Origin of the sequence: Streptomyces sp. BK340 (assembly GCF_007827595.1) — a bacterium.
Lineage (GTDB): Bacteria > Actinomycetota > Actinomycetes > Streptomycetales > Streptomycetaceae > Streptomyces.
Window position 1 is genome coordinate 400,859 of sequence record NZ_VISR01000004.1, and the last position, 115,343, is coordinate 516,201.

Consider the following 115,343-nt stretch of genomic DNA (forward strand, 5'->3'; position numbering starts at 1 on the left):
CGCAGACCGCGTCCACGCGGTGAACCCGTGCTGACCAGGGGAGTGATGGTCACGGTCGGGCTGTCCGGGCTGGTGATCACCATCAGTCTGCTCGCCCTGATCAAGCTCGGCGAGTCGCACTACGGCAGCACCGCCGTCGGCCAGTCCATCGCCTTCACGTCCTTCGCGCTCTGCCTGATCGTGGCCGCGCTCGAATGCCGCAGCGAGACGGCGACCGTCCTGACCACCGCCAGCTTCGACAGCAAGCAGATGAACTGGGCGATGCTCGTGGAGTTCGCCCTCGCGGTGCTGGTCACGCAGATGGACGGGCTCCGCCGGCTGCTGGGCACGACACAGATCAACGTGCGGCAGTTCGGCTGGGCGCTGGTGCCGGCGCTGGTGCTGCTCGGGCTGTGGGAGCTCGGCAAGCTCGTCGCCAGGCGGGCCGCAAGGACGTGAGAGGCCGTAGATGGCGACCCGGCACGTCACCGCACGAACAGTGTCCCGGCTGCGGGCCGTTCCCGGAGTCCGCGCCGTGTCGTCCTACCGGCGCGAGTGGCTGGCCAGGGACCTGGTCGCCGGAGTCGTCCTGACGACACTGCTGGTGCCGCAGGGCATGGCGTACGCCGAACTCGCGGGCCTGCCGCCGATCACCGGCCTGTACACGTCGATCCTGTGCCTGCTCGGCTACGCGGTCTGCGGACCGTCCCGGATCCTGGTGCTGGGCCCGGACTCCTCGCTCGGCCCGATGATCGCCGCCACCGTGCTCCCGCTGGCCGGGGCGGGCGGGAACCCCGCACGGGCCGTCGCCCTGGCCTCGATGCTCGCCCTGATGGTCGCGCTCGTGATGATCCTGGCCTCGGTGGCCGGGCTCGGCTTCGTCGCCGACCTGATCTCCAAGCCCACGATGATCGGCTACATGAACGGGCTGGCCCTGACCATCCTGATCGGACAGCTGCCCAAGCTGCTCGGCTTCAAGGTCGAGGCCGACACCCTGATCGGGGAGTGCGTCGGCCTGGTGGAGAAGCTGGCCGCCGGTGCGGTCGTGCCGGCCGCGGCCGCGGTGGGCATCGGCGGGGTCGTGCTGCTGCTGGTGCTGCAGCGCCGGCTGCCGAAGGTGCCCGCGGTGCTGGTGATGGTGGTGCTGGCGATCGGCGCCGCCGCCGTGTTCGAGCTGGGCGAGCACGGGGTCGGCCTGGTCGGGGTGCTGCCGAAGGGCTTCCCGCCGTTCACCGTGCCCGACGTCCGGCTCGACGACCTCGGGCCGCTGTCCGCGGGCGCCCTGGGCATCGCCGTGGTCTCCCTGGCCGACACCATCTCCAACGCGTCGGCCTTCGCGGCCCGCACCGGACAGGAGGTCCGGGGCAACCAGGAGATGGCCGGGATCGGGGCCGCCAACCTGGCCGCGGGCTTCTTCCAGGGCTTCCCGGTGAGCACGAGCGGCTCGCGCACGGCGGTGGCGGAACGGGCGGGCGCGCGGACCCAGTTGACCGGGGTCGTCGGCGCGGCCCTGATCGTCCTCATGCTCCTGCTGGTCCCGGGGCTGTTCCGGAACCTGCCCCAGCCCGCCCTGGCCGCCGTGGTCATCGTCGCGTCCCTCTCCCTGGCCGACCTGCCGGGGACCGTACGGCTGTGGCGGCAGCGCCGCGTCGAGTTCCTGCTGTCGCTCGCGGCCTTCTTCGGTGTCGCGTTCCTCGGGGTGCTGCCCGGGATCGCGATCGCGGTCGCCCTGTCCGTCCTCAACGTCTTCCGGCGTGCCTGGTGGCCCTACGACGCCGTGCTGGGCCGGGTGCCCGGACTGGAGGGCTTCCACGACATCCGCTCCCACCCCGGCGCGCAGCGGCTGCCCGGCCTGGTGATCTACCGGTTCGACGCGCCGCTCTTCTTCGCCAACGCCAGGACCTTCCGCGACCAGGTCCGCCGGCTCGCCCGCGGGGACCCGCCGCCGAGCTGGATCGTGGTCGCGGCCGAGCCGATGACCGACGTGGACACCACCGCCGCCGACGTCCTGGAGGACCTGGACGAGGCTCTCAACGCCGAGCACATCCATCTGGTGTTCGCCGAGCTCAAGGACCCGGTGCGGCGGAAGATCGAACGCTACGGGCTCACCCGCACCATCGACCCGGACCACTTCTTCCCCACGGTCGAGGCCGCCGTCGCCGCCTACCGTCTGCGCACCGGCGCCCAGTGGACCACCGGCGCCGGGTGATCTCACCTGCCCAGCGCCAGCCGCGCCACCCGTGGCCAGTCGGCGGCCGGGCGGGCGACCGGTGAACCGGGACGGCGGCGCGGCACGCGGACGCGCAGGGCCCCGGCGTCGATCCGGCACACGACGGGTACGGGCAGCACGACGTGCTCCCCGTCGATACCGGCCGGGACGGTGGGCGTGTCCGCCTCGACGACGACCTCCCGCGCGGTCAGCCGGGTCAGCCCCGGCGAGCGCGGACCGCGCAGCAGCCGGGCCGCCTGCACGGTGCTGCCCACACGCACGCACAGCACGCCGAGCCGTCCGGAGTTCAGGCAGACCCTGCGCCCCGGGCGGTCGACGTCCACGGCACGCCGGTAGGGGTTGTTGCTGACGAGCAGTGCCTGCAGGCCCGAGGCCCGCGACCGGCCGGCCCGCATCCGCAGCCGGGGGGCCCTGTCACCGGTGAGGAGATCGGGCAGCTCCCGCAGGGCCGTGCGGACCTTCTGGTCCCGGTAGGCGGGATTGGCCACCACGACCGCGTACGTGCCGAAGGAGACGTTGTTGACGAACACCCGGTCGGCGGCGAACCCGAGGTCGACGCGGAACTCGTCGGCGTCGGTCAGTGCCGCCAGGGCGGCCGCGGGATCTTCCCGGTCCAGGCCGAGGTCCAGGGCGAAGTGGTTGCGGGTGCCGGCCGGGATCACGACGAAGGGCAGTCCGTGCCGGGCCGCGACCTCGGCGACCAGGGCCTGTGTGCCGTCCCCGCCGGCCACCCCCAGCAGGTCGGCGCCGTCCGCCACCGCCCGCCGGGCCAGCTCCGCCACGTCCTGGTGGTGCGCCGGGTCCAGCAGGAACACCTCGGCGCCCGCCGCCCGTGCCCGCTCCGCCAGGTGGCAGCGGGCCACCTTGCCGCCGCCGGAGTTCGGGTTCATCAGGACCCACGGGTGGCGCGGCGGCTCGACGGGGCCCCGGTCACGGTGGCGCGGGGAAGCGCCCGCGGGCGTCAGTGCCATCCGCGCGGCCACCACAGCCAGCACCCACAGGCCCAGCGACAGGCAGGCCGCCCACAGCAGGTCGTGCGTGGCGTACAGCGCGAGGACCGTCAGGGGCGCGGCCACCGACAGCAGCGTCCCCACGGCCCGGACGACTCCGGTGTGCGCGAGGGCCCACCACACCCCGGCCGCGGTGAGCACCAGCCCCGCGACCCCGACCAGCACCCACAGCACGCTCTTCAGTCCGGCGACGACCAGCGGCACCGCCACGCTGCCCAGCAGGGCGAGCAGCGCCGCACGGGCCCAGCGGGCGGGAGCCGGGCCGGAAACCGATCTCACGGTGCTCGTGGCACACCTCGGGAGGATTCGCAGGAGCCGTCATCCCGTCCACCTTGGACACAACGGCCGCCGGCCGGCTTCACCCGACGCGGGTGAACACAACCACCGAGGCGACCGGCCGCGGGGTCACGCCGGGCGCCCGGCGGAGGCATTTTGCACGTCGCATGTGCGCGACGGCACATGCCGGATAAAGTCGTCCGGTTACGACCGGTTGTGGGGGTGACCGGAGTTCGGTCGGCCATGCCGACGTCCTGGGGAGGGCATACAGCGGATGAGTCGTCGCTCTGCTGGTTTGGTGGGGGTCTGGGCCGAAGTGCAGCGGCAGCAGCAGCGCCAGAGAGAGGCCGAGGCCCGGCAGCGCAGGGAGCAGGAGCGCCAGGCGCGGGCCCGTCAGCGGCAGCTCGCCCAGAACCACCGTGAGTACCGACAGGCCGAGGCGGGGCGCCGCACGGCCGAGCTGGACGCCCAGGTGGCCTCCTTGCAGGGGCTGTTGGCCGCCGGGTGCCGCGCCCCTGCCTTCCGGGCGGCGGGGCTGCTGCGCTCCGAGGAGGTCCAGCCGTTCGATCCGGGCCCCCTCGGCTGGCCGGGGCGCATGCCGGATCCGGCGCAGTACCAGCCGCAGGGAGGCTGGACCGCGAACCGGCGCGCGCAGGCCGAGGCCGAGGCCCGGGCCAGGTTCGAGCACGACTGGCATGCCGCCCAGGCCGCCGAGGCACAGCGGCAGCGGCAACTCGCCGCCTGCCGGCACGAGTACGAGCAGCGGACCGGCGCCCAGCTGTCGGAGGTCCGCCGGCACAACGCCCAAGTCGCCGAGCTGACCGAGGGCGTCAGGCGCGGCGACCCCGAGGCGGTGGTCGAGTACTTCTCGGCCGTCCTGTACTCGTCCACCACCTGGCCCGAGGGGTTTCCGCGGCAGGTCTGCGCCGCGTACGACGCGCCGGCCCGGCAGCTGGTGCTGGACTGGGAGCTGCCCGGCTACGGCGTCGTTCCCGAGACGAAGTCGGTGCGGTACATGCCCACGCTGGACCAGGAGAAGGAGACCCCGCGTCCCGTGGGGCAGCGCCGCGCGCTGTACCGGGAGGTGCTGGCGCAGTCCGTGCTGCTCGTGGCCCACCAGCTTTTCGCGGCGGACGAGTCCGGGGCCTTGGAGTCGGTGGTGCTGAACGGGGTCGTGGACGACCACGACCCGGCCACGGGACGCCAGGCGCTCATCTGTCTGGCCACGGTCATGGCTCCGAGGGGCACGTTCACCGGTCTCCACCTGGCGCAGGTGGATCCGGTCAGCTGCCTGACCGAGGCGCTGCGGGGACAGCTCTCGGCCCGGCCGGACCAACTCGCCGCGGTACGGCCGAGCCGTCGGCCCCAGGACGTCCGGGACCGTCCGGTCACTCGCGGGGGCGAGGAGGAACCGGATCTGTACGACATGGACCCGATCGCCTTCGAGTCCCTGGTCGCCGACCTGTTCCGGGCCATGGGCATGGAGGCGGTGACGACCGAGCGCTCGAACGACGGCGGGGTGGACGTCGACGCGGTGGATCCGGCGCCGATCCGCGGGGGCAAGATCGTCGTGCAGGTGAAGCGCTACCGCAACACGGTGCCGCCCACGGCGGTGCGCGACCTGTACGGGACGGTGCAGGACGTCGGCGCGAACAAGGGTGTGCTGGTCACGACGTCGGGCTTCGGGCCCGGCTCGCGCACCTTCGCCCAGGGCAAGCCTCTCGAGCTGATCTCCGGCACCGAACTCGTCGACCTGCTGCACCGGCACGGGCTCCGCGGCCGCCTGGGGGAGCGGGGCCGGCCTGCTTCGAGGCCCGGGCCGGCGGCCCGCGAGGACTACAACGTGCTGGGGATGTCCTGGTCCGGTGACGTGGTGCTGGACGTCTGCGCGCTGGTCTGCGCGGGCACCAGAGTGCTGAGCGACGACCACTTCGTCTTCTTCAACAACCGGGCCACACCCGACGGTTCGGTACGCGCGGTGCCGCCCACGGCGCCGGACCGGGCTGCCCTGAGGGTGGCGTTCGACGCGCTGCCGGATCGCGCGGACCGTCTGGTGCTGGTGGCCGCGGTCGACCCGGAGGCCGACCCGCACGCGGATCTGTCCGGGTTCACCGGCGCCGGTATCCGGTTGCTGGACTCCTCGATGACGGAGCTGGGACGGCTCGAAGTCTCGGACGGCCGGCCCCAGGAAACCGCCCTGGTGCTCGGCTCCTTCCGGCGCCGCACCGGCGGCGACTGGGACTTCGTCGTCGGCGGCCGCGGATATCCGGGCGGTCTGGCGCAGCTCGTGCGCGATCACGGTATCGACGTCGAGTAAGCCGGGCGGACCGACCAGTTCGAGCAGGACGCGAGCGGCCCGGCCGTAACGGGAAAGGCCCGCCGGAGAACTCCGGCGGGCCTTTCGCTGACGTCGGCTCAGTGGGCCGGGGCGTACTTCGGGTTGGGGCCGTACTGGTTCGGCTCCGCCTTGCCCTCGGAGGCGAGGAAGACGATCAGGATGATCGTGCCCACCAGCGGGATCAGGGAGATGAAGATCCACCAGCCGGAGCGGCCCGTGTCGTGCAGGCGGCGGATCGTGACACCGAGGCCGGGGAGCAGGACGGCGAGGGTGTAGATGAGGCTGATGACGTTCGAGCCGATGGCGCGGTCGACGACCGTCAGCACGATGCTGATGATCAGGTTGAACAGGAAGAACATCCAGTATTCCTGCCGCCGCGCACGGCCGCTGAACACCGCGTACTTCTTGAGTACGTCCACATACCAGTGCATTCTCGTCCCCCCCTGGGATTCGCTTGATTGCTCCCCCATCGAATCAGTCAGGGTGACCGGAAACCATAGTTTTGGCGTGCGCGGGTCAATGTGTTACCCGGCCGCTGCCGTTCGGTGATCAGACCCCGACGTCGGCGGCGAGACGGGCGTCCAGCCAGTCGAAGACGCGCTGTTCGAACAGAGCGCGGCCCAGCGGCTCGCAGTGCCGGTGCGCCCCTTCCGCCTCGGTGAAGCGGACCAGGTGTTTCGGGCCGGTCAGGGCCTCGTACAACTCCCTCGAAGCACCGGGCCAGAAGTGCTCGCCGTCCGGGTCGGTGATCAGCAGCGGGGTGGTGATCCGGTCGACGACCGGCATGACGTCGTACCGGGAGACCTCGGCGAGGAGGTCGTACGGGGAGTCGATGCCGTACGGCTTGGCCCGCCGGCGCCAGGTCGCTGCGAGTGCCCGGTCCTGGGCGAGGGCGCTCTCGACGACGCGGTCGAAGGCGGCACGGTCACCGGACTCCCACAGACCGCGCAGACCGGGGCCGAGGTTGTGCCACCAGCTGTCCACCACGCGGGTCACCCCCGGGTCGGCGACCGCGGCCGCGATCCGGCGCTCGAAGGCGAGCGCGCGCGGGACCCAGTAGCCGGCCTGGCTGACGCCGGCCAGCACGATCCGGCGGGGGTCCACATCGGGCCGGGAGAGGAGGAAGTCCACCACCGGGGTGATGACGTTCTCCCAGTCCGGCCGGAAGGTCACGCCCCGTTCGAAGAGCATCGACTGCTGGCCCGGGCCGTCGAAGAGCAGTACGCGGTACCCGCGGGCCACCGCCGGTGCGCCGAGCAACGTCCAGGCGGCGCTGAGCGGGCCGTCGCTGCCGTTGTTGACGATCAGTGCGGGGAGGGGGCCGCAGGCGCCGGGCGGGCTGACGAGGTAGCCGGGCAGGGACGTGTTCTCGTACGGGACGGTGACCGGCTCGGCGGGCGGGTCCCAGGACGTCAGGAAGCGGTGCAGGCAGGCGCGGTGCTCCGGGAACACCTCGGCCAGCCGTCGGTCGGGATCGGCGACCGCGTCGACGCCCACGAGGGCGGTGCCGAAGTAACCGGCGGCGCGCAGCAGGGCGTCCCGGGCGCTCACCGTCCGTCCCGCGGCCGCGCTGCGACCGGCCTGCTCCCGCACTCCGCGGGCCAGTTCGACCCAGGCGGTGAACCAGGCCTCGCCGTCACCGTCCGCCACGGCGGAAGCGGTCGCCAGCACCTCCCCCACGTCGGCACCCTGCCGCCAGGCCGCGCCCAGGGCGAGCAGGATCTCGTAGTCGAACTGGTCGTTCTCGCTGAAGCGGTAGGTCATGGCGGCTCCCGGCACCGTTCAGGCGCCGACGAGGGACCTCGACCCCGCCGCGGCGCCCAGGCGCAGCCTGGCCAGGGCGGAGTCCCTGTTCGCGACGACCCGTTCGCGATGGGTGTCGGGTACCTTGCCGCCGTCGAGCAGCCTCTCGCAGCACTCCAGGCTCTCGCGGTACTCACCCATCCAGTACGACGCGACCGCGAGCTCGTTCAACGCCCGCCACTCGTACCAGTGGTGCTCCACGAACAGGGTGTCCGACGGTTGCGGGATCTCTGCCGCGCGCTTCGCGAACAGGTACGCGAGCGGCCAGCGCTCCCCGTGCACACGGCACAGGTAGGCCAGCTCGGCGAGCGGCTCGGCGCGGGTGGGACGGTACTCGTGCGCGTCCAGGAAACGGGCGATCACCTCGGGCATCCGGCGCTTGAGCAGTACCGCCGTACGGGCGGCGTACAGGCGGGCGCAGAAGGTCTCCTCGACGAAGCCGCTCATCACCGCCCGCCGGTCGTAGGCGGCCAGTGCCTTCCCGTGTTCGTCGGCGTCGCGCCAGCTCTGGGCGAGGTAGAAGGCGTACCGGGCGTTGTCCGGCTCCTTGGTGAGGGCTTCTTTGAGGATCGCGGCGTCGCGGAGGTACTTCTTGCGCCGGCTTCCCCGCAGGCGTCCGCCACCGCCCATGATGACCATGCGCGCGCCGGCGAAGGTCGCCCGGTCGAAGGACGTGTCGCACTCCAGGTACTCGTGCAGCACACCTACGTACCGCCACGGGAGGCGCGTCGACACCAGGGTCGGGCGCCAGTGGACGACGGAACCGTGACGGATCTCGAAGTCGTAGCAGTCATGGTCCAGTTCCGGCATCGAGAAACCGGGCGCGATCTCCAGCGCGTCGTCGGCGTCGATGAACAGCAGGTAGTCGGCGCGCTCCCGGGCCAGTTGGATCGCCTCGGTGCGGCTCAGGTCGAAGCCCTTCCAGGGGCTCTCGTACAGCGCGCCGGGCAGGTCGGCCAGGGTTTCGCGGATGACGTCCTGGGTACCGTCGGTCGAGCCGGTGTCGAGGATCACCCAGGTGTCGATGAGGGGGCGCACGGATTCGATGCAGCGCCGGATCACATGTGCCTCATCCTTGACGATCATGTTGAGGCAGACCGTTTTCATGGCTGTTCTTGTTTCTTTTCTGTGATTCAGGCGTCGACTCGGCGTGCGATCACTTCCATGCAGACGCGGTAGCGCTCGCTGATCGTGTAGTGGACGGGCTCGAAGCCCTGCTCGGTCAGGAGCGCGTAGAGACGGCGGCGGCTGAAATTGTGGAAGTGCTCGAGTTCGCCCCAGTAGGGATTGGCGTCGGCGGCGTCCAACAGCCGCCAGGCGGCGCAGTCGTAGTTGGGCATCGACGCGAAGAGCACGCCGTCCGGCCGCAGCAGGCGGTGCGCGGCGGCCAGGCCGGCGCGCGGATACGGCGTGTGCTCGAGTACGTCCGCCATGCTGATGACCGCGAACCGCCCGGGCTCGTCGAGGTCCGTGACATCCGTGCAACGCGCCTCGAAGCCAAGGCGTCGCAAACCCTCGACGCTCGAACGCCGGAGGTCGAGGCCCATCGGCTCGAAGCCCCATTCCTCGGCGGTGAACAGGAGCGAGCCGTTTCCGAATCCGACGTCGAGCCAGGTGCCGTCCGCCACGTGACGGGCGACGCGCTCCACGATGCGCGCCGACACGGCCCGGCTCTGTTCGAACCCCGCGCCCGGCTGCTGGTGCCCGTTGGTCGAGGAGAAGATCACCGACGCCGCCTCGGGCGTGAAGTAGCCGTCGGTGAAGACGTGTTCACAGTCGGCGCAGCGCATCCAGGTCATCGTGGGATCGATGACCGACCGGTACAGCGGATGGCGCGAGCAGTCGCCGGTCCGCAGCGTGGACAGGACACGGCCCAGGCAGAGCGGACAGGCGTCGTACGGCAGGCGCCCCTTGGGCGGGACGCGCGTGGCCGCGGCAACGGACGCGTCGGCCACGACTGCGGAGTCGGCGGTCATGCGAGCAAGCTACTCGCGGCCCTCGCCGATGCCGGGGTGGCGCGGCGAATCCGGTCCCACGGTCGGCCCAAGCGCGAGGGGTGTCGGCAGAGCCCGGACGGACCCTGCGGACACCCCTCGCACCGGGTGCCGGTCGGCCGGACTCAGGGGGTCCGGGTGGGGTACGGCAGGTCGGCTACGGCGTTCCGTCGTTGACCGCGCCGGGACTGGGCTGATGGATCACGAAGGTCCAGGGGTTGTTGCAGGTGAGGGTGGCCGGATGCTGGTTGTTGTTCTCCGTGCAGGTGGTCTCGAAGACCAGCCCCGTGGTGGTGATGACGTCGATGTTGATGCCTTTGTTCTCGCCCTGGGCGTGCGCGTTGATGGAGACGCCACAGGCGAAGCCGGTCGCGGCGGTGCTGGGGTAACCCGTGAGCCCGCTGAGGTCGGTCCACCGCAGGGTGTGGTCCGTTTCCTGGCCCCGGTTGTCCCGGATGCCCGCGTACGTCCTCGGTGCGCCGGTCGCACCGGTGGCGATCGCGGCGCGGAGCTCGAAGTCGGCCGAGTCCTGTTGTGCGTCGATGTCGGTGCACGGGCCGGGAGCACCGGTGGCGCCGGTGTCGCCCTTCGGGCCGGGCGGACCCGTGGGGCCGGTCGGACCGGTGGGGCCGGTCGGGCCCGTCGCGCCCCGGCACTCGTCCTTGCCGCCGTTGCCGCCCTTGGCCCAGGACGCCTTCAAGCCGGACTTCGGCTTGCCGGGCTTCTCCGGCTCGCCCTTGCATTCGTCGTGGTCGCCGCTGTAGCGGCCCATCCAGTAGTCACCGGCATTGCGGCTCATCCGGCTCTCGGCGGGCTGACGCCCCGCCAGAGCCGCGTGACCCGACACGTTCTTCGCCGCGGCGACGGCGGGGCTCACCACGCCGGCCGCCATGACCAGCGTGAGCGAGGCCACCATCCCGGCCTTCTTGAACCTGTCTCGCGCCAGGGGCCCGAGTAGTGAGGACGTCCTGTACTCAGGACTCATCAACGTGCTCCTTGCCTCGTCCGGTCCGGGAGGCTTCCCGAACCCGAATGCGAGGTTGACCCGTGCGGGCCCGGACCGGGCGTACGGCACGTCGGAACTCATGTGTTTATCCGTGGATCGGACTAACAGATGACTGCATCCGTAGGGGCTGCCCAGGCGTCTACCTCGGTATGGATCTCCAGAAGTCCCCGCCCGAGCCGCAGTACCCCGAGGGATGCCTCGCCGTCGCGATCCGCCTTCCCGTGCGCATCGTCGTGCTCGTGCTGGTGCTTCCCGTGCGCATGGTGTGGGACGCGCTGGTGGTCTGCGGCCGGTTCCTCACCGACACAGTGCTGCGTCCGGTGGGGCGCGCGCTGCTGTGGGTCGGCCGGGCGGTCTTCGTGTGGCCGTGGGTGGCGCTGTGGCGCTACGTCCTCGTGCCCGTCGGGACGGCGCTCGGATGGCTCGGGCACGTCCTCGTCGTCGTACCGCTGCGGTGGCTGTACACCTATGTGCTGACCCCGGTCGGGCGCGCCTTCGCCTGGGCCGCGCGGGGGATCGGGGCCGGCCTGGAGTGGCTGAACGCGCGTGTGCTCGCGCCGGTGGGCCGGGGTGTCCTCCGGCTGCTGAAGGGAGCGGGCTTCCTGCTCGGCGCGCTCGGGGCGGGTGTGTTCGCCGCCGTGGCCTGGCTGGTGCGGTACCTGCTCGTCGTCCCCGCGCAGTGGCTGTACGAGTGGGTCCTCGCCCCGGTCGGGCGGGCGCTGGCATGGGTCGCCGGCGCCGTGGTCACCGCGATCGGCGCGGTCCTGTACTGGACCACCCGCGTCCTGGTCGTCCTGCCCGCCCTCGCCCTGTGGCGCTGGGTCCTCGCACCCGTCGGCCGATTCCTCGCCGTCGTCGTGCGCGAGGTGGGGAAGGCGCTCGGGCACGCCTGGCGGATCGCGGGGCGGATCTCGCGCGTCGTCGGCAGGGCCCTCGCGACCCTCTTCCGGTGGATCTTCGTGGAGCCGCTGCGCTGGGTGTACCGCACGGTCCTGACCCCCGTCGGGCACGTCGTGCGGGACTTCGTCCTGCGGCCCGTCGCCGAGGCCGCGCGCGTGGTGGGGCGGACCGCGCGGCAGGCGCTGACCGCCGCCCGCGACACCGTGCGGCAGGCCCGCGCGGACCTGAGGCGGATGGTCCTCGGCGAGCCCCGGCAGCCGGTCCCGGTCGACCGGCGGGAACCCACGGGACCCGGGACACGTACTCTTGGTAGCAGTACGACCGCTCTCACGAAGGACTAGGACACTGGGCAAGCGACAGCCCGAAGGCCCGCCGCCCGCACCCGCGGTGCAGCGCATCCGACTGCGCTACACCAAGCGCGGCCGCCTCCGGTTCACCAGCCACCGTGACTTCCAGCGCGCCTTCGAGCGTGCGCTGCGCCGCGCCGAGGTGCCCATGGCGTACTCGGCGGGGTTCACGCCCCACCCGAAGGTGTCGTACGCCAATGCCGCACCCACCGGCACGGGCAGTGAGGCGGAGTACCTGGAGATCGCGCTGACCGCGTCGCGCGACCCCGAGACCCTGCGCGATCTGCTCGACGAGTCGCTGCCCACCGGGCTCGACATCGTCGACGCGGTCGAGGCACGGACCTCGGGCCTCGCCGACCGGCTGACGGCCTCCGTATGGGAGCTGCGGCTGGACGGAGTCGACCCGGTCGAAGCACAGCGCGCGGTCGAGGCCTTCACCGAGGCCGACACCGTCGAGGTGCAGCGCATGACCAAGAACGGCGTCCGCACCTTCGACGCCCGCCCCGCGGTCGTGCATCTGGAGACGCACAGTTCGACGCCTGATAGGCCCAGCGACCAGCCCTGTGCGATACTGCGGCTGGTTGTTCGGCACGTGACGCCTGCCGTACGACCCGACGACGTCCTGTCCGGTCTCCGCGCCGTGGCCGACCTGGCGCCGCCGGTCCCCGCAGCGGTGACCAGGCTGGCGCAGGGGCTGCTCGATGAAGAGACCGGCACGGTGACCGACCCGCTCGCGCCCGACCGCGAGGCAGCCGAGGCCCTGACGGCCCAACCGGTTGCCGCCGCGACGGCGCCGAAGCCGGAAGGTTCCGCGTAGGGACGGACGTCGTAGCGCCGCCCTCGTACTCGGGAGCCACCTGGGTCGGGCAGCGCACCGACCAGAAGACTTTCGCCAGGCCGTACCGACAAGGCGTACGGAACCGGCGAGACAGGACACAGAGTGCTCCCGTGCGGCGCCCGCGCCCCGGACGGCGGCCACTGCGCATCGCGCGGGCCGCGGACGTCAACGGCGGACGGTCCTTGGAGACCGACGCCGGACCAGGCGCGGCGCCCGGGAGCCTGACGGGAGAAACGCCCGCATGCTCGAGCCGACCGAGCCCCGCGAGGGCTCCGAACTGAACACACCGAGCGACACCCTGCCGCCGCGCAGGCGTCGCCGTGCCTCTTCTCGCCCGGCGGGTCCGCCCGTCGCGGCCGAGGCACCCACCGAGGTCACCGTGCCGGCCATACCGGCAGCGGAGGCCGAGGAGATCACCGAGGAGCAGGCCGCGACCGTCGAGGCGCCCCCCGCCGTCGAGGAGCCCGCGCCCGCCGCTCGTACCACCCGCCGCCGCGCCACACGGCGTGCGTCCGCACCCGCCGGGGCACCCGCGGCTGCCGAGACCGTGGAGACGGTTGTCACGGCTGACACGGCTGACACGGCTGTTGCGACCGTTGCCGCCGAGGCCGTTGAGCCGGCTGAAGCCGTCGAGGCCGTCGAAGAGGTCGCGCCCGCACCCCGTACCCGCCGCCGTGCCACCCGCCGCGCCTCCGCGCCGGCCGGGGCTCCGGCCGCGGCCGAGGCCGAGGAGAAGACCGAGGTGAAGGCCGAGGAGAAGGCGGCGGCCGAGACCGCGCCCGCCGCCGACGTGGAGACCGCGCCCGCCGTCGAGGCGGAGGCCGCGCCCGCCGCCCGTCCGCGCCGTCGTGCCACCCGCCGCGCATCCGCTCCCGCCGGTGCGCCGCAGGCCGCCGAGGCCCCCGAGTCCGCGCCCGCCGCTGAGGCGCCGGTCGCCGAGGCCGCCGTGGAGGTCCCCGCGGCCGAGACCGCGCCCGCGGTCGAGGCGGAGGCCGCGCCCGCCGCTCGTACGCGTCGTCGTGCCACCCGCCGGGCGTCCGCGCCCGCCGGCGCCGCGGCCGAGGCCGTCGAGACCGTCGTGCCGGCCGCTGCCGCCGCGCCCGGCGCCGAGGCCGTGGAAGAGCCCGCGGCTGCCGAGACCGTCGAGGCCGCTGAGGCCCCCGCGGCGGCCGACGTCGCCGAAGAGGCCGCGCCTCGCCGTACCCGCCGCCGCGCCACCCGCCAGGTCTCCGCGCCCGTCGGTGCTCCGGCGACCGCCGAGGCCCCTGTGGTCGCCGAGCAGGCCGCCGCCGAGGAGGCCGAGACCGCCGAGCCCGTCGCCGTCCAGGCCACCGCCGAGGGTGCGCCGCGCCGTCGCCGCCGGGTCGTGCGACAGGCCGCGAGCGGGTTCTCCGCGCCCGCGCACTCCGCGGCCGCCGAGGCCGAGGCCGAGGCCGATGCACCGCGTCGCCCGGCCCGCCCCGCCGTGGCCGTGTTCCAGGCGCCGGTGTTCGCCGAGCCGAAGTTCCAGACGCCCGAGCGGGCCGCCGCCGAGGCCGCTGCCGAGGCCGCCGGGACGGAGGAGACCGAGAAGACCGCGGAGCCCGCGGAGACCGCCGGGACCGGGACGTACGCGGAGGAGCGCGCCGAAGCCGGCTCGCGCCGCCGCCGTCGCCGCCGTGGCGCCGCCTTCGCCGAGGAGCCGCAGGCCGTCGAGGCCGCCACCGAGGACGAGGAGCCGGAGGAGGCCGAGGAGGCCGCCGCCGAGGACCTCGCCGAGGGCGACGAGACCGAAGAGGCCGAGGGCGCCGAGGAGGCCGGCTCGCGCCGCCGCCGTCGCCGGGGCGGCCGTCGCCGTCGCCGCGGTGACGCCGTCGAGGGCGAGGCCGGTGAGGGCGGGGACGCCGAGGCCGACGAACTGGCCGCCGAGCAGGCCGCCCAGGACGCCGAGGACACCGTCGAGCAGGAGGAGGAGGACGCCGAGGACGCGCGCGACGAGTCCGGCTCCTCCAGCAGCCGTCGCCGCCGTCGCCGTCGTCGTCGCGCCGGTGACACCTCCGTCGACACCGAGCCCGACGAGACCGACCCGGAGCGCACGGTCGTCAAGGTCCGCGAGCCCCGCAAGCCCGCCGAGCCGTCCGACGAGGTGCAGTCCATCAAGGGCTCGACCCGTCTGGAGGCGAAGAAGCAGCGCCGCCGCGAGGGCCGTGAGCAGGGCCGCCGACGCGTTCCGATCATCACCGAGGCCGAGTTCCTGGCCCGCCGCGAGGCCGTCGAGCGCGTGATGGTCGTGCGCCAGCACGGCGAGCGCACGCAGATCGGTGTCCTCGAGGACGGCGTGCTGGTCGAGCACTACGTCAACAAGGAGCAGGCCACCTCGTACGTCGGCAACGTCTACCTGGGCAAGGTCCAGAACGTGCTGCCGTCGATGGAGGCCGCCTTCATCGACATCGGCAAGGGCCGCAACGCCGTCCTGTACGCCGGTGAGGTCAACTTCGAGGCGCTGGGCATGGCCAACGGCCCGCGTCGCATCGAGTCCGCCCTGAAGTCCGGCCAGTCGGTCCTCGTCCAGGTGACGAAGGACCCGATCGGTCACAAGGGCGCCCGTCTGACCAGCCAGGTCTCCCTGCCGGGCCGTTACCTCGTGTACGTGCCCGAGGGCTCGATGACCGGCATCAGCCGCAAGCTGCCCGACACCGAGCGCGCGCGTCTGAAGACCATCCTCAAGAAGATCGTCCCCGAGGACGCGGGCGTCATCGTGCGCACCGCCGCCGAGGGCGCGAGCGAGGAGGAGCTGCGCCGGGACGTGGAGCGGCTGCAGGCGCAGTGGGAGGACATCCAGAAGAAGGCGAAGAGCGGCAACGCTCCGACGCTGCTGTACGGCGAGCCGGACATGACCGTCCGGGTCGTGCGCGACATCTTCAACGAGGACTTCTCCAAGGTCGTCGTCAGCGGTGACGAGGCCTGGCAGACGATCCACGGGTACGTCTCCCATGTGGCCCCGGACCTGGCCGAGCGGCTGTCGAAGTGGACCTCCGAGGTCGACGCCTTCGCCACCTACCGGATCGACGAGCAGCTCGCCAAGGCGCTGGACCGCAAGGTCTGGCTGCCCAGCGGCGGTTCGCTGGTGATCGACCGGACCGAGGCGATGGTCGTCGTCGACGTCAACACCGGCAAGTTCACCGGCCAGGGCGGCAACCTGGAGGAGACGGTCACCAGGAACAACCTGGAGGCGGCCGAGGAGATCGTGCGCCAGCTGCGGCTGCGCGACCTCGGCGGCATCATCGTCATCGACTTCATCGACATGGTCCTGGAGTCGAACCGGGACCTGGTGCTGCGCCGCCTGCTGGAGTGCCTGGGCCGCGACCGTACGAAGCACCAGGTCGCCGAGGTGACCTCGCTGGGCCTGGTCCAGATGACCCGCAAGCGGGTCGGCCAGGGCCTGCTGGAGTCCTTCTCCGAGACCTGCGTCCACTGCAACGGCCGTGGCGTCATCGTCCACATGGAGCAGCCGACCGCGGTCGGCGGCGGTGGCGGCGGCAAGCGCAAGAAGCGCGGGCGCGGCGGTGACGGGCAGCTGCCCGAGCACGAGGTCGCCGCGGTGGCCGTGGAGACGGGCGAGGCCGTCGAGCCCGCGGCGGAGACCGTCGTCGAGGTCGCCGCTGAGCTGGCCGAGCCGGTCGCCCTGCCCGCCCCCGACTTCGCGCCGGACGAGGAGCTGTACAGCAGCGTCGCCGAGGCGGAGGCGGCGGCCGGCCGTGGCCGTTCGCGTCGCCGCGTCAGCCGTCGGGCCTCGGCCCCGGCCGGTGCGCCGAAGGCCGAGCGCCGCAGGGCCGGGAAGGCCACCGAGGCCACCGAGGCCGCGGAGACCGCCGAGGTCGTCGTGCCCGCCGAGGAGGCCGTGCTGCCCGCACAGCCGGAGCCGGTGGTCGAGGCGCAGGCCGAGCCGGTCGCCGCGGCGGCCCCGGAGCCCGCTGCCGAGGAGGCCGCGCCCAAGGGCCGTACGCGTCGTCGGGCGACCCGGAAGGTGTCCGCGCCGGCCGGTTCCCCGGCGGGCGCGGAGGCGGCCGTGGTGACGGTCGCCGAGACCGCGCCCGAGGCGCCGGTGGAGCAGCCCGAGGCCGAGGCCCCGGCTCCGGTCGAGGAGGCGCCCGCCGAGAGCGCCGCCCCGGCCCGCCCGCGGCGCCGTGCCGTGCGCAAGGCCACCGCGCCGACCACGTCCGAGGAGACGGCCGTCGTGGTCGTCCCGGCCACCGCGCCGGAGGCGGCTGCCGCCGAGGCGCCCGCTGTCGAGGCGGCGGAGGAGGCGGTCGAGGAGGCCGTGCCGGCCAAGAAGACCGCCCGCAAGGCGGCCAAGAAGGCGACGGCGAAGAAGGCCGCAACCAAGAAGACCGTGGCCAAGAAGACGGCCGCCAAGAAGACGACGGCCAAGAAGGCGGCCAAGACCGCCAAGACGGCCGCCGCCAAGTCGACGGCGAAGAAGACCACCACGGTCTCCGCCGCCGCCGACGAGAGCTGAACCCGCTGAGCGGTGTGCGGCCGGTCCGTGTGACCGGCCGCATACCGCGGGGGCCCGGCCCGGTTTGACCCCTTCGGCCGTGGCCCCGTAACCTTGACCGTCGGCGTGTCCACTGAACGCGCCACATCCCCGTAAACCTCTTCCTCCCGGGCACACGGTTGGCCGGGAGAGGTCGTTCCTGCTGTTCCTGGGCGGCTGGCCTTCGGGGGTGCCGTTTCTTCGAGCGAAAGAGAGATCCGCGTGTACGCCATCGTGCGCAGCGGTGGTCGCCAGCACAAGGTTGCTGTCGGCGACATCGTTGAGGTTGACAAGATTTCCACTGCCAAGGTTGGCGACACGGTCGAGCTCTCGACCCTGCTCGTTGTCGACGGCGACGCTGTGACCAGCGACCCGTGGGTGCTGGCCGGCATCAAGGTCCAGGCCGAGGTCGTGGACCACCACAAGGGCCAGAAGATCGACATTCTGCGCTACAAGAACAAGACCGGCTACCGCCGTCGTCAGGGCCACCGCCAGCAGTACACGGCGATCAAGGTCACGTCGATCCCCGCGGCTGCGAAGTAAGGGACTGAGGAGACATGGCACACAAGAAGGGCGCATCGTCCACCCGGAACGGTCGCGACTCCAATGCCCAGCGGCTCGGCGTGAAGCGCTTCGGCGGTCAGGTCGTGAACGCTGGTGAGATCCTGGTCCGCCAGCGCGGCACCCACTTCCACCCGGGCGCCGGTGTCGGCCGCGGCGGCGACGACACGCTGTTCGCGCTGCAGGCCGGTGCGGTGGAGTTCGGCAGCCACCGTGGCCGCAAGGTCGTGAACATCGTTCCGGTCGCCTGACCGGACGTTCACTTCGCGAGGCGGACCTCACTTCCCGGTCGGGAAGGCGGGTCCGCCTTTCGCTTGTTTCCCATGGAAACGCAGCAAGCAGAGAAACACCTGTACTCACTGGAGGCACTGAACCATGACCACCTTCGTGGACCGCGTCGAACTGCATGTCGCCGCGGGTAACGGAGGCCACGGCTGTGCCTCCGTTCACCGTGAGAAGTTCAAGCCGCTCGGCGGCCCGGACGGCGGCAACGGCGGCCGTGGCGGTGACGTCATCCTGACCGTGGACCAGTCGATCACCACGCTCCTGGACTACCACCACTCCCCGCACCGCAAGGCCACCAACGGCAAGCCCGGCGAGGGCGGCAACCGCTCCGGCAAGGACGGCGAGGACCTGGTCCTGCCGGTGCCGGACGGCACCGTCGTCCTGGACAGCGCGGGCAACGTGCTCGCCGACCTGGTCGGCCACGGCACCTCGTACATCGCGGCGCAGGGCGGCCGTGGCGGCCTCGGCAACGCGGCGCTGGCGAGCGCCCGCCGCAAGGCGCCCGGCTTCGCGCTGCTGGGCGTGCCCGGGGACCTGCAGGACATCGTCCTGGAGCTGAAGACGGTCGCCGACGTGGCCCTGGTGGGCTACCCGAGCGCGGGCAAGTCCTCGCTGATCTCCGTGCTCAGCGCGGCCAAGCCGAAGATCGCGGACTACCCGTTCACCACCCTCGTCCCGAACCTGGGCGTGGTGACCGCCGGCTCGACCGTCTACACCATCGCCGACGTGCCCGGTCTGATCCCGGGTGCCAGCCAGGGCAGGGGCCTCGGCCTGGAGTTCCTGCGGCACGTGGAGCGGTGCAGTGTGCTCGTGCACGTACTGGACACCGCGACCCTGGAGTCCGACCGCGACCCGGTCTCCGACCTCGACATCATCGAGGAGGAGCTGCGGCAGTACGGCGGCCTCGGCGACCGTCCCCGCATCGTCGTCCTGAACAAGATCGACGTGCCGGACGGCAAGGACCTCGCCGAGATGGTCCGCCCCGACCTGGAGGCGCGTGGCTACCGCGTCTTCGAGGTGTCCGCGGTGGCGCACATCGGGCTGCGGGAGCTGTCGTTCGCCCTCGGTGACCTGGTCGGCAGGGCGCGCGCCGCGAAGCCGAAGGAGGAGGCGACGCGGATCGTCATCCGGCCCAAGGCCGTGGACGACGCGGGCTTCACGGTCGTCCGCGAGGAGATCGAGGGGGAGCCGCTGTTCCGGGTGCGCGGCGAGAAGCCGGAGCGCTGGGTCCGCCAGACCGACTTCAACAACGACGAGGCCGTCGGCTACCTCGCCGACCGGCTCAACCGCCTCGGCGTCGAGGAGCGGCTGATGAAGGCGGGTGCCCGGGCGGGCGACGGCGTCGCCATCGGCCCCGAGGAGAACGCGGTCGTCTTCGACTGGGAGCCGACGGTCATGGCGGGCGCGGAGATGCTCGGCCGGCGTGGCGAGGACCACCGCTTCGAGGAGCCGCGGCCCGCGGCGCAGCGCCGCCGTGACAAGCAGGCCGAGCGGGACGATACGCAGCGCGCGTACGACGAGTTCGACCCGTTCGAGTAGTCGCTCGCACCACCCGGGCCGAGAAGGTGAGCGCCGGGCATCGCTCCTGCGGTGTCCCGGTGCCGGGCACACCTGCGGCGAATGGCCGGATCGGCTCGGGATTCGCCCGCTAACTCCCGTTACCGTAGGCATCTCCTGACATGCAGTGAGACCCGTTGCGGCAAGGTCACGTTCCATCCGTGGTTCCTGTGTCGCGGCGGGTCTTCTGTTGTCTGCCTGTTTGTCATGCACGCGAATGCTCTCGTTCAGCGGGCGGGACGTCCGGCCGTGGGAGCTTCCGAAGGTCCGGGCCCAAGAGGCCTCCGTGGCAAGGGAGTCAGCGAATGACCGGAGCATTACCGCCCGACCGACGCCGCTTTCTGACCGCCGGTGCCGCCGTCCTCGGCGCCGCGGCCTCCGCCCAGCTCTGGCTGCCGGCCACTGCGGCCCGGGCAGCCGGAACCCCGCTGCCCGACGGGATGTTCACCCTCGGCGTGGCCTCCGGCGACCCGCTGCCCGACGGCATCGTGCTGTGGACCCGGCTCGCCCCCGATCCCCTCCACGGCGGCGGCATGCCCGACGCGGTCGTCCCCGTGGAGTGGGAGATCGCCGAGGACGAGCGGTTCGCGAAGACCGCCCGCAGAGGCACCACCGAGGCCCGGCCCGAGTACGGGCACAGCGTTCACGTGGATGTACGGGGACTGCGCCCGGACCGCCCGTACTGGTACCGCTTCCGCGTCGACGGCCAGGTCTCGCCCACCGGCCGCACCCGCACCGCCCCCCACCCGCACCGCAGGGGCGGCTCGCTGCGCGTCGCGCTCGCGTCCTGCCAGAACTGGCAGCACGGCTACTTCACCCCGTACGCCGACATGCTCGCCCAGGACCCCGACGTCGTGCTCTTCGTCGGCGACTACATCTACGAGTCCAAGCCCTCCGCCGCCTCCGTGCGCCGGCACGAGGGCAGCGACGAGCCGTACACCCTGGTCCAGTACCGCAACCGCTACGCCCAGTACCGCACCGACCCCGACCTCGCCGCGATGCACGCGAACGCGCCCTGGGTGGTCACCTTCGACGACCACGAGGTCGACAACGACTTCGCCGGCGAGATCCCGCAGGACCCCGACAAGCAGTCGCACGACGCGTTCGTGGCCCGGCTGACCGCGGCCTACCAGGCGTACTACGAGCACATGCCGGTCCGCGCCACCGCGATCCCGGACGGTCCGCACATCCAGATGTACCGCCGGCTGGAGTTCGGCCGCCTGGCCCGGCTCAACGTCCTCGACACCCGGCAGTTCCGCACCGACCAGGCAACGACCCAGGACGGCGCCGAGAGCCCGTCGATGACCATGCTCGGCGCCGAGCAGAAGCAGTGGCTGCTGGACGGGCTGTACGAGTCCCCGGCCCGCTGGAACCTGATCGCCTCGCAGATCATGATGGCCGAGACCGACCTGCTGCTCGGCGAGGGCAAGCTCTGGTACTACGACGCCTGGGACGGCTACCAGGTCGAACGCAACGCCCTGCTGGAGGAGTTCGCCGGCGTCCGCAACCCGGTCGTGCTCAGCGGCGACCGGCACCTGACGATGATCAGCAACCTGTTGGAGGACTTCGCCGACCCGGACTCCGACGTGGTCGGCGCGGAGTTCGTCGGCACCTCCATATCCAGCAACGGCGACCAGGACCAGGCCGCCTTCCACGCGCAGTGGGACCCGCTGATGGCGGACAACCCGCACTGGAAGGTGATCGACGCCCACCGCGGCTACCACCTCTTCGACATCCGCCGCGACGGCATCGACGCCCAGGTCCGGGTCGTCGACACGGTGGTCCGGCCGCAGGCCACGGCGAGCACGCTGGCGCGGCTGCGGGTGGAGTCGGACGAGCCGGGCGTGCGCCTGGTCTCACAGGTGAGAGCCGGGTAAGCGCACTTTCGAGACACTGCTCGGGTTGCCGGTAAATTTTCTTCATCCGGCCACGTACACCGTTAACCGCTCTCTTACCTTGACCGGAACCGAGATGCCGCGGAATCCCCGTGTGGAATTCCGCGGCAATGGGCTCCGCCGAGGAGCTGTATTTCCGGCTTGTTCGCGACGGTGCCGTCCCGCATATGAAGAACTCGTGCAGCCCCACGCCCCGGGACGTGAAGATCCCGACTCCCCGTCGGGAGGCCACGGCGGCCGGTGCGATCGGCGCGGAGGTGGCCGAAAGGATCCGTACGCCGGGCGTGCGTGTCGTCGGTGATCCGGCGCCGCTCCCGGCGGTGCCCGAACGGCCGTTGCCGGCCGTGCCGGAGCCGCGGTTCTTCCCTGAAGCGGCAGCCCGGGCTCCGTTCGGCGCGTTCGTCGCAGCCTCGCCGTCCCCCGGTGCGAACCCTGTCCGGACCGTGCCCCGGATGCCGTGGAAAGAGCTGGTCAGGGTGCTCGGTCAGCACTGTCCGAAGCGACTCGGGCGGCGCCGATCGGAACCTGTGGACTTACTCACAACAATTCCACGGGGGTTCAACGCAACCGTCCCCAATCACCAGGAGTACTAGGTGAATGACAGGTTGCGCGCACATATGCATGGGACGTCACTCACCTTGCACTGCGGTTACCCGAAGTGGGACCATTTCACGGTTCCCTGTCGCCGCAAGGTAGGTCAGCCTGTGTCCCAGCACATAGCCAAGCCCCGAACCACCGCAGTGATCCTGGCCGGTGGTACCGGTCAGCGGGTGGGTCTGTCGATCCCCAAGCAGCTGCTGAAGATCGCCGGCAAGGCAGTCATCGAGCACACCCTGACCACCTTCGAGAACACCGAGTCGATCGACGACGTCATCGTGCTGATGGCGCCGGGCTATGTGCCGGACATCGAGAAGATCGTCGCCAAGGCCGGGTTCCGGAAGATCAAGAAGATCATCGAGGGCGGCTCGACCCGCAACGAGACCACCGAGCGCGCCATCGAGGCCCTCGGTGAGGGTCTGGCCGAGGGCGAGGACCTCAACGTCCTCTTCCACGACGCCGTCCGCCCCCTGCTCTCGCAGCGCGTCATCGACGACTGCGTGACCGCGCTGGACCGCTTCCAGGCCGTCGACGTCGCCATCCCGTCCGCGGACACCATCATCGTCACGCGCACGCACGGCGAGGACGGCGAGTTCATCACCGAGATCCCGGACCGCTCCCGGCTGCGCCGCGGTCAGACGCCGCAGGCCTTCAAGCTGTCCACGATCAAGCGGGCCTACGAGGTCGCCGCCGGCGACCCCAACTTCCAGGCCACGGACGACTGTTCCGTCGTCCTCAAGTACCTGCCGGACGTGCCGATCCACGTTGTCGCGGGCGACGAGTACAACATGAAGGTGACGCAGCCGGTCGACGTCTTCATCGCCGACAAGCTGTTCCAGCTCGCCTCCACCGCCGCCCCCGAGCAGAACGGCGAGGAGGCCTACCGCGCGCTCCTCACCGGCAAGACCGTCGTGATCTTCGGCGGCTCCTACGGCATCGGCAAGGACATCGCCGAACTCGCCGAGTCCTACGGCGCGAACGTCTACGCGCTGGGCCGCTCCACCACCGGCACCCACGTGGAGAACCCGGAGGAGGTCGACGACGCGCTGTCCAAGGCGTACGCGGAGACCGGCCGGATCGACTACGTCGTCAACACCGCGGGCGTGCTGCGCATCGGCAAGCTCGCCGAGACCGACAACGCCACCATCGAGGAGGCGCTGAAGGTCAACTACCTGGCCCCGGTGCAGATCGCCCGCTCGTCGTACAAGTACCTGGCCGAGACCAAGGGCCAGCTGCTGCTCTACACCTCCAGCAGCTACACCCGCGGCCGCGCCGAGTACAGCCTCTACTCCTCGACCAAGGCCGCCATGGTGAACCTCACTCAGGCGCTGTCCGACGAGTGGGCCGGCGACGGCATCCGCGTGAACTGCATCAACCCGGAGCGCACCGCCACCCCGATGCGCACCAAGGCTTTCGGCCAGGAGCCGGCCGGTTCGCTGCTCTCCTCCGAGGCCGTGGCCGGCACCTCCCTGGACGTGCTGCTCTCGGAGCTGACCGGTCATGTGATCGACGTCCGCCAGCAGGACCCGACGGCGGGCGCCGCCAAGGCCTCCGGGTTCGAGCAGGCGCTGGCCTCCGTTCTGGACCGTCAGGACGGCATGTAATAATTGCGGCTAAATAGCTTATAGGAATTCAGGCCTCTGTGTTCGCCCATTCGACGGGCGTTCGCAGAGGCCTGACTCCGTACGCCTCGCAAAAGCACCGCCACTTCCGGCAATACCGAACAAAACCGGCACTCCCCCTCCCAGAGCAGGTTTCTCTGTGATATCCACCGCTATTCGCGTCGCCCGGGTGGGCAGCGTGGCCGAGCTGGCCGCGGCGGCCCTCGTGATGCTGGGGTTCCCGGCGCTCATGCTGGCCGCGCTCGTCCCGAGCGTCTACGCCTTCGCGGCCGTTGCCGCCGTGACGTACCTGGCGGACCACTATCTGCACCGCAAGGGCAGCTACCTGATCAACCGCCTCAGCAAGGTCCGGGCCGGTCTTTCGATCCGGTTCCTGATCCGGCAGCTGCTGCTGATCCTGTTGCTGGCCCGGCTCTCGCACGCGGACGACCTGATCTTCTACGGTGCGGTTGCCTGCTTCATCGCCTTCTACGGCCTCCAGGCCCCGCACGGCGCGCTGGTCACCCTCATCCGCAGCCGTCGCCGGATGCCGGTCGCCACCCGCAACGTGGACCTGAAGTCCCGCATCCGCATCCCGGACGCCCCGCCGCGACGCCTGCTGCACCGCTCCGCGGAGAAAATGCTCCACCTCGACCTCTTCGCCGTCGTCGGCATCGTGGTCTCGGCGATCGTGGACTCGGCCGTCGCCGGTTTCGTGGGCATCGGCCTCACCGTGGGCCTCGGCTGCCTGTACGTCCTGGTGCTGGTGCCGTACGTGCGCGGCCGGAGGACCCCGCCGAAGGCCGACGTCGTCCTCGCCGCCGTCGACGAGTGGCTGGCCGGCTACAAGCCGGAGACGGTCCTGTACTTCTCCGGCTCCAAGGACTCCGCGTACCAGGTCAACATGTGGCTGGAGACGATGGAGCGGCTGGAGAGCCGGCCGCTGATCATCCTGCGCGAGCGCGCCATCCTGAACAACCTGGCGCCCACCACGGTCCCCGTCATCTGCGTGCCCGGAGGGGTGCACCTGATGAACCTGGACCTGTCGACCGTGCGCGTCGCCCTGTACGCGGCCAACGTCGGCAAGAACATCCACCTGTTGCGCGTGCCGACCATGAAGCACGTCTTCATCGGCCACGGCGACAGCGACAAGCTGGCCAGCGTCAACCCGTACAGCAAGGTGTACGACGAGGTCTGGACCGCCGGCCGGGCCGGCCGCGACCGCTACGCCATCGCCGACGTCGGTGTCCGCGACGACGACATCGTCGAGGTCGGCCGCCCGCAGCTGGCGCCCATCCAGAGCAGTAGGGGCGTGCCCGACGGGCACTGCCCGACCGTTCTCTACGCCCCCACCTGGGAGGGCTGGGACGGAAACCCCGGCAACACCTCGATCGTGCTCGCCGGCGAGAACATCGTGAAGAAGCTGATCACGGCCGACCCGCCGGTCCGTGTCCTGTACAAGCCGCACCCGTTCACCGGCACCGTCAGCAAGGACGCCGGCGCCGCGCACCAGCGGATCACCGCCCTGGTCGAGAAGGCCGCCGCCGAGCGGGCCGCCGATCCGCGCTTCACCGCCGACAGGGCCGCCCAGGAGAAGGCGAAGTCGGACCTGGGCCGCATCGAGGCCCGGATCGCCGAGCTGACCGGCAAGGGCGGCGACAAGGGCGACGAGGCCGAGGCCACCCGCGACGGGATCGTCGACGTCCAGAGGCACGAGGAGATCGCCCGGCTGCGCACCGAGTGGAACGACGTCTACTGGCGCTCCTTCCCCTCTTACGAGCACCGGGTCATCACGGGTGCCGAGCCGCGCCTGTACGACTGCTTCAACGTCTCGGACGCGATGGTCTCCGACATCTCCTCCGTGGTCTCGGACTTCATCGCGAGCGGCAAGCCGTACGCGGTGACCGACTCCGCCGAGCTGGGCGTGGAGGAGTTCAAGCGGCAGAACACGGCCGTGCGCGCGGCGACGATCCTGTCCAACGGCGCGGCCGAGCTGGGCGGCCTGCTGGACGCCGTACGCGACCCCTCCAGCGACCCGCTGGCCGAGGACCGGGGCGAGCTGAAGCGGTACCTGCTGGGCCCGGACGAGCCGAAGTCCATCGACCGGTTCAACACCGCGGTCGCCGACCTGGCCCTCAAGGCCGAGACCCGCAACGTCGGCCAGGAGTCCCGGGCGGCCGCCGGGAACGCCGACGCCGCCGAGCTGACCAACGCGGTACCGGGTCAGCGCGTGGCGTCCGCCGGTGAGACGGACGGTGTGAGCGCGGGCTGACCCGTTCCCCTGCCATGCGGCCTCCGAGGAGCAGTCCTCGGGGGCCGTTGCCGTGTCCGCCGTCTTACGCGGCTCTTGACCGCAGCTGAACCGCTCTTACTCCGGATGCGTACTGTCTCGTACCGCCCGCCGTGCTCCGTTTCTGTCCGGTTCCTGTGAGGCGGCATCGGTGTGATGTGCACCACTGATTACCCGCTGTGAGGCAACCGCTTCCCACGGGTGCCCGTCTATCAGGTTGCGAATGAGGCGATACGGGGGGAATGTTCCGTTGACCAGCGGGAAAGCGAGGGGGAAACGTGACCGTCGTGACGCAGCCTGATGTCACCGTGATCATCGGGGCGTACGAGGCGATGCCGTACCTGGTCGAGTGCCTGGCATCCGTCGAGGCTCAGACCATCGACCCGGCACGTATGGAGGTCATCGCGGTCGACGACGGCTCGACGGACGGTACCGGGGAGTACCTGGAGGAGTTCGCGGACCGCGCCCCCATGCCGGTCACCGTCATCCGCCAGGACAACTCCGGCGGCCCCAGCGGACCGCGCAACGTCGGCCTCGGCAAGGCGGCCGGACGCTACGTCTTCTTCCTGGACGCCGACGACCGGCTCGGGCCCGAGGCCCTGGAGCGCATGGTCGCCATGGCCGACAAGAACGGCACCGACGTGGTGCTCGGCAAGGTCGAGGGCATCAACCGCATCCCGCCGAAGTCCATGTGGGGCAAGACCCTCGACCGGACCGACGTCTTCTCGTCGAACATCAAGTTCACGCTCAGCGCGCAGAAGCTGTTCCGCCGGGCACTGCTGGAGAAGCACGGCATGCGCTTCGACGAGTCCCTGTGGACCGGCGAGGACGCGCTGTTCACGATGGAGGCTTATCTGCGGGCCGACGGTGTCTCGGTGGTCGCCGACTACCCCTGCTACTACCTGGTCGGCCGCGAGGACGGCAAGCACGTCACGAAGACCGGCAGCTACACGCTCCGCTTCGACTCCGCCCGCGCCCTGATGAAGCTGATCGCCGACATGGTCCCGGCGGGCGACAAGCGCGACACCCTGATGATCCGGCCGTTCCTGATCACCCTGCTGCCCCAGTTCGGGCCGAAGTTCCTGACGGACGACGAAGAGGTCCGCCGGCACAAGTTCGAGCTGGCCAAGCCGCTGATGGAGGCCTACTGGACGCCGGGGGTGGCCCGCCGGCTCAAGGTGCACGAGCGGCTGCGGCTGCACCTCGTGGCCATGCAGCGGCCCGAACTGCTGCTGGACGTCGTGAAGTTCGTCAAGGCGAAGAAGCAGGCCGCCGCGATCCTGGAGAAGCGCGGCACCCGCGTCTACCTCGTCTACCCGCACTTCCGGTCCAAGGAGGCCGGCATCCCCGACCAGGTCTACCTCGCCGAACCCCGCGAGGCCCGGGCCTTCGAGGGCTACCGGGAGGCCGCCGCCAACTCCTTCCTGCGCCGGGCGCTCAGGAAGATCCGGCGGATGCTCCCGAGCGGAGGATTCGGCGCGGCGGCGGCCTGAGGACCGCCGCCGGCCGGGGGAGTCACTGCTTGCCGGACTGCAGCGCCCGGCGCAACGGCCGGCCCACCACGCGGCGGGCGCGCCGGTAGACGGACGCGGTGGGCGCGGGCACGCCGTCCTTGACCTTCCTCGCCCGCGCCAGCTCCCGGCGCAACTGGGTGTTGTCCTCGGTCAGTTCGCTGACCCGGGTGTGCAGCCAGCCGAACCGGCTGCTGAGCGAGGCGAGGTCCGTGTCGTTCCACGGGCGCACACCCGGCGGGAACGACAGCGAGTCCATCTTCTTCTCGAAGGCCGCGCCGCCGTCGCCGTGCGTGAAGGTGTTCTGCAGCCCGTTCCTGTCCAGGAAGCCGACGAACCGCTCGAAGCGCTCCCGGTGGTTGCCGACCAGCCCGCCGAGGTCGGCCTGCTCGTACAGCCGCGCCGGGTCGGCCGCCTCCGGGTCCTTGACGACCTTGTCCAGCCGCTGGTGCGGGATCTCGAAGTACCGGCACAGCTCCAGCGTGCGCGAGTCGCCGCACAGCACGGTCGCGGGCGTTCCCGCGAGCAGCGCCGCGATGTTGCCGTGGATGCGTGAGCCGAAGGAGAAGTCGAAGGGGCGCAGCTCGTCGATCCAGGTGACCGGGTCGACGTACACCCGCACCTTGTCCTCCCGGTACATCGGGTGGTCCGGGTGCGTCGGGATCGCGGTCACCGCGGCGTTGGGGTCGCTGAGGTCCCGCCAGTGCAGCTGCCGCGCGTCGCTGAGGTTCTGGCCGATGAAGCGCAGGTTCGGGTACCGGTCGTGGGCCCGGGTGATGATCCGGCCGAGGCCCTGCTTCTTCACCGCGCTGTGCGAGCCGTTGACCGCGATCCGCGACTCGGCGGTCAGTCCGGGCACCCGCTTGCGCACGTCGAGTTCGCTGCCGTACAGGAACAGCGACGGGCAGCCGATGACCTCCACGTCCCGGAAGCCCATGTCCCGCAGGTACTGCTCGGTGAACTCGCCCCGCACCCCGATCGAGGCGCTGCGCTCCAGCACCGCCGCACAGAACTCGCGCACCGTCGGCTCGATGCTCTTCAGCCGTGCCGGGTCGTAGCTCACCCCGGTCTGCGCGCCGACGCCGAGCACCACGACGGGGATCCTCAGCCGGGTGATGAGCCGGGTCAGGCGCTTCAGCGCGGTCTCGAAGGACGGCCGGAAGGCGTTGGCGAGCGGCACGACGAAGGCGTCGTACTCCGCGTTGATGCGCGCGGCAGCGGCCACCTCGGTCCGTCCGCCGTTCGAGACGACCTCGGTCCCCGGGACCTCGAGGATCTTGTGCGCCGCGTCCTGGAAGATCAGGTTGCCCGCGTTGGTGGCGATGACGTCCTGGTGGAGAGCCTCCTCCACGGTGAAGACGTCGTAGGGGCTCTTGCCGGAGCGAAGGAGTATGCGCCTCGGTTGGCGAACGTTAGGTGACACGAAGGTCAAATTATGTTTGTCAGGGATTTAATTTCTATAGACAACCAGTACAACCTTTTTACCGTACGCAAACAGTGATCGAACGATCACGCCCCGCCTGTCCGGGGGCTGGACCGGTGCGCGGCGCACGGCCCCCTTCGCGTAGATTGCCGCACAGCAGCCGGAACCGGGCGAGGGGACAGCAGGCAAGGTGGCAAGGGCAAGGCAGGCCGTGGGTGAGGCCCGCAGGATCGTCGTCAAGGTGGGCTCCTCGTCGCTGACCACCGCCGCGGGCGGCCTGGACGCCGACCGCGTCGACGCGCTGGTCGACGTCCTCGCCAAGATCCGCAGCGGGGGAGAGAAGGAGATCGTGCTGGTCTCCTCGGGTGCCATCGCCGCAGGCCTCGCTCCACTGGGGCTGCGCCGCCGCCCCAAGGACCTGGCCCGCCAGCAGGCCGCCGCCAGCGTCGGCCAGGGCCTGCTCGTCGCCCGCTACACCGCCTCCTTCGCCCGCTACGGCGTGCGCGTCGGACAGGTCCTGCTCACCAGCGACGACATGAGCCGCCGCGCCCACCACCGCAACGCCTCCCGCACCCTGGACAAGTTGCTGGCCATGGGCGCCTTCCCCATCGTCAACGAGAACGACACCGTCGCCACCGACGAGATCCGCTTCGGCGACAACGACCGCCTCGCCGCCCTCGTCGCCCACCTCGTCCACGCCGACCTGCTGGTCCTCCTCTCCGACATCGACGGCGTCTACGACGGCGACCCCAGCAGGCCGGGCACCTCGCGGATAGCGGAGGTTCGGGGGCCCGCCGACCTCGCGGGCATCGAGATCGGCAGCGCTGGCAAGGCCGGCGTCGGCACCGGCGGCATGGTCACCAAGGTCGAGGCCGCCCGGATCGCCGCCGCCGCGGGCATCCCGGTGGTGCTCACCAGCGCCGTCCACGCGGCGGAGGCGCTCGCCGGCGGCGACACCGGGACCTACTTCCACCCCGCCGGCAGGCGCTCCGCGGACCGGCTGCTGTGGCTCCAGCACGCCTCCACCCCGCAGGGTTCCCTCACCCTGGACGACGGCGCCGTCCGCGCGGTCGTGGAGCGGCGCAAGTCGCTGCTGCCCGCCGGAATCGCCGCCGTGGAGGGCGAGTTCAGCGCAGGCGATCCCGTCGAGCTGCGCGACGGCACCGGCCGTGCGGTGGCCCGCGGGCTCGTCAACTTCGACGCCAAGGAGATCCCCCAGCTGATCGGGCGTTCGACCCGGGAGCTGGCGCGCGAGCTGGGCCCGGCGTACGAACGCGAGGTCGTACACAGGGACGACCTGGTGCTCCTGCACCCGTAAAAACGGGGCGTAACGTCGGCCCCCGGTGGGGGACGTTCCGTAAAACCGCCCCGCGGAGCCGTAGGGCCTGCTCAACTTTCTCTCAGGAACACGTTCCCGAGCGCTGCGTGAAGGAGGCCGTCGTGAGACGAGTGCGCCCTGGGGCGGCGGCGTCCCGTGGTGCTCTGACGAGCGTCGCGGCCGGGGGCACCTACGAGGAGCCCAGGGATCTGCCCCGCCTGTGGCACGTCACCCTCAGCGTCTCCGGGCAGGAAGTCCCCCTGGGGGATCTGCGGCGCGCCCTCGAGCAGCTGGCCCATGACCACCCCTTCCTGCTGACCAGCAGATACGCGAACGACCACGCGGAGATCCGCTACTGGGAAGAGGCCCGCGACCTGCACGACGCGGCCGCCGTGGCCCTGCGTCTGTGGGGCGAGCACCGCCAGACCGCCGGACTCCCCGCCTGGGAGATCGTCGGCCTGGAGGTCATCGACCGGGAGACCTACCATCAGCGCATCTCCGAGGGGTACGGCCCGCCCCCCGCGGCCCCGGTGGGGGTTCATCCCTTCTGACGCCGTACAGGTGTTTCCACCCCCTTGATCCCGTCTCGGGGTGTGGAACGAGCGATGGACGGCCCCGTTCGGCGCACTACCCTTCCCTCATGACCACGCTCTCGCCGTACGACTCCATGTCCCCGGTCACCCAGGCCGCCTACCGGGCCAAGGCCGCCGCCGCCGACCTCGCGCCGCTCCCGCGCGCCGCGAAGGACGACGCGCTGCTCGCCATCGCCGACGCCCTGGAGGTCCGGACCGGCGAGATCGTCGAGGCCAACGCCAAGGACGTGGCCAAGGCCCGGGAGAACGGCACCAGCGAGGCCATCGTCGACCGGCTCACCCTCACCCCCGAGCGGGTCCGCGCCATCGCCGCCGACGTCCGCGACGTCGCGAAGCTGCCCGACCCGGTCGGCGAGGTCGTCCGCGGCTCCACCCTCCCCAACGGCATCGACCTGCGCCAGGTCCGCGTCCCGCTCGGCGTGGTCGGCATCATCTACGAGGCCCGCCCGAACGTCACCGTCGACGCCGCCGCCCTCTGTCTGAAGTCCGGCAACGCCGTCCTGCTGCGCGGCTCGGCCTCCGCCTACGAGTCCAACAGCGCTCTGGTCCGGGTGATCCGGGACGCCGTCGGCGGCTCCGGGCTGCCCGCCGACGCCGTCCAGCTGGTGCCCGGTGAGAGCCGCGACTCCGTGCGCGAGCTGATGCGCGCCCGGGGTCTGGTCGACGTGCTCATCCCGCGCGGCGGTGCCTCCCTGATCCAGACCGTGGTCAACGAGTCCACCGTCCCCGTCATCGAGACCGGCACCGGCAACTGCCACGTCTACGTCGACGCCCGGGCCGACATCGACATGGCGATCGAGATCCTGATCAACTCCAAGGCCCAGCGGGTCAGCGTCTGCAACGCCGCCGAGACCCTCCTGGTCCACCAGGACATCGCCCCCGAGTTCCTGCCGCGCGCCCTCGACGCCCTCGCCGAGGCCGGCGTGACCGTCCACGCCGACGAGCGCGTCATGGCCTACGCCAAGGACTCCAAGGCCACCGTGGTCGAGGCCACCCCCGAGGACTGGGAGACCGAGTACCTCTCGTACGACATCGCCGCCGCCGTCGTCGACTCGCTGGACAAGGCCGTCGAACACATCCGGCTGTGGACCTCCGGCCACACCGAGGCGATCGTCACCACCTCCCAGCAGGCCGCCCGCCGCTTCACCCAGCTGGTCGACTCCACCACCGTCGCCGTGAACACCTCCACCCGCTTCACCGACGGCGGCCAGTTCGGCTTCGGCGCCGAGATCGGCATCTCCACCCAGAAGCTGCACGCCCGCGGCCCGATGGGCCTGCCGGAGCTGACCAGCACGAAGTACATCGTCACCGGCGACGGTCACGTGCGCCGCTGACGACCCTGGCGAAAAGGCGTCTCAGCAGGCGGATGAATTTCCATACCGTCTGCCCAAATTGACCCCCCAGGTCTACTCTGGATCCGTGCCGGAGGACGTGGGGGGCACGCCGTTCCCTGACGGCTGGGAGCCCGACGACGACCACGACCACGGGGTGTCGGACGAAGAGTTCGCCTCCGTGGTCTTCGACGAGGCCTTCGTACAGGCGGCCGTGGTGCACGAGCCGACCGCCGTCGAACGCCTCCTGGCCGCCGCACAGGCAAGAGCCGAGGCCTCCGAGGCCGAAGCCCGCCGCGCCCACGCCAGAGGCGAGCGCTACAACGACGGCTATGGCCCCGAGGGGGCCGATTTCGGTCATGATCGGGACGACGACGAACTGGACGACACCTACGTCCTCGGCGACGGCCGCGGCATCTTCGGGATCCACGGCAGGCAGGTCCGCTGGCATCGTCCCGTCGCCTGGGTGCTCGCCCTCGTGATGGGGATCGGCATGGTCGCGCTGGCCTTCGCCGCCGTCTACCGGGGCGCTTCCTCGAACACCCGCGACCGGGTGCCGTCCCCCGCCGCCACCGGCCTGGAGCAGGGCGCGGCCTCGCCCCCCTCGGCCTCCGCCGACTCCAGTCCGCCAGCCGTCTCGGCCTTCCCGCGGACCCCCTGAACGCCCGTACCGGCACCTGTTGAGAACCTGTCAGAAGTTGTCGCGTAGCGGGGCGTTTACCCGAGGCCCACGAGACCTACTCTGAAAGTATGGGCGGGCCTGGAGACCCACCTGAGGGGACACCCGAGGGCGGCCCCGGAGGTGGAGAGGACGAGTACCGATCCGTCGTCTTCGACGAGTCGTTCGTCCGTGCTGCCCGCCTCCAGGAGTACTCCGCGCAGGAGCGCATGGGCGACCACGCGCCCGCCGTGCGCCGCCGCCGGCTCCTGCACCGGGGACTGACCCGGCAGCTCCTGGTCCTCGCCCTGCTGCTCGCCGTCGCCTTCGGCACCGCGATCTACATGGGCGTCCGTCACCCGTACAGCTCCCCGCAGGCCCGGCGGTCCGCCGAGGCCGTGCGGATGACCGTCATCCCGCTCGCGCCCCAGGGCAAGGTGCCCGGCGCCGCCGACGCCGAGCTGCTCTACGCACACAGCCCCGCCGCCCAGTTCGAGGTCGGCGCCGCCGGGATCCCGCTGCCGGCCACCCGCAGCACCCCGCACTTCTCCGACAGCCAGGTCACGGCCGCGCTGAGCATCGCCAGGACCTATCTGGTCCGCTCCTCCCTCGACCCCGACGTGCTCACCGGCCGCCAGTTCCGCCCGGCCCGGTCCCTCCTCGACTCCGAGCAGCTCGACCAGTTCGACCAGAGCTTCGACCACCCCGCCGCGGACGGCCGCCACGCACCCACCGGCTGGCTGGTCCGCCTCGACCCCTCCCGCGCGCAACTGGCCGACGACCGGATCCGCGTCCAGGGCACCCTGCAGGCCGGCGAGGCCGACGCGGCCACGCTGGAGGTCAGCGCCGACACGATCGTCGTCTACGCCCTGCGCCGGACCGGCGCGGCCGACGACGAGCCCGTGTCGCTGTTCACGGTCCGCCGTGAGATGACCTTCCACTTCGACAGCGACGACCTGCGCGTCGGCCAGCTCCAGCTGGTCACCTCCTACGCCCAGGCCGGCCCCATGTCCTGCGCGGAGGACGCGACCTCCTACCTCCACCCCCTGCTGGCCGGGGAGTCCGCCAGGGCGGGCGGGCCGGCGGGGACCGACCCGTATGCGACGGACAGTGCCACCGCGCTGTGCGGGACGCTGGCCACCGGGGTTCGGCCGACGGGGTGAGGGTGTGCCGCCAGGTGCGGGTGCGGGTGCGGGTGCCGTGCGTGGGGTTTGCGCGCGCCCACGCGGCGGGGCCGTATGTCGATACAGCCCCGCGCCGTTGGGGAGTTGCGGTTACTCCTCGTCCGTCGTCGAAGTGTCCTCGGGCGATGCGTCCTTAGACGGCGCGTCCTTCGGCGGAGCCGGGCTCCTGAAGCCGTCGAAGCCCCGGCGGACCCGGCCGCCCAGGTCGCCGGCGCCGCCCGCGAGGTCGGTGACGAGCTTCATCAGCGGGTCCTTGGAGGTCTTCACGTCGTCCGCGTAGCTCGCGGCGGACTCACGGAAGGAGTCGCTGACCGAGGTGTCCTTGTCGTCGGAGCGCCGCGGGTAGTGGCCGTCCATGATCCGCTGGTAGTCCCGGGACTCGGTCCACTTCTTCAGCTCGGCCGCCCGGATGGTGGCGAAGGGGTGCGAGCGGGGGAGCACGTTGAGGATCTTCAGCACGGAGTCGCGCAGATCGCCGCCGGCCTCGTACTCCTCCGCCTGCTCCAGGAACGCGTCCACGTTCATCTCGTGCAGGTGGTTGCCGCCCGCGATCTTCATCAGGCCGCGCATGGAGGCCTTCGGGTCCTGCCCCACCAGCAGCCCGGCCCGGTCGGCGGACAGCTCCGACTTGCGGAACCACTCCCGCAGCGCCGCCACCAGCGCCATGATCGCGAAGTTGCCCAGCGGTATCCAGGCGACCTTCAGCGCCAGGGTGGTGAGGAACAGCAGGATCGTGCGGTACACCGCGTGCCCGGACAGGGCGTGGCCCACCTCGTGCCCGACGACCGCCCGCATCTCCTCCTCGTCGAGCAGCTCGACCAGTCCCGTGGTGACCACGATGATCGGCTCGTCGAGCCCGATGCACATCGCGTTCGGCTGCGGGTCCTGGTTGACGTACATCGGCGGGACCTTCTCCAGGTCCAGGATGTAGCAGGCGTCCAGCAGCATGTCGTGCAGATGCTTGAACTGCCGCTCGGAGACGCGCACCGAGTCGGAAAGGAACAGCAGCCGCAGGCTCCGCTCCGGAAGGAGCCCGCTGAGTGCCTTGAACACCGTGTCGAAACCGCTCAGCTTGCGCAGCGCCACCAGGGCCGACCGGTCGGCCGGGTGCTCGTACGCGCGCGAGGAGATTCCGGGGAAGCGCCTGCGCTGCCTGCTCGGCACGCGCTCGTGCCCCGTCTGCTCGCGGCCGTCGTCGGACATGTCTTCCCCCATGTGCGTATGAGTGCCTCACTGTGCCCCCGAGGCGGGAGCCAGCCTAGGCGGAGATACCGTGGACGGGCAGTACAGCCGAAGGAGTCCACGTCATGGAGCACCACCCCGCAGCCGCCTGGCTGACCGAGGCCGCCAGCAGTGCCGTCCAGCAGCATGGTTCGGGAAATCTGCTCCGGGTCGTCCTGATCGTGATGTTCGTCGGCTGCGCACTGACCGCGTGGCTTCTGCTGCGCGGCTACAAGCGGAAGGACGACTGACCGCCCGCGAAAGTTCCCCCGCCGGCGGCCGAACCGCGCCCGCGCCCGCACCAACGGCGGAGTCGGGGTGATCGCCGCCGGGCCGCCCGCTTACGATGAGCCGACGTCTTTATCCCGCCCACACGCGATAGGTCCTGCCGAAGATGAGCTTCCACAGCGCCACTGCCCAGTTGGTCACCCTCGCCGCCGAGGGCGGGGAGCACGGCGGCAACCACGACAGCCTGAACCCCGCCGTCACCGGCGGCAGCGCCCTCGTCATCCTGCTCCTGCTCCTGTGGATCACCACCCGCTTCAACCGGGACCGCTGACCCCGGACCCCGTCCCCCGCCGGGGCCCTCAGGTGGGGCCGGTAGGGTCTGCACGCATGGGAGAGCAGGACATGCCTACCGGCCCGGCGCACGAGACAGCCGCACCCGCGGCCGCCGACGCCGCCCAGCACGCCGAAACGGCGGCAGGCACGGTGAAGACCCCGGCGTACGGCCCGGGCAGCGGCCCCGCCCACTCGGGCAAGCGCCGCCTCGGCGTCATGGGCGGGACGTTCGATCCGATCCACCACGGACACCTGGTGGCCGCCAGCGAGGTCGCGGCGCAGTTCCAGCTGGACGAGGTGGTGTTCGTGCCCACCGGCCAGCCGTGGCAGAAGTCCCACCGCAAGGTCTCCCCGGCCGAGGACCGCTACCTGATGACGGTCATCGCGACCGCCGAGAACCCGCAGTTCTCCGTCAGCCGCATCGACCTCGACCGCGGCGGCCCCACCTACACCGTGGACACCCTGCGCGACCTGCGGGCCCTCAACCCCGACACGGACCTCTTCTTCATCACCGGCGCCGACGCCCTCGCCCAGCTGCTGACCTGGCGCGACTCGGAGGAGCTGTTCTCCCTGGCGCACTTCATCGGCGTCACCCGGCCCGGCCACCACCTGACCGACCCCGGCCTGCCGGAGGGCGGTGTCACACTCGTCGAGGTACCCGCGCTCGCGATCTCCTCGACGGACTGCCGTGCGCGAGTCGCCAAGGGCGAGCCCATCTGGTACATGGTGCCGGACGGAGTCGTGCGCTACATCGACAAGCGCGAGCTGTACCGCGGCGAGTGAGCCGAGAGGGGCACCGGTGAACGACCGATACGACGCGGGGTACGGAGACGGCCCGTACGAACTCGTCGGCTACGACGAGTACGGCCGTCCGGTGTACCAGCAGGTCCCGGCCCAGCCGACCCCGCAGCAGCCCTACGACCCGTACGCCCAGCAGGGCTACGGCTACGACCCCTACGCCACCGGGCAGCAGCCGGCCCAGCCCTACGACACCGGCAACCAGCGCCCTGCCCCGTCCTACGACGCGTACGACACCGGCCACCAGCCGTCCGCCTCCTCCTACGACACCTATGGCGGCAGGGGCGCGGCGAACCCGTACGACCCGTACGGCCGGACCACGACCAGCGGGCAGCACCCGCGGGTCACCGAGCAGACCGCCTACATCCCGCAGCAGGCCGGCCCGGCCGAGGAGCCGGAGCCCCAGGCCGCCCCCGAACGCGACTACCGCACCGAGCAGTTCGCCTTCGTCGAGGAGCCGACCGACGACTCCGAAGACGTCATCGACTGGCTGAAGTTCACCGAGAACCGCACCGAGCGCCGCGAGGAGGCCCGCCGCCGTGCCCGCAGCCGGATCGTCGCCCTGCTCGTCGTCCTCGCCCTCGTCGCCGTGGGCGGTGTCGGCTACCTCTGGTACGCCGGAAAGCTGCCCGGCCTGTCCTCCTCCGGCTCCAAGTCGGGCACGGCGACGCCGGCGGCCGCCCAGAAGCGTGACGTGATCGTCGTCCACCTGCACAACACCGGCAAGGGCGGCACCTCCACGGCGCTCCTGGTCGACAACACCACCACCGAGCAGGGCACGACCGTGCTGCTGCCCAACTCCCTCGCGCTCAGCGGCGACGACGGCAGCACCACGACCCTCGCCAAGTCGGTGGACGACGACGGCGCCTCCGGTACCCGCGACCAGCTCGACACGGTCCTCGGCACCGACATCCAGGGCACCTGGCGCCTGGACACCCCGTATCTGCAGAACCTCGTCGACCTGGTCGGCAGCATCGACATCGACACCGACACCGACGTACCCGACCCGGACGCCAAGAAGAAGGGCACCTCGCCGCTGGTCCACAAGGGCAAGGCCCAGACCCTCAGCGGCAAGATGGCCGTCGCCTACGCCACCTACCGCGCCTCCGGCGAGGCCCAGAACGCTCAGCTGGAGCGGTTCGGGCAGGTCATGCAGGGCGTGCTGCGCAAGATCTCCTCGGATGCGCAGGGCGCCACGGTCACCGTGCAGACCCTCGCGCAGATCCTCGACCCGCCGCTGACCGACAAGGACCTCGGCGCCTTCCTGGCCAAGCTCGCCGACCTCGCCAAGGGCGGCGACTACAAGACGGCCCTGCTGCCCGTGCAGTCCGACGGCACGCTGAGCGCGCGGACCAGCGGCAGTGTGGTGAAGGACATCCTCGGCGGCACCGCCAAGAGCCCCGACGCGGGCTCCGCGGTCCGGGTCTCCGTCCAGAACGCCACCGGTGTGAAGGACGACACCGAGAAGGCCCGCGTGGTCCTCCTCAACGGCGGCTTCACCTTCCTGGAGGGCGGCACCGCGTCCGCCGCCCGGACCACCTCGAAGGTGCTCTACGCCGACGCCGCCGACAAGGCGAGCGCCGCCGAGGTCGCCAAGACCCTGGGCCTGCCCGCCGGCTCCGTGGCCAAGGGCACCGTCTCCTCCGGCGCCGACGTCTCGGTCGTCCTGGGCAGCGACTACCGGCCCGCCTCCTCCTGACAGCGGCAGGGGCACCCCATGTGATCCGTTAATCACGTGGGGTGCGCCCGGTGGTCCGTGAGACCCTTGACGTCAAGTGTCCCCTTGACGGAAAGCCATGTAGTGACCGCCACTGATCGTTCCCTTGAGCTCATCAACACCGCTGCCCAGGCGGCGGCCGACAAGCTCGCCCACGACGTCATCGCCTACGACGTAAGCGACGTGCTGTCGATCACGGATGCCTTCCTGCTGGCCTCCGCGCCGAACGACCGCCAGGTCAGGGCGATCGTCGACGAGATCGAGGAGCGCCTGCAGAAGGAACTCGGCGCCAAGCCGGTACGCCGCGAGGGCGACCGCGAGTCCCGCTGGATCCTGCTCGACTACGTCGACATCGTCGTCCACGTCCAGCACAGCGAGGAGCGTGTCTTCTACGCCCTGGAGCGGCTGTGGAAGGACTGCCCCGAGCTCGAGCTGCCCGCCGACGCCAAGGCGACCCGCGGCAAGGCCGAGGAGCACGCCAAGCTGCTGTCCGCCGAGGCCGCCGAGGAACCGGGCGGGGACTGGTGATGAGCGCCACCGGCGAGGTGAGCGACCGCAGGGACCGGGGCCGCCGCATCATCCTGTGGCGGCACGGCCAGACCTCGTGGAACGTGGAGCGCCGCTTCCAGGGCACCACCGACGTCGAGCTGACCGAGACCGGTCTCGGCCAGGCCCGCCGGGCCGCCCGGCTGCTCGCCTCCCTGGGCCCCGACGCGATCGTCTCCTCGGACCTGCAGCGGGCCGCGAAGACGGCCGCCGAGCTGGCCGCCCTCACCGACCTCGACATCGTCCGGGAGGAGGGCCTGCGGGAGACCTACGCGGGCGTCTGGCAGGGCCTGACGCACGAGGAGATCATCGCCCGGTACGGCGAGCAGTACGCCGCCTGGAAGCGCGGTGAGGCGGTCCGCCGCGGCGGTGGCGAACTGGAGACCGAGGTCGCCGACCGCGCAGCCCCCGTCGTGCTGCGGCACGCCGAGAAGCTGCCCGAGGACGGCACCCTCGTGGTGGTCAGCCACGGCGGCACGATCCGCACCACCATCGGCCGGCTCCTCGGCCTGGAGGCCCAGCACTGGGAGAGCCTCGGCGGCCTCTCCAACTGCTGCTGGTCCGTGCTCGGCGAAGGCGCCCGCGGCTGGCGCCTGCTGGAGCACAACGCGGGCACCCTCCCGGAGCCCGTCCTCGGCGACGACGACTGACCCCCGACCCCGGATTTCACTTTCCGGCAGGTCACAGGCTAGAGTTCTTCTTGTTCGCCCCGCTGAGCGGGAAGAACACCAGGGGCTATAGCTCAGTTGGTAGAGCGCCTGCATGGCATGCAGGAGGTCAGGAGTTCAATTCTCCTTAGCTCCACTGATCGACACTCGCTCGAGTTGTCAAAGATCGGTGAAGAGGATCCCGTCCCCTCAGGGGGCGGGATTTTCTGTGTTCATCCTTGAGTCGGTCGGGGCCCTGCGGGCGTATAGCCATGCGGAGACGTTCTCGGTGGGCCCGTGGCGCGGGCCGGAACGGCCCGAGCCGGGGGCCGTGTCCGGACTGGTACTGAGGCGTCGCTGACCGTATTGGTCCGGCCGTGGCAGAATCAAACGGCCGGAAGGGGGCGCGGCCCGACGGGAGGAGTAGCGATGCCTGCGAGCATCCTTGAGGAGGGCGGCCACCTCCTCGGTGCGGCGTTGATACGGGGCACGGCGACCCGGCTCAGCTGCCCTTCCTGCGGTTCCGCGCGTGTCGCCCAGGTTCTCGGGGACAACGGCGGAATCTCCTACGTGTGCACGGCCTGCGGCCACAGCTGGAGCTGATCGATGGGTGCACACAGGCGAAAGTGCGACTGGTGCGGCAGTGGTACGCCGATCGTCCGTGACATGGAGCCGGTCAACCCCGACTACCAGTACTGGTGCGAGGAATGCGCGCGGGCGCTGATCATAAAAGGCGACCCGATCGAGACCTACCGCGAGCTGGAGGGTGAGCCGATCTACGGCCGGCTGCTCGAGGAGCACTGCACGCTCAAGAGGTTCTACTCCTTCGTGACCGCCTGACGCGCCGCCGACCGCGGCCGGGGGCTCGGCGCCGACGTCCGGGCCAGCGCGAGGAACAGTGCGGCGGCCCCTGCGTAGAGGGCCGACAGCGTCAACTGGACGCCCGTCTGATGCAGTTCGGGCCGTCCGGGGCCGTGCGGCACCCACCACGGAGCGTACGAGCAGAAGACCAGCGCCGTCCCCAGGGCGGCCGCCCGGTGCCCGCGCGTCCACAGCAGCAGCACCAGGGGCACGCACCACACCCAGTGGTGCGTCCACGACACCGGACTGATCAGCAGCGCGGTGACCGCGCAGGCGCACACCGCCCAGGGCCGCATCCCCCGCAGCTCCGCCGTCACCGCCACCGTGAGCCCCAGGACGGCCGCCATGGCTGCGCCGGCGACCCAGAGGGCTCCCGGGTCGGGTGTGTGCAGCAGACGGGCCAGAACGCCGCGCAGGGCCTGGTTGGCGGTGGCCTCGACATGGCCGGCCCGGTCCGCGCGGAACACCATGTCCGTCCAGAACCGCCACGAGTCGTACGGCAGCGCGGCCGCCGCGAGCAGGGTCGCCCCGGCGAACGCGGTGGCAGCCCCCCGCGCGTGCCGCAGCCAGGGCCCGCCCTCCCCGCCCCCGAGCCGGGCCGCGACACCCGTGGCGAGCAGGAACGCGGGGAACAGGGCGGGGGTCAGCTTGACCGCGGCGGCCAGCCCGAGCCCCGCCCCGGCCAGACGGCCGTACCCGTCGGCGGGACGACGGGTCAGGTCCCACAGCACCAGGGCGGCGAGCAGCAGATTGACCTGGCCGTAGCGCAGCGTCGTCCACACCGGCTCGCACCAGACGGCCACCGCCGCGACCCACCAGACGCTCTCCGCGCGCGCGTGCCCGACGAGTTTCAGCGACAGCCGTACGAACACCACGAGCAGGGCGAGATTCCCCGCCGTCGCCAACACCCGCAGCGTCAGGGGGCCCGGCAGGGTCAGCGCGGTGAACAGCAGGGCCGCGAACGGCGGGTAGGTGGAGGGCAGGTGCGCGGCGGTCGCCCGCAGCGCGTACAGGTCGCCTCCGGCGCGAACGGCGGCCCCTTCGGCCCGGTACACCATCAGGTCGATCATCGTCACGTGCGCGGCCCGCTGTGCCAGCCAGAACGCGGTGAACGAGACCAGGCACGCACCCACGGCCAACGGCACCCGGCGCCGGCCTCCGGAGAGCGCGATCAGGGTCACGAAAGCAGACATTAGCCCCCGTATGAGGGCAGAGTGGAAACCGATTTGGTGCTGCACCCCAGGGACCGTGTAATGTTGGCGTCGCCGCCGGGGAAACCGGGCGGAACAAAGCAAGGGGCTATAGCTCAGTTGGTAGAGCGCCTGCATGGCATGCAGGAGGTCAGGAGTTCAATTCTCCTTAGCTCCACAGAAGTCGAAGGCGGATCATCCGAACGGATGGTCCGCCTTCGGCGTGTTCCACGTTCTCCGGAGCGAGCAGACCGAAGGCGGTCACCCGGCTCGGGTGACCGCCTTCGGTTCCGCTCGGCGTCTCGGCGTCTCAGCGGCCGAGGGCGCGGCGGCCGCGGCCCTGGGACAGGACGGGCAGGTTGCGCGCGGGTGCCTGCCCGCGCGTGTCCTCCTCGATGCGCAGCGCCAGTGCCGGGCAGCGGCGCACCGCGCGCAGCGCCTTCGCCTCGGCGTAGCGCGGCACCTGTGCCTGCGCCACGGTCGGGAAACCGTCCGCGCCCAGCTCGAAGACCTCCGGGAGGATGTCGGCGCACAGACCGTGGCCCCGGCACAGCGTCCAGTCGACGTAGATCTTCTGGCGGCTGGAACCGGTCTCCTCGGGCTCTGGGCCGCCCGTGATGCCCATCGGGGCCCTGCCGCCCTCGAAGAGCGGCAGAACGCCTTCCACGGGCCGTCCGCAGCCGTTTCCGAGGACGTGCGCGGCCAGGTCGTCGGTGAACGCCTTGATGGTCGACTCCAGGAACATCGCGGAGCCGTCGGGGTGCGAACACGCCCCGCGCCGCTTCACGTTCTTCGCGACCTGCTTCAGCGCCTCCAGGGCGGCCGGTCCGCCGCCGTTGAGGATGTCCTCCATACCGCGCGCGGCGGCGGGCAGTCCGAGGTAGCAGGGGCCGCACTGGCCGGCGCTCTCCTCGGCCAGCCACTGGGCCACCCGCAGCGACTCGCCCAGCGGGCAGGTCTCCTGAGTGATCGGCAGGATCGCGCCCGCGCCCAGGGCACCGCCCACCGCGTCCAGGGAGTTGCGGGAGACGATCGCCTCGTTGACGGTGGCCGCGTCGATCCACTTGCCGTGGTAGCCGCCGGTCAGCACTCCCTGCGGCACCGGCGGGGCGCCGGCCAGCTGCAGGACGTAGCGCAGCGGCACGCCCGTGGGGACCTCGAGCACCATCGGGCGGGCGACCGCGCCGGAGACCGTGAGCATGACGGTGCCCGGCTCGTCGTACAGGCCGGTGTTGCCGTAGCGCTCGGGGCCGATGCGGGCGGCGATGGCCAGCTGCGCGAACGTCTCCGCGTTCGACAGCAGGGTGGGCGCCCCGCCGACGCCGGACTGCGAGGCGCTGATCTTGCGGCCGGGCGGGATCGCCGGGCCGCCGTCGACCGAGCGGATCAGCGACGCGGCGGCGCCGGTGACCATGCGCACGGGGTTGCGCTGCACCCACGCGCGCAGTGCCGATCTGCGGCTGTTGCTCAGGCCGCGCTCGGCGAGCGCGGCCTCCATGGAGCGCTGGGTGGACTCCCGGGTGACCCCGATCACGAGGGTGCGGGCACCGAGGGCCTCGGCGCACAGCAGGGCGCCGTCGAGGATGAGGTGCGGGGCACGGTTGATGAGCACCGTGTCCTTGCGGCAGGCCGGTTCGTCCTCACTGCCGTTGACGACGACGACCGGCCGCACTCCCCGCTTGATGGCGGACTCGGCGACCGATCGCAGCTTCTTGTGGAAGGGGAAGCCCGCGCCGCCGCGGCCCTTGAGGTTGATGGCCTCGGCGAGTTGGGCGAGTTTCTCGCCGCTCAGCGGGTCGAGCGGCCCGTGCACCTTCAGATGCATGGGCAGATCGAGCCGCTCCACAAGGTCGAAGCCCGACGTGAGCTGCGGAAGTCCGACCACGCGGACTTCGGGTACGTCGGGCAGGGCCTCGTTCACCTATAGCCTCCGGAAGGCATGTTCCAAGGTTCGCCCGAACCCGGCGTCTCGTACGAGGTGCCGGGGTTTGGTTCTGTGGCGGGACCGCTGTTGTACGTGTCACCCGAGTTGTACGTGCCGTAGAGGTTGTTCGTCTCACCGGTGTCGTACATGTCACTTCCGCCGTATCCGGCGGTGCCCGTATTGCCGTAGACCGGAATGGTGTATCCCGTGTCCTGGAGCGGGTCGTACGCCGACGGCGGGGCCTCGCCGACCGGCGGCGGGGACGGGACCGGCCAGCTGCCCGAGGTGCTGGACGGGCCGTCCACCCGTGGCATCGTCTCGGTGGCCTGCATGTCCCGCGGCAGGTCCATGCGTGTGGTCTGACCGGTGGCGAACGACTGCTGCTGGCCCGGAGTGGACACCGCGCGGTAGGCCGCGGCGAAACCGGACGCGGGCTCGGGTGCCGGGCTCGCGGGGGTCTGGTACAGCGGCGAGGCGGCGGGGGCGGGCCGCTCGCCCTGCGCGGCCCGCCGCTCGCGCCGGCCCTCGAAGCCCTGCGGGCCGGAGTCGGCGGCCCGGGAGCGGCTCGCCTCCAGGCCCTCGCGCCCCTGCCGCTCCTCGCTGCCGATGAGCGCGACGATCCGGTCGGCGACCTTGCGCTTGAACGGGCGCGGCGCGGCCCGCAGCGCGAGCGCCGCCATGATGCCGACCAGGCACAGCTCGTACGAGATCATGAAGAACGGCTTCGCGGCGCGCCCCGCGAACAGGCCGTGGATCAGCGCCGCGCACAGGGCCGGGTAGGCCAGCATGTGCATGGCGCGCCAGCGCGCGGCCACCGGCGCGGGGGAGGCGAACTGGTTGCGCAGCGCGCCGGTGACGCCCACGAAGATCATGAGCAGGGCGGCCAGCGAGCCGAGGCCGATCAGTCCACCGGTGCCCGACACGCCGAGGCTGAAGGGGATCAGCGCGGCGATCAGGACGGTGTGGCCCAGCGCGAGCTTGATCGTGATGTGCACCAGGAGGAACGCGATCGAGGCCACCGCGAGCACCCGGTGGATGGCCTGGGCGACGATCCGCTGACGAGTGTTGAGGATGAGCCGGTCCTGCGTGACCAGACCCCAGATCACCGAACTGGTGAGGCTGACGAGCGACAGGACACCCGCACCGAAGTTCAGGAAATCCTGGAGCCAGCCGCCTCCGTTCACCACAACCACGGGTATGAGCAGCAGGACGACAGCAGTCGCCACCCCATAGGCCGACCGGCCCGGCTTGGGGAGTGAGCTGTTACTACGACGAGGGTTCATGGGGGCAACTCCGAGCAGTTTCGGGAAGGCGGTCCCGCTGCCGAACTCTAGGTGGCGCCATACCGATCAGTACGAGGTTTGAGTTATTGCGTTGTTATCAAAGGACAATGCGACCGTGTCGATGTCCCTTAGCGGGTGTTACGCGAAGTAATCTTTGACCTTCGTTCAGTTCTGGTCGGGTTCGTGGCATGTCCACATGGCATACGGACGTCCGGCGCCGCTTGCTCAAGGGCTGCGGTACCCTAGCGCCATGCGTGCCGTACGCCTTCTGCTTAGCGGGCCGCGCTGATCAATACCGACCCCCGGTCGACCGGGCGGGTCGGCATCGGCGCGGCGTCCCCTCCTGTGCGAGGGGTTTTTTCGTTTCTCAAGGACACAGCCGCAGGCAGAGACGATCGATGGAGCTTTGAGGATCATGAGCGAGACGAACCCCGCTGCCCCCGCCGAGGTGGCCGCGCCGCACCGCTACACGGCCGCCCTGGCTGCCGAGATCGAGGCACGCTGGCAGGACTTCTGGGACGTCGACGGCACCTACGCGGCGCCGAACCCGAAGGGTGACCTGGCGGGCGACGCCGAGCTGGCCGCCCGGCCCAAGAAGTTCATCATGGACATGTTCCCCTACCCGTCGGGTGCGGGCCTGCACGTCGGCCACCCCCTGGGCTACATCGCCACCGACGTCTACGCCCGGTTCCAGCGCATGACCGGCCACAACGTCCTGCACACCCTGGGCTTCGACGCCTTCGGCCTGCCCGCCGAGCAGTACGCCGTGCAGACCGGCACGCACCCGCGCGTGTCCACCGAGGCCAACATCGAGAACATGAAGGCCCAGCTGCGCCGGCTGGGTCTGGGTCACGACAAGCGCCGGTCGTTCGCCACGATCGACCCGGACTACTACAAGTGGACCCAGTGGATCTTCCTGCAGATCTTCAACTCCTGGTACGACGACGAGGCCCGCAAGGCCCGCCCGATCTCCGAGCTGATCGCCCAGTTCGAGTCCGGTGAGCGCGCCGTGGCGGGCGACCACGGGCGCACGTGGAACCAGCTGACCGCCGCCGAGCGTTCCGAGGTCCTGGGCGAGTACCGCCTGGCCTACGCCTCCGACTCGCCCGTCAACTGGTGCCCCGGCCTGGGCACCGTGCTGGCGAACGAGGAGGTCACCGCCGACGGCCGCTCCGAGCGCGGCAACTATCCGGTCTTCAAGGCCAAGCTGCGCCAGTGGAACATGCGCATCACCGCCTACGCGGACCGGCTGCTGGAGGACCTGGAGGAGCTGGACTGGCCCGAGGCCATCAAGCTGCAGCAGCGCAACTGGATCGGCCGCAGCGAGGGCGCCCGCGTCGACTTCCCGATCGACGGCGAGCGCATCACGGTCTTCACCACCCGCCCGGACACCCTGTTCGGCGCGACCTACATGGTGCTGGCCCCCGAGCACCCGCTGGTCGACAAGTTCACCCCGGCCGCCTGGCCGGAGGGCACCCACGACGTGTGGACCGGCGGCCACGCCACCCCGGCCGAGGCCGTCGCCGCCTACCGCGCGCAGGCCGCCTCGAAGTCCGACGTCGAGCGCCAGGCCGAGGCCAAGGACAAGACCGGTGTCTTCGTCGGCGCGTACGCGACCAACCCGGTCAACGGCGACCGGGTCCCGGTCTTCATCGCCGACTACGTCCTGATGGGCTACGGCACCGGCGCGATCATGGCCGTCCCGGCGGGCGACCAGCGCGACTTCGAGTTCGCTCGCGCCTTCGAGCTGCCGATCCACTGCATCGTCGAGCCGACCGACGGCCGGGGCACCGACACCTCGACGTGGGAGGACGCCTTCGGGTCGTACGACGCGAAGATCATCAACTCCGCCAACGACGAGATCTCCCTGGACGGCCTGCCCGTCGCCGAGGCCAAGGCGCGCGTCACCGAGTGGCTGGCGCGCAAGGGCATCGGCGAGGGCACCGTCAACTTCCGCCTGCGCGACTGGCTGTTCAGCCGTCAGCGCTACTGGGGCGAGCCCTTCCCGATCGTGTACGACGAGGACGGCATCGCCCACGCGCTGCCCGAGTCGATGCTGCCGCTGGAGCTGCCGGAGGTCGAGGACTACTCGCCGCGCACCTTCGACCCGGACGACGCCGACACCCAGCCCGAGACGCCGCTGTCGCGCAACGAGGACTGGGTCAACGTCACCCTGGACCTGGGCGACGGGCCGAAGAAGTACCGGCGTGAGACCAACACCATGCCCAACTGGGCCGGCTCCTGCTGGTACGAGCTGCGCTACCTGGACCCGCACAACAGCGAGAAGCTGGTCGACCCCGAGATCGAGCAGTACTGGATGGGCCCGCGCGAGGGCCAGCCGCACGGCGGTGTCGACCTGTACGTCGGCGGCGCCGAGCACGCCGTGCTGCACCTGCTGTACGCGCGCTTCTGGTCCAAGGTCCTGTACGACCTGGGGCACGTCTCGTCCGCCGAGCCGTTCCACAAGCTGTTCAACCAGGGCATGATCCAGGCCTTCGTCTACCGCGACAGCCGCGGCATCGCCGTGCCGGCCGCCGAGGTGGAGGAGCGCGACGGCGCCTACTACTACGAGGGCGAGCGGGTCAGCCGGCTGCTGGGCAAGATGGGCAAGTCCCTGAAGAACGCGGTGACTCCGGACGAGATCGCCGCCGAGTACGGCGCGGACACGCTGCGCCTGTACGAGATGGCGATGGGCCCGCTGGACGTCTCCAGGCCCTGGGACACGCGCGCGGTGGTCGGCCAGTTCCGGCTGCTGCAGCGGCTGTGGCGCAACATCGTCGACGAGAACACCGGCGAGGTCACCGTCACCGACGCCGAGCCCGACGAGGACACGCTGCGTGCCCTGCACAAGGCGATCGACGGCGTGCGCCAGGACCTGGAGGGCCTGCGCTTCAACACCGCCATCGCCAAGGTCACCGAGCTGAACAACCACCTGACCAAGGGTGGTGGCGCGGTGCCGCGGTCGGTCGCCGAGCCGCTGGTCCTGATGGTCGCCCCGCTGTCCCCGCACATCGCCGAGGAGCTGTGGCGCAAGCTGGGCCGCACCGACTCGGTCGTCCACCAGGACTTCCCGGTCGCCGACCCGCGGTACGTGGTGGACGAGACCGTGACCTGCGTCGTGCAGATCAAGGGCAAGGTCAAGGCCCGTCTGGAGGTGCCGCCGGCCATCTCCGAGGAGGAGCTGGAGAAGGTGGCGCTGTCCGACGAGAAGGTCGTCGCGGCGCTGGACGGCGCGGGCATCCGCAAGGTGATCGTGCGGGCGCCCAAGCTGGTCAACATCGTTCCGGCCTAGAACGACGTCCGAACGGACGCCCGGGTACCGGAACATCCGGGGTCCCGGGTGCCCGGGAATGCGGCGTCGGGGTAGTCCCCTACGGGCAGGTTCGGGGTTTTTCCGGAACTCCGGACCTGCCCGCTGCGTTTACCGTGGAGAACACAGCGGCTCGCGCCGCATCCGGCGGAGGAGGAGCGCCATGGAAGTGATCACCGTGCTCGCCCTGTTCTTCCTGCTCTTCGTCGGCCTCGGCGCCTTCGTCACGATCAAGGCGCTCGGCGCCGCCAAGCGTGGCGTGGACCGCACGATCGCGCAGGCCAGACGCACGGTCGAGGACCACACCCTGCGTGCCAAGTCCTTCGCCCAGGTCGGCCCGGCCGGGGAGATCGCCCAGCTGCGGCTCACGCTGCGCACCTCGATGCGCGCCACCCAGGAAGCCCTGCACGCGGGATTGCCCGAGGACGAGTCGCTGAAGGAGTCCCTCGGCCTCTTCGAGCGGCTCGGCGCGCACGGCCGCGAGCTCGACGCCGACCTCAAGCGTCTGGAGTCCGAGCCGGACCGGGCCACGCTCGCCGCACGGCTGCCCGAGCTGCGCGGCCGCACCGAGCGCATCACCAAGTCCGCCGACTCCCTGCGCTGGGCCGCCCGCGACCGGGCCCGCCGCTTCTCCGACGACGAGCTGGACTCGCTCAGCGCCCAGATCGACGTCGAGGCCGGGGCCCTGCGCCACTGGACGCGGGACGAGCCCGCACCGGCACCCCCGCCGTGGCCGGACGCCCCGACCGCCGCCGCCGGCCCCGAGGCGCGGCGGCAGACCTGGCAGGAAACACCCGGCTCCCGCACCGCCGATGAGCCGGCGGGCCCGGCCATCACCCCGCCGACACCGCGCCCTTCCTATCCCTGGCAGAAGAAGCCGCGCCCCGAGAGCACCACATGACCGGTCCGCTTCCGGACCGGCGGACAGGGGCTGGGCTGCCACGTGAGCGCTACGGCAGGTAACCTCCAGCTCATGTCCCGCCATGTCGCTATCGTCACCGATTCAACGGCCTACCTGCCGCCGCGGACGATGGAGCGTCACGGCATCACAGCGGTGCCCCTGACCGTGGTCCTCGGCGACCAGGCACTCGAAGAGGGCACCGAGATCTCGACCCGTTCCCTGGCCCAGGCACTGCAGAAGCGGCGCCCGGTCACCACCTCCCGCCCCAGCCCGCAGACGTTCGCGGAGACCTACCGCAGGGTCGCCGAGTCCGGCGTGAGCGCCATCGTCTCCCTGCATCTGTCCGCCGAACTGTCCGGCACCTACGACGCGGCGGTCCTCGCGGCGCGTGAGGCACCGGTGCCGGTACGGGTGGTGGACACCGGGATGGTCGCGATGGCGCTGGGCTTCTGCGCGCTCGCCGCGGCCGAGACCGCGGAGGCCGGCGGCACGGTGGACGAGGTCGTGACGGCGGCCGAGAAGCGGGCCTCGGGCACCTCCGCCTACTTCTACGTCGACACGCTCGACTACCTGCGCCGCGGCGGCCGCATCGGCGCGGCACAGGCCCTGCTCGGCTCCGCACTGGCCGTCAAACCGCTGCTCCAGCTGGGCGGTGGCCGCATCGAGCTGCTTGAAAAGGTCCGTACGGCGTCGAAGGCGATCGCGCGTCTCGAGGAGATCGCGGCCGACCGGGCGGGTGGTGCCGAGGTCGACATCGCCGTCCACCATCTCGCCGCCCCCGAGCGGGCCGCCGCCCTCGCCGACCGGCTGCGGGAGCGGGTGCCCGGGCTGGCCGATCTGCATGTCAGCGAAGTCGGGGCGGTCATCGGGGCGCACACCGGGCCCGGGCTGCTGGGAGCGGTCGTCTCCCCGCGCTGACACCCCCGCTCCACGGGCTGCTGTCACTCGTGCGAGTGGTGGAGTTGTCCACAACCAGGCGGTGATCCACGGGAATTGACCAAGATCATCGTGAAGCGGCGAGATGTTCCATCCTCGTCGCATGGCACTTCGATCACAAGCACGCACCGCCACCCCGACCAGCGGACCGGGCCGTGGCCCCGCCTCCGACGGACGCATCCGCCGCCACCCCGCCGACCGTGGCCGCGCCCGTCACCGCGTCCCCGCACCCGCGGAGGAGCTGCGCCGCCGCGCGGAGCTTCTCTTCGGCGAACGAGCCGTGCAGTGGCGGGAGTCGGGGAACGCACCGCCGGAGAGGCAGCAGCCGGCGCGTACGGCGACGGAGGTGGGGGCGGCGCCCGGGCCGAGTACGGCGACGGGACCGGCGCCCGACGTCAGTAGGGCGTTGCCCGAGCTCACCGGGGTGCGCGTGCTGTCCACCGAGCCGGGGCCGGCTGCGGTGCCCGAGGGGCAACTGACCGGCCCGGACGACCGTTCGGACCCGGCGGAGCCTGTCCTGCCGGGCCTTCGGGAGCGGGCCGGGCTCGCTCTGCGGGAGCGGTTGCCGGTGTGGTTGCAGGCGCGGTGCGGGGTGGAGCGGCGGGGAGTGGTCGCACTCACCGTGGTGCTGGTGGTGGCCGCCGTGTTCGCCGTCCAGCACTTCTGGGCCGGGCGGACACAGACCGTGAGCGCTCCCCAAGTGGTGCGTGCCGAGGCGCCGTTCGCCGGGAAGGAGGAGGGCGCGAAGTCCGCTGGTGCCGTCAGCGCCTCGGCGAAGCCCGGCGGGGAGATCGTCGTCGACGTCAGCGGCAAGGTGCGCAGGCCCGGGATCCGGCGGCTGCCGGCCGGCTCGCGGGTGGCGGACGCCCTGCGGGCGGCGGGCGGGGTGCGGCCGGGGGTGAGCACCGAGGGGCTCAACCGGGCCCGCTTCCTGGTGGACGGCGAGCAGGTCCTGGTCGGCGCGTCCGCAGGAGCGGCGGCCGCCCCGCCCGGGCCCGGAGGCGGTGCGGGCTCCGGGCCCGCGGGGACGGGACCGGCGGCCCCGGTCTCCCTCAACACGGCCACCGCGGACCAGCTCGACACCCTGCCCGGAGTCGGCCCCGTGCTGGCCCAGCACATCATCGACTACCGCACCCGGCACGGCGGCTTCCGCTCGGTCGACGAGCTGCGCCAGGTCAACGGCATCGGCGACCGCCGCTTCTCCGACCTGCGGGCCATGGTGCAGCCATGAGCGGCCCCTCGGAGCAGCAGCCGCCGGCCCCGACCGACCTCCGTCTGGTGCCCCCGGCACTCGCGGCCTGGGCGACGGCTGCCCTGGTCCTCGATGCTCCGCCGGGCTGGAGTGCCGGCATCGCCCTTGCCTGTCTGCTCGCCGGAGCAGTCCTGCTGCCGGCCCGGCGGCGGGGGAGGCCGGGCGGACAGCGCGCCCGGTTCGCCCGGGCGCGTGCCCCGGTCGCCGCCGTGCTCCTGTGCGTGGCCGCGGCCGCCGCCTCCGCCGGGCTGCACGGGGCGGATGTGCGGCGCGGGCCGGTGCCCGAGCTGGCGCGGCGGTTCGCGACCGTGACCGCCGAGGTCGAGCTGACCGGCGACCCCTGGCTGAGCAGGCCACGGGTGCGGGGTGATCACGCGGCGCCCGTGGCGGTGCTGGCCAGGGCGGAGGTGCGGCGCGTGGCTGAGGGCGACGGGGCCGGGGCAGCGACGCGGACTCCCGTGCTGCTGGTCGTCGACACCGGCGTGCCCGTGCCAGGCGCACCTCCCACGGGTGACGCGACCGGTGTGCGGGGCACGAGCGGCGCACGCCCCGGCTGGCTCGGGCTGCTGCCGTCCACCCGGCTGCGGGTGAACGCCCGGCTGGCACCCGCCCTGACGGGCGGGGACCGGACAGCGGCCGTGCTGCGGGTGCGGAGCGGGCCCGTGCCGGAGGTCGTCGCGGGGCCGAGCGGGCCGCAGCGGCTGGCGGGGCGGCTCAGGGCCGGGTTGCGGGAGGCGACCGCGGGACTGCCGGCGGATGCCCGGGCGCTGCTTCCCGGGCTGGTCGTCGGTGACACCTCCCGGATCACACCCGAACTGGACGACGCCTTCAAGGAGACGGACCTGGCGCACACGCTCGCCGTCTCGGGCAGCAATCTCACGATCCTGCTCGCGCTGCTGATCGGGCCGCCCGGACTCGCCCAGCGCGTCGAGCGCCGGGGCCTCGCCCCGCGTCTGGGGCTCTCGCTGCGGGCCACCGCCCTGCTCGCGGGAGCGCTCACGCTCGCCTTCGTGATCGTGTGCCGGCCCGACCCCAGCGTGCTGCGGGCCGCCGCCTGCGGCGCGGTCGCCCTGCTCGCCCTGGCGACGGGGCGCCGCAGATCCCTGGTCCCGGCGCTCGCCACGGCCGTCCTCCTGCTGGTGCTGTACGACCCCTGGCTGGCCCGCAGCTTCGGCTTCCTGCTCTCCGTGCTGGCCACCGGTGCGCTGCTCGTGCTCGCGCCCGGCTGGAGCGAGGCGCTGCAGCGGCGCCGGGTGCCGGCCCGGCTCGCCGAGGGGCTGGCCGCGGCCGCCGCCGCACAGGCCGTGTGCGCGCCGGTCGTGGCGGTGCTGTCGGCCCGGGTGAGCCTGGTGGCGGTGCCCTGCAACCTGCTGGCCGAGGTCGCGGTCGCTCCGGCCACCGTGCTGGGGTTCGCCGCGCTCGCCGCGGCGCCGGTGGCGATGCCGCTCGCCAAGGTGCTGGCCTGGTGCGCCGGCTGGCCCGCCGGATGGATCGCGCAGGTCGCCCGGACCGGGGCGGCGTTGCCCGGAGCGGGAGTGGACTGGCCGGGGAGGTGGCCCGGGGCGCTGCTGCTGGCGGCGGTCACCGTGGCGGTCGTCCTGGCCGGCCGGCGCCTGCTGCGGCACCCCTGGTGGTGCGGTGCGCTCGCCGTGCTGCTTCTGCTGGCGGTGGTGCGGCCGGCGCCGCTGACCCGGGTGATCACGGGCTGGCCGCCGCCGGGCTGGCGGTACGCGATGTGCGACGTCGGGCAGGGCGATGCGACGGTGCTGGCGGCCGGTGAGGGGGCCGGAGTGGTCGTGGACACCGGACCCGACCCCGCGCCGGTCGATCACTGCCTGCGGGAGCTGGGCATCACCCGCATCCCCCTGGTCGTCCTGACCCACTTCCACGCCGACCACGTCGCGGGGCTGCCCGGTGTGCTGCGCGGCCGCTCGGTGGCCGCGATCGAGACCACGGGCTTCGAGGAACCGGCGGATCAGGCCGAGTTCGTGCGAAGGGAGGCGGCCGATCGGCACATCCCGCTCACCCGGGCCGTCGCCGGGGAGGAGCGCCGCAGCGGCCCCCTGGACTGGCAGGTGCTGTGGCCACCCGCCGTCCCGGCCCCGGGGCAGCCCGCGGTACCGGAGCCGGACGGACCGAACGACGCCAGCGTCGCCCTGCTCGTCCGGTCCGGCGGACTGCGGATGCTGCTTCTCGGGGACCTCGAACCCCCCGCTCAGCAGGCCCTGTTGCGTTCCCCGGCCGCGGCCCGGCTGGCGGGAGTGGACGTGCTGAAGGTGGCCCATCACGGCTCGGCCTATCAGGACCCGGACCTGATACGGCTGGCGGCCCCGCGGGTGGCGCTCATCTCCTGCGGCGCCGACAACCCCTACGGCCACCCGGCACCGGCGACAGTCGCCGCGCTGCGGGCAGGCGGAGCGGTGGTGCTGCGCACGGACCGGGACGGGGCGCTCGCGGTCGGCGGGGGCGGCGGGACGAACGGGGAGGTGCGGGTGGCCAGAGGCTGAGGGCGGGTGTTCGCCGAGACTGGGTGCATGAATTCAGCACAGGCCGACGCCTATCTCCGCCGCCTCGGGGCCGCCCGCCCGCCGCACCCCACCACCGAGGCCCTGCGCGAGCTGCACCTGCGCCACCTGCGGACCGTGCCCTTCGAGAACCTGTCCATCCACCTCGGCGAGGAGATCGTGCTGGAGGAGAAGCGGCTGCTGGACAAGGTGGTCGAGGGGCGGCGGGGCGGCTTCTGCTACGAACTCAACGGCGCGTTCGGGGCGTTGCTCGCCGCCCTCGGATACGAGGTCCAGCTGCTGGCGGGGCGGGTGTACGGGGACGAGGGGCGCCTCGGCATCCCGTACGACCATCTCGCGCTGCGGGTGCGGACGGCGGACGGCGGGGACTGGCTCGCCGACGTCGGGTTCGGGGCGCACAGCCACTATCCGCTGGCGTTCACGGAACGAGAGGACCAGCCGGACCCCGGCGGGCCGTTCCGGGTGACGGAGGCCGGCCCGGATCCCGCCGGAGTGCTCGGTGGCGGGGGCGGCCCGGCCGGGGCCCCGGACCTGGACGTCGTACGGAACGGAAAGCCGCAGTATCGGCTGGACACGCGGCCCCGCGCGCTCGGGGACTTCGCGGCCGGGGCCTGGTGGCACAGCACCTCGCCGCGGTCGCACTTCACCCGGTCCCTGGTGTGCTCACGGGTGACGCAGGACGGTGGGCGGATCACCCTCAGCGGCCGGACGTCGACGACGTCGGCCCCCGACGGGAGGAAGGAGACAACGGAACTGGGGACGGACGAGGAGGTGCTGGCGGTGTACCGGGAGCGGTTCGGGATCGAGCTGGGCCGGGTGCCGGCCGTGCGAAGTCGGAACGACTGATCCGCAGGGGCTGACCTGGCCGTTCGGCGTGTGGCGGGTGCCGGAGAATGGGGCGGTGAGCGATGTGAGACACGTGCTGGTGCTGCCCGACCGCGATGCCGCCGAGGAGGCGGCCGAGGCGCTCGGGGAGCGCTTCGCCATCGACGAGGAGCCCCGGCTCGTCCGGGACGCCCTGGCCGGCGAGGACGACGCGGAGGACGCCCAGTGGCTGCTGGTCCTGCACGACGCGGACGGACGCCTGGACCCCGCCGAACTGGACGCCTTCGCGGGGGAGTGGGACGGCTGGCGCGAGGAGCCGTGACCCCGGGGCCGGCTCCGGGGGGCGGTCCGGGACCGGTCGGGGTGCGCGGCCGGTTCGTTGTCAGTGCCGCGTGGGATGCTGTAGGCGATGGCCAGGAAGACTGCGAATGACGACCCTCTCGCCCCGGTGACCGTTGCCGTGGGCCAGGAAGACCTCCTGCTCGACCGTGCCGTGCAGGAGGTGGTGGCCGCTGCCAGGGCCGCCGACGCCGACACGGACGTACGGGACCTGACCCCGGACCAGTTGCAGCCCGGCACGCTGGCCGAGCTGACGAGTCCCTCGCTCTTCGCCGAGCGCAAGGTCGTGGTCGTGCGCAACGCGCAGGACCTCTCGGCCGACACGGTCAAGGACGTGAAGGCGTACCTGGGGGCGCCCGCGGAGGAGATCACCCTCGTGCTCCTGCATGCGGGCGGCGTGAAGGGCAAGGGGCTGCTGGACGCCGCGCGCAAGGCCGGGGCGCGGGAGGTGGCCTGCCCGAAGATGACCAAGCCTGCGGACCGGCTGGCGTTCGTGCGGGGCGAGTTCCGGGGGTTCGGACGGTCGGCCACGCCCGAGGCGTGCCAGGCGCTGGTCGACGCGATCGGCAGCGATCTGCGCGAGCTGGCCTCGGCGGTGGCGCAGCTCGTCGCCGACGTCGAGGGGACGATCGACGAGGCCGTCGTCGGGCGGTACTACACCGGGCGGGCCGAGGCGTCCAGCTTCACGGTCGCCGACCGGGCGGTGGAGGGCCGTACGGCGGAGGCGCTGGAGGCGCTGCGCTGGTCGCTGGCCACCGGGGTGGCCCCGGTGATGATCACCAGCGCGCTGGCCCAGGGGGTGCGGGCGATCGGGAAGCTGTCGTCGGCGCGCGGCGGCCGGCCCGCCGACCTCGCCCGTGAGCTGGGCATGCCGCCGTGGAAGATCGACCGTGTTCGCCAGCAGATGCGGGGCTGGACGCCGGACGGGGTGGCGGTGGCACTGCGGGCGGTCGCCGAGGCCGACGCGGGCGTGAAGGGCGGCGGCGACGACCCCGAGTACGCGCTGGAGAAGGCGGTCGTGACGATCGCCCGGGCCGCGCGGTCCAGAGGGCGGGGCTGAGCCTCGGGGCCTGTCCGGCCCTGGGCCGGAGCGGTGATCCAGTCGCCCGGTGGCCGTCGGCGAGGAGAATCGGAGCTGTCAGCCGTACATCGCCGGAACACTGGAAGGTGGCGATCGCCATGGCTGAACATCCGCACGCAGTCCTGGTCCGCAAGGCTTACGACGCCTTCTTCCGAGCCGACATGGACGCCCTGCGGGAGCTGATGACGTCGGACGTGACCTACCACGCGCCCGGCAGCCATCCGCTCTCCGGCGACTTCAAGGGCCGGAACGCCGTGATCAACATGTACGGCAAGCTCTTCCAGGACAGCGGCGGCAGTCTGCGTATCCAGCTGCGAAGCGTGTTCGTCGACGGCCGGGGGCATGTCGTGGCCCTGCATCACGCCACCGCGGAGCGCGGGGACAGGCGCTACGGGCAGGACGGATGCCTCGTCTTCAGGATCGTCGGGGACAAGATCACCGACATCGACGAGTGCGTACCGGACATCGACGGGAGCAACGCCTTCTGGTCGTGAGGCGAAGGCCCGGGGCGGTCATGCCGAAGGCCCCGCCGCCCACCCTGGGGAAGGGAGGGCACCGGGGCCTCGGACCAAGCTGTCGAGCCCGTTCCCGCGTGGCGAACGCAGGCCGCGAACAGGCTCTGGGGTGCCGGACGGGAGCGGATGAGAGAGGGCCCGCTCTGGGTCCTTCCGGCGGTCAGATCAAAAGGGAGTCTCAGCCCTTGAGGGACGTGACCTTGGAAGCAAGCGCCGACTTCTTGTTGGCGGCCTGGTTCTTGTGGATGACGCCCTTCGAGACGGCCTTGTCGAGCGCACGCGCGGCAACGCGCTGCAGCTCGGTGGCCTTCTCGACGTCACCCGCGGCAGCGGCCTCACGGGCCTTGCGGATCGCGGTCTTCAGGGAGGACTTGACGGCCTTGTTGCGCAGCCGAGCCTTCTCGTTGGTCTTGATCCGCTTGATCTGGGACTTGATGTTCGCCACGAAGGAGCCTTTTCAGGTTCTGGTGCGGGCCGCTCGGGTCCCGTACCGGTGATCCAAAATTTTCTGTTCGCGCCTCGCGCTGAGAGGGCATGAGGCACAGCCATCTACAGTACCAGTGGCCCTCCGGGCGGCCCAAAACGGTCTCCGGTCCCTTCGCGTGGGACCATGGAGACTACGTATCGATCCGACCCGAGGCATAAGGCGCCTCAAGAGACAGGACCCTGCGTGCCCGCGACCCCTAACCATGTGCCCGAGCCGAGCCGTACCGCCCCGGCTCTGATCCGCAATTTCTGCATCATCGCGCACATCGACCACGGCAAGTCCACGCTCGCCGACCGGATGCTCCAGCTGACCGGTGTGGTCGAGCAGCGGCAGATGCGTGCTCAGTACCTCGACCGGATGGACATCGAGCGCGAGCGCGGCATCACGATCAAGTCCCAGGCGGTGCGTCTGCCCTGGGCCCCGACCGAGGGCCCCGACCAGGGCACGACGCACATCCTCAACATGATCGACACCCCGGGGCACGTCGACTTCACCTATGAGGTCTCGCGGTCGCTGGCCGCCTGCGAGGGGACCATCCTCCTCGTCGACGCCGCCCAGGGCATCGAGGCGCAGACCCTCGCCAACCTCTACCTGGCGATGGAGAACGACCTCACGATCATCCCCGTGCTGAACAAGATCGACCTGCCGGCCGCGCAGCCGGAGAAGTTCGCCGAGGAGCTGGCGAACCTGGTCGGCTGCGACCCGTCGGACGTCCTGAAGGTCTCCGCCAAGACCGGCCTCGGTGTCGACGCGCTGCTGAACAAGGTCGTCAAGGAGATCCCGGCGCCGGTCGGGGTCGCCGACGCACCGGCCCGCGCGATGATCTTCGACTCGGTCTACGACTCCTACCGCGGTGTCGTGACCTACGTCCGTGTCATCGACGGCCAGCTCAACAAGCGCGAGCGCATCAAGATGATGTCGACCGGCGCCACCCACGAGCTGCTGGAGATCGGCGTCAGCTCGCCCGAGATGCTCCCGGCGGACGGCCTGGGCGTCGGTGAGGTGGGCTACCTCATCACCGGTGTGAAGGACGTGCGCCAGTCCAAGGTCGGTGACACCGTCACCAGCCAGGCCAAGGGCGCCACCGAGGCGCTCGGCGGCTACAAGGACCCGAAGCCGATGGTCTTCTCGGGTCTGTATCCGCTGGACGGCTCCGACTACCCGGAGCTGCGCGAGGCCCTCGACAAGCTGCAGCTCAACGACGCCGCGCTGGTCTACGAGCCGGAGACCTCCGCGGCCCTCGGCTTCGGCTTCCGCGTCGGCTTCCTCGGCCTGCTGCACCTGGACGTGATCCGGGAGCGGCTGGAGCGCGAGTTCGGCCTCGACCTGATCGCCACCGCGCCCAACGTGGTCTACCGCGTGGTCATGGAGGACCGCACCGAGCACATCGTCACCAACCCGAGCGAATTCCCCGAGGGGAAGATCGGCGAGGTGTACGAGCCGGTCGTGCGCGCCACCATCCTGGCGCCCACCGAGTTCATCGGCTCGATCATGGAGCTGTGCCAGACCCGGCGCGGCACCCTGCTCGGCATGGACTACCTCTCCGAGGACCGGGTCGAGATCCGCTACACCCTTCCGCTCGCGGAGATCGTCTTCGACTTCTTCGACCAGCTGAAGTCCAAGACCCGCGGCTACGCGTCCCTCGACTACGAGCCCACCGGCGAGCAGACCTCCAGCCTGGTCAAGGTCGACATCCTGCTGCACGGCGACAAGGTGGACGCCTTCTCGGCGATCACCCACAAGGACGCCGCGTACGCGTACGGGGTGCGGCTGGTCGCCAAGCTGCGCGAGCTCATCCCGCGGCAGGCCTTCGAGGTGCCGATCCAGGCCGCCATCGGCTCCCGGGTCATCGCCCGCGAGACCATCCGCGCCATCCGCAAGGACGTCCTCGCCAAGTGCTACGGCGGTGACATCTCCCGTAAGCGGAAGCTGCTGGAGAAGCAGAAGGAAGGCAAGAAGCGCATGAAGATGGTGGGTTCCGTGGAGGTTCCGCAGGAGGCCTTCATCGCGGTCCTGTCCAGCGATGACAGCGCGGGGTCGGGCAAGGGCAAGAAGTAACCGACGGTAACGGCGGGCTGTGTCCGCAAACCGGGCACAACAGGGGCTCGTCGTGCGAAAGCATGGCGGGCCCCTACGCGTGCGTAGCGTCGCTCTGAGTGGAAAGTGACAGGCCGATGCCCCTTACGCAGCGGCCGGTCGCCCCTTACTCTGATCCCTGCTCGATAGTTACTCGCGAGTTAAACAACAAGCCCGAACCCCACCCGTGAGTTAACCCAGCCGCACCTGAGCCAGCCGCACTGTCGCGGGCCCCGGAGGATGTCGTGACCGACACACAGACCCTGATCGAGAACCGTCCGCCGTCCGTCGCGGCCCTCTTCCTGGAGCGCGTGGCGGCCACACCGGACGCAGAGGCCTACCGCTACCCGGTCCCGCCCGCCTCCGGCCAGGGGCCCGACGACTGGAAGTCGCTGAGCTGGGCCGAGGCGGCGCAGCGGGTGTACGCGATCGCGGCCGGGCTCATCGAACTGGGTCTGCAGCCCGAGCAGCGGGTGGCGCTCGCCTCCTCGACCCGCGTCGAGTGGATCCTCGCCGACCTCGGCATCATGTGCGCGGGCGGCGCCACCACGACCGTCTACCCGCAGACCAACGCCGACGAGTCCGCGTTCATCCTCTCCGACTCCGAGAGCCGGGTGCTGATCGCCGAGGACGCAGCACAGGTCGCCAAGGCGGTGGAGAAGCGCGCCGAGCTGCCCGCGCTGACCAAGGTCGTCGTCATCGACCCGGCCGGCGTCGAGACCGACGACTGGGTGATCACCCTCACCGAGCTGGAGCAGCGCGGCGCCGCCTATCTGGAGAAGCACCCCGAGCTGATCAAGGAGCGGGTCGGCGCGCTCACCAAGGAGCAGCTCGCCACCCTCATCTACACCTCCGGCACCACCGGCCGGCCCAAGGGCGTGCGCCTGCCGCACGACAACTGGGCGTACATGGCGAAGGCCATCGCCGCGACCGGCCTGATCAGCGGCGAGGACGTGCAGTACCTGTGGCTGCCGCTCGCCCACGTCTTCGGCAAGGTCCTCACCTCCGGCCAGATCGAGGTCGGCCACGTCACCGCCGTCGACGGCCGCGTCGACAAGATCATCGAGAACCTTCCGGTGGTGCAGCCGACGTACATGGCGGCCGTGCCGCGCATCTTCGAGAAGGTCTACAACGGTGTCGCGGCCAAGGCCCGCGAGGGCGGCGGGGCCAAGTACAAGATCTTCCAGTGGGCCGCCGAGGTCTCCCGCGAGTACGCCAAGGTCTCGCAGGACAACTTCCGCCGTACCGGCAGCCACGCCGTGCCGTTCGGCCTCGGCGCCAAGCACAAGGTCGCCGACGCCCTCGTCTACTCCAAGCTGCGGGAGGCCTTCGGAGGCCGGCTGCGCGCCTGCGTCTCGGGCGCCTCCGCGCTTTCCCCCGAGATCGGCTACTTCTTCGCCGGCGCCGGCATCCACATCCTGGAGGGCTACGGCCTCACCGAGACCTCCGCGGCCTCCTTCGTCAACCCGGGCGAGGCCTACCGCACCGGCACCGTCGGCAAGCCGCTGCCCGGCTGCGAGGTGCGCATCGCGGACGACGGCGAGATCCTGCTGCGCGGCCCCGGCATCATGGACGGCTACCACCAGCAGCCCGAGAAGACCGCCGAGGTGCTGGAGAGCGACGGCTGGTTCCACACCGGCGACATCGGCGAGCTGTCGCCCGACGGCTACCTGCGCATCACCGACCGCAAGAAGGACCTCATCAAGACCTCCGGTGGCAAGTACGTCGCACCGGCCGAGGTCGAGGGCCAGTTCAAGGCGGTGTGCCCGTACGTCTCCAACATCCTGGTGCACGGCGCCGACCGGAACTACTGCACCGCCCTCATCGCCCTCGACGAGATCGCCGTCCTGCAGTGGGCCAAGGACAACGGCCTGGAGGGCAGGTCGTACGCCGAGATCGTCGCGGCCCCGCAGACGGTCGAGATGGTCGACGGCTACGTCAAGCAGCTCAACGAGGGCCTGCAGCGCTGGCAGACCATCAAGAAGTTCCGGCTGCTGCCGCGCGACCTGGACGTCGAGCACGGCGAGATCACCCCGAGCCTGAAGCTGAAGCGGCCGGTGGTCGAGCGGACGTACAAGGCCCTGATCGACGAGATGTACTCGGGCACCCGCGAGGCGTGAGACAACCGTCCGGCCCCGGAAGGCACTTCGCCTTCCGGGGCCGTCGTGTGCCCGGAACAGGCGGAAAGGGCCCGAGTGTCAGACCCGCCCCATAGGATGCACACAATCCCTCCACATGTGGGTTCCGCCAGTTCAGCGAGGTGAGCGTGCCCGTGTCCGCCGCGACGCCCGACGACGTCGTCCGTCACGTCTTCCGCTATCTCGCGGAGGTCGGCGAAAGCCGCACCAGGCCGGTACGCACCCACGACGACGCCCGGCACCAGATGTGGTTCGCCGATCTGCCCGGGCAGTTCGCCTGCTTCCTCACCGAAGCCGTCCCCGGCGACACCCCGTTGTGGCTGCGGGCCGACCGGCCCGTACGGCACGACCCGCCCGCACCGCCCCTGCCCCTCGCCCACTGGCTGGACGGACGGGAGATCCACGACTCCGAGCGCCAGGAGCCGCCCGCGCCCCGCACCGAGGCGGACGTCCCGGCCGACGAGGTGTCGGCGGGCGGCAGTTCACGCACCGGGCACCGCACGGTCGTCCTCGCGGACCATCCCCAACGCGACGTCGTGCACGAGCAGTACGCCACCTGGTCGCGCCAGTGGGAGAGGTGGGCGGCGCGCGACCGCGTCACGAAACCGGTCGTCCGCGCCTACGACCGCCTCTACCGCCTGTGCGTGGACGCCTCCGAACTCGGCGAGAGCTTCGAACTCGTCGTCGGCTTCGGCCATCTGACCTGGTCCGCCCAGAGCGAGCCGATCCGCCGGCACCTCGTCACCTGCCGGGCCGTCATCGCCATCGACCCCGACACCGGGGCCATCACCGTCGGACCCGACCCCGAACACGGCAGCCCGGTCCTCGAGGAGTCCATGCTCGACGCCGGGCAGAAGGCGCGCGCCGAGATCCGCGCCCTGGTCCGCCAGGAGCTGGAAGCCGCCGGCGACACCACGGACGCGACGCTCGCCGACCAGCTGCACCGCGCGCTCAGGACCTGGACCATCGCCGCCCACGAAGCGGGCCGCTACGACCCCTCACCCGTCCGGCACCGTGCGACGGGAGACCCCGCCGTACCGGTCGTCGGCTTCGCGCCCGTGCTGCTGCTCAGGGAGCGCACCCGGCGCAGCATGCTCGAAGCACTGCGCGGTGTCGCACTGCACATCGAACAGGGCGCCGAGCCCACCGCACTGCTCCGCGCCGTCGCCGGAGCCGGCGGCGACCGCCCGCTGGGCGACCCCGGGCCCGGCACCCCGAAGGCCCGCGGCGCCCGGTCCGAGCTGTACTTCGCCCTGCCCTCCAACGATGAGCAGCGCACCATCGCCGAGCGGCTGGCCGACCGCGACCTGGTCGTGGTGCAGGGGCCGCCCGGCACCGGCAAGACCCACACCATCGCCAACCTGGTCACCGACCTGCTCGCCCACGGCAACCGCGTCCTGATCACCAGCCACACGGCCCGCGCCCTGAAGGTCCTGCGGGACAAACTCCCCGCCAGCATCCGTGAACTGTGCGTCAGCCGCACCGACGACGGAGCCGGGCAGCAGGAACTGGAACAGTCGGTCAAGGCCATCCTCGACCGGCAGGGCGACTTCTCCGCGCGCGCCTACCGCCGCCGCATCCAGGAGCACGAGGAGCGCCTCAGGTCCGCTCGCTCCGCACAGGCGCTCGCCCTCAAGTCCCTGCGGGCCCTGCGGGAGCAGGAGACCTACCGCCACCCGGCCGAGATCGGCGACTACGAGGGCACCCTGACCCGGATCGCCGAACGCCTCGCCGCCGAGCGCCCGCGGTACGAGTGGCTCGGCGCCGTCCCCGCGGAGTCGCCCACGCTCGCCCCCGAGGCCCTGACGGACCTGCGCCGCACGGCCCTCGCCTTCACCGGCCGGCACCGCGCCCTCGCGGCCACGGTCACCGCCGCGCTGCCCGATCCGGGGCGCCTGCCCACCGGACCTGCCTTCGCCGAGGCGGTCGAGACCGTCCGGGAGGCCGAGGCCGACCTCGCCGAGCTCCGCCAGGACGGCTCCGCCTCGCGCCTGGACGACGCCGTGTCCACCCTGACCGTCGAGCAGCAGGACCAACTGGCGGCGGCCCTGGACCGGTTCACGGCGGCGGCCGCCGTCGCGGCCACCCTGCCCGCCGACTGGGCCGCGGCACTGCGCCGCGAGGTCATGGCCGGGCAGGACCTCCAGACCCGCGACCGGCACACACGCACCGCGGCGGCCCTGACCGCGGTCGAGGGGGCGGCGGCGGCCCTCGGCTCCACCCTGGTCAGCGGCCTGGATCGGTACGACGTGCCGACGGCGCTGGGGCTGGCCGGCTCCCTGCGCGACGGCCTCGCCGCCGGCGACAAGCTGCGCGGTCCGCTCGGCCTGAAGACCCGGCTGCGCAAGGCGGTCGGCGATTTCCCCGAGACGGCGCGGGTCGACGGCCGCACCGTCGAGACGGAGGCCGCCGCCTCTGCCGTGGTGCACCGCGTGACCCTGGAACGGCACCTGCAGGACATCGAGCAGGAGTGGGGCGAGGGCGTCGAGGCCTGGCAGAGCGTCAACCGGCGCATGACCCGGCTGCGCCAGGACATCCACACCCTCTCCGCCCTCACCGCCCTGGCCGACCTGCGTCAGGACGTGACGCGCGGGGCGGCGCCCGCACCGGGGCTCGCGGGCGTCGACTGGGCGGACGAGGAGCAGGTGCACACCGTTCGCGCCGCGCTCCGTGCCCGCGCCGCCCGCCGCGCCGCAGACCCCGCCCGCGCGCTGCTCACCGACGCGCTCGACGTGCTCCGGGCCGCCGCCCGCGAGCGGGGCGCGACGGCGCCCGTGGAGCGGGCGCGCGCGGCGGCCGAGGCCCGCGACGCCGCCGCCTACGGCGCCGCGGTCGGTGAACTGGACGACCTGCGCGTGGCCCTGGACCGCAAGAAGGCCTGCGACGACGCCTACCGGGTGGTCGCTGCCGAACTCCCCGACCTCGCCGACGCGTTGGAGTCCACACCGGACGATCCCGCCTGGGACACACGCCTGCCGGAGGCGGAGGCCGCCTGGGCCTGGGCGGCCTGGCACGCCCGGATGACGGACCTGACGGACCCCGGGGCCGAGGCGCGCCAGCTGCGCCTGCTCGCCGAGGCGGACGCCGACATCCGCATCGGCCTGGAGCGGCTGGCGGCCGACAAGGCCTGGTTCAACTGCTTGTCCAGGCTCACCGACGACCAGGCCGTCGCCCTCACCTCGTACCAGCAGAACGTCCGCAGGCTCGGCAAGGGCACCGGCAAGTACGCGGCCACCTACCGCAGGCAGGCGCGGGAGAGCCTCCAGGCCAGCCAGGAGGCCGTACCCGCCTGGATCATGCCGCTGCACCAGGTGACCGAGACCGTCCCCATGGACCGCGCGGGCCGCTTCGACGTGGTGATCATCGACGAGGCGAGCCAGTCCGGGCCCGAGGCGCTGCTGCTCGCCTGGCTCGGCGCGAAGGTCGTGGTCGTCGGTGACGACCAGCAGGTCAGCCCGGCCCAGGTAGGCGTCGACCACGACGAGCAGTTCGCCCTCCAGCGGCGGCTGCTCGGCGAGCTGCCCGCCGCCCGCCGCAACCTGTTCACGCCGACCGCCAGCCTCTTCGACATCGCCTCCGGACTCGCCGGCGGCCGTGGCCGGCTGATGCTCCAGGAGCACTTCCGCTGCATGCCGGAGATCATCGGCTTCTCCAACGCGCTCTGCTACGGCGGCCGGCTGCAGCCCCTGCGGCAGTACGGCGCCGACCGGCTGCCACCGCTGCGCGCGGTCCACGTGGCCGACGGCTGGGTGGAGGGCAGCGGGCAGAAGCAGGTCAACCGGCCCGAGGCCGAGCGGCTGGTGGACACCGTCGCCCGCTGCATCGCGGACCCCGCCTACGCCGGTCGCAGCATGGGTGTGATCACCCTGCTCGGTGCCGGGCAGAAGTTCCTCATCGAGGACCTGCTGGCCGACCGGATCCCGCTCGACGAGCGGCAGCGGCGGCGGCTGCGCGTGGGCAACGCCGAGGAGTTCCAGGGGGACGAGCGCGACGTCGTCTTCATCGGCACCGTCGCCTCGCTCACCGGTCCGGACGGGCCGCGCCGCATCGGCTCCTACAGCAGCGCCCTGAACCGGCAGCACCTCAACGTGGCCGCCTCCCGGGCCCGCGACCAGGTGTGGCTCTTCCACAGCGTGACGCTCACGGAGTGGGGCGAGACCGACCTGCGGCGCGCCTACCTCGACTGGTTCTCCCGGCCGGCCGAGGAGCGGGACCGCGCGGGGCTCGGCGAGGTCCGCCCGGACGTGCCGCACGAGGCGTTCGACAGCCTCTTCGAGCAGCGGGTGTACCTGGCCCTGCGGGCGCGGGGCTACCTGGTGCGGCCCCAGTACCCGGCCGGCCGCTACCGCATCGACCTCGTCGTCGAGGGCGGCACCCGGCGCCTGGCCGTGGAGTGCGACGGCGACGCCTTCCACAACGAGGAGAACGCGGACGCGGACGCGGCGCGCCAGCGTGAACTGGAGCGGGTCGGCTGGACGTTCGTCCGCATCCGCGGCAGCCGCTTCTTCCTCGACCCGGAGAAGGCCCTCGAACCCCTGTGGGCGGAGCTGGACCGACTGGGCATCGAACGGGCGACGGCCGACGCCGGGAGGAAGCCCCGACCGTCCGACCCGGCCGCTCCGGCCCCGACAGCCGCAGTTCCGGCCGCGCCGGCCGCACCCGCAGCCGCCCCCAAATCCCGGCCCCGCACCGCCGTACGACAGCCCCGCGCATCCGTACCGCGGCCCCGCCCGGCGGAGGCACCCACCACCCCGGCCGTACCGCGCAGCACTCCACCCGCACCGCGCAGCACTCCGCCCGAACCGCCCGCCGCGTCACGAGCCACCCCCGCCGAACCCGAGTTGGTCTCCGTGGCCCGTCTCGACCGCGACGAGGTCAACTCGGCCCAGCACGCGTTCAGCCTGCGTACGACCGTGGCCGGTGCCGCCCGCTTTCTCAGCGACGCCGGGGTCCCGGGCTTTCCGGGCGCCGACGCCGTGGAAGTCCTGCGCGGTGGGCGGCCCGTCGCACGGGTGGCCCATGCCGAGGTGCAGGCGATGATCCGGGCCGCGATCGCGCGCGTCGACGTACCCGTCCTCGGGGACGACGGCCAGGTCGGAGTGGCCCGCTACCACGCACCCGGCACCCCCGAAGCCGCCCACGGCCGGACGACGGAGCTGCTGCGTGTGGACCGACGGCCGACGGGAGCCGGAGCCGCGGACCGGCAGCCCGTGGCCCGGAACGCACCCAGCCGCACGGCCGCCAGGGACACGCTGCCCGCCCTGCCGCGGCAGCCCGTGCGGACCACCGAGACGACCGCCGTCACTCGGGCCGCTCCCTCTAACGAGCGAACGTTGCCGCGCCTTCGGGTCGACCGGATCAGTCTGGGCGCCCACCGGAGGGTGCAGCGGGAACTCGAGCGGGTGCAGGACGTGCTCGACCTGCCGTTGCCCGAGGTGGTGGCCGTCGACTCCTCGTCCCGCAAGGCCCAGCTGGCCGACCACGAGAAGCGGCGCGAGGCGCTGAAGGAGCGGCGCAGCTTCCTGCGGGCCCTGCTCGACCAGGTTGTACCCGACCCGTCGTACACCGGCGGTGCCGTCGTCGTGCCGGGATGCCTCGTCGGCGTGGAGGACACGGACGAACCGGGGATCACTACGTACGAAATAGCGTTGCTCGCAGGTGACGAGGCGGAGCGGCTCAGCCCCGACTCGGCCCTGGGCAAGGCACTGTTGTGGCGCGAGGTGGGGGACGAGGTGACCTGGCGGACCGAGCGCGGCACGACGCTGCGCGTGCTCATCCGGTACATCGAGGACTGAGCCGAAGCCACGGCGGGACCGAGCCGAGGATGCGCGGATGCTCGGATTCCGCACATTTTCCGACCGTGTTCGAGCACACCCGTAGCACAGTTCTCACGGGTGCCTGTCCACTTCGGTAACTCAGCGCACAGGCGTGGGGTCGCTCTGTCACCCTGGCCGCATGGACATGGCGGCCATACCGACGCAGCGGGAGAGCGAGAGTCACGACTGTGGGGCACAGGGACTCGCCACCCTGCCCGGCAGTCCCCTCGCGCCCGGCTCCGCCCGTGCGCTGGTGCGCACCGCCTTCGCCGAGTGGGCCGGCCGTGGGCTCGTCGACCCCGTGAGGTCCGCACGGCTGGCCGACGACGCCACGGCCGTCGTCAGCGAACTGGTCACCAACGCCGTCGTCCACGCGGGCACGGAGGTGGAGGTCGACTGGCGTCTGGAGGAGTCCGGCGCCTTCGTGGTGGAAGTGCGCGACCACCACCCGGCGCGCGCGCCGCGCGACCCAGCGCGCGGCGAGGCGCCGTACGACACCCCCGAGTACGGGCGCGGCCTGCGCCTGGTCGCGACCCTCGCCGAGTCCTGGGGCGTCACCTACCGCACCGGCACCAAGACGGTGTGGGCGCGGCTGTCCGCCGACGGCGGGGAGGACCTGGACGGGCGCGCACCGGCCCACACCCTGGCGGCCGCCGAGGCGCTCGCGCCGCAGCCGCAGCGTCCCGGCGCCGACCGGGACTGGCTCGGCCGGGGCGCGCTGTCCTTCCTCGCCGAGGCATCCGACCTGCTCGCCGGGCAGCTGGACGAGAACCTGGTCACGGCCCTCACCGGCCAGCTGATCGTGCCCCGGCTCGCCGACTGGTGCGCCGTGTGGCTGGAGGACGAGGCGACCGTGCGCGGCGGCGACGGCGGCGCGCCGACGCGTGTCTGGCACGCCAGCGAGAACCGCATCGAGGAGCTGTCCCGCGCCCTGGAGAAGGATCCGCCCTGCCCGCGGGACGGGACGGGGGTCGCACTGTTCGAGCAGAGCCGGGAGTGGGGGAGGTCCGGCCCGGAGCCGTACCCCTGGCCCGGTGACGCGCTCGGCCCGCAGGACGCCCACGGCGCGGCGCTGGCGTACCGGCTGATCGCGGGCGGCCGCCCGCTGGGCACGCTGGTCATCGGGCGCTGCGGGCTGCAGCGCTTCCCGGACGAGGTCACCGGGCTCGTCGAGGATCTCGCCCGCCGGGTCGCCCTGGCCATCGGTGCCGCCCGCCAGTACGCCCGGCAGGCCACCATCAGCGCCGTCCTGCAGCGCGGCCTGCTGCCCGGCGCGGTCGCCGAGATCCCCGGAGTGAGCAGCGCGCTCGTCTACGAGCCCTGCGACAAGGGCGGCCCCAGCGGCGACTTCTACGACCTGTTCCCCGCGGGCGACGGCCGCTGGTGCTTCGCCGTCGGCGACGTACAGGGCAAGGGCCCGGAGGCGGCGGTCGTGATCGGGCTCGCCCGCCCCTGGCTGCGGCTGCTCGCCCGCGAGGGCTACCGGGTCGCCGACGTCCTCGACCGGCTCAACCAGCTCCTGCTGGACGACGCCACCGAGGCCGCCGACGCGGCCGCCCGCGCGCTGGTGGCCGGCGGGGCCCGGCCCGTGGCCCCCGGGGACGGCCCGCAGACCCGGTTCCTGTCCCTCCTGTACGGCGAGCTGACCCCGCACGACGGCGGCGTCCGCTGCACCCTCGCCTCCGCCGGACACCCCCTGCCGCTGCTGCTGCGTCCCGACGGCGACGTGCGCACCGCCGCCCGCCCGCAGACCCTGCTGGGCGTCGTGGAGGACGAGACCTACACCAGCGAGACCGTCGAGCTGGGCCCCGGCGACAGCCTGCTGTGCGTGACCGACGGGGTGACCGAGCGCCGCTCCGGCTCCCGCCAGTTCGACGACAGCGACGGGCTCGCGCGGGCCCTGTCCGGCTGTGCCGGCCTGAGCGCCGACCTGATCGCGGAAAGGATCCGTCGTCTGGTGCACGACTTCGGCGGCGGCCTGCCGGATGACGATCTGGCCCTGCTGGTGCTCCAGGCGGAGTAACCGGCGGCGTACGGGACAATGGAGGACATGCCTTCCGCACTTCCCGACGGCGAGCCGGTCCCCGACGACGGCGCGCTGCCCGCCACCGCGCTCGCCGGCGCCGCCGACCGACCCCTCGGGTTCTATCTGCACGTCCCGTACTGCGCGACCCGTTGCGGCTACTGCGACTTCAACACGTACACCGCGACCGAGCTGCGCGGCACCGGCGGAGTGCTCGCCTCCCGGGACAACTACGCGGACACCCTGACCGACGAGATCCGCCTGGCCCGCAAGGTGCTCGGCGACGACCCGCGCGAGGTCCGTACGGTCTTCGTCGGCGGCGGTACGCCGACCCTGCTGGCCGCCGACGACCTGGTGCGGATGCTGGGCGCGATCCGCGACGAGTTCGGTCTCGCGCCGGACGCGGAGATCACGACGGAGGCGAACCCGGAGTCGGTCGACCCGGCCTACCTCGCCACCCTGCGCGAGGGCGGCTTCAACCGGATCTCCTTCGGCATGCAGAGCGCGAAGCAGCACGTGCTGCGCGTGCTCGACCGCACGCACACCCCGGGCCGTCCCGAGGCGTGCGTGGCGGAGGCGCGGGCCGCGGGCTTCGAGCACGTCAACCTGGATCTGATCTACGGCACGCCGGGGGAGTCGGACGACGACTGGCGGGCCTCGCTGGACGCCGCGCTGGGGGCGGGGCCCGATCACATCAGCGCGTACGCGCTGATCGTCGAGGAGGGCACGCAGCTCGCCCGCCGGATCCGCCGGGGCGAGGTTCCGATGACGGACGACGACGTCCACGCCGACCGCTATCTGATCGCCGAGGAGATGCTGTCCGCGGCCGGCTTCGACTGGTACGAGGTCTCCAACTGGGCCACCTCGGAGGCCGCCCGCTGCCTGCACAACGAGCTGTACTGGCGGGGTGCGGACTGGTGGGGCGCCGGGCCGGGGGCGCATTCGCACGTGGGCGGGGTGCGCTGGTGGAACGTCAAGCACCCGGGCGCGTACGCGGCGGCGCTGGCGTCTGGCCGCTCACCGGGCGCGGGCCGGGAGCTGCTGTCCGACGAGGACCGGCGGGTGGAGCGCGTCCTGCTGGAGCTGCGGCTGCTGGAGGGGGCGCCGCTGTCGCTGCTGAAGGAGGAGGGGCTGGCTGCTTCCGGACGGGCACTGGCGGACGGACTCCTCCAGGAAGGCCCGTACGAGGAGGGGCGAGCGGTGCTGACGCTGCGCGGGCGACTGCTGGCGGACGCGGTGGTGCGGGATCTGGTCGACTGATCGTCGGGCTGGGTACAGTTCCCGGCCATGATCTCTGACAGACGGCCGGATCCGGACGCCACCGTGGTGCGGTACGGGTTGCGGTGGCTGCTGTGGACGCTGCCGCTGGTGCTGCTGCTCGGCGGGGTGGGCGTGCTCGGCCTGCTGGCCCTGATCGACCAGGGATTCCACGTCGTCGCCCTGGTCTGCCTGCTCGGCCTGGTCTGGGCCGGGTTCGCGCTGCGCACGGTGCTGCGGTGGCGCGGACTGGTCACGGCCCTCGACGCGAAGGGGTTCTGGGTCCTGCGGCATGGGAAGGCCGTGCTGATCCCCTGGGACTCGCTGGCCGGGATCGGCCTTTACTGGACGCGCGTCGGCCGGAGGCTGGTCCACACGATGGAGCTGTGCCCCCGCGGTGACATCGACGATGACGACCCGTTGCTCCGCGAGTTCGTCCGCGACACGGCACCGCTGCGCGAGGGGCTGCCCCGGCTGCGCTACCGCTTGGACGTACGGCACTTCTTCAGCGTGTACGACCGCGCGCTCCGCCGCTGGGCTCCGCCCGAGCTGTGGTTCGGGCGCGTCGAGCAGCCCAGGTCCTACCTGAGGCAGTCGGCCACCGCCGGGCTCACCCGGCCGGGGCAGTGACGAAGTCGATCAGTTCCTCCACCCGCCCCAGCAACTCCGGCTCCAGGTCCTTGTAGGACCCCACACGCTGCAGAATCGCCTGCCACACCGCGCCGGTGTTCTCCGACGGCCACCCCAGCGCCCGGCACACCCCCGTCTTCCAGTCCTCCCCGCGCGGTACCCGGGGCCACCCCGAAATCCCCAGCGAGGACGGCTTCACGGCCTCCCAGATGTCGATGTACGGGTGACCGACCACCAGCGCGTGCTCGCTCGTCACCGACTCGGCGATGCGCCACTCCTTCGTGCCCGGGACCAGGTGGTCCACCAGCACGCCCAGCCGCGCGTCCGGCCCGGGCCCGAACTCCGCCACGATCGCCGGCAGGTCGTCCACGCCCTCCAGGTACTCCACGACCACGCCCTCGATGCGCAGGTCGTCGCCCCACACCTTCTCGACCAGTTCGGCGTCGTGCCGGCCCTCGACGTAGATGCGTCCGGCGCGGGCCACCCGCGCGCGTGCGCCGGGGACGGCCACCGAACCGGACGCCGTACGGGTGGGCCGTACCGGACCCGAGGCGGGCCGCACCAGGGTGACCACCCTGCCCTCCAGCAGGAAGCCGCGCGGCTCCAGCGGGAACACCCGGTGCTTGCCGAAGCGGTCCTCCAGCGTCACCGTGCCCGCCTCGCAGCGGATCACCGCGCCGCAGAAACCGGTGCCGGGCTCCTCGACCACCAGGCCGGGCTCCGCCGGGACCTCCGGCACCGGCTTGGGCTTTTTCCAGGGCGGGGTCAGGTCCGGTGAGTACACACGAGGGCGCGGGCCCGAAGGGCCCTCGTTGGAAAGGCGGTGGCGGGAGACGGGTGGGCGCATTCGGATGACGATAGGAGAAGCCGCCGACCCGCACTCACGACACGCCGAAACGCGCTGCCAGCTCGTCGCGTTGCCGTCGTACGAACACCGCGTCGACCACCGCACCGTGACCGGGAACGTACAGAGCGTCCTCCCCGCCGAGCGCGAGCAGCCGGTCCAGGGCGTCGGGCCAGCGGGACGGTACGGCGTCCGGGCCCGCCTGGGGTTCGCCGGACTCCTCGACCAGGTCGCCGCAGAAGACGATCTCCCGGGTCCCGGAGACCGAGCCGGGGACGAGGACCGCGAGATCGTGGGCCGTGTGGCCGGGGCCCACGTTGGCCAGCAGCACCTGCCGGCCGTCGCCGAGGTCCAGCGTCCACTCGCCCGAGACCAGGTGGCGGGGAGCGGCCAGGGCGGCGACGGCCGCGGCCGCGTCCGCCTCCGGCAGTCCGTGCCGGACCGCGTCCCGGCGCAGCTCCTCGCGTTCGTACGCGAACACCGCGTCGGTGCCCACCGCCGCGTACGTCCGGACCCCGGCGAAGGCGGCCGTGCCGAAGACGTGGTCGAAGTGGGGGTGGGTGAGCGCGAGATGGGTCACACCGTGACCCGCCAGCTGCTGCGCCCACGTCCGCAGCCGCTCGCCCTCGGCCGGGCTCGACCCGGCGTCCACCACCAGCGCCGTACCGGCCCCGAGAACCAGGCCCACAGTGCAGTCCCAGCCGGGCAGCCGGCACCGGCCCACCCCGGGCGCCAGCCGCTCCCACCCCAGCTCTTCCCAAGTCACCGTCATACCGCGACGCTAGCGGTAGGGCAGGACCGACCTTGCCCAGTGAGTACCCCACGCCCGTACACTTGGCTGGGGAAGGCTGGCACTCGAACACGCAGAGTGCCAGGCGGGCGACCGGAAGAGCCGAGGGGACGACATGCTGGAGGTGCGCGCGAATGCTGAGTGAACGCAGGCTTCAGGTGCTGCGCGCCATCGTCCAGGACTACGTGGGCACCGAGGAGCCGGTGGGCTCGAAAGCGCTCACCGAGCGGCACAACCTCGGAGTCTCCCCGGCGACCGTGCGCAACGACATGGCGGCCCTGGAGGACGAGGGGTACATCGCCCAGCCGCACACCAGTGCCGGGCGCATCCCCACCGACAAGGGCTACCGGCTGTTCGTCGACAAGCTCGCGGGCGTCAAGCCGATGACCGGCCCCGAGCGCCGGGCGATCCAGAACTTCCTGGAGGGCGCCGTCGACCTGGACGACGTCGTGGCACGCACGGTACGGCTGCTCGCGCAGCTGACCCGGCAGGTCGCCGTCGTGCAGTACCCGTCCCTGACCCGGTCCACCGTGCGGCACGTGGAGCTGCTCTCACTCGCCCCCGCGCGGGTGATGCTCGTGCTGATCACGGACACCGGCCGGGTCGAGCAGCGGATGGTCGACTGCCCTGCGCCCTTCGGTGAGGCGTCCCTGGCGGACCTCAGGGCCCGGCTGAACAGCCGGGTCGCGGGCCGCCGGTTCACCGATGTGCCGCGCCTGGTCGAGGACCTGCCCGAGGGCTTCGACGTCGAGGACCGCGGTACGGTCTCCGCAGTGCTCTCCACCCTGTTGGAGACACTGGTCGAGGAGAACGAGGAGCGGCTGATGATCGGCGGCACCGCCAATCTCACCCGCTTCGGACATGACTTCCCCCTCGTGATCCGGCCCGTGCTGGAGGCCCTTGAGGAGCAGGTCGTGCTCCTCAAGCTCCTCGGCGAGGCGAAGGATCCGGGCATGACCGTGCGCATCGGGCACGAGAACGCCCACGAGGGACTCAACTCCACCTCCGTCGTGTCGGTCGGCTACGGTTCGGGCGGCGAGGCGGTTGCCAAGCTCGGCGTGGTCGGACCGACCCGCATGGATTACCCGGGAACGATGGGAGCGGTACGCGCAGTGGCACGGTACGTCGGACAGATCCTGGCGGAGTCGTAAGTGGCCACGGACTACTACGCCGTTCTCGGCGTGCGCCGCGACGCGTCGCAGGATGAGATCAAGAAGGCGTTCCGTCGGCTCGCGCGCGAGCTGCACCCGGACGTCAACCCGGATCCGAAGACCCAGGAGCGGTTCAAGGAGATCAACGCCGCTTACGAGGTGCTGTCGGACCCGCAGAAGAAGCAGGTCTACGACCTCGGCGGCGACCCGCTCTCCCAGGCGGGCGGCGCCGGAGCGGGCGGCTTCGGGGCCGGTGGCTTCGGCAACTTCTCCGACATCATGGACGCGTTCTTCGGTACGGCGTCGCAGCGCGGCCCGCGCTCGCGCACCCGGCGCGGCCAGGACGCGATGATCCGCATCGAGGTCGAGCTGGACGAGGCGGCCTTCGGGACGACCAAGGACATCCAGGTCGACACCGCGATCGTCTGCAACACCTGCAACGGTGAGGGTGCCGCCCCCGGCACGTCCGCCCAGACGTGTGACATGTGCCGCGGCCGCGGTGAGGTCTCCCAGGTGACCCGGTCCTTCCTGGGCCAGGTCATGACCTCCCGCCCCTGCCCCCAGTGCCAGGGCTTCGGCACGGTCGTGCCGACCCCGTGCCCGGAGTGCGCGGGCGACGGCCGGGTCCGCTCCCGGCGCACGCTCACCGTCAAGATCCCGGCCGGTGTCGACAACGGCACCCGCATCCAGCTGGCCGGCGAGGGCGAGGTCGGCCCCGGTGGCGGTCCGGCCGGTGACCTGTACGTCGAGATCCACGAGCTGCCGCACACGACCTTCCAGCGGCGCGGCGACGACCTGCACTGCACGGTCACGATCCCGATGACGGCGGCGGCCCTGGGCACCAAGGTGCCGCTGGAGACCCTGGACGGCATGGAGGAGGTCGACATCCGGCCCGGCACCCAGTCCGGCCAGTCGATCCCGCTCCACAACCGGGGCGTCACGCACCTGCGCGGCGGCGGCCGGGGTGACCTGATCGTCCACGTCGAGGTAACGACCCCGACCAAGCTCGACCCCGAGCAGGAGCGGCTGCTGCGCGAGCTGGCGAAGCTGCGCGGCGAGGAGCGTCCGCAGGGACAGTTCCAGCCGGGTCAGCAGGGGCTCTTCTCACGGTTGAAGGACGCGTTCAACGGGCGCTGACGCCGGCTGAAGCGGCGGCCGGGGGTCCGGGGGTTGGCCCCCGGGCAGGCACGGCCAGCCGGGTCAGCAGGGGCTCTTCTCACGGTTGAAGGACGCGTTCAACGGGCGCTGAGCCGTCGGCCGCGGGGTGCTTCGGCACCCCGTATGCCGGTGGCCTATGCCGCGGGAAGCCCGGATTCGGACTTGTTCGGAGGACGTGACAACATGCCGTCATGTCCTCCGCACTGACCGATCTCTTCCCCCACCCGATCGTGCAGGCCCCCATGGCGGGCGGTGTCTCCGTCCCGCAGCTCGCCGCCGCCGTGTCCGAGGCGGGCGGTCTCGGGTTCCTCGCCGCCGGCTACAAGACCGCCGACGGCATGTACCAGGAGATCAAGCAGCTGCGGGGGCTCACGAGCCGGCCGTTCGGTGTGAACCTCTTCATGCCCCAGCCCGAGTATCCCGGTGCAAGCACCGGCCCCACCGGAGCGGCCAACGCCGCGCCCCCTTCTGGCGCCGTCGAGGTCTACGCGCACCAGCTGGCCGGTGAGGCCGCCTGGTACGAGACCGAGCTGGGCGACCCGGACAGCGGCCGGGACGACGGCTACGACGCCAAGCTCGCGGTCCTCCTCGACAACCCGGTGCCGGTGGTCTCCTTCCACTTCGGCGTCCCCGGCCGGGACGTCCTCGACTCCCTGCGCCGGGCCGGAACCCTCACCCTGGTCACCGCCACCAGCGCCGAGGAGGCCCTCGCGGTCGAGCGGGCAGGCGCGGACGCGGTGATCGCACAGGGCGTGGAGGCCGGCGGCCACCAGGGCACACACCGGGACATCCCGGAGAACGACGGCTCCGGCATCGGCCTGCTGTCGCTGACAGCCCAGATCCGGGAGGCCGTGAACATCCCGGTCGTCGCGGCCGGCGGCCTCATGCGCGGCAGCCAGATCGCCGCCGTCCTCGCGGCCGGCGCGAGCGCGGCCCAGCTGGGCACGGCGTTCCTCGCCACCCCGGAGTCCGGCGCCAACGCCCTGCACAAGCAGGCGCTGACCAACCCCCTGTTCGCCCGCACCGAGTTGACCCGCGCCTTCTCCGGCCGCCCGGCGCGCGGCCTGGTCAACCGCTTCCTGCGCGAGCACGGCCCGTACGCCCCCGCCGCCTACCCCGAGATCCACCACCTGACCTCACCGCTGCGCAAGGCCGCCGCCAAGGCCGGCGACGCCCAGGGCATGGCGCTGTGGGCGGGTCAGGGCCACCGGATGGCCCGCGAGCTGCCTGCCGGGCAGCTGGTGGAGGTACTCCTCGGCGAGATCGATGCGGCGAGGACAGCGTTGTCGGACGGAGGTGACGGGCGATGACGGCTCCGGTCTTCGTCGTCGAGCACTTCCGCTCGGACGGCTACCGGTACGTCCTGGACGGGCCCGAGGGGCGGCACGCCGTCTCCGTGAAGCGGCTGCAGCCCGGTGAGGAGGTCGTCCTCACCGACGGCGCCGGGCGCTACGCGGAGTGCGAGGTGATCGGCGCCGAGGGCAAGGACCGCCTCATCGTCCACATGACCTCGGTCTCCGAGGAGCCGGAGCCCGCTCCGCGCATCACCGTCGTCCAGGCCCTGCCCAAGGGCGACCGGGGCGAGGTCGCCGTCGAGACCATGACCGAGGTCGGCGTCGACGCCATCGTGCCCTGGCAGGCGGCTCGCTGCATCACCCAGTGGAAGGGCGACCGCGGGCTGAAGGCCCTCGGCAAGTGGCGGGCCACCGCCCGCGAGGCCGGCAAGCAGTCCCGCCGGGTCCGCTTCCCCGAGGTCGCGGACGCGGCGACGACCAAGCAGGTTGCCGCACTTCTCGCCAAAGCCGACTTCGCCGCCGTCCTGCACTCCGACTTCGAGCACGGCAGCGCACCGCTCGCCACCGCCGAACTCCCAGCCGAGGGAGAGATCGTGCTGGTCGTGGGGCCCGAAGGCGGTGTCTCCCGCGACGAGTTGGCGCTCTTCGAGGAGGCGGGCGCGCGGGCCTACGTGCTCGGCCCCACCGTGCTGCGCACCTCCACCGCCGGCACCGCCGCCACGGCCCTGCTCCTGGGCCGCACCGGCCGCTGGTCCTGACCCGAACCCGGGGGAACACGATGGAACTCGCACAGGTACGGCTCCTCGTCACCGACTTCGCCGCCTGCTACCACTTCTACGCCGAAGTCCTCGGCCTCAAGCCGCAGTCCGGCGCCACCGAGGGACCGTACGAGAAGTTCAGCCCGCACGCCGGCTCCGCCGGGATCGCCCTGCAGGACCGCGCCATGATGGCCGAGATCCTGAACGAACTGGGCGAGCCGACCAACGGCCACCGTTCCCTGGTCGTCCTGCGCGTCGACGACCTCGACGCCTACTGCGAGCAGATCACCTCCCGCGGCGCAACCCTGCTCCACGGCCCGGCCCCCATGACCGACCGCATGCGCGTGGCCCACCTCAAGGACCCCGAGGGCAACCTGGTGGAACTGCAGGAGTGGCTGCTGCTGAGCGGCTGAGATCATCCGATGGTGACCGTCCCGAACTGACGAGTGACCGTAAGCGGCCTTCCCCCGTGCGCGGACCGGTGGCACGCTGCCCTGCATGGGGGTGTTGAGGCGGATTCGCTGCCGGGCGCGGCCCGTGCGTGTGGTGGGCGTGGCCGGGCTCGCCGTGCTGGCCCTGGGGGTGCTCGTGGGGTGCCGGCCGGGGGATCTCGGTTCGGCCGCGGTGGCGTACACCACCGACACGACCGCCACCGCCGAACTGAAACGGCAGCATGTGCACGTCAGTTGGCTCACCTGCACCGGGAACTACGGCAGCTCGGGCAGCCGTACGCCCGGGAGGGCGCCCTCGCCGACGCAGACCACCGTCGTCTCCGTCGACTGTCAGGGGCAGACCGACGACCTGCGGAAGATCACCGTGGTCGGGGTGGTGACCAAGGCCGTCGACGGCGCCTGCGTGCGCGGGGACCTGACGGCCCGGGTCGAGGGCAAGCAGGTGTTCCACGTCGGCGGGCTGGGCGACTGCAACGCCAAGCCGGGGCCGACGTACGCCCCGCCCGTCACCCACCGGCCTTCCGGCGCGCAGCCGACCGTCACGGTGACCGTGACCCGGACACTCTGGTGCAAGGGGGACCCGACCTGCTGGCCCGTGCAGGGCAAGTGATCGAAACCCAGGGCGCGGGCGGCGGTCGCTGCGTAGAGTGACGGGGTGACTAAGGGCGCTTCGACGGGAACCTCCGGCTACCTCCGATTCCCCCATCTCCACGGCGACTTGGTGACCTTCACCGCCGAGGACGACGTGTGGCTCGCGCCCCTGGACGGCGGGCGGGCCTGGCGGGTGAGCGCCGACAACGTGCCGGTGACCCACCCCCGGATCTCGCCCGACGGTACGACCGTCGCCTGGACCTCCACCCGCAACGGCGCCCCCGAGGTGCACATCGCCCCGGTCGCCGGCGGCCCCGCCGAGCGGCTGACGTACTGGGGGAGTTCGAAGACCCAGGTGCGCGGCTGGACCCCGGACGGCAGGGTCCTCGCGGTCAGCACCCAGGGCCAGGCGAGCCTGCGCCGCAGCTGGGCGCGGGCGATCCCGCTGGACGGCGGCCCCGCCGCCACGCTGCCGTACGGGCCGGTCGGTGACGTCGCGTACGGCCCGCACACCGTGCTGCTGTCCGCCCCGATGGGCCGCGAGGCCGCCTGGTGGAAGCGCTACCGGGGCGGCACGGCGGGCAAGCTGTGGATCGATCGTGCCGCCGAAGGCGACGAAGGCGCCGGCGAGTTCGTGCGGCTGCACGAGGAGCTGGACGGGAACATCGAGTACCCGCTGTGGGTAAGGACGGGGAGGATCGCGTTCCTGTCCGACCACGAGGGCACCGGAGCCCTCTACTCCTCCCTCGCCGACGGGAGCGACCTGCGGCGCCACACGCCCCTCGACGGCTTCTACGCCCGGCACGCCGCCTCGGACGGCCGCCGGGTCGTCTACTGCAGCGCGGGCGAACTCTGGCTGCTCGACGATCTCGACGGCGCGGAGCCGCGCCGCCTGGACATCCGGCTCGGCGGTGCGCGCGTCGACCTGCAGCCTCACCCGGTGACCGCCTCCCGCTGGTTCGACCATGCTGCCCCCGACCACACCGCGCGCGGCAGCGCGGTCGCCGTGCGCGGTGCCGTCCACTGGGTGACCCACCGCTCCGGCCCGGCCCGCGCGCTGGCCGCGCAGCCCGGCGTACGGGCCCGGCTGCCGCAGACCTTCCGCGCGGACGCCGAGGAATGGGTGGTGTGGGTGACGGACGCCGAGGGCGAGGACGCGCTGGAGTTCGCGCCCGCCACCGGCGTCGCACCCGGCGCCGTCCCGCGCCGGATCGCCGCCGGACAGCTCGGCCGCGTCCTGGAGCTGGCCATGGCCCCCGACGGCAGCCGGGCCGCCGTCGCCTCGCACGACGGCCGGCTCCTGCTGGTCGAGCGCGACACCGGCGAGGTCCGCGAGGTGGACCGCAGCGAGGACGGGGACGTCAGCGGCCTCGCCTTCTCGCCCGACTCCGGCTGGCTCGCCTGGTCCCACCCCGGCCCGCATCCGCTCTGCCAGCTCCGCATCGCCAACACCACCGACCTGTCGGTCACCGAGGCGACCCCGCTGCGCTTCCAGGACTACGCGCCCGCCTTCACCCTGGACGGCAAGCACCTAGCCTTCCTCTCCAGCCGTTCCTTCGACCCGGTCTACGACGAGCACGTCTTCGACCTGGCCTTCGTCGAGGGCGTCCGCCCGTACCTGATCGCCCTCGCCGCGACCACGCCGTCCCCGTTCGGGCCGCAGCGGCACGGCCGGCCCTTCGGGACCCCTGACAAGGAGGAGACCCCCGACGCCGAGGGCACCCCGGCGACCCGGATCGACCTCGACGGCCTCTCCGACCGCATCGTGCCCTTCCCGGTCGAGGCCGGCCGCTACGCCAACCTGCGGGCCGCCAAGGACGGTGTGCTGTGGCTGCGCTACCCGGTGCGCGGCGTCCTCGGCGCCTCCCGGGCCACCCCCGACGACCCGGATCCCAAGACCGAGCTGGAGCGCTACGACCTCGCCCAGCAGCGCCTGGAGCATCTCGCCGCCGACGCCGACCACTTCGAGGTCAGCGGCGACGGCAAGCGGGTGCTGCTGTGGACCGACAGCCGCCTCAAGGTCGTACCCGCCGACCGGCGCGCCTCCGACGACGAGGACAGCGACTCGAACATCACCGTCGACCTGAGCCGGATCCGGCAGACCGTCGACCCGGCCGCCGAATGGCGGCAGATGTACGACGAGACCGGCCGCATCATGCGGGACAACTTCTGGCGGCCGGACATGAGCGGCGTCGACTGGGACGGTGTCCTCGACCGTTACCGCCCCCTCCTCGGCCGCCTCGCCACCCACGACGACCTGGTGGACCTCCTGTGGGAGGTGCAGGGCGAACTCGGCACCTCGCACGCCTACGTCACCCCGCGCGGCGGCTTCGGCAACGGCGCCCGGCAGGGCCTGCTCGGCGCCGACATCTCCCGTGACGCGGACGGCGGTTGGCGCATCGACCGCATCCTGCCCGCGGAGACCTCCGACCCCCAGGCCCGCTCCCCGCTCGCCGCCCCCGGTGTCGCCGTGCGCCCCGGGGACACGATCGTCGCGGTCGCCGGACAGCCGGTCGACCCGGTCACCGGCCCCGGCCCGCTGCTGATCGGCACGGCCGGGAAGCCGGTCGAGCTGACCATCTCACCCGCCGGCGGGGGCGACCCCCGGCACGCGGTCGTGGTCCCCCTCGCCGACGAGGAGCCGCTGCGCTACCACGACTGGGTCGCCGACCGCCGCGCCTACGTCCACGAGAAGTCCGGCGGCCGCCTCGGCTACCTCCACGTGCCCGACATGCAGGCGCCCGGCTGGGCCCAGATCCACCGCGACCTGCGCGTCGAGGTGGCCCGCGAGGGCCTGGTCGTCGACGTCCGGGAGAACCGCGGCGGCCACACCTCCCAGCTCGTCGTGGAGAAGCTCGCCCGGCGCATCGTCGGCTGGGCGCTGCCGCGCGGCATGCGGCCGTACAGTTACCCGCACGACGCACCGCGCGGCCCCGTCGTCGCCGTCGCCAACGAGTTCTCCGGCTCCGACGGCGACATCGTCAACGCGGCGATCAGGGCCCTCGGCATCGGCCCGGTCGTCGGCACCCGCACCTGGGGCGGCGTCATCGGCATCGACAGCCGCTACCACCTGGTCGACGACACCCTGATCACCCAGCCGAAGTACGCGTTCTGGCTGGAGGGATACGAGTGGGGCGTCGAGAACCACGGGGTGGACCCCGACGTGGAGGTCCCACAGCGCCCACAGGACTGGGCGGCGGGACGGGATCCCCAGCTGGACGAAGCAATCAGGCTGGCACTGGAGGCACTGGAGGAGCAGCCCGCAAAGACTCCGCCGGGCTTGCCGACCTGAAGGGGCGCGGGGCCGTGTCGATATGCGGCTCCGCCGCGGGGCGCGAGCAGCCCCCACCGGCCTGCACTCGACCGACTACCATGCCCCCGTACTGATCACCGGCGAAAGCGAGCGCAGCGCAATGGCGGGAGAACCGCAGGACGACTGCCTGTTCTGCAAGATCGTCGCGGGGCACATCCCGGCGACGATCGTGCGGGAGACGGAGACGACCGTCGCCTTCCGGGACATCAACCCGCAGGCGCCCACGCACGTCCTGGTGATTCCCAGGGTGCACTACAGGAACGCGGCCGAACTCGCCGCCGCGGAACCGGCCGTCGCCGCCGACATACTGCGTGAGGCCCAGGCCGTCGCCGACGAGGACGAGTTGGAGAGCTACCGCATCGTCTTCAACACCGGCACCGGTGCCGGCCAGACCGTCTGGCACGCCCACGCGCACATCCTCGGTGGCCGTGGCCTGGAATGGCCCCCCGGGTAAGTCGTCGTGTCCGTACGTGAACTAGTGGTCCTCGGCACCGCGAGCCAGGTCCCGACCCGGCACCGCAACCACAACGGCTACTTGCTGCGCTGGGACGGCGAGGGCATCCTGTTCGACCCAGGCGAGGGCACACAGCGGCAGATGCTGCGCGCCGGGGTCGCCGCCCACGACCTGAACCGGATCTGCGTCACGCACTTCCACGGCGACCACTCCCTGGGCCTCGCCGGGGTGATCCAGCGGATCAACCTCGACCAGGTGCCGCACGAGGTCACCGCGCACTACCCGCGCTCCGGGCAGCGCTTCTTCGACCGCCTGCGGTACGCCACCGCCTACCGGGAGACCGTCCGCCTCACCGAGGCACCGGTCGACGCCGACGGCACCCTCGCCCGGACCGGGTCGTACACGCTCGAGGCCCGCAAGCTGTCCCACCCCGTCGAGTCCTACGGCTACCGGCTGATCGAGCCCGACGGCCGCCGCATGCTGCCCGACCGGCTCGCCGCCCACGGGATCAAGGGGCCGGACGTCGGCCGGATCCAGCGCGAGGGCCGGCTCGGGGACGTCAGCCTGGACGAGGTCAGCGAGGTGCGGCGCGGGCAGCGGTTCGCGTTCGTCATGGACACCCGGCTGTGCGACGGGGTGCACGCGCTCGCCGAGGGCTGCGACCTGCTGGTCATCGAGTCCACCTTCCTCGACGAGGACGTCGAACTCGCCGAGGACCACGGACATCTCACGGCCGGCCAGGCGGCGGCCGTGGCACGGGACGCGGGGGTGCGGCACCTCGTCCTCACCCACTTCAGCCAGCGCTACTCCGACCCCGAGGAGTTCGAGCGGCAGGCGCGCTCCGCCGGGTTCGAGGGAGAGCTGACCGTGGCGCACGATCTCCTGCGAGTGCCGGTTCCGAAGCGCGGATAAAACACGCTTACGATGCTTTGATGCCCCTCCCCAAAGCAGAACTGCACCTCCACATCGAAGGCACCCTGGAGCCCGAGCTGGCGTTCGAGCTGGCCGCCCGCAACGGCGTCGAGCTGCCCTACGCCGACACCGACGAGCTGCGCAAGGCGTACCAGTTCGAGGACCTCCAGTCCTTCCTGAACCTGTACTACGAGCTGATGGCCGTCCTGCGTACCGAGCAGGACTTCGCCGACCTGGCCGACGCCTATCTCGCCCGGGCCGCCGCGCAGGGCGTGCGGCACGCGGAGATCTTCTTCGACCCGCAGGCCCACATCGCGCGGGGCGTGGCCATGGGCACGGTCGTGGAGGGGCTGTGGCGGGCGCTCGGCCGCAGCGAGGAGAACCACGGCGTCTCCACGAAGCTCATCATGTGCTTCCTGCGCGACGAGTCCGCCGACTCGGCGCTCGAGACCCTGGAGGCGGCCAGGCCCTACCTGGACCGGATCACCGGCGTCGGCCTGGACTCGGCCGAGGTCGGGCACCCGCCGGTGAAGTTCCGGGAGGTGTACGAGGCCGCCGCCGCGCTCGGGCTGCGCCGGGTGGCGCACGCCGGTGAGGAGGGTCCGCCCGCGTACATCACCGAGGCGCTGGACGTCCTCGGCGTCGAGCGGATCGACCACGGCCTGCGCTGCATGGAGGACCCGGAACTGGTCGAGCGGCTGGTCCGGGAGCGCATCCCGCTGACCCTGTGCCCGCTGTCCAACGTCCGGCTGCGGGCGGTGGACGTCCTCGCGGGCCACCCCCTTCCGGCCATGCTCGACGCGGGTCTGCTGTGCACGGTCAACTCCGACGACCCTGCCTACTTCGGCGGGTACGTCGCCGACAACTATCACGCGGTGCGGGACGCCCTCGGGCTGCCCAGGGAGCGGATGCGCGAGCTGGCCCGCAACTCCTTCCTCGCGTCCTTCCTGGACGACGACGAGGAGCGGCGGGCCCGTTACCTCGCCGAGGTCGAGGCGTACGAGTTCGGGTAGGCGGTGTCGTACGCGGGCTGGGCGGGCACGGCCGGGGTGTCCAGCTGGATCTCCACCACGGAGACCGTCTTCCTGCCCGCCCGCAGCGCCACCACCGTCATCGGCACCGCCACCGCCAGCAGCCCGACGGCCAGCACCTCGCCCATGACCGGGAAGCCCGCCCACGCCGCCAGCATGCTCCCGGCCAGCGGGCCGGCCGCCGTGCCCAGGGACGCCGCCGAGCCGACGAACACCGCCCAGCGGCCGCGCGGGTCGAGGGACGCGGCGAGGCCGATGACGTACGACAGCACGACCGGGTAGATCGCGTTCCAGGCGATCTCGCCCCCGGCGAAGGACGTCAGGCCGGTCGCCGAGGCGCTGAGCGCGATGCAGCCCGCGATGAGTGCCGTACCCACGCCGATCGGGACCGCCCGGCCCAGCCGCGGGCCGAGCGCCCCCGCGCCCACGACCCCGACGAGGCCGGCGCCGAGCGCGACCGCGAACACCGTGCCGACGGTGACCTCGGTGAGGTGTGCCTGGTCGAGGCCGATGCGGCCGCTGACGCCCCACAGGGAGTTCTGCGCCAGGGACCAGCAGGGCATGGCGGCGGCCAGCAGCAGACCGGCGCGCAGGTGGGGGAGCCGGCCGCGCTCGATGGGGGTTCCCCCGCGCGAGCGTGTTCGAGCGTGGGGGAGGGTGCGGGCCGGGGCCGTACGGCCGGACAGACCGCCGGTGAGCGGCCAGACCGCGAGGGCGGTCAGCGCGATCGCGGCGAGGGGCTGTCCGTGGCCGGGGCCGAGGTGCGGGATCGTCAGGTAGAGGGCGCCCGCGAGGGCGGAGACGCCGAGCAGACCGAACGTGGTGACCCGGTGCGGGTCACGCTGCGCGGCGATGCCGCTGGCGGCGACCGCCGTGACCGTGCCGGACCCGAACCCGCCGACCAGCGCGCCCGCGACGACGGCCGGTAGGACCGAGGTGAGCGCGGCACCGCCGTATCCGAAGAAGGCGAGCGCGAGCCCGACCCGGGCGAGGGTACGGGCACCGATCCGCTCGACCCGGGAGGCCAGCAGGAAGCCCGCCGTGGCCGAACTCAGCAGCAGCGCACTGCCGATGGCGCCGGCCTGGGTGGCGGAGAGCGGAAGCCCGGTGTCGAGCCGGCCGACGGTGGTCGGCAGCAGGTACGGGGCGAGATACCCGGCCGTGAAAAGGGCGACGAGGGGCCAGGGCATGGAGCGGGGGGCGGACACGGGCGTTCCAGGGCAGACGAGAGCGGCGGCTCAGAAAAGAGGGGGGGATGGGCGCCGACCGTCGACGGACAGGAACGCGCGAGCAAGTTGTATCAATTACGCCGTTCGGGAAGAAGGTCGTCCGGCGTGATCCGGGTCACTTCATAGTTTGTGATCAGGGGGCCGGGGTAGGACTTCGCCTCCTCTCGGCGAGTTGGCTCGCGCCCCGCCGGATGCGCTATGGTTGATCACGTCGCGGTCGCCGGAACTCCCGGAGCCGGACAGTGCGTTGGTGGTCCAAGGAAAGACGCCCCGCTTCCTGCGGGGAAATGCAGGTGCAAGGCCTGCCCGGCGCTCCAGTGGAGCCCCATCCCGTTGTGTACGGGATGGGGCTCTTTTGTTGTTTCCCCCTGTTCCCTCATTGACTCCCGCGTGTCCGTGTATCTAGCCTCTGTTCTCATACATAGACAGGATTCATAAGGGGAGATGGTCTGGTGGGCGGCGACCCGACTCCGCAGGACGTGACGCGGCGGCTGCGGGAGGGCATGGCGCGCGGCGTGCTGTCCTTCCCGCTCACCGCCTTCCACGACGACGGCTCCCTGGACCCGGACGGTCAGCGCGCCCATGTCGCCGCGCGGCTCGCCGCCGGGCCCGGGGCACTCTTCCCGGCCTGCGGCACCGGCGAGTTCTTCTCGCTGGACGAGGAGGAGTACCGGCAGGTCGTCACCATCGCCGTCGAGGAGGCGGCCGGCCGGCTACCGGTGGTGGCCGGGACCGGATACGGCTGGGCGCAGGCCGCCCGGTTCGCGCGGATCGCCGAGGAGGCCGGCGCCGACGCCCTGCTCGTGCTGCCGCACTACCTGGTCGACGCCCCGCAGGAGGGCCTCGCCGCCCAGCTGGAGCAGCTCGCCGCCCGCACCCGGCTGCCGATCGTCGCCTACCAGCGCGGTCAGGTCGCCTACGATGCGACCTCGCTGCGGCGCATCGCGCGCATCCCGAACGTCATCGGCCTCAAGGACGGCCACAGCGACCTCGACCGCCTCCAGCGCCTCACCTTCGCCGCCCCCGAGGACTTCCTGTTCTTCAACGGCGCCGCCACCGCCGAGATCCAGGCCCGCGCCTACGCCACCGTCGGCGTCCCCGCCTACTCCTCGGCCGTGCACGCCTTCGCCCCCGAGATCGCGGGCGCCTTCTTCGGCGCGCTGCGGAGCGGCGACCACGGCACGACCGAGAAGCTGCTGCGCGACTTCTACGTCCCCTTCGTCGAACTCCGTGACCGAGCAGCCGGATACGCGGTGTCCCTGGTGAAGGCGGCGGCCCGGCTGCGCGGTGAGCGCGTCGGCCCCGTCCGTGCCCCGCTCGCCGACCCCTCGCCCGCCGACCTCGCCGACCTGTCGGCCCTCCTCACCGCCGGACTCGACCTCGTGGGAGCCTCCCTGTGACCCGTGACCTGACCATCGCCGAGGTACGCCTGACACCGATCCTGGTCGCGGACGCGCCGCTGCTCAACACCCAGGGAGTGCACCAGCCGTACACCCCCCGGCTGATCGTGGAGGTCGTCACGGCCGGCGGGATCACCGGGCTCGGCGAGACCTACGGCGACACCAAGTACCTGGAGCCGGCCCGCTCCCTCGCCGAGCGTCTCCCCGGACGCTCGGTCATGGATGTGAACGGACTGTTCGCGCTGGACCTCGCCGTGGACCAGGACCGGATCAGGGGCGCCGTGGACGCGGGAGGTCTGCGGGGCGTGCAGAGCGCCGACAAGCTGCGGCTGTCCGTGCTCTCCGCCTTCGAGGTGGCCTGCCTGGACGCCCAGGGCCGGGCGCTCGGGCTGCCCGTGCACGCACTGCTCGGCGGCAGGGTGCGCGACGCGGTCGAGTACAGCGCCTACCTCTTCTACAAGTGGGCCGGCCACCCGGAGGGCGTCACGGCCGAGCCGGACGACTGGGGTGCCGCCCTGGACCCCGCCGGAGTCGTCGCCCAGGCGCGGAAGTTCACGGAGCGGTACGGGTTCACCTCCTTCAAGCTCAAGGGCGGTGTCTTCCCGCCCGCGGAGGAGATCGCGGCCGTACGCGCCCTCGCCGAGGCCTTCCCCGGGCATCCGCTGCGGCTCGACCCCAACGGCGCCTGGTCCGTCGAGACCTCCCTGAAGGTGGCCAGGGAACTCGGGGACGTCCTGGAGTACCTGGAGGATCCGGCCCTGGGCACTTCGGCGATGGCCGAGGTGTCCGCGGGATTGAGAGGGGCGGCGCGAAGCGCCTCGGACAAGGGCGGCGGTGGGCGACGGGCGGGCGTCCCGCTCGCCACCAACATGTGCGTGACCACGTTCGGCGAGATCAAGGAGGCGTTCACCGAGGACGCCGTCCAGGTGGTGCTCTCCGACCACCACTACTGGGGCGGACTGCGCAACACCCAGCACCTCGCAGCGATCTGCGACGCCTTCGGCGTCGGGGTGTCCATGCACTCCAACACCCACCTCGGCATCAGCCTCGCCGCCATGACCCAGGTGGCGTCCACCGTGCCCAACCTCCACCACGCCTGCGACTCCCACTACCCCTGGCAGTCCGAGGACGTCCTCACCGAGCGGATCGCGTTCACCGACGGCAGGGTCGCGGTGTCCGACGCACCCGGCCTCGGCGTCGAACTCGACCGGGACGAGCTGGCCCGGCTGCACCGGCGGTGGGCCGAGGACGACGGCACGATGCGCGAGCGGGACGACGCGGCGGCGATGCGGGTGGCCGAGCCGCACTGGCGGACGCCGGTGATGCCTCGCTGGTAGCCGCGCCCCGGCTGGGATCTGGTGCACACTGACCAGATCCGCATCACCTCAGGGAGCGCACCGTGACCCCGTCCCACACGATCGCCGGAGAGGAACCGGAGCACCTCACCCGTGCAGCGCCCTGCCGGGTCCAGGTCGACCCGCTGGTCGCCCTGCGCGCACCGGACGATCCGCCCTGGGACGTCTACCTCACGGGCACCGTCTTCCTCGACATCATCTTCACCGGCCTGGACTCGGCGCCCGTGCGCGGCACCGAGTCCTGGGCCCGGGGGATGGGGTCCAGCCCGGGCGGGGTCGCCAACATGGCCGCCGCACTCGCCCGCCTCGGTCTGCGGACGTCCCTCGCGGCGGCCTTCGGGGACGACCACTACGGCGAGTACTGCTGGGACGCGCTGGAACAGGGCGAGGGCATCGACCTCGCCCTCTCGCGGACCGTGCCCGGCTGGCACTCGCCGGTGACCGTCTCCATGGCCTACGAGGGCGAGCGGACCATGGTGTCCCACGGCCACGAGCCGCCGCCGGAGGAGCCGGCACCGGACTTCCCGCCCCGCGCGCGTGCGGCCGTCGCCTCCCTCGTTCCCGGCACGCGCGCCTCCTGGATCGCCCAGGCCGCCCGCGCGGGCACCCGGGTCTTCGCGGACGTCGGCTGGGACGACACCGGGGCCTGGGACCTGGGCGGCCTACCCGACCTCGAACACTGCGAGGCGTTCCTGCCCAACGCGCAGGAGGCGATGCGGTACACCGGCGTGGACTGCCCGCGGGCGGCGGCACGGGCGCTGACCGAGTACGTGCCGCTGGCGGTGGTGACGCTCGGGTCGGAGGGGGCGTACGCGGTGGACCGGCGTACGGGGGAGACGGCCGAGGTGCCCGCGATCGCCGTGGAGGCGCTGGATCCGACCGGGGCGGGGGACGTGTTCGTGGCCGGGTTCGTGACCGGCACGCTGGCGGGGTGGCCGCTCGCCGACCGTCTTGCCTTCGCCGGGCTCACGGCGGCCCTGTCGGTGCAGGAGTTCGGGGGCTCGCTGTCGGCGCCGGGATGGTCGGAGATCGGGGCGTGGTGGCGGAAGGTGCAGTCCCTTCCGGGGCAGGACCGGGTCGCGTTGCAGAGGTTCGCGTTCCTCGACGGGCTGGTGCCGGAGGAGCTGGACCGGGTGTGGCCGTTGCGGCGGGCCGTGCCGACCATCGGTTTCCGCCGCTCCGGCTGACGTACCAGGGGGCTCCCGCCCGCTGGACCCCCGGCCCGTGCACCCCGCACCCGGCCCCGTCGGCCGGGAGGCGGCCCTCCGAAAAGCCCTACGGCCTTGTCAGTCCACCGTCGTACCCTGGAATCGCGAGGCCGCCCTCAGCTACGCGGCCGTGACGAGGAGGAACCGCAGGCCTACAGCGCCGGCCCATGACTCAGACACCCACAGCTCACACCTCCGCGCAGGAGCAGGCGAGAGCGCACCTCACCGTCCCCGCCCAGCACCCCATGGTGACCGTGCTGGGTTCCGGCGACTCTCTTCTGCGCGTGATCGAGAAGGCCTTCCCGGCAGCCGACATCCATGTCCGGGGCAATGAGATCAGCGCGGTCGGCGACCCTGCGGACGTCGCCCTCATTTCGCGCGTGTTCGACGAGATGATGCTGGTGCTCCGCACCGGGCAGCCGATGACGGAGGACGCAGTGGAACGCTCGATCGCCATGCTCAAGGCGAGCGAGGACGGGACGAACGACGGACCGGAGACCCCGGCCCAGGTACTCACGCAGAACATCCTGTCCTCCCGCGGCCGCACCATCCGCCCCAAGACCCTCAACCAGAAGCGGTACGTCGACGCGATCGACAAGCACACGATCGTCTTCGGCATCGGCCCCGCGGGTACCGGCAAGACCTACCTGGCCATGGCCAAGGCCGTGCAGGCCCTGCAGTCCAAGCAGGTCAACCGGATCATCCTGACCCGTCCCGCGGTCGAGGCGGGCGAGCGCCTCGGCTTCCTGCCGGGCACGCTCTACGAGAAGATCGACCCCTACCTGCGCCCGCTGTACGACGCGCTGCACGACATGCTCGACCCCGACTCGATCCCGCGTCTGATGGCCGCGGGCACGATCGAGGTCGCGCCGCTCGCGTACATGCGTGGCCGCACGCTCAACGACGCCTTCATCATTCTCGACGAGGCCCAGAACACGAGCCCCGAACAGATGAAGATGTTCCTCACCCGCCTCGGCTTCGACTCGAAGATCGTGATCACCGGTGACGTGACGCAGGTCGACCTGCCGAACGGCACGAAGAGCGGTCTGCGGCAGGTGCAGGAGATCCTGGAGGGCGTCGAGGACGTCCACTTCTCCCGGTTGTCGTCCCACGATGTCGTCCGGCACAAGCTGGTGGGCCGTATCGTCGACGCGTACGAGTTGTACGACAGCAAGCACGGCACCGAGAACGGCTCCCACAAGGGCGGCCATGTCAGGCCCGGTGCCAAGGGCTCCAAGGGGAAGTAGACCAGCACGACCATGTCGATCGACGTCAACAACGAGTCCGGCACCGAGGTAGACGAGCAGGCGATCCTCGACATCGCCCGCTACGCGCTCGCGCGGATGCGCATCCACCCGCTCTCCGAGCTCTCGGTGATCGTCGTGGACGCCGACGCCATGGAGCAGTTGCACATCCAGTGGATGGATCTGCCGGGTCCCACCGATGTCATGTCGTTCCCGATGGACGAGCTGCGGCCGCCCACGAAGGACGACGAGGAGCCGCCGCAGGGGCTGCTCGGCGACATCGTGCTGTGCCCGGAGGTCGCCACCAAGCAGGGCGCGGAAGCGCCGACGCAGCACTCCATGGACGAGGAGCTCCAGTTGCTCACCGTCCACGGAGTGCTGCACCTGCTCGGGTACGACCACGAGGAGCCCGACGAGAAGGCCGAGATGTTCGGGCTCCAGGCCGCCATCGTGGACGGGTGGCGGGCCGAGCACGGGCTGACCGGCCCGTCACCGGCGCCGACCGTCTCGTAGTCCGGGGGGCCGGTCTTCGCATGAGTCCGCAGATCGTGATCGGCGCGATCGCCCTGGTCGTCGTCGCCTGGCTGGCCGCGTGCGCGGAGGCGGGCATCGCGCGCGTCTCCAGCTTCCGCGCCGAGGAGGCCGTGCGCAACGGGCGGCGCGGCAGCGCCAAGCTGGCCCAGGTCGCCGCCGACCCCACCCGCTATCTGAACGTGGCCCTGCTGGTCCGCGTCGCCTGCGAGATGGCCGCCGCGGCCCTGGTGACGTACGCCTGTCTGCAGGAGTTCGCGGCCACCTGGCAGGCCCTGCTGGTCGCCATCGGCGTGATGGTCCTGGTGTCGTACGTCGCCGTCGGCGTCTCCCCGCGCACCATCGGCCGCCAGCACCCGCTGAACACGGCGACGGCGGCGGCGTACGTGCTGCTGCCCCTCGCCCGGATCATGGGTCCGATCCCGTCGCTCCTCATCCTCATCGGCAACGCGCTCACCCCCGGCAAGGGCTTCCGCCGCGGCCCGTTCGCCTCCGAGGCGGAACTGCGCGCGCTGGTCGACCTCGCCGAGAAGGAGTCACTGATCGAGGACGAGGAGCGCCGCATGGTGCACTCGGTCTTCGAACTGGGCGACACCCTCGTACGGGAGGTCATGGTCCCGCGCACCGACCTGGTGGTGATCGAGCGCTACAAGACCATCCGCCAGGCCCTCACCCTCGCCCTGCGCTCCGGCTTCTCGCGGATCCCGGTCACCGGTGAGAGCGAGGACGACGTCGTCGGGATCGTGTACCTGAAGGACCTGGTCCGCAAGACGCACATCAGCCGCGACGCCGAGAACGACCTGGTGTCCACGGCCATGCGCCCGGCGGTCTTCGTCCCCGACACCAAGAACGCCGGCGACCTGCTGCGCGAGATGCAGAAGGACCGCAACCACGTCGCCGTCGTCATCGACGAGTACGGCGGCACGGCCGGCATCGTCACCATCGAGGACATCCTCGAGGAGATCGTCGGCGAGATCACCGACGAGTACGACCGTGAACTCCCGCCCGTGGAGGACCTCGGCGGGGACCGCTACCGGGTCACCGCGCGCCTCGACATCACCGACCTGGGCGAGCTCTACGGCCTGGAGGAGTACGACGACGAGGACGTGGAGACCGTCGGCGGCCTGCTCGCCAAGGCGCTCGGCCGCGTGCCCATCGCCGGTGCGTCCGCCGTCGTGGAACTGCCCGACGGCCGCGAGCTGCGCCTGACCGCGGAGGCCGCGGCCGGCCGCCGGAACAAGATCGTGACCGTGCTGGTGGAGCCGCTCGGCCCGGCGGACCCGACCGAGGAGGAGACGGCGGAGTGACCCCCGAGGAGCTGCGCGCCTTCTGTCTGTCCTTCAACGCGGTGGTGGAGGACTTCCCGTTCGGCCCGGACGCCTCGGTCTTCAAGGTCCTGGGCAAGATGTTCGCGCTGAGCCGGCTGGACGCGCGGCCCCTGACGGTCAACCTCAAGTGCGACCCGGAGGACGCGGTCCGGCTGCGCAGTGAGCACGAGGGACTGATCATCCCCGGCTACCACATGAACAAGCGGCACTGGAACACCGTCACCGTGGACGGCGAACTCCCGGACCGCCTGGTCCGCGAGCTGATCGAGGACTCGTACGACCTCGTCGTCGCGGGTCTGCCGAGGGCCGAGCGGCTGCGGCTGGACCGGTCGTAAATGTGTTTGCCGGGCCCCTCTGACCCCGTGTCAGAATCCGGCGCATGACCTCTGTGCGATACCCGCGCCCGCTGCGCCCCGGTGACCGTGTCGGTGTGACCTCCCCCTCCAGCGGGGTGCCCGAGAAGATGAGCGGGCGCCTCGACGTGGCGATACGCGACCTGGAGGCGCGGGGGTACGACGTCGTCGTCGGCCGGTGCATGGACGGCTCGGGACACATCAGCGCCCCCGCCGCCGAACGCGCCGCCGAGCTGACCGAGATGCTGACCGACCCGACGATCCGGGCGGTCGTACCGCCCTGGGGCGGGGAGACCGCGATCGACCTGCTGCCGCTGCTCGACTTCGCGGAGATCGGGCGGGCCGAGCCGACCTGGCTGGTCGGCTGGTCCGACATGTCGACCCTGATCACGCCCCTGACCCTGCTCACCGGGGTCGCGACCGTGCACGGCAACAACCTCATGGACACGCCGTACCGGACGCCCGAGGGCCTGCTGTCCTGGCTCGACGTCGTGGCGGCGCCGCAGGGCGAGCCGCTCTCCCAGACCCCGCCCGGCCGCCACCGGTCCGGCGGCTGGGACGACTACGTCGGCCATCCCGAGATCCGCGACCTGACCCTGGACGCCGAGGGCACCTGGACCCGGCTCGACGGCACCGGTGACGTGGACGTCGAGGGCCGGCTGGTCGGCGGCTGCATCGAGACCCTCGCCAACCTCGCCGGCACGCCGTACCTGAGCACCTCGTCCTTCGCCGGTGACGAGGGGCTGCTGGTCTACGTCGAGGCCGCCGAGGACAACGCGTTCACCATCTGCCGCAACCTGCACGGCATGCGCCTGGCCGGCTTCTTCGACCGCGCGACCGCCGTCCTCGTCGGCCGCACCCACGCCCCCGACGGCCGCACCCTCACCCAGCACGAGGCCGTCCTCGACGCCCTCGGCCCCCTGGGCGTACCGATCGTCGCGGACGTCGAGTGCGGACATGTCGCTCCCCGCCTCCCGCTGGTGAACGGCGCCCGTGCCCGCGTGGTGCACACGGCCGCCCGGAGCAGGATCGTTCAGACCCTGGACTGACCTCGTCGCAGGTCCGGGCCGGTCCGTATGCTCGGGGCATGACCGACAGCAGCGCGCTTGACCCCGAGGACCGCAAGATCGTCACCCTGGCCCGTTCCGCCCGGGCCCGCAACGGTGTGCCCGAGGGGGCGGCCGTACGGGACGAGACCGGGCGCACGTATGTCGCCGGGTCGGTGCAGCTCGCCTCGCTGAAGCTGAGCGCCCTGCGGACCGCCGTCGCCATGGCCGTGGCCTCCGGGGCCAAGTCGCTGGAGGCGGCGGCCGTGGTGAGCGAGGCCGAGGGGATCGCCGCCGAGGACCGGGCCGCCGTGGCCGACCTGGGCGGAGCAGGGACGCCGGTGCTGCTCGCCGGGCCGGACGGGGCCGTGAAGCTGACGGTCCCGGCGGCCGCCGCGGAGTAGTCCGGATTTCATCCTTGCCGTCGTCTGCCTCTCGCGCATCAATGGAGCCGTAAGTTCCGACGATCCGTCAGATCCGCACCGCCGCCGCAGCGTGCCCGCACCCACCTGCTCAGGCCTGCCAGTTCGTCGGCGCACCTTCCGACCATCCCCACATGGCATCCCCACAGGGAAGGGAAGCGGATCCCCATGAGAGGCAAGCGCACGGCAACAGGTGCGGCGCTGGTCGCCGGGGCCCTCGCGGTCACCGGACTCGCCTTCGCGCCCACCGCGGCCGCCGTCACTCCCCAGACGGCGACCATCAACGCGAGCTGCGGCATCTTCGGCGGTGGCGCGGCCACGCTCATCGCCACCCAGAGCGGCACCTCGGCCACCATCACCCTCACCTCCACCGCGGTCAAGGCGCCGGTCGCGGTGGCGCCGGACTCCATCACCTCCAAGCTCACCCTGGTCAAGGCGAGCGGCGGCACCACCGTCTTCACCGGGACGAAGAACCCGGCCATGGCCGCCGGCGACCCGGTCACCGCCGGCCCGCTCACCGGCACCGTGGCCTCCGGTGACAGCCTGGAGGCGTACGGCGGCTCGCTGCAGATGACGATCTTCGGAATCAACGTCACCTGCAAGGCCACCGGCAAGCAGTCGCCCGGCCCGTTCGTCTTCGACTGAGCGACCCGAGCGACCCGAGTGACCTGAGCGATCTGTTCCGGATAGTTCCGGATCTCCCGGGGATGCCGCAGAAACTGATGATCCGTCAGTTTTCTGCGGCATCTCCATTGACTTCTCACGCGGGCTCCACATCAATTCCCCCTGTCGGCGCAGATGAGCCGCTGCGCCCGCAACCCTCAGGAGGGGCCCCCATGGGTTCGACACCCCGAAGATCCCGACGGTGGCGCTGGGCGTCACTGTTCGGGGCGACCGCCCTCGCGGTCACCGCGGGCGGCGCGCTGGCCTGTCCGGCCGGTGCCGCCGGTACGAACGTGGACTTCGCCACGCACTGCATCCCGCCCGCCGTCGCGGGCATCCCGCCGATCGACGGCACCACCACCGCGAGCGTGTCGGTGGACAACGCCAGCCCGAAGGTCGGCGACACGGTCACCGTGACCTACACCGTGGTCTCGGCCGCCGCCAGCAACCCCACCGACCTGGCCCTGCCGGCCGACATCATGACCCCGACGGGCAAGGTCACCCTCGGCGGAGCCCAGACCGGTGACGTCACCGTCGCCGGACCGAAGAAGAACCCCCCGGTGCCGGGGAAGGCCGCGTTCCCGTCCTTCTCCATGACCGGCACGTTCACCGTCACCAAGGCCGGCCGGATCACCCTCTCGCCGGGCGACTACAACATCCACACCAGCTACATCCTCGAACTGGACACCCCCTGCACGGTCACCAACCCGCCCGCCCCGGCGTCGCAGACCGTCACGGCGACCGACGGGACCCCGGCCAACACCCGCGCCATCTCGCTGGGTTCGGCCTCCGGTGACCCGGGTGCCGCTGTCACCGTCAACGGCAGCAACTTCACGCCGGGCGCCACCGTCACCCTGGCCGGGCGGGCCGGGGGCACCCAGACGGCGGACACCGCCACCGTGACCGCGGGCGCCTCGGGCTCCTTCAGCGGTTCACTGGTCGTCAACGACAGGACGACGACCGGGATCGTGGCCTACGAGGGCGGCTCCTGGAGCGCGGACAAGGGCGCGGGCCCCGCTGCCTACGTCGTCAACGACAACACGCCCGTCCCGGCCGGCAGCCAGAAGCTGACCACCACCGTCAAGGCGGGCACCCTGTCCATGTCCCAGGCCGGGGACGCCGTCGCGCTGTCGTCGGTCGACTTCGGCAAGGGCGGGGCCTCCAGCGGAGCCCTGCAGACGGTGACGGTCAAGGACTTCCGCGGCGGGCCCGCGGGCTGGTCCCTGACCGGCAAGGTCACCGACTTCACCGGCCCCGGCGCCAAGATCGACGCGAGCAGACTGAGCTGGACTCCCGCCTGCGTCACCAAGGCGGGCAGCCCCAGCACCTGCAAGGCCGGTTCGACGGGCACGGTGGGCACCTCGGGAGCGACCCTCGCGTCGACCCCGGACGCCACGCTCACCGGCGGTGAGTTCACCGTCGACGCCGGACTCTCCCTGGACGTACCGGCGTTCACGCCCCCGGGCTCGTACTCCGGCGTCCTGACCCTCACCCTCACCTGACCCAACCCCACCCACGGTGGCCGGGCGCCCGCCGCACCACGGGGCCGCACCCGCCCGACCGCCACGACCCGAGCCCATGGGGGGTCCGCACCCATGCGCAAGCCGTACGTCCTCCTCCTGAGCCTCGTCTGCCTCGCCCTGGGGGTGTCGACCGCACCGGCCCACGCCGCCGACAACGGCAGCTGGTCCGTCTACCCGGTCGCCTCCGAGGTCGCCGCCCGCCCCTACTTCTACCTCTCGGCCGACCCCGGGCAGACCCTCACCGACAAGGTGGCCGTCGCCAACAAGACCGGCAGGCCGCTCACGTTCCGGCTCTACGCGGCCGACGCCTACAACACCGCCCGCGACGGCGGGTTCGCCGTACGGACCCTGAAGGAGCGGATGCGCGGGGTGGGCGCCTGGGCGCGGCCGGCGCGATCACGCGTCACCGTTCCCGGCCACACGACCGTCACCGTGCCCTTCACCCTGCACGTGCCCCGGAACGCCGGACCGGGCGACCACCCGGGCGCGATCGTCGCGCTCGACGTGGGGGACCCCCCGCTCGAGCGAAGCCGAGAGTGGGGGAGGGTCGACCCCGGCAGCGGCAGGCTGGCGCTCGGTGTGCAGCGCGCCGTCGGCGCCCGGGTCTATCTCCGGGTCAGCGGGCCCACGCTGCCCGCGATCTCCGTCGAGCAGGTGCACCTCAGCCATCACCAGCCGCTCGTCCCCGGCTTCGGCGACAGCACGGCCACCATCGGCTACACCCTGCGCAACACCGGGAACGTCAGCCTCGACCCCAAGGTGGAGCTGAAGGCCCGCGGACTGTTCGGCCGTACGCTGCTCGACCGCGACCTGACCGGGGTGCCGTCCGAGCTGCTGCCGGGGCAGCGGGTCCGGCTCACCGAGACCTGGCACGGGGCACCCCAGCTCGACTGGGGCGACATCACCCTGACCGCGACCGCGCCGGACACCCGCCAGTCGGCGAGCGCCTCCTTCCTCGCGCTGCCGTGGCTGCTCGCCGCACTCGTGTTCGTGGCCGGAGCGGTGACCGGAGTACTGCTGGTCAGAGCGCGTCGGGGCCGCGCTCGCCGGTCCGCACCCGGACGACGGTCTCCACGGGCACTGCCCACACCTTCCCGTCCCCGATCTTCCCCGTCTGCGCGGCGCTGACGATCGCGTCGATCACGTCCTCGGCGACCGCGTCCTCGACCACGACCTCGATCCGGGCCTTCGGCACCAGGTCGACCCGGTACTCGGCCCCCCGGTACACCTCGGTGTGGCCGCGCTGACGGCCGTAGCCGCTCGCCTCGGTCACGGTCAGACCGTGCACACCCAGCTCCTGCAGGGCGGTCTTGACCGCGTCCAGGCGGTACGGCTTGACGATCGCGGTGATGAGCTTCATGCCTGGCTCTTGACCTTCTGGGCGGTGGGGACGACGGAGGAGGAGACCGGGGCGCCATGCCCCAGGACCCCGTGATCGTAAGCCGTCTCGGCGTGCACCGTAAGGTCCAAACCGGTGTGCTCCTGCTCCTCGCTCGCCCGGAAACCGAGCGCCCGGTCGATCAGCTTGCCGAGGCCGTACGACACCGCGAAGGCGTACCCCGCGACGACCACGACGGCCAGCAGCTGCTTGCCGAGCGGGGCGAGTCCGCCGCCGTAGAACAGGCCCTCGACGCCGCCGGTCATCGCCTTCTCGGCGAACAGGCCGATGAGGAGGGTGCCGATCACGCCGCCGACCAGGTGGACGCCGACGACGTCCAGCGAGTCGTCGTAGTCCAGCTTGAACTTCCAGCTCACCGCGTAGGAGCAGACGACACCGGCGGCCAGGCCCACGACCAGCGCACCGAGCAGGGAGACCGTGCCGCAGGAGGGCGTGATCGCGACCAGACCGGCCACCGCGCCGGAGGCGGCGCCCAGGGTGGTCGGGTGGCCGTCGCGCCGCTGCTCGACGAAGAGCCAGCCGAGCAGGCCGGTGCAGCCGGCGGCCAGGGTGTTGAGGAAGGCGGCCGCGGCCAGGCCGTTCGCGCCGAGCGCGGAGCCCGCGTTGAAGCCGAACCAGCCGAACCAGAGCAGACCTGCGCCGAGGATCACCATGGGCAGGTTGTGCGGACGCATCGCGTCCTTCTTGAATCCCAGGCGGGGGCCGAGGACCAGGCACAGGGCGAGGCCGGAGGCGCCGGAGGTGATCTCGACGGGCAGACCGCCCGCGAAGTCCAGCGCGCCGAGCCTGTCGTGGATCCAGCCGCCCGGGCCCCACACCCAGTGGGTGACCGGAACGTATACGAGGAGCGTCCACACCGGGACGAACACCAGCCAGGCCGAGAACTTCGTACGGTCCGCGACCGCGCCGCTGACCAGCGCCGCCGTGATGATCGCGAAGGTGAGCTGGAAGGTGGCGAAGAGGAGGGTGGGCACGGAGCCGTGCACGCTGTCCGGGCCGAGGCCGCTCATGCCGGCGTGCTCCAGCCCGCCGATCAGTCCGCCGCCGATGTCGTCGCCGAAGGCCAGTGAGTAGCCGGCCGCCAGCCACACCACCGTCACCAGGGCGATCGACACGAAGCTCATCATCAGCATGTTGAGGACGCTCTTCGTGCGGACCATGCCGCCGTAGAACAGGGCCAGTCCCGGAGTCATCAGCAGGACGAGGGCGGTGGCCGCGAGCAGCCATGCGGTGTCGCCGGTGTTCACGTGCGCGGCGGCGAGGGTCACGGGCGTCTCCAACGGTGTGGGGGCTCGTCAGAGGGTCACCGGTGTGCGTTTCCGGTTGCGTACGGGTGTGTTTCCGTGACGTTTCGTTGCGGACGGGTTTCCGGAAGCTCACGTGGGAACGGGATGCTCGCCACTGGTACGGCGCGGCTTCGTGGATCAGGGAGAATGGTCGCCATGAGCGTTCGTACCCAGTCATCCGAGCAGCCGGCCGAGACCGCCCACCGCGCCGGCTTCGCCTGCTTCGTGGGCCGTCCCAACGCGGGCAAGTCCACCCTCACGAACGCTTTGGTCGGGCAGAAGGTGGCGATCACCGCCAACCAGCCACAGACCACGCGGCACACGGTGCGCGGCATCGTGCACCGGCCCGACGCCCAGCTCATCCTGGTGGACACCCCGGGCCTCCACAAGCCGCGCACGCTGCTCGGCGAGCGACTCAACGACGTCGTACGGACGACGTGGGCGGAGGTCGACGTGATCGGCTTCTGCCTGCCCGCGAACGAGAAGATCGGCCCCGGCGACCGCTTCATCGCGAAGGAACTCGCCGGCATCAAGAAGACCCCGAAGGTCGCCATCGTCACCAAGACCGATCTGGTCGACTCCAAGACCCTCGCCGAGCAGCTGATCGCCATCGACCAGCTGGGCAGGGAGCTGGGCTTCGAGTGGGCGGAGATCGTGCCGGTGTCGGCGGTCGGCGACAAGCAGGTGGGCCTGCTGGCCGACCTGATCGTTCCGCTGCTGCCCGAGGGTCCGGCGCTCTACCCCGAGGGCGACCTCACGGACGAGCCCGAGCAGATCATGATCGCGGAACTGATCCGCGAGGCGGCCCTGGAGGGCGTCCGGGACGAACTGCCGCACTCCATCGCCGTCGTCGTGGAGGAGATGCTCCCGCGCGAGGACCGCCCCGCCGACCGTCCCCTCCTGGACATCCACGCCAACGTCTACATCGAGCGCCCCAGCCAGAAGGGCATCATCATCGGCCCCAAGGGCAAGCGCCTGAAGGAGGTCGGCATCAAGTCCCGCAAGCACATCGAGGCCCTGCTCGGAACCCCGGTCTTCCTGGACCTCCACGTGAAGGTCGCGAAGGACTGGCAGCGGGACCCGAAGCAGCTGCGCCGGCTGGGCTTCTGATTTCCTGACCGCCCGGCGGCGAGGTGGCGGTCAGTGCAGCTGGATCGCCTGGGCCAGCCTCGCCGCCGCGTCACTCACGGCGGTCACGGAGCCGGCCGCTGCCGTCATGTCGCGCAGGAAGCTGCGGATACGCCCGCCGTCGACGTGTCCGTTTCGGAGTTCGTCGGTCAGCTGACCGGCCTCGTCCTCGGCCTGCATCGAAACGGCCGGCATCGCGTCCATCAGTTCCTGCAGAAGAGCCTGGATTTCCGCGGTGTCCGAGTGCACGTTGTTGGTGACGGTGCCGTTGGTTCCGATGTAATGGCCCGTGCCGCCCACCGTTCCGATGCTGAAGCTGATTCCACCGGAGTCCTGCCCTTTCGGAGAATCAGACCTCTCCGGTGCCTCGCCCGCGTTCCCCGGATCCGGATCCGGATCCGCTTCCTGTCGATTTCGCCTGGACATTACTGACCTTTCCCTGAGGGCCGATATGGTGTCCGGTGCCTTCCACGCGATGGATCTGGAACGTGTTGTTGGTGATGATCTGTTCCTTGCGTTCCTGGAACTCGGACGTGTCGACACCGCGTTTGGTGAGGAAGTCGCCAAGGCAGTCGATCACGCTGCGCTGCATGCGCTGGAGGCAGTCCTGGGCGTCCAGCATTTCGAAGTAGTCCGAGATGTGAAGTCGGGACGTCCGTTCCCGGAAGCTCGACTCGGCGCCGAAGTCGTAGGCTCGTTCTCCTGAGGCGGCGCTGCGCTCGGCCTCCGCCCTCTCCTTTTCGGCCTGTTCGTTCTCCTGCTTGTCCTCGGATTTCCCGCCGGGCTCCCCCTCCTGCTTCTCCTGTTTCGTCGGCGCCTGCCAGGAGCCGGAGAGGAGGTAACGCCGCAGCAGTCGCCGGGTGATCTCGTCGCAGGCGCCGGCGACGGTCTGGCCCACCACGGGGTCGAGTTGGGCGTCGAAGAAGTCGTCGAAGGGATCACTCAGCCGCCTGAACCGTACGTCCAGGCCGGGCAGTGCGTGAGTGGCGATCTCCAGGGAGAGCAGCCGGCCCTGGAGCGATACGCGCACGAACATGGAGACCACGAGCTGCCCGCCGTTCAGTCGGCGTTCCAGGCACAGGTAGGTGCGGGCCCTCCCGGTGGGGTGCAGGACACCGGCCTCGATCCAGGCGTCGTCGACCTCGCTCGGCGGAGGCGCTGTGCGGTCGACCCAGGGAGTTCTGCCCGGAGTCGCGATGACGTCCCCTCTGATGTACAGCCGCTGTGCCACGTCGACGGCGTCCAGCCCCCAGGACGCCAGATTCGACATCAGGTGATTGTGTACGTCCAGCGTGGTGAACGTCGACGGGAGAGTCTTCGTGTCGCCGTCGCCGTCGGATGCCGCGATGCTCACATCGATCGGAGGCATCACCACATGTTCGACGGGTATCCCGCTGCCTATGAAGGGGTTGAGGGATGCGGGCGAGTAGACGATCAAGTTGGCCTTCTCCGCCGTGCTGATGCGTTCTTCTTCCCCTGAGTCAAGGGGCTCGAACGTTTCTCGCGGCTTTACGCCGACCCGCCGAAGGTCGGATGCGGAGGCGACTGTCTGAGTGACCGTCTTGTGCAGTGCTTTATAGCCGTACAACAAGGAGCCGGCGGTCAGCGATGCGGCCACGGCGAAGACCAGTATCCACCAAGGGCTGAAGAAGAACGCGGCGCAGAAACTCAACACTGATATCAGCGCGGCCGAGCCCGACGTCAGCCGGATCGCGTCCAGGGAGTCGGCGGCGTCCTGCCAGAGATCGCGAGCATGGGACGCATGGCGCCACACCGCGAGAAGATCGACGCCGAAGGAGGGGCAGTCCGCCTTCAGCCCTTTCGGCAGGATGTCCTCGCAGACCTGGGCGCGAAATTCATGATTGAGATGTGCGGCCATGCACATGGTGCGGGTCGCCCATGCCTCCGGCTCCACCGGAAGTTGTGGACTCTGGCTTAATTCCGGAGGTTCCGAAGGTTTCGGAACCTGGAATTCCGTTCGCTCCCCCATATGCGCCCCCCGAGGAACTTCGTGGCGGCTCCCAGGGTGCCATACCCGCTTTGTTTCCGACAATCACCCGTGCCCGTTCGGCCGTGAAGCCGGACGGTTCAGGAAAACATTAACTCGATGATCCGTGCGATTGTTTTCGATCTCGCATTCGAAGCGGGAGTTCAGTCCACCCCCCGTATCCGCCCCACCAGCACCGCCCCCGCCAGCCCGATCACCGCCGCCACCAGGTACAGCATCCGGTAGCCGCCGAGGTACGTCACTATCGGTGCCGCCAGGACCGGGGCCGCCACCTGGGGGAGGGCGTTGGCCACGTTGATGACGCCGAGGTCCTTGCCCCGGTCCAGGGCCTTGGGCAGGACGTCGGTCATCAGGGCGAAGTCGACCGACGTGAAGACGCCGAAGCCGATGCCCAGGAGCGCCGACGCGGCGACGGCCCCCGGCCAGGTCTGCCAGCCGGACAGGGCCGCCGTGGCCACCGCCATCAGCACGCCCGACCAGACCACGAACGGTTTGCGCCGGCCGACCCGGTCCGACCAGGCGCCGCCCGCCACGACCGTCGCCATCAGCGTCAGGCTGTTGACCGCCGTGAGGACGAGGACACCCCGGTCGGGGTCGGAGTAGTGCAGGCGGTCGCGCAGGTAGTAAAGGAGATACAGCAGCACCAGCGAGTTGCTGAGGTTGATCAGGAAGCGGGTCAGCCAGGCCCAGGCCAGGTCGGGGTGGCGGCGCGGGCTCAGCCAGAACGAGGCCAGGAAGCCGCGCCAGGACCAGGGTGACCGGTCCTCCGGCGCCAGGCGCAGATCCTCGTAGCGCAGTACGTAGGGCAGGACGCCCACCACCGTGAACACCGCGCAGGCCGTGTACCCGGCGCCGACCCCGCCCGCCGCCGTCGCCAGACCCGTCCCGCCGACCACGCCCAGGATCTGCGCCGCCCCCAGCCAGCCGCCCACCGAGCCCCGCTGGAGCCGCGGCACCCGGTCCGGCACGGCCGCGGTCACGGCGGCGAAGGCCGCGTTCAGGGTGAGCTGCACCAGGCACCAGCCCAGTGCCATGGTCCACGGCCCGCCCGCGCCCGCGAGCAGCAGGAGGGAGAGCGCACCGCCCGCCGCGCCCGCCACGATCCACGGGGTACGGCGGCCCCGGCGGGCGGTCGTCCGGTCGGACAGGGCGCCGAAGAACGGGTTCGCGAGCAGCGAGACCACCGCGCCCGCCCCCGTCACCCACGCCAGCATCGTCTCCTTGGACATCCCGGAGCCGGGCGCGAAGTCCCCCGCCTGGGAGGCGAGCAGGATCTGCAGCGGGCCGAACCAGCCCACCCAGATCGCCCCGTTGGCCAGCGAGAGCGCCGCCGTCCAGCCGCGGCCGACCCGTTCGACGGGCTCGGCGAGGGCCGCCGAGGCACGGGCGGTGGTCATCTCTGCGCCCGCAGCACGTCCCGGAACCAGTGGTAGGAGGCCTTCGGGGTGCGCCGCTGGGTCTCGTAGTCCACGTGGACCAGACCGAAGCGGCGTGCGTAGCCCTCCGCCCACTCGAAGTTGTCCATCAGGGACCAGACGAAGTAGCCGCGCACGTCCACCCCGGACTCCAGCGCCGCGTGCAGGGCGCGGACATGGCCGTCCAGGTAGGCGATGCGGTCCTGGTCGTCGACGCCCTCGTAGGAGCAGCCGTTCTCGGTGATGACGACCGGCGGGAGGCGGTCGCCGTAGCGGTCGCGGAAGGTCGTGAGCAGCTCCGTGAGCCCCTCCGGGACGACGGGCCAGCCGAAGTCCGTCACCGGGCGGTCCTCGATCTCCCTTACGGAGAAGGGGAGTTCGGCCGGCATGGTGAGGCCGCCGAACTCGATCTCGGTGCCTTGCGGGGCGCCCACCCGGGTCGGCGCGTAGTAGTTGACGCCGTACCAGTCGATCGGCTCGGAGATGACCTTCAGGTCGGCGGACACGTCGCCCGGCATCAGCTCGCCGATGCCCTCCGGGTAGGCGCCCAGCAGGATCGGCTCGGCGAACAGCCGGTTGAGGAGCAGGTCGTAGAAGCCCGCCGCCTCCTGGTCGGCGGGCTCCGCGGACGCCGGCCAGGTCGGGCCGTGGGAGTTGGCGATGCCGATGTCCGTCGCGCCGGTGGCACGCAGGGCCTGCACCGCGAGACCGTGGGCGAGAAGCTGGTGGTGGGCGACCGGGAGCGCGTCGAAGAGCAGCTGCCTGCCGGGGGCGTGGGCGCCCAGCGCGTGACCCAGCAGGGTGTGCTCGGCGGGCTCGTTGAGGGTGATCCACTTGGTGACGCGGTCGCCGAGGCGCTCGGCGACCACGGACACGTGGTCGGCGAACCGGGCCGCCGTGTCCCGCTCCAGCCAGTCCAGCGAGGCGGGCAGGTCCCAGTGGAAGAGGGTGGGCACGGGCCGGACACCGGCCGCGCACAGCTCGTCGACCAGGCGGTCGTAGAAGTCCAGGCCGCCGGGGGAGTTCACGCGGGGCCAGGAGACGGAGAAGCGGTAGGCGTCCACGCCGAGGCCGGCGAGGAGGGCCACGTCCTCCCGGTAGCGGTGGTAGTGGTCGCAGGCCACCGCCGCCGTCGAGCCGTCCTTCACCCGCCCCGGCTCGGCCGTGAACACGTCCCACACGGACGCCTCGCGCTCGTCGGCCGCGCCCTCGATCTGGTGGGCGGAGGTCGACACGCCCCACAGGAAGCCGGCCGGGAAGCGAGGGATCGGATTGCCTGCATCAGTCGCCATGGCCGGGATCATCCTTACCCCCGGTAACGGAAGTCAACGCCCCGGCGTGAAACCGCGGTTACGCACCTTCCTTCAGCACCCGGGAGATCAGCTCCCGCTCCGCCTCGGACAGTCGGGGGTCGGCCGCGTACACCGTCCGGCCGTCCACGGTGATCTCGTAGCTGAAGCCGTCCGGGACCCCGGCCGGGCGCACGCCCCGGCCGGACGCGAGGGCGCGTTCGGCCAGGGTGTGCCACTCAGGGGCGTCGGGCCGGCCCGAGGTGTCCACCTCGGCCCGGCGCTCGATGCCCGCGAAGCCGCCCGTGCGCCGCACTTGGATACGCATGGGTCACTTCTAGTACGGAACTACAGCGTCCGCACCCCCACCTGCTCCCACGCCTTCTGCACGGCCTGGAGTTCGTCGCCGGCGCCGAAGCGCTCGCGGGCCGCATGGACGGTCAGCGTGGCGAAGTCGGCGAAGGCGGCGTCCTGCTTCAGCTCGCCGCCGGTCAGCACGTCGTACCAGATCTGGCCGGCCTGCTCCCAGGCGTTGCCGCCGATGGCCGTGGCGACCAGGTAGAAGGCGTGGTTCGGGATGCCCGAGTTGATGTGCACGCCGCCGTTGTCGCGGCCGGTGCGGACATAGCCGTCCATGGTCGCGGGCTGCGGGTCCCGGCCGAGGACGTCGTCGTCGTACGCCGTGCCCGGCGCCTTCATGGAGCGCAGGGCGGTGCCGGTGACGCGCGGGGCGAGCAGGCCCGCGCCGATCAGCCAGTCGGCCTCGGCCGCGGACTGGCCGAGAGCGTACTGCTTGATCAGCGAGCCGAAGACGTCGGAGATCGACTCGTTGAGCGCGCCGGGCTGGCCGAAGTAGGTCAGGTTGGCGGTGTGCTGGGTGACGCCGTGGGTCAGCTCGTGGCCGATGACGTCCACCGGGATGGTGAAGTCCAGGAAGATCTCGTTGTCGCCGTCGCCGAACACCATCTGCTCGCCGTTCCAGAAGGCGTTGTCGTAGTCCGTGCCGAAGTGCACGCTCGCGTCCAGCGGCAGTCCCTCGCCGTCGATGGAGTTGCGTCCGTACGCCTTGAGGTACAGCTCGAAGGTGGCGCCGAGGCCCGTGTAGGCGCGGTTGACCGTGGCGTCCGCACCGGGTTCGGCGCCCTCCTCGCGGACCTTCGTGCCGGGCAGGTCCTGCTGGTGGCCGGCGTCGTAGATGGTGCGGTGCGGCTGGTCGGCCACGGCCCCGGCGGGCGCGGCGACGGCGGGTGCGCCGATCACCGTGGTCAGGCGGCGGTGGGTGCGCTGGTAGGCGTCGTGCTCCAGGGAGCGGCGGGCGGGTCCGGAGAGCGTGGGGTCCTCGTTCCGGGCGAGCCTGTCGAGGACGTGCGGCGGCACGATCGTGCAGAAGACGGGCTGGAAGCCCCCGTTGGTCGTCATGCCCGGCACACTTGCACTGTGTGATCCGACTGTCACTACTCGCAACCATGATTGGTGAAATACGGTGACATCGGGCTCACTCCGCGTAGTCAAAGTGGTATGGCGCACTTTTTGTCCGTTTTGCCCCCACGGTCCCGCATACTGATACGAACCCTCGCGGTGAGGCGTCGCTCGGCTAGCATGCGGAGCATCATGCGTTTCGGGCTGCTCCTTCTTAGCTGCCGCGGCGAGGGCCTGTAGTCGAGGCCGACTCCCTCCCCGCGGAGCTTGGCGTTGCGTCGTCGGCCGTCCTTCCGGACACCTTCCAAGGAGCCCCCGCATCATGGCCAACCGCCAGCAGCCCAGTTCCATGCCGATCCACAAGTACGGCCGCTACGAGCAGGTCGACATCCCGGACCGCACCTGGCCGGAGCAGCGTGTCACCGTCGCCCCCCGCTGGCTCTCCACCGACCTGCGGGACGGCAACCAGGCCCTGATCGACCCGATGTCGCCCGAGCGCAAGCGCCGGATGTTCGACCAACTGGTCAAGATGGGCTACAAGGAGATCGAGGTCGGCTTCCCGGCCTCCGGCCAGACCGACTTCGACTTCGTGCGCTCGATCATCGAGGAAGAGGGCGCGATCCCCGAGGACGTCACCATCTCCGTACTGACCCAGGCCCGCGAGGACCTGATCGAGCGGACCGTGGAGTCCCTGAAGGGCGCCCGCCGGGCCACCGTCCACCTGTACAACGCCACGGCGCCGGTCTTCCGCCGGGTCGTCTTCCGCGGCTCCAAGGACGAGATCAAGCAGATCGCCGTCGACGGCACCCGCCTGGTGATGGAGTACGCCGAGAAGCTGCTGGGCCCGGAGACCGAGTTCGGCTACCAGTACTCGCCGGAGATCTTCACCGACACCGAGCTGGACTTCGCGCTGGAGGTCTGCGAGGCGGTCATGGACGTCTACCAGCCCGGCCCGGGCCGCGAGATCATCCTCAACCTGCCGGCCACGGTGGAGCGTTCGACCCCCTCCACGCACGCGGACCGCTTCGAGTGGATGCACCGCAACCTGTCCCGCCGCGAGCACGTCTGCCTGTCCGTCCACCCGCACAACGACCGCGGCACCGCCGTGGCCGCCGCCGAGCTGGCGCTGATGGCCGGCGCCGACCGCGTCGAGGGCTGCCTGTTCGGGCAGGGCGAGCGCACCGGCAACGTCGACCTGGTCACCCTGGGCATGAACCTGTTCTCCCAGGGCGTCGACCCGCAGATCGACTTCTCCGACATCGACGAGATCCGTCGTACGTGGGAGTACTGCAACCAGATGGAGGTCCACCCGCGCCACCCGTACGTGGGCGACCTGGTCTACACGTCCTTCTCCGGCTCCCACCAGGACGCCATCAAGAAGGGCTTCGACGCCATGGAGGCCGACGCCAGGGCCAAGGGCGTCACCGTCGACGACATCGAGTGGGCGGTCCCGTACCTGCCGATCGACCCGAAGGACGTCGGCCGCTCCTACGAGGCGGTCATCCGCGTCAACTCGCAGTCCGGCAAGGGCGGTGTCGCGTACGTCCTGAAGAACGACCACAAGCTGGACCTGCCGCGCCGGATGCAGATCGAGTTCTCGAAGATCATCCAGGCCAAGACGGACGCCGAGGGCGGCGAGGTCACCGGCGGCGACATCTGGTCGGTCTTCCAGGACGAGTACCTGCCGAACCCGGACAACCCGTGGGGCCGCATCCAGGTCCGCACCGGCCAGTCGACGACCGACACCGACGGCGTGGACACCCTCACCGTCGAGGCCACCGTCGACGGCGAGGACACGGTGCTGACCGGCTCCGGCAACGGTCCGATCTCGGCGTTCTTCGACGCCCTGCAGTCCATCGGCATCGACGTACGCCTGCTGGACTACCAGGAGCACACGATGAGCGAGGGTGCCTCCGCGCAGGCCGCCTCCTACATCGAATGCGCGATCGACGACAAGGTCCTGTGGGGCATCGGCATCGACGCGAACACGACGCGTGCCTCGCTGAAGGCCGTCGTCTCCGCGGTGAACCGCGCCGCCCGCTGACCCACGCCGACCAGCACTTTCGGGGCCCTGACCGCTGTATACGGCGGTCGGGGCCCCGTCACTTATCGGCCATCGCACCCCTCAGGTCACGGACAGGTCTCGTACGAGGTACTGACTCAACCTCCTCGATGTGGCTAACATCACGCCAGCGCGGCGATGTTGCCGCGTCGTTACGGAGGTGCGACGTGCTGCCAGTACGGGGACGAGACGACCGTGCCACCCGGGCTGTGCGCCTCCTGGGCACCCGCACCGCATGGACACCCGTGGGGGACGGCGAGTTCTACTGCCCCGGCTGCGGAGGCGACCGCAACTACCAGCGGCTCACCGGCCGCCGCCGCTTCACCTTCCTCGGGGTGCCCGTGCTGCCGCGCGGGGCGACCGGACCGGTCGTGGAGTGCGCCGCCTGCCGCCACCACTTCGGCACCGACGTCCTCGACCACCCCACCACCCGCCGCTTCTCCGCGATGCTCCGCGACGCCGTGCACACCGTCGCCCTCGCCGTCCTGGCCGCCGGCGGCGCCTCCTCCCGTACGGCCCTGGAGAGCGCCGCCACCGCGGTCCGCGCCGCCGGCTTCGAGGACTGCACCGAGGACCAGCTGGCCGCCCTGGTCGAGGCCCTCGCCGCCGACACCGGCCGGGTCCTCGGCGGGCCGTGCGGCGCGAGCCTCGCCATAGAACTGCACGAGGCCCTCGACCCGCTCGCCCCGCACCTCGCCCCGGTCGGCCGCGATTCCCTGCTCCTGCAGGCCGCGCGCATCGCCCTGGCCGACGGCCCCTACACACCCGCGGAACGGGACGCACTGGCCACGATCGGCGCCGCGCTCACCATCTGCGCCGACGACGTGAACCGGCTGCTGGCCGCCGCGCGTACGCCGTCCTGACCCGTGCCCGTGACGTGCGTCCGATCGGTCAGCGCCTGATCAGACCCAGGTCGGTGGCGGCGGCGACGGCGGCGGTGCGTGAGTCGACGCCCAGCTTGGCGTAGACACGGGCCAGGTGCGACTTGACCGTGCCCTCGGTGAGGTGGAGCCGCCGGCCGACGGCCTGGTTGGACAGCCCCGCCGCGACCTGGGCGAGGACTTCCGTCTCCCGCCGGGTCAGCGCGGCGCCGGGGTCACGCAGCCGGTTCATGAGCCGGTCGGCGACCGTGGGAGCCAGGGCGGTGCGTCCCGCGGCGGCGGTGCGCACGGCGGCCGCGAGATCCTCGGGAGGGGCGTCCTTGAGGAGATAGCCGGTGGCGCCGGCCTCGATCGCCGGGAGGGTGTCGGCGTCCGAGTCGTACGTGGTGACGATCAGCACCCGGGGAGCGCCCGGCCGCGCGGTGATCGCGGCCGTCGCCTCGGCACCGCCCATTCCCCTGCCGAACTGCAGGTCCATCAGCACGACGTCGATGTCACCCGCGGCGGCGCGGACGACGGCGTCCTCGGCGGTGGCGGCCTCGGCCACCACGACGAGGCCGGGTTCGGTCTCCAGGACGGCGCGCAGCCCGGCCCGCACCACGGGATGGTCGTCGGCGACGAGGAGGCGGATGGCGGAGTCGGTCACGGGCGGGCCTCGGTCTCGGCGGGTGGGGCGAGGGGGAGCCGGGCGGCCAGGGCGGTGCCGTGGCCGGGGGCGGACTCTATGGTCAGGGTGCCGCCGAGCGCGCCGAGCCGGGCGCGCATGGAGGCCACACCGAAGCCGCCCCGCTCCGGGTCGGGCGCGGGCAGCCGGGCGGGGTCGAAACCGATGCCGTCGTCGACGACGTCGAGGGCGACATGGTCGCCGCACCGGCCGAGGGTGACCTCGACGGTGGTGGCCCGTGCGTGCCGGACGGTGTTGGCGACGGCGGACTGGGCGACGCGCAGCAGGACGACCTCGTACGGCGTCGGCAGCGGTGCCGGATCACCGCTGAGCCGGAACCGGGCGGTGAGCCGGTGCCGGGCACCGGTGGTGGCGCACAGCCGTTCCAGGGCGTCGGCCAAGGTGGTCCCCTCCAGGGCGGGCGGGGCGAGGGCGGCGACGAAGCGGCGGGCCTCGGCGAGATTGTCGACCGCGGCCTGCCGGGCCTGACCGACGTAGCGGGCACTGTTCTCCGGAGCGCCGGGCAGGGCCCGCTCGGCGGCGCGCAGCAGCAACTGGATGCTGGACAGGCCCTGGGCCAGGGTGTCGTGGATCTCCCGGGCCAGGCGTTCGCGCTCGGCCAGCACACCGGCCGTGTGCTGGGCCTCGGCCAGGTCCGCGCGGGTGGCGGTGAGTTCCTCGATCAGACGCCTGCGCTGTTCGCTCTCCCGGTACAGGGCCTGGTACCCCCACACCACGGCGACCGCGACGGCGGCGCCGAGCGCCGGGCCGATCGCCATGGCCGCGCCGAAGGAGCCCTGGTGGAGGGCGAACGCGGTGATCGCCGCGAGCGCGGTCGCGGTCACCGTGGCCAGGCCGGCCCGCCGCGGCAGCAGGTGGAGCTGGAGGAAGTACAGCGGGAAGGCGACCCACACCCCGTCGGCGGTCAGGCCCAGCAGCACCAGCCACACCGCGCCGACGGCGGCCAGCCACCAGACGGCGGCCCGCCGGTCGCCGCGGACACGGGGCACGAGCGGGCCGGCCGCGTACACCAGCCCGCACGCCACGGCCACGGCGGCCGTCGCCCCGGCGTGCGGCCGGCCCTCGGTCACGGCCCGGCCGGCGGCCAGGACGAGCAGGCCGACGATCAGCAGGTGCAGGCACCAGGACAGGGTCCGGGTGGTCGGGGTCAGGGCGGGAGCGGCGGTGTTCACAGTCCCACCAGCCTAAGGAACCGTTCCGGGCCCGGCCTCCGCCGAAAGTTACAACCCGCGCGCCGCCTTTCGGTCCGCGAAGTGCCGTCCGTCGCCGGATGCCCGGCCGGGGCACCGGAGGCGAGGCTGGGGCCCTATCGCATCCACACCGCCGGGAAGGGCAGGCCAAGGTGTTCGTCGCCTGGAGAGACCTGAAGTTCGCCAAGGGGCGGTTCGCCCTCATGGGAACCGTCATCGTGCTCATCACCCTGCTGGTCGGGCTGCTCTCCGGACTGACCGCGGGCCTGGGCCGGCAGAACATCTCCGCCATCACCGGCCTGCCGGCCGACAGGATCGCCTTCCACGTGCCCGGCGGGGCCCAGGAACCGTCGTACGCCAACTCGACCGTCACCGCCGAGCAGTGGCGGCGGTGGGCCGAGGTCCCCGGAGTCACCGGCGCCGAACCGCTGGGCATCAGCACCACCCGGGCCACCGCGGGCGACCGGAGCACCGGGGTCTCCGTGTTCGGCGTCCGGCCCGGCTCCCGCCTGGCTCCCGACGGCAGCCGGATCACGGGGCACGCGGCGGTGCTGTCCGGCACGGCCGCGGACGACCTGGGCCTCGAGCCCGGGGACGGCTTCACGCTGGCCGCACAGAAGCTGACCGTGGCCGCCGTCCGGGGCGACGCCTCCTTCAGCCACACCCCCGTGATCTGGACCAGCCTCGACGCCTGGGCGAAGACGGCTCCCCCCGCGGGCACCGGCGACGGCCCGACCGCGACCGTGATCGCCCTGAACACCGGCTCCGGCGCCGACATCGGTGCCGCCGACCGGGCCATCGGCACCAGAACGGTCCCGAAGGACGACTCGCTGTCCGCGATCGGCTCGTACGCCTCCGAGAACGGCTCCCTGCAGCTGATGCGCGGCTTCCTCTTCGCCATCTCCGCCCTGGTCGTCGGCGCCTTCTTCACCGTCTGGACCATCCAGCGCAGCGGCGACATCGCCGTCCTCAAGGCACTCGGCGCCTCCACCGCCCAGTTGCTCGGGGACGCCCTCGGCCAGGCCGCGGTCCTGCTGACCGGCGGAACCCTCCTCGGTACCGGCATCGCCGCCGGTCTCGGCGCCCTCGTCACGGGAAGCGCGGTGCCGTTCCTACTCACTCCCACCACGGTCCTCGTCCCCGCCGCCGTGATGGTCCTGCTCGGCGCGCTCGGGGCCGCCCTGTCCGTCCGCCGCATCACCTCCGTCGACCCGCTGACCGCCCTGGGGAGCGCCCGATGAGCCTGAACCTGACCGACGTCACCCTCACCTACCCCGACGGCGAGTCCCGCCTGACCGCCCTCGACCGCGTCACGCTGGACGTGCCCAAGGGCAGCCTGACCGCCGTGGTCGGCCCCTCCGGATCCGGGAAGTCCAGCCTCCTCGCCGTGGCCGCCACCCTCATCACCCCCGACGCCGGCACCGTCACCATCGACTCCACCACCACGACCGGCATGACCCGCGACGAACTGACCCGGCTGCGCCGCGACAAGATCGGCATCGTCTTCCAGCAGCCCAACCTGCTGCCCTCCCTCACCGCGGCCGAGCAGCTCCAGGTCATGGCCCGGATCGACGGCCGGTCACCGGCCAGGGCCCACGGCCGGGCCATGGAACTGCTCGACGCGGTGGGCGTCGCGGCCCAGGCCGGACGCAGACCCCACCAGCTCTCCGGCGGTCAGCGCCAGCGCGTCAACATCGCCCGCGCCCTGATGAACGGCCCCGCCGTCCTCCTGGTCGACGAACCCACCAGTGCCCTGGACCACGAACGCGGCGCCGCCGTCGTCGCCCTGATCACCCGGCTCACCCATGAGCAGGCCATCGCCACCGTCCTGGTCACGCACGACCGCACGCATCTCACCGCGGTCGACGAGGTCGCGGAGGTCCATGACGGACGCCTCCGTCTCGCGACGGCACCCTGCTGACCGAAGACCCGGAAAGGGGCTTGGGCCACGAGCCGGGGCGAGTGTTCCCCGGGACCATGGGATGTCCCCCCCGGGGCGGTCCCGAGCCCGGCCGGGCCCCGCTTGCCCGGGAGGCCCGGTCGACCCGCGCCCTCGCGATACTCCCCAGGGAGTACTCCGCCCGCCCGGCCACCCTGCGCAGTACTGCCGGACTCACCCCTGCGCCCGACGAACGCGCCCCGTTCCGGCGGAAGTCTGGAAGCCGTATCCAGACATCCGCTCCGGAGGGAGGGCCCGTTTCCATGGGGGCCGCGACAACACGTGGGAGAGGCGGGCGACGAGGCCTGCCCTGGCTGGTGCTGGGCCTGTGGGTGGTCCTGCTGGCCGTGGCCGGGCCGTTCGCCGCCAAGCTGACCGACGTCCAGCACAACCGCACGACCGACTACCTGCCCGCCTCCGCCGACTCCACCCAGGTGGCCCGGCTCCAGGACCACCTCCCGGGCGGCCAGACCACCGAACTGGTCCTCGTCTACCACCGCGCGAGCGGCCTGACCGCCGCCGACCGGGCCACCGCCGGCGAGCAGGTCGACGCCCTCGCCCACCGGCACGCCCTCACCGGCCGCACCCCGCAGGGCATCCCGTCCGCCGACGGCACCACCCTCATGTACCCGGTCACCAGCAACGAGCCCGGCACCGACGAGAAGAAGCGCGACGCCCTCGTCGACGACGTCCGCAGCATCGTCCACGACACCGGCGGACTCTCGGCCGACGTCGGCGGCCCGGCCGCCCTCGCCACCGACGCCTCGGGCGTCTACAAGTCCCTCGGCGGCCCGCTGCTCTACACCACCGTCGCCGTCGTCGCGATCCTGCTGATCCTCATCTACCGCAGCCCGCTGCTGTGGCTGGTCCCGCTCGTCGTCGCCGGTGTCGCCGACTTCCTCGCCCAGGCCGCCGCCTACGCCCTCAACCAGGCCTTCGGTACCGCCGTCACCGGCGCGAGCACCGGCATGATGACGATCCTCGTCTTCGGCGCCGGCACCGACTACGCCCTGCTCCTCGTCTCCCGCTACCGCGAGGAGCTACGACGCCACGAGCGGCCGTACGACGCGATGCGGGCGGCGCTGCGCGGCTGCGGGCTCGCCGTCCTCGCCTCCTCCGGCACGGTGGCCGCCGGACTGCTGTGCCTGCTCGCCGCCGACCTCAACTCCAGCCGGGGCATGGGCCCGCTCGGCACGGTCGGCGTGCTGTGCGCGCTGGTTGCGATGCTGACCCTGCTGCCCGCCATTCTGGTCCTGCTGGGCCGCCGCCTGTTCTGGCCGCTCGTCCCCGCCTACGGCTCCACGCCCAAGGCCCGCCGGTCGCTGTTCACCGCGATGGGCTCCTCGGCCGGGCGCCGCCCGCTGACCGTCCTCGCCTCCGGCGCCGCCCTGCTAGGCGCACTGGCGCTGGGCGCGCTGAACCTGCCGGGGCCGCTCAAGCAAGTGGACACCTTCGTCGACCGGCCCGACTCCGTCACCGCCATGCAGACCGTGGCGAAGGCCTTCCCGGAGCAGTCCGCGCAGCCCATCGAGATCCTCACCCCGGCCGGGCGCGCCGACGCCGCCCTGGCCACGATCCGGGGCACGAAGGGAGTGGCGGAGGCGCGAGAGGGTCGTACCGGCGGCGGCTGGACCGAGATCACGGCAACCGCGTCCGCCCCGCCTCAGTCCGCCGCCGAGACCGCCACGATCAAGGCACTGAGGCACCGGCTCGACGGCTCCCACGTCGGCGGGTCCAGCGCCCAGCAGCTCGACCTCGCGGACACCAGCGCCCGCGACCGGCTGGTCGTCGTACCGATCGTCCTGCTGTCCGTGCTGCTGATCCTGATCGCCCTGCTGCGGTCCCTGGTCGCCCCGCTGCTGCTGGTGGTCGCTGTGGTCGCCGTGTGGGGGGCGGCACTCGGCCTCGGCGGGCTGGTCTTCGAGCCGCTGTTCGGCTTCCACGGCACCGATCCCGGCCTCGGCCTGCTGTCCTTCGTGTTCCTCGTCGCCCTCGGCGTGGACTACGGCATCTTCCTGATGCACCGGATGCGGGAGGAGTCGCTGCGAGGTCTGGATCCTGCCGCCGCCGCGTTGACCGCGCTGCGGACGACCGGCGGGGTCATCGCCTCCGCCGGGCTCGTCCTCGCCGCCACCTTCGCGGTGCTGACCAACATGGGGCTCGTCCAACTCGTCGAGCTGGGCTTCGTCATCGCGGTCGGGGTCCTGCTGGACACCTTCCTCGTCCGCACCTACCTGGTGACCAGCGCGAGCGTGGCGCTGGGCAGGGCGGTGTGGTGGCCGGGGCGGCTGTCCAGGGCACCGGAGGCGGCGGGCGCCGAGCGCGCACCGGAACCCGTGGGCTGAACCATCGGGCGCCCCTGCTCTCGGCAGGGGCGCCCGCCTACCGGAAGATGAACCCCGTGCAGGAAACCACCACAACGACGGGCCGCTGCCGGTCCCCGGGGATCCCGTCGGCGGTGCGCCGCGTCCCGGCGGCGGGACGGCCCCGCCAGGGCGAGCGGATCGTCGCGGCGGTCAACCGCGATCCCCTCACCGCCCCGCACGCCACCCGCAACGACGCCCTACTCGCCCTCGCCCTCGCCGTGCCGGCCGTGTGCCTCGCCCTGTTCACCGACCCGGGCCACCGCCCCGACGCGCTCGGCTGGGCGCTGCTGCTCGCCGCACACATACCGCTCGTGTGGCGGCGCCG

Annotated in this window: 95 protein-coding genes and 2 tRNA genes (2 of these 97 running past the window's edge); 72 read left to right on the forward strand and 25 right to left on the reverse strand. The window is 71.8% G+C overall.

Features of this window, described 5'->3' with window-relative positions; genetic code table 11:
* Together FB157_RS11230 and FB157_RS11235 are read left to right on the forward strand one after the other, a co-directional pair.
* Window positions 1-438, forward strand: partial view of an HAD-IC family P-type ATPase gene (locus FB157_RS11230; RefSeq protein ID WP_145878476.1) — the 3' end only. The gene continues 2,280 nt to the left of window position 1, outside the view; 438 of the gene's 2,718 nt are visible here — the last part of the coding sequence; its start codon lies beyond the left edge, outside the window; its stop codon occupies window positions 436-438.
* A 10-nt stretch (window positions 439-448) separates the two neighbouring features.
* Window positions 449-2,188, forward strand: a complete 1,740-nt coding sequence (locus FB157_RS11235) for a SulP family inorganic anion transporter (protein WP_145878478.1) — start codon at window positions 449-451, stop codon at window positions 2,186-2,188.
* A 2-nt stretch (window positions 2,189-2,190) separates the two neighbouring features.
* Here the strand turns inward: FB157_RS11235 and FB157_RS11240 are convergent, their stop codons facing one another.
* Window positions 2,191-3,498 (reverse strand): diacylglycerol kinase family protein, encoded by a 1,308-nt coding sequence (locus FB157_RS11240; protein WP_261386260.1) that lies wholly within the window; start codon window positions 3,496-3,498, stop codon window positions 2,191-2,193.
* 271 nt (window positions 3,499-3,769) lie between these two features.
* On the opposite strand from FB157_RS11240, the gene FB157_RS11245 reads away from it, so the two are divergent.
* On the forward strand, window positions 3,770-5,812 hold the full coding sequence (locus tag FB157_RS11245) for a restriction endonuclease (RefSeq protein WP_145878480.1): 2,043 nt from the start codon (window positions 3,770-3,772) through the stop codon (window positions 5,810-5,812).
* A gap of 98 nt (window positions 5,813-5,910) precedes the next feature.
* Here FB157_RS11245 and FB157_RS11250 read toward each other — a convergent pair whose 3' ends face one another.
* The 5 genes from FB157_RS11250 to FB157_RS11270 all read right to left on the reverse strand — a co-directional run bounded on the left by FB157_RS11250 (window position 5,911) and on the right by FB157_RS11270 (window position 10,615).
* Window positions 5,911-6,264, reverse strand: a complete 354-nt coding sequence (locus tag FB157_RS11250) for a DUF805 domain-containing protein (protein ID WP_145878482.1) — start codon at window positions 6,262-6,264, stop codon at window positions 5,911-5,913.
* A 118-nt stretch (window positions 6,265-6,382) separates the two neighbouring features.
* Entirely contained in the window at window positions 6,383-7,597 is a 1,215-nt protein-coding gene (locus tag FB157_RS11255; protein ID WP_145878484.1) for a S9 family peptidase, read from the reverse strand.
* Between the two features lie 18 nt (window positions 7,598-7,615).
* Window positions 7,616-8,722, reverse strand: coding sequence for a glycosyltransferase (locus FB157_RS11260; RefSeq protein WP_186581451.1), 1,107 nt, complete (start codon window positions 8,720-8,722; stop codon window positions 7,616-7,618).
* A gap of 47 nt (window positions 8,723-8,769) precedes the next feature.
* A complete protein-coding gene (locus FB157_RS11265; RefSeq protein WP_145878489.1) occupies window positions 8,770-9,612 on the reverse strand; it encodes a class I SAM-dependent methyltransferase in 843 nt (280 codons plus the stop codon).
* Between the two features lie 175 nt (window positions 9,613-9,787).
* Complete coding sequence (locus tag FB157_RS11270) at window positions 9,788-10,615, reverse strand: hypothetical protein (protein ID WP_145878492.1); 828 nt, start codon at window positions 10,613-10,615, stop codon at window positions 9,788-9,790.
* Between the two features lie 170 nt (window positions 10,616-10,785).
* Here FB157_RS11270 and FB157_RS11275 point away from each other — a divergent pair, with 170 nt between their 5' ends.
* The 10 genes from FB157_RS11275 (at window position 10,786) to FB157_RS11320 (ending at window position 27,516) form a co-directional block, all read left to right on the forward strand.
* Window positions 10,786-11,877 (forward strand): hypothetical protein, encoded by a 1,092-nt coding sequence (locus FB157_RS11275; protein WP_145878493.1) that lies wholly within the window; start codon window positions 10,786-10,788, stop codon window positions 11,875-11,877.
* 46 nt (window positions 11,878-11,923) lie between these two features.
* A complete protein-coding gene (locus tag FB157_RS11280) occupies window positions 11,924-12,700 on the forward strand; it encodes a TIGR03936 family radical SAM-associated protein (protein WP_145878494.1) in 777 nt (258 codons plus the stop codon).
* 262 nt (window positions 12,701-12,962) lie between these two features.
* Window positions 12,963-17,219, forward strand: coding sequence for an Rne/Rng family ribonuclease (locus tag FB157_RS11285; protein WP_186581452.1), 4,257 nt, complete (start codon window positions 12,963-12,965; stop codon window positions 17,217-17,219).
* 240 nt (window positions 17,220-17,459) lie between these two features.
* Entirely contained in the window at window positions 17,460-17,780 is a 321-nt protein-coding gene (rplU, locus tag FB157_RS11290; RefSeq protein ID WP_030749991.1) for a 50S ribosomal protein L21, read from the forward strand.
* Window positions 17,781-17,794: 14 nt separating this feature from the next.
* The gene (rpmA, locus tag FB157_RS11295; protein WP_061922958.1) at window positions 17,795-18,049 is read left to right on the forward strand and encodes a 50S ribosomal protein L27; all 255 of its coding nucleotides are present in this window, start codon (window positions 17,795-17,797) and stop codon (window positions 18,047-18,049) included.
* A 124-nt stretch (window positions 18,050-18,173) separates the two neighbouring features.
* A complete protein-coding gene (gene obgE, locus FB157_RS11300; RefSeq protein ID WP_145878496.1) occupies window positions 18,174-19,622 on the forward strand; it encodes a GTPase ObgE in 1,449 nt (482 codons plus the stop codon).
* Between the two features lie 323 nt (window positions 19,623-19,945).
* Window positions 19,946-21,517, forward strand: a complete 1,572-nt coding sequence (locus FB157_RS11305) for an alkaline phosphatase (RefSeq protein ID WP_145878498.1) — start codon at window positions 19,946-19,948, stop codon at window positions 21,515-21,517.
* A 722-nt stretch (window positions 21,518-22,239) separates the two neighbouring features.
* Window positions 22,240-23,736 carry a bifunctional cytidylyltransferase/SDR family oxidoreductase gene (locus tag FB157_RS11310; protein WP_145878500.1) on the forward strand — a complete coding sequence of 499 codons (1,497 nt, stop codon included), beginning with the start codon at window positions 22,240-22,242 and terminating at the stop codon, window positions 23,734-23,736.
* A 187-nt stretch (window positions 23,737-23,923) separates the two neighbouring features.
* Window positions 23,924-26,005, forward strand: a complete 2,082-nt coding sequence (locus FB157_RS11315) for a hypothetical protein (RefSeq protein ID WP_145878708.1) — start codon at window positions 23,924-23,926, stop codon at window positions 26,003-26,005.
* Window positions 26,006-26,310: 305 nt separating this feature from the next.
* Window positions 26,311-27,516: a glycosyltransferase gene (locus FB157_RS11320; protein WP_391336241.1), complete on the forward strand. Its 1,206-nt coding sequence runs from the start codon at window positions 26,311-26,313 to the stop codon at window positions 27,514-27,516.
* A 22-nt stretch (window positions 27,517-27,538) separates the two neighbouring features.
* On the opposite strand, the gene FB157_RS11325 is transcribed toward FB157_RS11320, so the two are convergent.
* Entirely contained in the window at window positions 27,539-28,957 is a 1,419-nt protein-coding gene (locus tag FB157_RS11325; RefSeq protein WP_145878502.1) for a polysaccharide pyruvyl transferase family protein, read from the reverse strand.
* Between the two features lie 211 nt (window positions 28,958-29,168).
* Here FB157_RS11325 and proB point away from each other — a divergent pair, with 211 nt between their 5' ends.
* The 5 genes from proB to FB157_RS11350 all read left to right on the forward strand — a co-directional run bounded on the left by proB (window position 29,169) and on the right by FB157_RS11350 (window position 34,020).
* Window positions 29,169-30,275, forward strand: a complete 1,107-nt coding sequence (gene proB / locus FB157_RS11330; protein ID WP_145878711.1) for a glutamate 5-kinase — start codon at window positions 29,169-29,171, stop codon at window positions 30,273-30,275.
* 122 nt (window positions 30,276-30,397) lie between these two features.
* Window positions 30,398-30,826: a hypothetical protein gene (locus tag FB157_RS11335; RefSeq protein WP_145878503.1), complete on the forward strand. Its 429-nt coding sequence runs from the start codon at window positions 30,398-30,400 to the stop codon at window positions 30,824-30,826.
* A gap of 89 nt (window positions 30,827-30,915) precedes the next feature.
* Window positions 30,916-32,202: a glutamate-5-semialdehyde dehydrogenase gene (locus FB157_RS11340; protein ID WP_145878505.1), complete on the forward strand. Its 1,287-nt coding sequence runs from the start codon at window positions 30,916-30,918 to the stop codon at window positions 32,200-32,202.
* Window positions 32,203-32,287: 85 nt separating this feature from the next.
* A complete protein-coding gene (locus tag FB157_RS11345; protein ID WP_145878507.1) occupies window positions 32,288-32,860 on the forward strand; it encodes a hypothetical protein in 573 nt (190 codons plus the stop codon).
* 89 nt (window positions 32,861-32,949) lie between these two features.
* Window positions 32,950-34,020 carry a hypothetical protein gene (locus FB157_RS11350; RefSeq protein ID WP_145878509.1) on the forward strand — a complete coding sequence of 357 codons (1,071 nt, stop codon included), beginning with the start codon at window positions 32,950-32,952 and terminating at the stop codon, window positions 34,018-34,020.
* Between the two features lie 111 nt (window positions 34,021-34,131).
* Here FB157_RS11350 and FB157_RS11355 read toward each other — a convergent pair whose 3' ends face one another.
* Window positions 34,132-35,244 (reverse strand): M48 family metallopeptidase, encoded by a 1,113-nt coding sequence (locus tag FB157_RS11355; RefSeq protein WP_145878510.1) that lies wholly within the window; start codon window positions 35,242-35,244, stop codon window positions 34,132-34,134.
* 104 nt (window positions 35,245-35,348) lie between these two features.
* On the opposite strand from FB157_RS11355, the gene FB157_RS11360 reads away from it, so the two are divergent.
* The 9 genes from FB157_RS11360 (at window position 35,349) to FB157_RS11395 (ending at window position 40,371) form a co-directional block, all read left to right on the forward strand.
* Window positions 35,349-35,513, forward strand: a complete 165-nt coding sequence (locus FB157_RS11360; RefSeq protein WP_145878512.1) for a hypothetical protein — start codon at window positions 35,349-35,351, stop codon at window positions 35,511-35,513.
* A gap of 143 nt (window positions 35,514-35,656) precedes the next feature.
* Window positions 35,657-35,821: a hypothetical protein gene (locus FB157_RS47230; RefSeq protein WP_186581454.1), complete on the forward strand. Its 165-nt coding sequence runs from the start codon at window positions 35,657-35,659 to the stop codon at window positions 35,819-35,821.
* Window positions 35,822-35,877: 56 nt separating this feature from the next.
* Window positions 35,878-36,606 (forward strand): nicotinate-nucleotide adenylyltransferase, encoded by a 729-nt coding sequence (nadD, locus tag FB157_RS11365; RefSeq protein WP_145878514.1) that lies wholly within the window; start codon window positions 35,878-35,880, stop codon window positions 36,604-36,606.
* A gap of 16 nt (window positions 36,607-36,622) precedes the next feature.
* Window positions 36,623-38,320, forward strand: a complete 1,698-nt coding sequence (locus FB157_RS11370) for an LCP family protein (protein WP_145878516.1) — start codon at window positions 36,623-36,625, stop codon at window positions 38,318-38,320.
* A 102-nt stretch (window positions 38,321-38,422) separates the two neighbouring features.
* The gene (gene rsfS / locus FB157_RS11375; RefSeq protein ID WP_145878518.1) at window positions 38,423-38,866 is read left to right on the forward strand and encodes a ribosome silencing factor; all 444 of its coding nucleotides are present in this window, start codon (window positions 38,423-38,425) and stop codon (window positions 38,864-38,866) included.
* On the forward strand, window positions 38,866-39,534 hold the full coding sequence (locus FB157_RS11380) for a histidine phosphatase family protein (RefSeq protein WP_145878520.1): 669 nt from the start codon (window positions 38,866-38,868) through the stop codon (window positions 39,532-39,534). The genes rsfS and FB157_RS11380 overlap by 1 nt, the downstream gene beginning before the upstream one ends.
* 81 nt (window positions 39,535-39,615) lie before the next feature.
* A tRNA-Ala gene (locus FB157_RS11385) sits at window positions 39,616-39,688 on the forward strand.
* Window positions 39,689-39,960: 272 nt separating this feature from the next.
* Complete coding sequence (locus tag FB157_RS11390; RefSeq protein ID WP_145878522.1) at window positions 39,961-40,134, forward strand: hypothetical protein; 174 nt, start codon at window positions 39,961-39,963, stop codon at window positions 40,132-40,134.
* Window positions 40,135-40,137: 3 nt separating this feature from the next.
* Window positions 40,138-40,371 carry a hypothetical protein gene (locus FB157_RS11395; protein WP_003976229.1) on the forward strand — a complete coding sequence of 78 codons (234 nt, stop codon included), beginning with the start codon at window positions 40,138-40,140 and terminating at the stop codon, window positions 40,369-40,371.
* Here the strand turns inward: FB157_RS11395 and FB157_RS11400 are convergent.
* The gene (locus tag FB157_RS11400) at window positions 40,350-41,573 is read right to left on the reverse strand and encodes a glycosyltransferase 87 family protein (protein WP_145878713.1); all 1,224 of its coding nucleotides are present in this window, start codon (window positions 41,571-41,573) and stop codon (window positions 40,350-40,352) included. The two genes, FB157_RS11395 and FB157_RS11400, sit on opposite strands and share 22 nt — an antisense overlap.
* Window positions 41,574-41,687: 114 nt before the next feature.
* Here FB157_RS11400 and FB157_RS11405 point away from each other — a divergent pair.
* Window positions 41,688-41,760 (forward strand) — tRNA-Ala (locus FB157_RS11405).
* A gap of 132 nt (window positions 41,761-41,892) precedes the next feature.
* Here the strand turns inward: FB157_RS11405 and FB157_RS11410 are convergent.
* Window positions 41,893-43,503 (reverse strand): NADH-quinone oxidoreductase subunit NuoF family protein, encoded by a 1,611-nt coding sequence (locus tag FB157_RS11410; protein WP_145878524.1) that lies wholly within the window; start codon window positions 43,501-43,503, stop codon window positions 41,893-41,895.
* A complete protein-coding gene (locus FB157_RS11415; RefSeq protein ID WP_186581456.1) occupies window positions 43,500-44,789 on the reverse strand; it encodes a cytochrome b/b6 domain-containing protein in 1,290 nt (429 codons plus the stop codon). Before FB157_RS11415 ends, FB157_RS11410 begins: the two co-directional genes overlap by 4 nt.
* 415 nt (window positions 44,790-45,204) lie before the next feature.
* Between FB157_RS11415 and leuS the strand changes: the two genes are divergently transcribed.
* The 9 genes from leuS (at window position 45,205) to FB157_RS11465 (ending at window position 56,452) form a co-directional block, all read left to right on the forward strand.
* Entirely contained in the window at window positions 45,205-48,081 is a 2,877-nt protein-coding gene (gene leuS, locus FB157_RS11425; RefSeq protein WP_145878525.1) for a leucine--tRNA ligase, read from the forward strand.
* 181 nt (window positions 48,082-48,262) lie between these two features.
* Complete coding sequence (locus tag FB157_RS11430) at window positions 48,263-49,000, forward strand: hypothetical protein (protein WP_145878527.1); 738 nt, start codon at window positions 48,263-48,265, stop codon at window positions 48,998-49,000.
* Between the two features lie 72 nt (window positions 49,001-49,072).
* Window positions 49,073-49,918, forward strand: coding sequence for a DegV family protein (locus FB157_RS11435; RefSeq protein WP_145878528.1), 846 nt, complete (start codon window positions 49,073-49,075; stop codon window positions 49,916-49,918).
* A 121-nt stretch (window positions 49,919-50,039) separates the two neighbouring features.
* Entirely contained in the window at window positions 50,040-51,167 is a 1,128-nt protein-coding gene (locus tag FB157_RS11440) for a ComEA family DNA-binding protein (protein WP_145878530.1), read from the forward strand.
* Window positions 51,164-53,695 (forward strand): ComEC/Rec2 family competence protein, encoded by a 2,532-nt coding sequence (locus FB157_RS11445; protein WP_145878532.1) that lies wholly within the window; start codon window positions 51,164-51,166, stop codon window positions 53,693-53,695. Before FB157_RS11440 ends, FB157_RS11445 begins: the two co-directional genes overlap by 4 nt.
* A 27-nt stretch (window positions 53,696-53,722) precedes the next feature.
* Complete coding sequence (locus tag FB157_RS11450) at window positions 53,723-54,559, forward strand: arylamine N-acetyltransferase (RefSeq protein WP_145878533.1); 837 nt, start codon at window positions 53,723-53,725, stop codon at window positions 54,557-54,559.
* Window positions 54,560-54,614: 55 nt separating this feature from the next.
* Window positions 54,615-54,860 (forward strand): hypothetical protein, encoded by a 246-nt coding sequence (locus tag FB157_RS11455; protein WP_145878535.1) that lies wholly within the window; start codon window positions 54,615-54,617, stop codon window positions 54,858-54,860.
* A gap of 87 nt (window positions 54,861-54,947) precedes the next feature.
* Complete coding sequence (holA, locus tag FB157_RS11460) at window positions 54,948-55,937, forward strand: DNA polymerase III subunit delta (protein ID WP_145878537.1); 990 nt, start codon at window positions 54,948-54,950, stop codon at window positions 55,935-55,937.
* Window positions 55,938-56,056: 119 nt separating this feature from the next.
* Window positions 56,057-56,452, forward strand: a complete 396-nt coding sequence (locus FB157_RS11465) for a nuclear transport factor 2 family protein (RefSeq protein WP_145878538.1) — start codon at window positions 56,057-56,059, stop codon at window positions 56,450-56,452.
* Window positions 56,453-56,651: 199 nt separating this feature from the next.
* On the opposite strand, the gene rpsT is transcribed toward FB157_RS11465, so the two are convergent.
* Complete coding sequence (gene rpsT, locus FB157_RS11470; RefSeq protein WP_145878540.1) at window positions 56,652-56,918, reverse strand: 30S ribosomal protein S20; 267 nt, start codon at window positions 56,916-56,918, stop codon at window positions 56,652-56,654.
* Window positions 56,919-57,143: 225 nt separating this feature from the next.
* On the opposite strand from rpsT, the gene lepA reads away from it, so the two are divergent.
* The 6 genes from lepA (at window position 57,144) to FB157_RS11505 (ending at window position 70,900) form a co-directional block, all read left to right on the forward strand.
* On the forward strand, window positions 57,144-59,018 hold the full coding sequence (gene lepA / locus FB157_RS11480; protein ID WP_145878543.1) for a translation elongation factor 4: 1,875 nt from the start codon (window positions 57,144-57,146) through the stop codon (window positions 59,016-59,018).
* 263 nt (window positions 59,019-59,281) lie between these two features.
* A complete protein-coding gene (locus FB157_RS11485; protein WP_145878545.1) occupies window positions 59,282-61,156 on the forward strand; it encodes a long-chain fatty acid--CoA ligase in 1,875 nt (624 codons plus the stop codon).
* A gap of 146 nt (window positions 61,157-61,302) precedes the next feature.
* The gene (locus FB157_RS11490) at window positions 61,303-66,969 is read left to right on the forward strand and encodes an AAA domain-containing protein (protein ID WP_145878546.1); all 5,667 of its coding nucleotides are present in this window, start codon (window positions 61,303-61,305) and stop codon (window positions 66,967-66,969) included.
* 166 nt (window positions 66,970-67,135) lie between these two features.
* Window positions 67,136-69,013, forward strand: a complete 1,878-nt coding sequence (locus FB157_RS11495; RefSeq protein WP_145878715.1) for a SpoIIE family protein phosphatase — start codon at window positions 67,136-67,138, stop codon at window positions 69,011-69,013.
* A 27-nt stretch (window positions 69,014-69,040) separates the two neighbouring features.
* Window positions 69,041-70,273 carry a radical SAM family heme chaperone HemW gene (gene hemW, locus FB157_RS11500; protein ID WP_145878548.1) on the forward strand — a complete coding sequence of 411 codons (1,233 nt, stop codon included), beginning with the start codon at window positions 69,041-69,043 and terminating at the stop codon, window positions 70,271-70,273.
* A 27-nt stretch (window positions 70,274-70,300) separates the two neighbouring features.
* A complete protein-coding gene (locus FB157_RS11505; protein ID WP_145878549.1) occupies window positions 70,301-70,900 on the forward strand; it encodes a hypothetical protein in 600 nt (199 codons plus the stop codon).
* Here the strand turns inward: FB157_RS11505 and FB157_RS11510 are convergent.
* Together FB157_RS11510 and FB157_RS11515 are read right to left on the reverse strand one after the other, a co-directional pair.
* Window positions 70,881-71,747, reverse strand: a complete 867-nt coding sequence (locus FB157_RS11510) for a DUF3097 domain-containing protein (protein WP_261386264.1) — start codon at window positions 71,745-71,747, stop codon at window positions 70,881-70,883. The genes FB157_RS11505 and FB157_RS11510 overlap by 20 nt on opposite strands.
* A 34-nt stretch (window positions 71,748-71,781) precedes the next feature.
* Window positions 71,782-72,516, reverse strand: a complete 735-nt coding sequence (locus FB157_RS11515; protein ID WP_145878551.1) for an MBL fold metallo-hydrolase — start codon at window positions 72,514-72,516, stop codon at window positions 71,782-71,784.
* A gap of 152 nt (window positions 72,517-72,668) precedes the next feature.
* On the opposite strand from FB157_RS11515, the gene hrcA reads away from it, so the two are divergent.
* From hrcA to FB157_RS11565, 10 genes are all read left to right on the forward strand, one after another.
* Window positions 72,669-73,685, forward strand: a complete 1,017-nt coding sequence (hrcA, locus tag FB157_RS11520; RefSeq protein ID WP_145878552.1) for a heat-inducible transcriptional repressor HrcA — start codon at window positions 72,669-72,671, stop codon at window positions 73,683-73,685.
* Window positions 73,686-74,822: a molecular chaperone DnaJ gene (dnaJ, locus tag FB157_RS11525; RefSeq protein ID WP_145878554.1), complete on the forward strand. Its 1,137-nt coding sequence runs from the start codon at window positions 73,686-73,688 to the stop codon at window positions 74,820-74,822.
* 212 nt (window positions 74,823-75,034) lie between these two features.
* Entirely contained in the window at window positions 75,035-76,153 is a 1,119-nt protein-coding gene (locus FB157_RS11530; RefSeq protein WP_145878556.1) for a nitronate monooxygenase, read from the forward strand.
* Window positions 76,150-76,896: a 16S rRNA (uracil(1498)-N(3))-methyltransferase gene (locus tag FB157_RS11535; protein WP_145878557.1), complete on the forward strand. Its 747-nt coding sequence runs from the start codon at window positions 76,150-76,152 to the stop codon at window positions 76,894-76,896. The genes FB157_RS11530 and FB157_RS11535 overlap by 4 nt, the downstream gene beginning before the upstream one ends.
* Window positions 76,897-76,916: 20 nt before the next feature.
* Window positions 76,917-77,309 carry a VOC family protein gene (locus tag FB157_RS11540; RefSeq protein ID WP_145878559.1) on the forward strand — a complete coding sequence of 131 codons (393 nt, stop codon included), beginning with the start codon at window positions 76,917-76,919 and terminating at the stop codon, window positions 77,307-77,309.
* Between the two features lie 85 nt (window positions 77,310-77,394).
* Window positions 77,395-77,958, forward strand: coding sequence for a hypothetical protein (locus tag FB157_RS11545; RefSeq protein ID WP_186581457.1), 564 nt, complete (start codon window positions 77,395-77,397; stop codon window positions 77,956-77,958).
* A 108-nt stretch (window positions 77,959-78,066) separates the two neighbouring features.
* Window positions 78,067-81,231, forward strand: a complete 3,165-nt coding sequence (locus FB157_RS11550) for a S41 family peptidase (RefSeq protein ID WP_398946542.1) — start codon at window positions 78,067-78,069, stop codon at window positions 81,229-81,231.
* 121 nt (window positions 81,232-81,352) lie between these two features.
* Window positions 81,353-81,706 (forward strand): histidine triad nucleotide-binding protein, encoded by a 354-nt coding sequence (locus tag FB157_RS11555; protein WP_145878563.1) that lies wholly within the window; start codon window positions 81,353-81,355, stop codon window positions 81,704-81,706.
* A 6-nt stretch (window positions 81,707-81,712) separates the two neighbouring features.
* Window positions 81,713-82,618, forward strand: coding sequence for a ribonuclease Z (locus tag FB157_RS11560; protein ID WP_145878566.1), 906 nt, complete (start codon window positions 81,713-81,715; stop codon window positions 82,616-82,618).
* A gap of 20 nt (window positions 82,619-82,638) precedes the next feature.
* Window positions 82,639-83,631 (forward strand): adenosine deaminase, encoded by a 993-nt coding sequence (locus tag FB157_RS11565; RefSeq protein WP_145878567.1) that lies wholly within the window; start codon window positions 82,639-82,641, stop codon window positions 83,629-83,631.
* Here FB157_RS11565 and FB157_RS11570 read toward each other — a convergent pair.
* Window positions 83,595-84,839 (reverse strand): MFS transporter, encoded by a 1,245-nt coding sequence (locus FB157_RS11570; protein WP_398946543.1) that lies wholly within the window; start codon window positions 84,837-84,839, stop codon window positions 83,595-83,597. The genes FB157_RS11565 and FB157_RS11570 overlap by 37 nt on opposite strands.
* A gap of 542 nt (window positions 84,840-85,381) precedes the next feature.
* Here FB157_RS11570 and FB157_RS11575 point away from each other — a divergent pair.
* From FB157_RS11575 to FB157_RS11630, 12 genes are all read left to right on the forward strand, one after another.
* Window positions 85,382-86,278, forward strand: coding sequence for a 5-dehydro-4-deoxyglucarate dehydratase (locus FB157_RS11575; RefSeq protein WP_261386269.1), 897 nt, complete (start codon window positions 85,382-85,384; stop codon window positions 86,276-86,278).
* Window positions 86,275-87,615, forward strand: a complete 1,341-nt coding sequence (locus FB157_RS11580) for a glucarate dehydratase family protein (RefSeq protein ID WP_145878572.1) — start codon at window positions 86,275-86,277, stop codon at window positions 87,613-87,615. Before FB157_RS11575 ends, FB157_RS11580 begins: the two co-directional genes overlap by 4 nt.
* Window positions 87,616-87,695: 80 nt before the next feature.
* Window positions 87,696-88,820 carry a carbohydrate kinase family protein gene (locus tag FB157_RS11585; protein WP_261386270.1) on the forward strand — a complete coding sequence of 375 codons (1,125 nt, stop codon included), beginning with the start codon at window positions 87,696-87,698 and terminating at the stop codon, window positions 88,818-88,820.
* A gap of 188 nt (window positions 88,821-89,008) precedes the next feature.
* Complete coding sequence (locus tag FB157_RS11590; RefSeq protein WP_145878576.1) at window positions 89,009-90,088, forward strand: PhoH family protein; 1,080 nt, start codon at window positions 89,009-89,011, stop codon at window positions 90,086-90,088.
* Between the two features lie 12 nt (window positions 90,089-90,100).
* The gene (gene ybeY / locus FB157_RS11595; RefSeq protein ID WP_145878578.1) at window positions 90,101-90,598 is read left to right on the forward strand and encodes an rRNA maturation RNase YbeY; all 498 of its coding nucleotides are present in this window, start codon (window positions 90,101-90,103) and stop codon (window positions 90,596-90,598) included.
* A 20-nt stretch (window positions 90,599-90,618) separates the two neighbouring features.
* Window positions 90,619-91,923: a hemolysin family protein gene (locus FB157_RS11600; protein WP_145878580.1), complete on the forward strand. Its 1,305-nt coding sequence runs from the start codon at window positions 90,619-90,621 to the stop codon at window positions 91,921-91,923.
* On the forward strand, window positions 91,920-92,279 hold the full coding sequence (locus tag FB157_RS11605; RefSeq protein ID WP_145878581.1) for an MmcQ/YjbR family DNA-binding protein: 360 nt from the start codon (window positions 91,920-91,922) through the stop codon (window positions 92,277-92,279). Before FB157_RS11600 ends, FB157_RS11605 begins: the two co-directional genes overlap by 4 nt.
* A gap of 128 nt (window positions 92,280-92,407) precedes the next feature.
* Window positions 92,408-93,346: a S66 peptidase family protein gene (locus tag FB157_RS11610; RefSeq protein WP_261386271.1), complete on the forward strand. Its 939-nt coding sequence runs from the start codon at window positions 92,408-92,410 to the stop codon at window positions 93,344-93,346.
* 38 nt (window positions 93,347-93,384) lie between these two features.
* On the forward strand, window positions 93,385-93,747 hold the full coding sequence (locus FB157_RS11615) for a cytidine deaminase (RefSeq protein WP_145878585.1): 363 nt from the start codon (window positions 93,385-93,387) through the stop codon (window positions 93,745-93,747).
* A 186-nt stretch (window positions 93,748-93,933) separates the two neighbouring features.
* Window positions 93,934-94,410, forward strand: a complete 477-nt coding sequence (locus tag FB157_RS11620) for a hypothetical protein (protein WP_145878587.1) — start codon at window positions 93,934-93,936, stop codon at window positions 94,408-94,410.
* Window positions 94,411-94,601: 191 nt separating this feature from the next.
* Complete coding sequence (locus FB157_RS11625) at window positions 94,602-95,930, forward strand: beta-xylosidase (protein ID WP_145878588.1); 1,329 nt, start codon at window positions 94,602-94,604, stop codon at window positions 95,928-95,930.
* 93 nt (window positions 95,931-96,023) lie between these two features.
* Window positions 96,024-97,079: a WxL protein peptidoglycan domain-containing protein gene (locus FB157_RS11630; protein ID WP_145878590.1), complete on the forward strand. Its 1,056-nt coding sequence runs from the start codon at window positions 96,024-96,026 to the stop codon at window positions 97,077-97,079.
* Here FB157_RS11630 and FB157_RS11635 read toward each other — a convergent pair.
* Both FB157_RS11635 and FB157_RS11640 read right to left on the reverse strand, forming a co-directional pair.
* Window positions 96,973-97,311 (reverse strand): P-II family nitrogen regulator, encoded by a 339-nt coding sequence (locus FB157_RS11635; RefSeq protein ID WP_145878592.1) that lies wholly within the window; start codon window positions 97,309-97,311, stop codon window positions 96,973-96,975. The genes FB157_RS11630 and FB157_RS11635 overlap by 107 nt on opposite strands.
* On the reverse strand, window positions 97,308-98,618 hold the full coding sequence (locus FB157_RS11640) for an ammonium transporter (RefSeq protein ID WP_145878594.1): 1,311 nt from the start codon (window positions 98,616-98,618) through the stop codon (window positions 97,308-97,310). Before FB157_RS11640 ends, FB157_RS11635 begins: the two co-directional genes overlap by 4 nt.
* A 174-nt stretch (window positions 98,619-98,792) precedes the next feature.
* Between FB157_RS11640 and era the strand changes: the two genes are divergently transcribed.
* Entirely contained in the window at window positions 98,793-99,746 is a 954-nt protein-coding gene (gene era / locus FB157_RS11645) for a GTPase Era (RefSeq protein WP_145878596.1), read from the forward strand.
* Window positions 99,747-99,776: 30 nt separating this feature from the next.
* Here the strand turns inward: era and FB157_RS11650 are convergent, their stop codons facing one another.
* The 6 genes from FB157_RS11650 to FB157_RS11675 all read right to left on the reverse strand — a co-directional run bounded on the left by FB157_RS11650 (window position 99,777) and on the right by FB157_RS11675 (window position 105,895).
* On the reverse strand, window positions 99,777-100,064 hold the full coding sequence (locus FB157_RS11650; protein ID WP_145878597.1) for a hypothetical protein: 288 nt from the start codon (window positions 100,062-100,064) through the stop codon (window positions 99,777-99,779).
* Between the two features lie 49 nt (window positions 100,065-100,113).
* Window positions 100,114-101,643 (reverse strand): hypothetical protein, encoded by a 1,530-nt coding sequence (locus FB157_RS11655; protein WP_145878599.1) that lies wholly within the window; start codon window positions 101,641-101,643, stop codon window positions 100,114-100,116.
* 272 nt (window positions 101,644-101,915) lie between these two features.
* Window positions 101,916-103,169, reverse strand: coding sequence for an MFS transporter (locus FB157_RS11660; RefSeq protein WP_145878601.1), 1,254 nt, complete (start codon window positions 103,167-103,169; stop codon window positions 101,916-101,918).
* Entirely contained in the window at window positions 103,166-104,479 is a 1,314-nt protein-coding gene (locus FB157_RS11665; protein WP_145878603.1) for a GH1 family beta-glucosidase, read from the reverse strand. The genes FB157_RS11660 and FB157_RS11665 overlap by 4 nt, the downstream gene beginning before the upstream one ends.
* 58 nt (window positions 104,480-104,537) lie before the next feature.
* Window positions 104,538-104,804 carry a protealysin inhibitor emfourin gene (locus FB157_RS11670; protein WP_145878605.1) on the reverse strand — a complete coding sequence of 89 codons (267 nt, stop codon included), beginning with the start codon at window positions 104,802-104,804 and terminating at the stop codon, window positions 104,538-104,540.
* A gap of 20 nt (window positions 104,805-104,824) precedes the next feature.
* The gene (locus FB157_RS11675; RefSeq protein ID WP_145878607.1) at window positions 104,825-105,895 is read right to left on the reverse strand and encodes a M4 family metallopeptidase; all 1,071 of its coding nucleotides are present in this window, start codon (window positions 105,893-105,895) and stop codon (window positions 104,825-104,827) included.
* A gap of 322 nt (window positions 105,896-106,217) precedes the next feature.
* On the opposite strand from FB157_RS11675, the gene leuA reads away from it, so the two are divergent.
* Together leuA and FB157_RS11690 are read left to right on the forward strand one after the other, a co-directional pair.
* Window positions 106,218-107,939: a 2-isopropylmalate synthase gene (gene leuA / locus FB157_RS11685; protein ID WP_145878609.1), complete on the forward strand. Its 1,722-nt coding sequence runs from the start codon at window positions 106,218-106,220 to the stop codon at window positions 107,937-107,939.
* 185 nt (window positions 107,940-108,124) lie between these two features.
* Window positions 108,125-108,820, forward strand: a complete 696-nt coding sequence (locus FB157_RS11690) for a TerB family tellurite resistance protein (RefSeq protein WP_145878611.1) — start codon at window positions 108,125-108,127, stop codon at window positions 108,818-108,820.
* Between the two features lie 28 nt (window positions 108,821-108,848).
* On the opposite strand, the gene FB157_RS11695 is transcribed toward FB157_RS11690, so the two are convergent.
* Together FB157_RS11695 and FB157_RS11700 are read right to left on the reverse strand one after the other, a co-directional pair.
* Complete coding sequence (locus FB157_RS11695) at window positions 108,849-109,484, reverse strand: response regulator transcription factor (protein WP_145878613.1); 636 nt, start codon at window positions 109,482-109,484, stop codon at window positions 108,849-108,851.
* Entirely contained in the window at window positions 109,481-110,695 is a 1,215-nt protein-coding gene (locus tag FB157_RS11700) for a sensor histidine kinase (protein ID WP_145878615.1), read from the reverse strand. The genes FB157_RS11695 and FB157_RS11700 overlap by 4 nt, the downstream gene beginning before the upstream one ends.
* A 170-nt stretch (window positions 110,696-110,865) precedes the next feature.
* Between FB157_RS11700 and FB157_RS11705 the strand changes: the two genes are divergently transcribed.
* The 4 genes from FB157_RS11705 to FB157_RS11720 form a co-directional block, all read left to right on the forward strand.
* Window positions 110,866-111,954, forward strand: a complete 1,089-nt coding sequence (locus FB157_RS11705; RefSeq protein ID WP_145878617.1) for an ABC transporter permease — start codon at window positions 110,866-110,868, stop codon at window positions 111,952-111,954.
* Window positions 111,951-112,634: an ABC transporter ATP-binding protein gene (locus FB157_RS11710; RefSeq protein WP_145878619.1), complete on the forward strand. Its 684-nt coding sequence runs from the start codon at window positions 111,951-111,953 to the stop codon at window positions 112,632-112,634. Before FB157_RS11705 ends, FB157_RS11710 begins: the two co-directional genes overlap by 4 nt.
* Before the next feature lie 281 nt (window positions 112,635-112,915).
* Window positions 112,916-114,997 carry an MMPL family transporter gene (locus tag FB157_RS11715; RefSeq protein ID WP_145878621.1) on the forward strand — a complete coding sequence of 694 codons (2,082 nt, stop codon included), beginning with the start codon at window positions 112,916-112,918 and terminating at the stop codon, window positions 114,995-114,997.
* Between the two features lie 47 nt (window positions 114,998-115,044).
* Window positions 115,045-115,343, forward strand: partial view of a sensor histidine kinase gene (locus FB157_RS11720; protein WP_145878623.1) — the beginning only. It continues 997 nt past the right edge of the window; 299 of the gene's 1,296 nt are visible here — the first part of the coding sequence; it begins with the start codon at window positions 115,045-115,047; its stop codon lies off the right edge, out of view.

Coding starts and splice junctions, on each gene's coding strand:
- FB157_RS11235 (WP_145878478.1), top strand. CDS start 449: ATGGCGACCCGGCACGTCACCGCACGAACAGTGTCCCGGCTGCGGGCC.
- FB157_RS11245 (WP_145878480.1), top strand. CDS start 3,770: ATGAGTCGTCGCTCTGCTGGTTTGGTGGGGGTCTGGGCCGAAGTGCAG.
- FB157_RS11250 (WP_145878482.1), bottom strand. CDS start 6,264: ATGCACTGGTATGTGGACGTACTCAAGAAGTACGCGGTGTTCAGCGGC.
- FB157_RS11255 (WP_145878484.1), bottom strand. CDS start 7,597: ATGACCTACCGCTTCAGCGAGAACGACCAGTTCGACTACGAGATCCTG.
- FB157_RS11260 (WP_186581451.1), bottom strand. CDS start 8,722: ATGATCGTCAAGGATGAGGCACATGTGATCCGGCGCTGCATCGAATCC.
- FB157_RS11265 (WP_145878489.1), bottom strand. CDS start 9,612: ATGACCGCCGACTCCGCAGTCGTGGCCGACGCGTCCGTTGCCGCGGCC.
- FB157_RS11270 (WP_145878492.1), bottom strand. CDS start 10,615: ATGAGTCCTGAGTACAGGACGTCCTCACTACTCGGGCCCCTGGCGCGA.
- FB157_RS11275 (WP_145878493.1), top strand. CDS start 10,786: ATGGATCTCCAGAAGTCCCCGCCCGAGCCGCAGTACCCCGAGGGATGC.
- FB157_RS11285 (WP_186581452.1), top strand. CDS start 12,963: ATGCTCGAGCCGACCGAGCCCCGCGAGGGCTCCGAACTGAACACACCG.
- rpmA (WP_061922958.1), top strand. CDS start 17,795: ATGGCACACAAGAAGGGCGCATCGTCCACCCGGAACGGTCGCGACTCC.
- obgE (WP_145878496.1), top strand. CDS start 18,174: ATGACCACCTTCGTGGACCGCGTCGAACTGCATGTCGCCGCGGGTAAC.
- FB157_RS11305 (WP_145878498.1), top strand. CDS start 19,946: ATGACCGGAGCATTACCGCCCGACCGACGCCGCTTTCTGACCGCCGGT.
- FB157_RS11340 (WP_145878505.1), top strand. CDS start 30,916: ATGACCACGCTCTCGCCGTACGACTCCATGTCCCCGGTCACCCAGGCC.
- FB157_RS11350 (WP_145878509.1), top strand. CDS start 32,950: ATGGGCGGGCCTGGAGACCCACCTGAGGGGACACCCGAGGGCGGCCCC.
- FB157_RS11355 (WP_145878510.1), bottom strand. CDS start 35,244: ATGTCCGACGACGGCCGCGAGCAGACGGGGCACGAGCGCGTGCCGAGC.
- FB157_RS11360 (WP_145878512.1), top strand. CDS start 35,349: ATGGAGCACCACCCCGCAGCCGCCTGGCTGACCGAGGCCGCCAGCAGT.
- FB157_RS47230 (WP_186581454.1), top strand. CDS start 35,657: ATGAGCTTCCACAGCGCCACTGCCCAGTTGGTCACCCTCGCCGCCGAG.
- nadD (WP_145878514.1), top strand. CDS start 35,878: ATGGGAGAGCAGGACATGCCTACCGGCCCGGCGCACGAGACAGCCGCA.
- FB157_RS11380 (WP_145878520.1), top strand. CDS start 38,866: ATGAGCGCCACCGGCGAGGTGAGCGACCGCAGGGACCGGGGCCGCCGC.
- FB157_RS11390 (WP_145878522.1), top strand. CDS start 39,961: ATGCCTGCGAGCATCCTTGAGGAGGGCGGCCACCTCCTCGGTGCGGCG.
- FB157_RS11395 (WP_003976229.1), top strand. CDS start 40,138: ATGGGTGCACACAGGCGAAAGTGCGACTGGTGCGGCAGTGGTACGCCG.
- FB157_RS11415 (WP_186581456.1), bottom strand. CDS start 44,789: ATGAACCCTCGTCGTAGTAACAGCTCACTCCCCAAGCCGGGCCGGTCG.
- leuS (WP_145878525.1), top strand. CDS start 45,205: ATGAGCGAGACGAACCCCGCTGCCCCCGCCGAGGTGGCCGCGCCGCAC.
- FB157_RS11430 (WP_145878527.1), top strand. CDS start 48,263: ATGGAAGTGATCACCGTGCTCGCCCTGTTCTTCCTGCTCTTCGTCGGC.
- FB157_RS11435 (WP_145878528.1), top strand. CDS start 49,073: ATGTCCCGCCATGTCGCTATCGTCACCGATTCAACGGCCTACCTGCCG.
- FB157_RS11440 (WP_145878530.1), top strand. CDS start 50,040: ATGGCACTTCGATCACAAGCACGCACCGCCACCCCGACCAGCGGACCG.
- FB157_RS11445 (WP_145878532.1), top strand. CDS start 51,164: ATGAGCGGCCCCTCGGAGCAGCAGCCGCCGGCCCCGACCGACCTCCGT.
- FB157_RS11450 (WP_145878533.1), top strand. CDS start 53,723: ATGAATTCAGCACAGGCCGACGCCTATCTCCGCCGCCTCGGGGCCGCC.
- holA (WP_145878537.1), top strand. CDS start 54,948: ATGGCCAGGAAGACTGCGAATGACGACCCTCTCGCCCCGGTGACCGTT.
- FB157_RS11465 (WP_145878538.1), top strand. CDS start 56,057: ATGGCTGAACATCCGCACGCAGTCCTGGTCCGCAAGGCTTACGACGCC.
- FB157_RS11495 (WP_145878715.1), top strand. CDS start 67,136: ATGGCGGCCATACCGACGCAGCGGGAGAGCGAGAGTCACGACTGTGGG.
- hemW (WP_145878548.1), top strand. CDS start 69,041: ATGCCTTCCGCACTTCCCGACGGCGAGCCGGTCCCCGACGACGGCGCG.
- FB157_RS11505 (WP_145878549.1), top strand. CDS start 70,301: ATGATCTCTGACAGACGGCCGGATCCGGACGCCACCGTGGTGCGGTAC.
- FB157_RS11510 (WP_261386264.1), bottom strand. CDS start 71,747: ATGCGCCCACCCGTCTCCCGCCACCGCCTTTCCAACGAGGGCCCTTCG.
- FB157_RS11515 (WP_145878551.1), bottom strand. CDS start 72,516: ATGACGGTGACTTGGGAAGAGCTGGGGTGGGAGCGGCTGGCGCCCGGG.
- hrcA (WP_145878552.1), top strand. CDS start 72,669: ATGCTGAGTGAACGCAGGCTTCAGGTGCTGCGCGCCATCGTCCAGGAC.
- FB157_RS11530 (WP_145878556.1), top strand. CDS start 75,035: ATGTCCTCCGCACTGACCGATCTCTTCCCCCACCCGATCGTGCAGGCC.
- FB157_RS11535 (WP_145878557.1), top strand. CDS start 76,150: ATGACGGCTCCGGTCTTCGTCGTCGAGCACTTCCGCTCGGACGGCTAC.
- FB157_RS11540 (WP_145878559.1), top strand. CDS start 76,917: ATGGAACTCGCACAGGTACGGCTCCTCGTCACCGACTTCGCCGCCTGC.
- FB157_RS11545 (WP_186581457.1), top strand. CDS start 77,395: ATGGGGGTGTTGAGGCGGATTCGCTGCCGGGCGCGGCCCGTGCGTGTG.
- FB157_RS11555 (WP_145878563.1), top strand. CDS start 81,353: ATGGCGGGAGAACCGCAGGACGACTGCCTGTTCTGCAAGATCGTCGCG.
- FB157_RS11565 (WP_145878567.1), top strand. CDS start 82,639: ATGCCCCTCCCCAAAGCAGAACTGCACCTCCACATCGAAGGCACCCTG.
- FB157_RS11570 (WP_398946543.1), bottom strand. CDS start 84,839: ATGCCCTGGCCCCTCGTCGCCCTTTTCACGGCCGGGTATCTCGCCCCG.
- FB157_RS11575 (WP_261386269.1), top strand. CDS start 85,382: ATGGCGCGCGGCGTGCTGTCCTTCCCGCTCACCGCCTTCCACGACGAC.
- FB157_RS11590 (WP_145878576.1), top strand. CDS start 89,009: ATGACTCAGACACCCACAGCTCACACCTCCGCGCAGGAGCAGGCGAGA.
- ybeY (WP_145878578.1), top strand. CDS start 90,101: ATGTCGATCGACGTCAACAACGAGTCCGGCACCGAGGTAGACGAGCAG.
- FB157_RS11600 (WP_145878580.1), top strand. CDS start 90,619: ATGAGTCCGCAGATCGTGATCGGCGCGATCGCCCTGGTCGTCGTCGCC.
- FB157_RS11610 (WP_261386271.1), top strand. CDS start 92,408: ATGAGCGGGCGCCTCGACGTGGCGATACGCGACCTGGAGGCGCGGGGG.
- FB157_RS11615 (WP_145878585.1), top strand. CDS start 93,385: ATGACCGACAGCAGCGCGCTTGACCCCGAGGACCGCAAGATCGTCACC.
- FB157_RS11620 (WP_145878587.1), top strand. CDS start 93,934: ATGAGAGGCAAGCGCACGGCAACAGGTGCGGCGCTGGTCGCCGGGGCC.
- FB157_RS11625 (WP_145878588.1), top strand. CDS start 94,602: ATGGGTTCGACACCCCGAAGATCCCGACGGTGGCGCTGGGCGTCACTG.
- FB157_RS11630 (WP_145878590.1), top strand. CDS start 96,024: ATGCGCAAGCCGTACGTCCTCCTCCTGAGCCTCGTCTGCCTCGCCCTG.
- FB157_RS11635 (WP_145878592.1), bottom strand. CDS start 97,311: ATGAAGCTCATCACCGCGATCGTCAAGCCGTACCGCCTGGACGCGGTC.
- era (WP_145878596.1), top strand. CDS start 98,793: ATGAGCGTTCGTACCCAGTCATCCGAGCAGCCGGCCGAGACCGCCCAC.
- FB157_RS11655 (WP_145878599.1), bottom strand. CDS start 101,643: ATGGCCGCACATCTCAATCATGAATTTCGCGCCCAGGTCTGCGAGGAC.
- FB157_RS11660 (WP_145878601.1), bottom strand. CDS start 103,169: ATGACCACCGCCCGTGCCTCGGCGGCCCTCGCCGAGCCCGTCGAACGG.
- FB157_RS11665 (WP_145878603.1), bottom strand. CDS start 104,479: ATGGCGACTGATGCAGGCAATCCGATCCCTCGCTTCCCGGCCGGCTTC.
- FB157_RS11670 (WP_145878605.1), bottom strand. CDS start 104,804: ATGCGTATCCAAGTGCGGCGCACGGGCGGCTTCGCGGGCATCGAGCGC.
- FB157_RS11675 (WP_145878607.1), bottom strand. CDS start 105,895: ATGACGACCAACGGGGGCTTCCAGCCCGTCTTCTGCACGATCGTGCCG.
- leuA (WP_145878609.1), top strand. CDS start 106,218: ATGGCCAACCGCCAGCAGCCCAGTTCCATGCCGATCCACAAGTACGGC.
- FB157_RS11710 (WP_145878619.1), top strand. CDS start 111,951: ATGAGCCTGAACCTGACCGACGTCACCCTCACCTACCCCGACGGCGAG.
- FB157_RS11715 (WP_145878621.1), top strand. CDS start 112,916: ATGGGGGCCGCGACAACACGTGGGAGAGGCGGGCGACGAGGCCTGCCC.